This is a genomic window from Pseudomonas sp. MF08817 (assembly GCF_059862705.1).
Genome location: NZ_JCBCUY010000018.1, coordinates 1 through 115,343, shown reverse-complemented (window position 1 = coordinate 115,343; position 115,343 = coordinate 1). Strand labels below are relative to the sequence as shown.

Below are 115,343 nucleotides of genomic sequence, written 5' to 3'. Positions count from 1 at the left end.
AGCGCAAGTAGATGGGGGCTGGCGGCCGTTACCCAGATCCACAGCGCCCCGCAGTCGTCGATCGATCCAGCAAGCCACCCCCAGTGATTGCCCAGCGAGCCGCTGCCGAGCAGTTCGCGCACCGCGCCCAGGAGGAGTAGCAAGCAGGCGGACAGCCCCAACAGGCGCAGCCTATGGCGCAAGGTATCGTGGATGAAGAAACCGTTCATCTCCAACACCACGCATTGCAACCCGATCAACCCAGGGTAAAACCCCAGGCTGTGATGTAGAGGCAAACTGTGCAGTTGCAAGGCCAAGTCGGCACAACCGGTGAAAGTGGCTGCGAGAACGACGCTGGCGGGCAGGCGCAGGCTTTCTGTCAAGCGTGGGCGTAGCCCTCTCATTGCTACGGCATAGGCCACGACGACTGTCAGCAGCATCAGCCCCCAGCTGAGGGCATTGACCAGGCTGCCAGTAACGCCTAGCAGTGGCGCCAGGAGCAGGCTGTTGCGCAGCGTCACGGCGTTAGTCATGGGCGCCCTCGCCAAGCAGTTGGGCTCTGTGCTCGTCGAAGTAGCGCAATGCGTCATGCACGGCGCTGACGGTGGCCCGGGAGGTGAGGGTGGCGCCGGCCAATTGGTCGAACTGGCCGTTGTCTTTCTTCAGGGCCCAGGCCGGCTCGGCCGGGTTGCCAAGGGATTTGCCGGCGAAGCTCGCCAGCCAGGGGTTGGGCGTCAGCGCAATCTGCGCGCCAAGCCCTGGGCTCTCGTTGTGGGCCAGGGGTTTGATGGCCAGCAATTTGCCGTTCGCGCCGATGGCGATCAGCAGCTGGATCGGGCCGCCGTAACCCTGGACCTGGCTGTGCAAAAGGATCGCGCTGGGTCGTGCGGCCCGGGTCGCTCGATACCCGGCCAGCAGCCGACTGGTGGCCAGTTGCGGTTCGGCCAGTGCCAGCGGTTGGTCGAGGGGCTGATTGTCGTAGCTGCCTGGGAGCAGGAGCGAAAGTATTTTCTGGCTTTGCAGGGCTTTTTGCTGGGTGGCGATCAGTGGGGTGGCGAATCGTTGCAGCCACGCAGTGGCCGCGATGCCCGAGCCCGCCAGCAGCAACAGAACCAGTACGCCCCGGGCGCGACTCATGGGGCACTCGCCGGGGCGGGAAAGAGCCGGTCCAGAGCCGGTACGCCCAGGTTCATCAGCAGCACGGCGAAGGCCAGGCCATCGGGATAGCCGCCCCAGGTGCGGATCACGTAGGTGAGGATGCCGACGCCTGCGCCGAAACACAGCCGGGCCTTGGCCGTGCGCGGCCCCGACACTGGCTCGGTGACGATAAAAAACGCGCCCAGCACAGTGGCGCCGCTGAGCCAATGAAACAGCGGCGAGCCGTTGGAGTCCGAGCCTGTGCCGTTCCAGAACAGCAGGCCCATGACGAACAAACCTGCCAGCAGGCCCACCGGCGCATGCCAGGTGATGATCCGTTGTTGCAGCAAAAACGCACCACCGGCCAGGAATCCAAGGTTGGCCCATTCGCTGCCTTTGCCGCCCCAATGGCCGAACGCCGGGTTGCTGGCGAACAATTCATCCACCGTCAGGCTGTTGTTGATACGCAGGCTGTCCAGCACTGTGGCCTGGCTCCAGGCATCGGCCAGCGGCGCACCGAAATCGATGCCGAACACCTGTTGCATTGCTACCGGTAAGCTCACGCTGGCGAGCCCGGGCCACTGCGTCATGGCATGGGGGAAGCACACCAGCACCAGGGCATAGCCCAACATGGCCGGGTTGAACGGGTTTTGGCCGACGCCGCCGTACAGATGCTTGCCAAACAATAAGGCGCAAGCGGTGGCGCTGACCGTCAGCCACCACGGGCAGAAGGCCGGTAGGGCGATTGCCAGCAGGGCGGCGCTGACCAGGGCACTGCCATCGCTCAGCGCAGGCATGACCGCCCGTCGCCGTAGGCGCAGGATTAGCGCTTCGACCGCCACGGCGGTGGATGCGGCCAGCAGTAGGTTGATCGCCAGCCCCCAGCCGTACAGCCACAGCAGCACCGCGAGCCCAGGGATGGTCGCCAGTAGCACTCGCTTCATGGCGTGCTGCAGGCGCGGGTCAGCCGCTTCACGGGGCAACATGGTCTTGCACCTGGCGTTCTGCTTGGGTCAATCGCGCTTGGGCCTGGGCCAGTTGCTCGGCAGAGACGCCGGGTTGGCGTTGCAGTTTGTTCAGGGCGGCGCGGGCGTAGGCCAGTTCGGTTTTCAACTGGCGCAGGTGGCTGTCGATGGGGCGTTTCTCGGTGCGCTGCAACTGCGGCGCGGGGCGGTCATTCTGGTCTTCGGCTTGGTGCAGGGCATGTTCGGCCTGGCCCAGAGTTTCCCGCAACGCTTGCAGGCGCTCGGCGGGTGCGCCGTCGGCCTGGGCTTTTTTCAGTTCGGCACGGCGGGTGGCCAGTTGGATCTTGGCTTTTTTCAGTTCGACGTCCCGCGGTGCAGGGGCGGCGGGCGTGGCCGGTTGTATGTGGGCCAGGGCCAGTTCGGCGGCTTCGAATTGTTGGGCCAGCAGCCTCAGTTGGGTCTGTTGCTCGAAGGTTGGTGGGTGGCCGAAGGCTTTCAGGGTTTTGTGCAACTGTGCGCGGCTCATGGCCAGGTCGATCTTGGCTTTTTTCAACGCGACGTCGGCGGCCACGGCTTTTTGCGCGCGCACCCGTTCAATCGCGGCGTGTATCGGGTTGTCAGGCGTTTCGGCCGTGATGGCGGGACCTTTGGCGCGGGCTTGCTTGCGTTCTTCATCACGGCGCAAACGGGCGTTGCGTTGTTCAAAGCGGCGGCGTGCGTGGTTGCGCTTGGCGCTACGGGCCTGTTGCTCTTGCGGGCTGTGGGCCAGCCCGCCGACGATGGGTACTACGGTGGTCAAGGGCAGCGGCAGCAGGTCGATGCAGTCCACCGGGCAAGGCGCCACGCACAGGTCGCACCCGGTGCACTCGTCGATGATGACCGTGTGCATCAGCTTGGCGGCGCCGACAATCGCGTCCACCGGGCAGGCCTGGATGCACTTGGTGCAACCGATACACTCGGCCTCGCGGATGTACGCTACCTGGGCCGGGGCGCTGCCACGCTCCGGGTCCAGTTGCAGTACTGGCACCTTGAGCAGTTCGGCGAGGGCGGCGATGGTTTCGGCGCCGCCCGGCGGGCACCGGTTGATGGCCTCGCCCTTGGCGATGCCTTCGGCGTAGGGCTTGCACCCGGGGTGGCCGCATTTGCCGCATTGGGTTTGCGGCAGTAGGGCGTCGATACGTTGAATCAGGCTCATGGGTTGAACAGTCCGGTAAAACCGAGAAACGCCACGCCGATCAATCCGGCGCTAATCAGCTCGATCGGCAGGCCACGAAAGGGCAGGGCGATATCGTTGTCGCGGGTGCGCTGGCGTAAATCATCGAACAGGCTTAATACCAGCCAAAAGCCCAAGCCGCCACCCAGGCCCAGCGCCAGTGTTGCGCCGAGCCCGCGCTCTGCCTGGCTGCTCAGCAAACCTGCGCCCAGTATCGCCGCATTGCCCAGCAACAGCGGCCAGAGCCCGGCAAGCGGTAGCCGTGGTAACACCCGCGCCAGCAGCTTCAGTACCGGGCCGATCAGGCCGACGGCCAACGCCAGCCAGACAAACAGGCGCAACCCGGTCAGGCCCAGGGGGTGCAGCAGCCATTCATACAGCAGGTGCCCGAGCAGGGCGTTGCTCAGCATCAGGCAAGTGGTGGCCAGGCCTAGGGCATGGATGCGCAGGCGATCGGCGTCGGCCAGCAGCGTGTCGCTGCCCAGCGGCCAATGCAGGATGAGGTTGTTAATCAGGGCAGCGCTGGCAAGCGTGAACAGGAGGTCGGTCATGGTGGTGCCGGGTTGGGCGAGCGGATTGCCTCAAGCCTAGGGCAAGCGGGCAGGGCCGGCCAGATAAGAAAATCCCACGGCCACCGGCAAGTGGTCGTGGGATCGGGCCTGCGCGGTGCGTTACTTGATGCGCTGGCCTGGCTTGGCGCCGCTATCAGGGCTGAGCAGGTAGATTTCTTCGCCGCCAGGGCCGGCAGCCATCACCATGCCTTCAGAGACGCCGAAGCGCATTTTGCGCGGCTTGAGGTTGGCGATCATCATGGTCAGGCGCCCTTCGAGCTTGGCCGGGTCTGGGTAAGCGCTCTTGATGCCCGAGAACACATTGCGTTGCTCGTCACCGATGTCCAGGGTCAGGCGCAGCAGTTTGTCGGCGCCTTCCACGGCTTCGGCCTTGAGGATCAGGGCCACGCGCAGGTCAACGGCGGCAAAGGCGTCGAAGTCGATCTCGGCAGACAGCGGGTCTTTGGCCAGTTCGCCGTTGCCTTGTGGGGCAGCGCCGGTGTCGGTCTGGCTGGCGACCAGGTCTTCTTTGGACGCATCGGTCATCGCCTGAACCTTTACCGGGTCGATGCGGGTCATCAACGGCTTGAACTCGTTGAGCTGATGGTTGCTCAGCAAGGTGGTGTGGTCGTCCCAGGTCAGCGGCGGCACGTTGAGGAACGCCTCGGCGTCGGCGGCCAGCAGCGGCAGCACAGGTTTGAGGAAGATCACCAGTTGGCGGAACAGGTTGATGCCCAGCGCGCAGATGGCCTGGACTTCATCCTGCTTGCCTTCCTGTTTGTTCAGCGACCACGGCGCTTTGTCGGCGATCCAGGCGTTGGCGCGGTCGGCCAGGGCCATGGTTTCGCGCATGGCGCGGGCAAAGTCGCGGGCTTCATAGGCCTCGGCAATGCTTGGCGCAGCGCTAAGAAAGGCTTCGGTCAGTTCCGGCGCGGCATTGCCTGCCACCAGCACGCCGGCATTGCCCTTGTGGATAAAACCTGCGCAACGGCTGGCGATGTTGACGACCTTGCCCACCAGGTCGGAGTTGACCTTCTGCACGAAGTCTTCGAGGTTCAGGTCCAGGTCGTCCACACCACGGCCCAGCTTGGAGGCGTAGTAGTAGCGCAGGTATTCCGGCGCGAGGTGGTCAAGGTAGGTTCGGGCCTTGATGAAGGTGCCGCGGGACTTGGACATCTTCTGGCCGTTGACGGTCAGGTAGCCGTGCACGTTGATCGCGGTCGGCTTGCGGTAGCCGGCGCCTTCGAGCATGGCGGGCCAGAACAGCGCGTGGAAGTTGACGATGTCCTTGCCGATGAAGTGATACAGCTCGGCGGTGGAGTCCTTGCCCCAGAACGCGTCGAACTCCAGCTCCGGGCGGCGTGCGCAGAGGTTCTTGAAGCTGGCCATGTAGCCGATGGGTGCGTCCAGCCACACGTAGAAGTATTTGCCTGGCTCATCCGGGATCTCGAAACCGAAGTACGGCGCATCGCGGGAGATGTCCCACTGCTGCAGGCCGGCGTCGAGCCACTCAGCGAGCTTGTTGGCCACGGCTTCCTGCAGGGTGCCGCTGCGGGTCCAGGCTTGCAGCATGTCCTGGAAGTCCGGCAGCTTGAAGAAGAAATGCTGGGAGTCCCTGAGCACCGGGGTGGCGCCGGAAATCGCCGATTTCGGGTCCTTGAGGTCAGTGGGTGCGTAAGTGGCGCCGCATTTTTCGCAGTTGTCGCCGTACTGGTCTTCGGTGCCGCATTTGGGGCAGGTGCCCTTGATGAAGCGGTCGGCCAGGAACATTTTCTTTTCCGGGTCGAAATACTGGGTGATCGAGCGCGTGGCAATGTGCCCGGCATCACGCAGCTTGAGGTAGATCTGGCTCGACAGCTCACGGTTTTCTTCGGCGTGAGTGGAGTGGAAATTGTCGAAGTCCACCAGGAAGTCGGCGAAGTCGCCGCTGTGCTCGGCTTGCACGTTGGCGATCAGTTGTTCCGGGGTGATGCCTTCTTTTTCCGCGCGCAACATGATGGCCGAGCCGTGGGCGTCGTCTGCGCAGACGTAGATGCATTGATTGCCGCGTTGCTTCTGGAAGCGCACCCACATGTCGGTCTGGATGTACTCAAGCATGTGGCCAAGGTGGATGGAACCATTGGCATAGGGCAGGGCGCTGGTGACGAGGATCTTGCGTGGCTCGGACATGGGGCTCGGCTACTTGATGAAACGGAGGTCGGCCACTATAAAGCGCCGGCGCAGTTTTTTCACCCTGTCTGCGGCGTTGCGTGGCGGGTGCGGCGCCCGGGCATGTCCGCCATGGCGCTTAAACGGGTAGGATAGCCATCTGATTTTCCCTGTCCCGCTATCGGAGTAACCCATGAGCGCCGTCAATCGCGCAGCGGTGGAAGCCGTCCTTCGCCAATACACCGACCCCTATCTGAACCAGGACCCGGTCAGCGCCGGGTGTGTACGCAGCATCGAGATCGAGGGGGACCGGGTCAGCGTCAAGCTCGAAATCGGCTACGCCGCCGGCCTGTTCAAGAGTGGCTGGGCGCAGTTGCTGCAGTTGGCCATCGAACAACTCGAGGGCGTGCTGACGGCGCGGGTCGAAGTCAACAGCGTGATCGCCGCGCACAAGGCGCAGGCGCAGATCCCGGGCCTAGCCAACGTGAAGAACGTGGTGGCCGTGGCCTCCGGCAAGGGCGGCGTGGGCAAGTCCACCACCGCCGCCAACCTGGCCCTGGCCCTGGCCCGCGAGGGCGCCCGGGTGGGCATTCTCGATGCCGATATTTACGGCCCGAGCCAGGGCATCATGTTCGGCATTGCCGAAGGCACCCGCCCGAAAATCAAGGACCAGAAGTGGTTTGTGCCGATTGAGGCCCATGGTGTCGAAGTGATGTCCATGGCCTTCCTGACCGATGAGAACACGCCCATGGTGTGGCGCGGGCCGATGGTTTCCGGCGCGTTGCTGCAACTGGTGACGCAAACCGCCTGGGGCGACCTGGACTACCTGGTGATCGACATGCCGCCAGGCACCGGCGATATCCAACTGACCCTGGCGCAGAAAGTCCCGGTGGCCGGTGCGGTAATCGTCACCACCCCCCAGGACCTGGCGCTGCTGGATGCGCGCAAAGGCGTGGAAATGTTCCGCAAGGTCCACATCCCGGTACTGGGCGTGGTGGAAAACATGGCCGTGCACATCTGCTCCAATTGCGGGCATGCCGAGCATCTGTTCGGTGAGGGTGGTGGCGAGAAACTGGCCACGCAGTTTGGCGTTGAGCTGTTGGCGTCGTTGCCGCTGTCGATGCTGATCCGCGAGCAGGCCGATGCGGGCAAGCCGACGGTGATTGCCGAGCCGGACAGCCAGATCGCCATGGTCTACCAGGAACTGGCCCGCCAGGTTGGTGCGCGGATTGTGCTGCAGGAAGCCGCATCGCCGGCGATGCCGAACATCACCATCAGCGACGATTGAGATTCAAACCTGTGGGAGCGGGAGTTCGCTCCCACATGAATGTGGCGGCGCCTAGAGGCGCAAGCCGCCATCCAACTCCAGGATGCGCCCGGTGTAGTAGTCGTTTTCGAAGATGTACGCCGCCGAATGGGCGATTTCATCGGGCTTGCCCATGCGCTTGAGGGGGATGCCCGAGGTCATTTTCTCCAGGGCTTCGGGCTTCATGCCCAGGGTCATTTCAGTTTCGATAAAGCCCGGTGCGATGCCGGCCACACGGATGCCGTAGCGTGCCAGTTCCTTGGCCCAGGTCACGGTGGCTGCGGCGACGCCCGCCTTGGCCGCGGAGTAGTTGGTCTGGCCGACGTTGCCGGCGCGGGAGATCGACGAAATGTTGATGATCGCGCCGCTGTTCTTCAGTTCGACCATTTTCGCCGCCACTTCCCGGGTGCACAGGAACACGCCGGTCAGGTTGACGTCGATCACCGCTTGCCATTGGGCCAGGCTCATCTTGGTCATTTCGCCGTCCTTGACCTTGAGCAGCAGGCCATCTCGCAGGATGCCGGCATTGTTAATCAAACCGTGAATCGCACCGAAATCCGCCGCGACTTGAGCGACCATGTGGCCCACCTGTTCTTCGTCGGCAACGTTGCACAGGTAGGCGCGGGCTTGGGCGCCGGCGGCCTGGCACGCCTGGACGGCGTCATCGAGTTTGGCCTGATTCAAATCCACCAAGGCCAGCTTCGCGCCTTTGGCAGCGAAATACTCGGCCATGGCCCGGCCCAAACCCTGGCAACCGCCGGTGATAATGATTACTTTGTCAGTGAGTTGCATTCGCATGCCCCGTTGGCAGGTCTGAGTGGTTTCCTAATCCAGGGCCATCCTGCGTGCCTGTGCGGCTTGGCTGCAGATGAGAATTGCCCTGCTGGCGACACTGGAACCGCTATCCGGTCGCCCGTCCGTTTTCGACGGTTTCTATATAAGGAGTCATAAGTTGAGCGTTGAAGCTGCCAAGCATGCCCGAGAATTGCTGCTCAAGGAATACCGTGGCGCATTGGCCACGCACTCCAAGTCCATGCCTGGTTTTCCCTTTGGTTCGGTGGTGCCTTACTGCCTGGACGAGCAGGGCTGGCCGCTGATTCTTATCAGCCGTATCGCCCAGCACACCCATAACCTGCAAAAAGACCCCAGGTGTTCGCTGCTGGTGGGCGAGCGCGGCGCCGATGACGTACAAGCTGTCGGCCGCCTGACCTACCTGGGCGAGGCACAGAAGCTCGACGACGCGGCCGCCATTGAAGCGGCCGCCGAACGTTATTACCGCTACTTCCCCGACTCGGCGAACTATCACCGGGCCCATGATTTCGACTTCTGGGTACTGAAACCGGTGCGCCATCGCTACATCGGCGGGTTCGGCGCGATTCACTGGGTTGACGACTTGACCCTGGCCAACCCCTTTGCCGGCAAGGCCGAGGTGAGCATGGTCGAGCACATGAACAGCGATCACGCCAAGGCCATCGCCCATTACGTCGAACTGGCCGGGTTGCCGACCGGCGAACCGGCGCAACTGGCGGGCATCGACACCGAAGGTATGCACCTGCGCATTGGCCAGGCCCTGCATTGGTTGCCTTTTGCGCAGTCTTGCAATACGCCGACACAAGTGCGCGAGGCCCTGGTTTTGCTGGCTCATGCCGAGCAATGGCCAAAAAAGGCACAGGCCCAGGCTTGAATTCACGAAACGGCGACGTCATCTAGGTTCTACTTGCAAGGCACTCTTGCGTTGAGGAACCATTTGATGCGCCCTTTTCTATTGCTCTTTCTGCTGTTTCCGGTGCTAGAGCTGTTCGTATTCGTCAAAGTCAGCGCCGCCATCGGCTTCTTCCCGGCGCTGCTGCTGATTATTCTCGGCTCGATGCTCGGCGTGTTCGTGCTGCGCATCGCCGGCCTGGCCACCGCCCTGCGGGCTCGTGAAAGCCTGAACCGCGGTGAGTTGCCTGCCCAGACCATGCTCGAAGGCCTGATGATGGCCCTGGGTGGCGGTCTGTTGATCGTTCCCGGGTTTATCAGCAGCGTGTTTGGCCTGGTGATGCTCCTGCCGATTACCCGCCGGCTGCTGGCCAACAAGATGCGTCAACGCGCCGAGGAACAAGCGATTCGCCAGCGTGCCTTCGCCGACGACCTGCAACCGCGCGGCGGCCCGACGCCCCGTCAACCCCTGGGGCGTGAGCCGACAGTGATCGAAGGCGAATTCGAGCACCGTGACTCCAAGTAATTGCTTCCTGCCCACGGCACCTTCGGGTGCCGTGTGTCATTTTCGTTGCCTGCGGGCAAAAAAAATTCACCTTCCGGCCCTTGTAATCAGCTTCTACGCCCTTATGTAACGGTCACCGCAAGGTTTCTGGTGACGATCACCAGACAGACTTCCGCGGTTCGCTTGCCGAGCCGCACCCGGCACTGCCGGATTTGCTAACCCGCCGGGACTACACCGGCCGCTGAAAACCACAAATTAGGAGAGATCGACAATGAAGCTTCGTCCTCTGCATGACCGCGTCGTTATCCGTCGCAGCGAAGAAGAAAAGAAAACCGCTGGCGGTATCGTTCTGCCAGGTTCGGCTGCTGAAAAAGCCAACAGCGGCGAGATCCTCGCTGTAGGCACCGGCCGAGTACTGGACAACGGTGAAGTACGTGCGCTGGCCGTAAAAGTGGGTGACAAGGTTGTGTTCGGCCCTTACTCCGGCAGCAACACTGTGAAAGTAGACGGCGAAGACCTGCTGGTAATGGCTGAGAACGAGATTCTCGCTGTTATCGAAGGCTGATTCCCCGCTCAATTTCCCGCTACTACAAAGTATTTAAGGAATATCGATCATGGCTGCTAAAGAAGTTAAATTCGGCGATTCCGCCCGCAAGAAAATGCTCACCGGTGTCAACATCCTGGCTGACGCAGTAAAAGCGACCCTGGGCCCAAAAGGCCGTAACGTGATTATCGAGAAGAGCTTCGGCGCTCCGACCATCACCAAGGACGGCGTTTCCGTAGCCAAAGAGATCGAACTGGAAGACCGTTTCGAAAACATGGGCGCGCAGCTGGTCAAAGACGTTGCCTCCCGTGCCAACGATGACGCAGGCGACGGTACCACCACCGCTACCGTACTGGCTCAGTCGATCGTTAACGAAGGCCTCAAGGCCGTCGCTGCCGGCATGAACCCGATGGACCTCAAACGCGGCATCGACAAGGCGACCATCGCTGTTGTTGCCGAGCTGAAAAACCTGTCCAAGCCATGCGCTGACACCAAGGCTATCGCTCAGGTAGGCACCATCTCCGCCAACTCCGACAGCTCCATCGGCGACATCATTGCCGAAGCCATGGAAAAAGTCGGCAAAGAAGGCGTAATTACCGTTGAAGAAGGCACTGGCCTGGAAAACGAACTGTCGGTTGTAGAAGGCATGCAGTTCGACCGTGGCTACCTGTCCCCATACTTCGTTAACAAGCCAGAAACCATGGTTGCCGAGCTGGAAAGCCCGCTGATCCTGCTGGTCGACAAAAAGATCTCCAACATCCGTGAAATGCTGCCAGTACTGGAAGCCGTGGCTAAAGCCGGCCGCCCACTGCTGATCGTTTCCGAAGACGTTGAAGGCGAAGCCCTGGCGACTCTGGTTGTGAACAACATGCGCGGTATCGTTAAAGTCGCGGCCGTCAAGGCTCCAGGCTTTGGCGACCGTCGCAAAGCCATGCTGCAGGACATCGCCGTGTTGACCGGCGGTACCGTTATCTCCGAAGAGATCGGCCTGAGCCTGGAAAGTGCCACCCTGGAAAACCTGGGCAGCGCCAAGCGTGTGACCATCTCCAAGGAAAACACCATCATCGTTGACGGTGCTGGCGTTGAAGGCGACATCCAGTCGCGCATCAACCAGATCCGCGCCCAGGTTGCCGAGACTTCCTCGGACTACGACCGTGAAAAACTGCAAGAGCGTCTGGCCAAGCTGTCCGGCGGCGTTGCAGTCATCAAGGTTGGCGCCGGTTCCGAAGTTGAAATGAAAGAGAAAAAAGCCCGCGTTGAAGACGCCCTGCACGCAACCCGCGCAGCCGTTGAAGAAGGCGTGGTACCTGGCGGTGGCGTTGCGCTGATCCGTGCTCTGGAAGCTCTGGTTGACCTCAAAGGCGACAACGCTGACCAGAACGTAGGTATCGCTGTTCTGCGTCGTGCCGTTGAATCGCCACTGCGCCAGATCGCTTCCAACAGCGGCGACGAGCCAAGTGTTGTGGTTAACGAAGTCAAGAACGGTAAAGGCAACTACGGCTACAACGCTGCCACCAGCGAATACGGCGATATGGTCGAAATGGGCATCCTGGACCCAACCAAGGTGACCCGTTCGGCACTGCAAGCAGCCGCTTCGATCGCTGGTCTGCTGTTGACCACCGAAGTTGCGATTGCTGACAAGCCGAAAGCTGAAGGCTCTGCTGGCGGCGGTATGCCAGACATGGGCGGCATGGGTGGCATGGGCGGCATGATGTAACCCAGCTTCACCCCGCACGACAAAACCCCGCCGGCCTCAAGCCGGCGGGGTTTTTTATGGCCTGCACAATCGTGTGCAACCTCGTGGCAGCAAACCTGTTCTAGCCCTCAACAGGTAGACCCTTAGTGTTGGTCGACGCACTCGCTCCTTCAACCGCCGAGGCCGGCCGATACAGAACGTAGTAATACGACCCCAGGCAAATCAGCCAACAGAAAATCGCCGTCCACAGGTTGTGGGAGAAGAAGTGCGCGCCTTGCATCATGCGTCCCACAGAAAACACCGTGCCCAGGGTGAAAGCAAAGGCCAGTGCATAACGGGCCACACGTGGGCGGCGGTCGCGCAAAACAAAAAACAGCGCAAACAGGGTGAAGCCGGTTGCCGCATGGCCGCCAGGCCAGCAGCGCCCGGGTTTGTCGGTGGCCGGGCGTGGGCTAAGTAGCTCGCTGTAGGTTTCCTTGCCGCCAAACTCTTTCAGGCTCCAGGGGCATTGCACGGCGGTTACGGCTTTTATCGGCGTGACGAAGGATGTGGCCAGGGCCAGCGATAGCACCAGGCAACCCAATTCCCGTTTGAATGGCTTGAGCCGGGCGACAAAAAACGAGGCGATCAGGCCCAGGATGGCAAACACCGAAAAGGCGATGACCAATTGCTTGGCGCGGTCATGGAGGATGTTTTCGAGGAAGTAGCTGTGCTTGCCGATGAATTCGCCACTGGCCGAATCGTAGAAGTACGACGCCAGTGCCATGTCCAGGGAGGTCAACTCCAGCAGGACCAGAGCCAGCGCCACAACGGCGGGAACGCCCAGGCAAACCCAGAGGTTCAGGGGGCGTGAAACGGGGCGGGCAAGGCTGGCAGGCATGGGAGTCCTTGGCGAGTGGAGATTGATTGCGCGCAGACTCTGCGCCGCGGGCCGTCGCCAGGGTGTGAACGGGGAGTGAAAAACTCGTCAAGCCCAGCGTTTCGCGCAAGCCCTAGCCGCGGCTGGCACTTGGCTTTAAGCTGCGCGAGCCAAACGGCCGTTACCCTGGACGCGGAGAGTGCCCATGCGAATTCTATTGGTTGAAGATAACCGCGATATTCTGGCCAACCTAGCCGACTATCTGGGCCTTAAGGGCTACACCGTCGATTGCGCCCAGGACGGCCTCTCGGGCCTGCACTTGGCCGCCACTGAACACTATGACCTGATCGTGCTCGACATCATGCTGCCCGGTATCGACGGCTACACCCTGTGCAAACGCCTGCGCGAAGACGCGCGCCGTGACACACCGGTCATCATGCTCACCGCTCGCGATCAATTGGACGACCGCCTCCAGGGTTTCAAGTCCGGGGCGGACGACTACCTGGTCAAACCCTTTGCCCTGTCGGAACTGGCGGCGCGGGTCGAGGCCGTCATGCGCCGGGCCCAGGGCGGCGGCCGCCGGGCCTTGCAGGTGGGCGACCTGAACTACGACCTCGACACCCTGGAAGTGACCCGCGAAGGGCGCCTGCTCAAGCTCAACCCCGTCGGCCTGAAACTGCTGGCGGTGCTAATGCAGAAAAGCCCCCACGTGCTGCGCCGCGAAATCCTCGAGGAAGCCCTGTGGGGCGACGATTGCCCCGACAGCGACAGCTTGCGCAGCCACGTTCACCAATTGCGCCAGGTGATCGACAAACCGTTCGCTAAACCCTTGCTGCAAACCGTTCACGGCGTGGGCTACCGCTTGGCCGAAGGTCGCGATGGAGTTTAGGCAGAGCCTTGCCCAACGGATCATCATCGCCTTTGCCTTGATGAGCGCGTTGGTGGCGGGGGCGTTTGCCATGGGCATCGTGGCGACGGTGCACCTGGTCGAAGAAAAACTCATCTCTGCCGGCCTGGGCGGTGACCTGCAACGCCTGTTGCTGATGGACAACATGGAAGACTGGCGCCATCGCCCGGAACCGGACCAGTTGTTCTACTTCAGCGGCGGGCGCGGGGACTTCGCGCTGCCCAAGGACCTGCGGCACTTGACTCCGGGCTTCCACGAAATATTCCGCGAGCAGTTGTCCTACCACGCCATTGCCGAAGTGGTGGACGGGCGCCGCTATGTCCTGCTGCAAGACCAAAGCGATTTCGAGGAACGCGAGCGGGTGCTGTTCGCCGTGGTGCTGGTGGGCTTTGTCCTGAGCCTGGCGCTGGCGGTGTTCCTGGGTTGGGTGCTGGCGCGCAAAGTGATGGCGCCGGTGGTGCGCCTGGCCCGCCAGGTGCGCCATCGCGACCAATTGCTGGGCCTGGCACCGCCGCTGGCGCCGGACTATGCGGCCGATGAAGTCGGTGAACTGGCGGTGGCTTTTGACGCCACCCTGGGCCGCTTGCGCCAGGCGCTGGACCGCGAGCGCCTGTTCACCAGCGACGTCAGCCACGAACTGCGAACACCGCTGATGGTGCTCGCCAGCTCCTGTGAACTGCTCCTGGAAAACCCCGGCCTCGACCCGCGCGGGCGCGCCCAGGTCGAGCGCATCGCCCGGGCCTGTGAAGAAATGCGCGAGCTGGTGCAAACCTTCCTGATGCTCGCCCGTGCCCAGCATGAAGACGCCAGCATGTCGCCGAGGCTGACCCTGGGCCAAGTGGCCGAAGGCCTGATCGCCCTCTGGCGCGAGCCGATCGAAGCCAAGGGGCTGCGGCTCATCTACGACGGCGGCCACCCGCTGAGTACGCGTTACCACGCCACGTTGCTGCATGCAGTGATGGGCAACCTGCTGCGCAATGCTTTGCACTACACCGACCATGGCTTTATTCGCCTGACCCTGGAAGCCAGCGGTTTCGTGGTCGAGGACAGCGGCGTGGGCATTCCTGAAGAAAAACGCGAAGCCATGTTCGAGCCCTTCGTGCGCGGCCACGACAAACGCGGCGATGGTTTGGGCCTGGGCCTGTCGCTGGTGCAGCGGATCTGCGAGAACCAGGGCTGGACCGTCAGCCTCAGTACCATGGAGCCCAACGGTTGCCGGTTCCGGGTGGAGTTGGCGCCGGTTCTGGAGTGAGTGATCGAGGCTGAGAGGGTGTGCGTAAAATCTTGAAATACAACCCTCGTGGACGGGACGAAGTTTTCACAAAGGGATGACCTGACACCAACATTCCGACGCCTAAGGTGACGCCATCGACTCTGGAGACCCCGACGATGGCTACCCCGATCAAACTGGAATTTTCCAACAAGTACACCCCAAAGCACGCCCAGGAGTACCTGCAAAAGCATCAGGACGGCTTGGCCCGCAAACTTTCCCACCTGCGTGATGAGCAACTGGCCCGCAAGGCCCTGGCCCTGGCCGGGGAGCCCGGCTTGGTGCTCGACTTGCCCTGCGGCGCCGGGCGTTTCTGGCCGTTGCTGGCGGAAAAAACCAACCGCGTGATTATCGGCGCCGATAATTCGCCCGCTATGCTCGATGTCGCCATGGGCTCGCAACCGGCCGATGTGGTGAAACGGGTACAACCCTTGCACACGTCTGCGTTCGACATCGACTTACCTGATAACGCCGTCGATAGCATTTTCTGCATGCGCTTGCTGCACCACATCGGTGACGCCGCTCACCGCATCGCTCTATTGCGCGAGTTCCAGCGCGTCAGCCGCGACAGTGTGATCGTCTCGCTGTGGGTCGATGGCAACTTCAAGGCCTGGAAACGCAAGCGTCTGGAGCAAAAGCGCCAGGAAAAAGGTGGGCAGGGCGGTTACCAAAATAGATTTGTGTTACCTGTTGTTACTGTTGAAGATGAGTTCCGCCAGGCTGGCTTCCGCATTCAGGAACACCTGGATTTCATACCGTTGTATGCCATGTGGCGGGTTTACGTACTACGCAAGGAGTAGCAGATGGCCGTTGACTATGTGTCGCCGGTGGGCCACCAGGATGTGGACCGGTTCGAGCATTTCTGGAATCAGCGCGGGGAGTGGGTCGAAGAGCCTAATGAGCGCCGTGGCGGGCAAAGTGGCGTGCAGCGCATTGTCAGCGCGCACGGCCGCTTGCTCTACGCCAAGCGTCAGGTCGGCCACTTGTACCGCAGTTGGCTGTACCCCTTTGGCCGGCCCACCGTGATGCGCGAACGCGACGCCCTTAATGGTTTGCGGATGTTGGATGTAGGCGTGCCGGAGCTTGTGTTCTGCGGCGCGCAGCAGGATCAGCACCATCAGTGGCAAGGTTTGCTGGTCACGGCAGCGCTGGAAGGTTACGTGGATATCGAGCAGTGGTACGCCGCCGGCGAGCGCGAGCGGCACGGCGAGGAAGTGCACGAACGCCTGCTCAAGCAACTGGCCGGGAACCTGGCGCGCATGCACAACGGCCGCTGGCAGCATGGCTGCCTGTACGCCAAGCATATTTTTGTGCGGGTGGTGGACGAGCAGGTGGACGTGGCCCTGCTGGACCTGGAAAAAGCCCGCCAGCGCCTGAACCGCACCCGTGCCGCGCGGCACGACATGCAGCAGTTACGCCGCCATTCGTCGTGGAGCGGGGCGGACTGGCAGAAGCTCAGCTACTTTTACGAGGCGGCGTTTGGCAGCGCTATCAAGGGTTTAACCTAATGAAGTTAGAAATTGCACGAGGTTTGTTCCTGGCAGGAGCCTTGGCAGTTGCAACCTGGGCGGTGGCGGCGTGGGAACAGCCGCGGATGCAGGTGCTCAGCGCGGCCAATGGCGATGCCCTGTGCACCCAGCCGCGGGTGGCCAAGGCCTCAATGGCCAACGAGCCCGACCACGACCTGCTGCTGTTCATGTTCGGCATGGCCCAGGGCATGCGACCGCAGAGTTGAGCTGTTAGGCACTGAAAAAAGACCTCGCCGATGCGAGGTCTTTTTATGCCTGCCGGTTCAGGCCTTTGCCTTGTCCGGCGCGGCCAGCAAGGTGTAGACGCACGGCAGCACGAACAGGGTGAACAGGGTGCCGATGGACATGCCGGTGGCGATCACGGTGCCGATATCGAAGCGGCTGACCGCCCCCGCGCCGCTGGCCAGAATCAGCGGCACCATGCCGAACACCATGGCCGCTGTGGTCATCAGCACCGGGCGCAGGCGAATGGCCGCGGCTTCTTCCACCGCCTCGCGGGCGCTCAGGCCTTTGTCGCGGCGTAGCTGGTTGGCGAACTCGACGATCAGGATGCCGTGCTTGCTAATCAGCCCAATCAACGTCACCAGGCCGACCTGGGTGTAGATGTTCAGGCTCGACCAGCCGAGAAACAGCGGAATCAACGCACCGCAGATCGACAGCGGCACCGTCACCAGAATCACCAACGGGTCGCGAAAGCTCTCGAACTGCGCCGCCAGCACCAGAAAAATGATCGCCAGGGCCAGGGCGAAGGTCACCCACAGGGCGCTGCCTTCCTGGACGAATTGCCGCGAAGCGCCGCCGTAGTCGAAGGCGTAGCCGGGGCCGGCTTCTTCCTGGGCGATCTGGCGCACGGTGTCGATGGCCTCGCCCATGCTCACCAGGGGGAAACCGGAAATCTTCGCCGCGTTCAATTGCTGGAACTGGTTCAACTGCCGAGGGCGGGCGCGGTCGCTGACGCTAATCAGGGTGGACAGCGGCAGTAACTGGCCCTGGGCGTTCTTCACGTAGTAGGTGTTCAGCCAGTCGGGGTTGTCGCGGTAGGCCCGCTCGACCTGGGCGATCACCTTGTAGCTGCGGCCCTCGATGGTGAACCGGTTGATTTCGGCTTCGCCCAGCAGGGTCGCCAGGGTGCCGCCCAGGTCCTGCATGGACACGCCCATCTGCGCCGCCTTGGCGCGGTCGATATCCACCACCACTTCCGGTTTGTCGAAGGCCAGGTCGATGTCCATGAAGGCGAACTTGCCCGACTCCAGCGCACGTTTTTTCACCCGGTCGGCGATTTGCAGCAGGGAGGCGTAGTCGTTGGCCGAGTTGATGATGAACTCGAACGGCAGGCCTTCGCCGGTGCCGGGCAGGGACGGCAGGTTAAAGCCGAAGATCTGTAGCCCCGCGATGGCGGCGAGTTTGCCCTGCACCTCGGGCAGGATCTCCATTTGCGTGCGATCCCGTTCGTTCCAGGGCTTGAGCAGGAAACCGCCGATGCCCGATTGCACGCCGTTGTAGCCGTTGATCTGGAACGAGGAGTAGTACTCGGGGAACGCTTTGAAGATCGTGATGAATTCGTCGGTGTAGGTGTTGAGGTAGTCGAGGTTAGTGGGCTGCGGCGCGTTGGCCATCATGAAAATGATGCCCTGGTCTTCGTCTGGCGCCAGTTCCGTCTTGGTGAACTTGAGCAGCACCGGGATCAGGCACAGCACCACCACGGCGAACACCAGCACCACCGGCCGGGTGTTCAGGGTGCCGTGGAGCAGGCTTTGGTAGCGGCGCTTGAGGCCGTCGAAGATCAGGTCCAGGCGATGGGCCAGCCCAGACGGGTTCTCATCGTGGCGCAGGAGCAGGGCGCACATCATCGGCGAGAGGGTCAGGGCGACGATGCCGGAAATCACCACCGCCCCGGCCAGGGTCAGGGCGAACTCCTTGAACAACGCACCGGTCAGGCCTTCGAGGAAACCGATGGGGGCGTACACCGCCGCCAGGGTGATGGTCATCGATACCACCGGCATGGCGATTTCCCGGGCACCTTCGAGGGCGGCGTCCTGCGGCGTCTTGCCCTCTTCGATATGGCGGTGGATGTTCTCCACGACCACGATGGCGTCGTCCACCACCAGGCCGATGGCCAGCACCATGGCCAGCAGCGTCAGCAGGTTGATCGAGTAGCCCATCAACTGCATGAAGAACATCACGCCGATCATCGACAGCGGGATGGTAATCACCGGGATCACCACCGAACGCAGGGCGCCGAGAAACAGGAACACCACGACAATGACAATCAGCACCGCCTCGAACAGGGTCTTGACCACCTCGTCGATGGAGGCCTGGATAAACAGCGTCGCGTCGTAGGCTATTTCCGACTTGAGGTTGGGCGGTAGCTGGGCTTCCAGCTCGGGCATGATCTTGCGCACTTCCTTGATGACGTCCAACGGGTTGGCGCCAGGCGTGGCCTTGATGCCGATGTACACCGACGGCGTGCCGCCGAAGGAGCTGATGGAGTCGTAGTTTTCGGCACCCATTTCTACCCGCGCCACGTCGCGCAGCAGCACGCGGCTGTCGCCGTCGATCTTCACCGGGATCGCGGCAAAGGCTTCGGCGGACTTGAGTTCGGTGTTGGCGTTGATGCTGGTCACCGTGTACTCGCCCTTCACCTCGCCCGCGGCGGAAAGGAAGTTGTATTGGCGCACGGCGTTGGTCACGTCGGCGGCGCTCAGGCCGAAACCGGCGAGCTTGACCGGGTCCAGCCACAGGCGCATGGCAAACACCTGGTTGCCGAGGATTTCGGCCTCGGCCATGCCCGGCAGGGTGGCGAGCTTGGGCTGGATGACCCGCGACAGGTAGTCGGTGATCTGCGGGTTGCTCAGTTCCTGGCTGAAATAGCTGATGTACATCAGCGCCGAGGCGTCGGCGGCCTCTTTGCTCAGCACCGGGTCTTCGGCGTCCTGGGGCAGCTTGTTCTTGACTTCGTTGGCCTTGGCCAGCAGCTCGGTGAACAGGCGATCGCTGTTGGCGCCGATGCGCGCGTAGATGGAAATCACCGAGAAGTTCTGGCGGCTGACCGAGGTCATGTAGTCAATGCCTTCGGCGCTGGCCAGGCTTTGCTGCATCGGCTGGGTGATGTAACCCTGGATGGTTTCGGCGTTGGCCCCGGGGTAGGCGGTGGTCACCGTGATAAGGGCGTTTTCCATTTGCGGGTACTGGCGCAGCGGCAACTTGCTGAAGGCCTGGAACCCCAGCAGCACAATCAGCAGGCTGACCACGGTGGCGAGCACCGGGCGGCGGATGAACGGGTCGGTAAAGGCCATGGGGGTTCCTTGAATCAGTCGGCGCGCGGCTGGCTGCTCTGTTCGTCAGGCAAGGTCTTGTCGGCACTGATGGCAAGGGTGGCGTTGTTGTCGAGCTTGATCTGCCCGGCGCTGACCACTTGTTCACCGCTTTTGAGGCCCTTGCTGATGAGCACCAGGCCATCACGGCGCTCGCCGGTCTCAATGAAACGCCGCTCGGCGATCAATACCGGTTGGCCGTTGGCGTCTTTTTCCACCTGGCCATCGGCGTTCTTTTTTTGCGCCACCACAAACAGCGAGTTGCCGTACAGGGTGTAGGTGATCGCGCTTTCCGGCACGACGATGGCGGGCTGCGGGTCGGGAAGCAAAACCTGGAGGCTGGCGAACATGCCGGGCAGCAACTGGCCGTCCGGGTTGGCCAGGGTGGCGCGTACCAACACATTGCGCGTGCTGTCCTCGACCTTGGGGTTGATGGCGCTGACCTGGGCAGTGAAGTCCTGTTGCGGGTAGGCCGAGACTTTAAGCTGCACCGATTGGCCCACGGTCAGTTTCGGCACCCATTGCTCGGGCACGTAGAAGTCGACATAGAGGCTGCTCAGGTCTTGCAGGGTAGCGATCACCGTGCCGCTGGCCAGGTAGTCGCCCACGTCCACCTGGCGAATGCCGATGGTGCCGCTGAACGGCGCGAGGATGCGCTTCTTGGCCAGGGACGCCTTGAGTTGGTTGACCGTGGCCTTGTGCTTTTGCAACTGCGCCGAGAGGCGGTCGAACTCGCCCTTGGAAATCGCCTGGCTGCCCACCAGTTGGCTGCCGCGGCCGTAGTCAAGTTTGGCCAGGCCCAGGTCGGCCTCGGCGGTTTCCAGCAGGGCGGCTTCCACGGCGCTGTCCAGTTGTACGATGGGTTGGCCGGCCTTGACCTTCTGCCCGGACTTGAACTGCACCTCTTGGACGGTGCCGGCGATCTCCAGGCTCAGGTTCACCCCTTGCAGGGCCTTGAGGCTGCCCACCGTCGGCAAACGACCCTGCCACGGCTGTTCGCGGGCCGTGGCCACCGCCACGCTGATGGGCGGCGGCGGCGCGGAAAACGCCTGGATCTGCTGATAAATCGAGAACGCCTTGTAGCCCGCCAGCAACAGGACGATCAGCAGGACAAGGCCCAACATGATAAGCATGCGGCGGCGCAGCATATTCCGGTTCCTTGGAGGGCGTTTGGCGAAATTGTCTGACAATCAGCGTGGCAGATTACTCCCGTTGCCGGGGAGATGACCAGATGTGTTCCGGCCATCGCCCGCCGTGCATCCGTGGGTACGCGGTTTGCCGGCGATGGCGATCTTGTGACCGTCATCGCGAGCCAGCTCTGCTCCTACAGGTAGGGGCAGTGGCCGTAGCGTTTCAGGCCATCAGGTGCAAGTGGTTGTCCCACAACCCGGCGGGCAGTTCCAGGGGCTGGGCCACCAGGTTGGGCTGGCGGCAGTCGTAGAAGCGGCAGCGGCCCTGGCCCGAGGTGACGACAAAGCCATCGGCCACCGCACCCACGCCGGCACAGTCGGGCAGGGGCGCGTCGAGGCGTACCTGGGCGGTGTCCAGATCCCAGATAAAGAAGCGGTTGCCCCGTGGCGCCGTCAGGGCCACCAGGCGCAGCTCGCTGTGCACGGCGACGCTGGCGGTGTAGTGCCCCATGGCCTGCAACTGTTCATCGGCCACCGGGAAGGGCACGAATGCCTGGCCGGGGCGCTTGATCGCCAGCAACTCGGAGCGCTCGTGGGACGGCCCCATGAACTGCTGCCCGGCGACGATGGTGCCGTCGCTGGCGATACCCAGGTGGCGCACGCTGTTCATCGGCTGGGCGAGGGTTTCCTTGCTCAACAGGGTGCCGTCGCGCTGCATCAGCACCAGGCTGGGTTCCATGGCGTCGAGGTTCATCTCGACTCGGCTCTCGGCCTCGGTGCGGATGCCGCCGTTGGCCACCACCAGGGTTTCGCCGTCGGGCAGCCACGACACCTGGTGCGGGCCGATGCCGTGGGTGGAAATTTCGCCGCTGTGCACCAGACGTTCACCCTCGAAGCGGTATACGCCGAGCAGGCCGCGCCCGGGGGCGGTGGTGTCGTTTTCCGTGGCGTAGAGCCACTGGCCGTCCTTGTGGATGACCGCGTGGCCATAAAAGTGCCGGTTCGGCTGCGAGGCGAGGGTTTGCAGCAGGGTGCCGTCGCGCAGGTCGATCAGGTAGCTTTCGGTGCCGGGGCGCCGCGCCACGAACAGCGCGATGGGCAGCGTGGGGTGGTTGATGATGTCGTGGCAGCGCTGGGCGACGCGGGTGGCGAACACCCGGGTGCCGTCCAGCCGATAGCCGACGGCGTAGTGCGCGCCGTCGCCGTCATCGCGCGCCGAGAGCAGCAGCGGGCTGCGGCCCTGGCGCTTGAACAGAGTCCAGCCACCCAGGGTCACCGCGCCGAGCAGCGCGCTGCCCAAGGCTAAAGCCTGACGTCGCAACATGGCACTTACCCTCATCAGTCACCGTCGTTGGCGTTGAAGCCCAGTTGAATGCCCAGCGCTTTGGCCAGTTCGCCTTCGTGCAGGCGATGGACCACGTTGAGGCTGTCGTAGAGGTCGTTGAGCTGCTGGCGGCCGGCATCGTCGCCGAGCATTTCGGTCAGCGAACGCTGGCTGCTGGCGAACAATGTCAGGGAGGCGGCGTAGGCGGCGTCGATCTTGTCGGCCAAGGCCTTCTGCTCGGCCGGCAACAGGCTGCGCAGGCCTTTGTTGTCCACCCCGGCCCACACGGTCTGGGCGGCGCTGAGGCTGGCTTCCAAGCCTTGCAGCGACGACTGGCTGCGCCACGCATCGGCCTGGAACGGCTGCGGGATGCCCTTGGTCTGGCGGCCCATGGGCGTGCCGAGTTTTTTCTTCAGGGTGTCCAGGGCGGTGACCTGGACGCGCAGCAGGTCGGCGATGGCTTCGTGGGAGTCGGCGTAGCGCTGGTTGGGGAACTTGCTCATCTGCGCGAGCATGCCGTCAGTGGTGTTCCAACCGGCGAGGATCTCTTCGGCCAGTTGCTTCTGGCGCTCGCCAATGGCCATCAGCAGCGGGCAGTAGCGCTCTTTTTGCGCGGCGTCGGCGAGGTCAACCTTGGCGTCGAACAGGATGTACTCGTAGGCCGACAGGCCTTGCACCACCACGCTGGATTTGCTCAGCGCCGCGGCATCGATCTGCGGCTGGGCGCTGACCAGTTGCTCGACCTGGCGGCCCACCAGGTTCTTTTTGTCTGGCCAGAACTGCACCTGCCAGGCGCGGTTGCCCTCGGCCAGTGGGCCGATCAGCAGCGGTTGCAACTGGGCCCAGGCTTTTTGCGCGTGGAGGAAATCGGCGCGGGCGGTGTCCAGGCTTGCGTTACCTTGGCAGTAGGCCAAGGCACTGGTAGCCAGTTGCCGGTCGGCGTCGACCCAGCGGCTGTAGGTCGGCAGGATCACCTGTTTGGCGATGGCCGCCGAGGTCACTGCTTGCGGGTCTTGGGGCGAGCACGCGCCGAGGGCGAGGGCGGCAAGGCTGGTGAACAACAACTTGGGACGGAACATGTCGGGCTCCCTTTGGGTGGGCAAGGCGTTTAAAGAGAATTCAGGAAGGCCAGCAACGCGGCGCGCTGCTCGGCATTAAAAGTCAAAACCTGTTGTTGTGCAGCCTGGGCCTCGCCGCCATGCCAAAGCACGGCTTCGAGCAGGTTGCGGGCGCGGCCGTCATGCAAAAACTGGGTGTGGCCGCTGACGGCCTCGGTCAAGCCGATGCCCCACAACGGCGGCGTGCGCCAGTCGCGGCCACCGGCAGTGAATTCTGTGCGGTTGTCGGCCAGGCCTTCGCCCATGTCGTGCAACAGCAGGTCGCTGTAGGGGCGGATCACCTGGTTGGCCAATTCGGGTTCGGCCGCGTTGGCTGCAGTGGTGTACTGCGGTGTGTGGCAAGACTGGCAACCGGCCTGGTAGAACAGGTTCTTGCCGGCCAGCACCTGCGGCGCCTCGACGTCGCGGCGCGCCGGCACCGCGAGGTTGCGGGCGTAGAACAGCACCAGGCGCAGGATGTTGTCGCTGACCTCCGGCTCGTCGTCGGGGCCATTGCCATTGGGCGCCTGTTTGCAGGCCACTTGGGTGTCGGTGCAGTCATCGACGGTTCTCAGGGAGGTGGTCAGGCCCATATCACCCGAAAACGCGTGAACGTTTTGTTGATTGAGGTTCGGCTGCCCGGCCTTCCAGCCAAATCGCCCGAGCACGGTTTTTTCCTGGGCGTCGTCCCACACGTAGTTAGGCCGCCCGGCGATGCCCTTGGCGTCGCGAGCCTGGGCCTGGGCGTTGGCCAGAATATCGGCCTCGGGGATGGCTTCGAGCAGGCCCAGGCCGATCATCGGCGGGGCGATGCGCGCGGAGAACCGCGTGTCTGGGTGCATCGGCCCGTAGCCCAGTTGGCTGAAGTTGAGCCGGGGCTTGCGCAACTGCACTTCGGTGCCGTCCTTGAAGCGCACGCTCAGCGGTTCGTAATCCACCCGCACCTTGCCTTCGGGGGTGACACCGGGTATCGCCATGTCCTGGAACTGGCCGCCGTACACCGGCTCGGGCACTACGCCCAGTTGCTCGATGACCTTGGCGTAGGCCGGATCATTGGGGATCGACAGGCGCACCAGCATCGACACCGCGTTGCTCGCGCTTGGCGTGGGCGGGTGGCCGCGGCCGTCCTTGATGTGGCAGTTCTGGCAGGCGTTGGTGTTGAACAGCGGCCCCAGGCCATCGCGGGCGGTGGTGGTGGACGGGGCGATCACCCAGGGGTTGCGGAAAAAACTGTTGCCCACGCTGAAGTCCAGGCGCCGGGTGGGCGACAGGTTGGCTGACGGCAGGGAGAAGGCGTTCTGGTCGCGCTTGTTCACCGTGGTCGCGCCGCCGGAGCGGGCCTCGCCAGGTTCGGCCTGGGTAAAGCGCGGGGCGTCATCGCAGGCACTCAAGCCCAGGGCCAACAGCAGAGTGGACAAGCGAAGCGGCAGCGAAGGCATCGGGTTTCCTGGGGGACGAGCCAAAAAGAAGGCGCAAAGTCTAACAGGGCGGGGGGATTTGAATAAGAGGAATTATCGTTTGCTTGACCCACAGCAGGGTTCTGCACGTGGGGGCATTCATGTGGGCGCGGGGCGGTTCGCGATGGCGGTGTGTCAGCGCCCAATAGGCGCTGGCTGTGAAATCACTATCGCGGGCAGGCCCGCTCCCACAGCGGTGGGTGTTGACTGAGGGGGGTTAGCCCCTCAGTGGCGCAGGCGCGATCAGAATTCGTGATCGGCGTTGTCTGGGTTCAGGTCGGTGATGCCCAGTTTGCCGGCGGCCTGTTCGATCGAACCGGTCTGCTTGACCAGGGCGGCGATGGCGTCGCGCACGATCTGGTTGCCCGCAGTGTTGCCGGCGCCGATCAGTTGGTCGTAGTGCTCACCCTTGTTGGCGTGGTCGACGATCACTTGCATCTTCGCTTCGGTCGCTTCTAGGTCGGCCTTGAGGGCGCTGTCGGCGGCCGGGTCGGCCTTGGCCACCAGGGACGAGAGGCTGGCGCCGCTCATTTTGGTGCCGTCGGTGCGGGTGTACTCGCCCAGGTAGACGTTGCGGATGCCCTTGGCGTCGAAGAACTGCGAGTTGTGGGTGTTGTCGCTGAAGCAGTCGTGTTCGTCTTCCGGCGAGTTGGCTTCCAGGGACACCTTCATGCGTTCGCCCGCCAGTTCACCCAGCGACAGGCTGCCCATGCCGAACAGCATCTTGCGCAGGCCAGTGCCCACCGGTTCGGCTTGCAGGGTGGCGCGGTAGTTGTCGGCCACGTTGGGCTTCCAGTTGCCGACCATTTCTTCCAGGTCGCTGACCAGCAGTTGGGTCACGGCTTTGAGGTAGGCGCGGCGGCGCTCGTTGTGGCCACCGGTGGCGCCGGTGCCTTCGAGGTAGTCAGTGGCTGGGCGGTTGCCGGCGCCCGGGCCGGTGCCGTTGAGGTCCTGGCCCCAGAGCAGGAATTCGATGGCGTGGTAGCCGGTGGCGACGTTGGCTTCGGAACCGCCCAGCTCATTGAGGCTGGCCAGTTTCTCGGCGGTGATGTCCTTGACGTCGATCTTGTCTTCGCCGACCTGAATCTCGGTGTTGGCGATGATGTTGGCAGTGGCGCCGGGGTTGCCCAGGGCGTGCTCGTAGCTCTTGTCGACGTAGTCGATCAGGCCTTCGTCCAGGGGCCAGGCGTTAACTTGGCCTTCCCAGTCGTCGATGATGGTGTTGCCGAAGCGGAACACTTCGCTTTGCAGGTACGGTACGCGGGCCGCAACCCAGGCAGCCTTGGCGGCGCTCAGGGTGTCGGCGTCGGGCTTGGCCAGGAAGGCGTCGATGGCGGTTTGCAGGGTCTTGGCGGTGGACGCCGAGTCGCTGTAGACGGCGTAGACGATGTCGGCGTAGTGGGCGACAACGGCCTTGGCGGCGGCTTCGTCAACCGTGCCGGCGCTAGCGGCAGCAGGGGCGGCGGGCGCGGTGGCGGCGGGCGTCGGGGCTTGCGGCGCGCCAGGCTTGTCTTTGCCTTCGCCGCAACCGGCGAGGGAAATAGCGATGGCCAACAGACTGGCGGTAGCCAGAGGCATACGAATCATGGCGAACATCCTGCTTTTAAGAGAGGGGGCTGGCGCGGTGCGCGCGCGAAACTGCGACATAATGCAAATCTTTCGCATTATGTGTAAAGGGCCACTGTTGCAAATAGTTTTCCCCTGTGGGAGTGGGCTTTGCCCGCGAAGGCGGCCTGCCAGCCGCTGCAGAGGTAGCGAATGTACTGGTCCCATCGCGGGCAGGCCCGCTCCCACAGGGTGGGGCGCGGTTACAGGATCGCTGCGTTGCTGCGCTGCGCCTGCTTGAGGTAGGCGACCAGTTCCCGGGCCGGCAGGGGTTTGCTGTAGTGGTAGCCCTGGCCCTCGTGGCAGCCCTCGGAAATGATGTACGCCTCCTGCTCGGCGGTTTCCACGCCTTCGGCGATCACCTGCATGCCCAGGCTTTTGCCCAGTTGGATGATGGCCCGCACGATGGTGGCATCGTCGTCGTCATCGAGCAGGTCCTGGACGAAGCTCTTGTCGATCTTGATCTTGTCTAGCGGCAGGCTCTTGAGGTAGCTCAGGGACGAGTAGCCGGTGCCGAAGTCGTCGATGGCGATCAACGCCCCGGAGCGGCGCAGGCTCAGCAGGTGCTGGGCGGCGGTGCTGATGTCTTCCATCAGGCCGGTTTCGGTGACTTCCAGCTCCAGGCTGCGCGGCGGCAAGCGGTATATCTGCAGCAGGTTGTTGACCACCCGCGGCAGCTCGGCGTGGTGCAGTTGCACCGTGGACAGGTTGACCGCCATGCGCAGGTCGGCGAACCCCTGGTCGTGCCATTCGCGCAGTTGGCGGCAGGCCTGGTCGAGCACCCATTCGCCGATGGCGATGATGGTGCCGTTCTGCTCGGCCAAGGGGATGAACAGGTCCGGCGGGACCAAACCGTGTTCCGGGTGCTGCCAACGGATCAGCGCCTCGACCCCCACCACGCGGTGGTCGCGGTAGCTGATCTGCGGCTGGTAAACCAGGTACAGCTGGTCGCGGGCCAGGGCCTCGCGCAGGTCTTTTTCCAGCTCGCGGCGCCGGCGCATTTCGCTATCGACGCTGGCGATGTAGAACTGATAACGGTTGCGCGAGCGGGTTTTGGCCAGGGTCATGGTCTGCTCGGCCTTTTGCAGCAGTTTCTCGGTGCTGTCGCCGTCCTCGGGGAACGGGGTGATGCCGATGGTGGCCCGCAGGCGGATTTCCTGGTGGTCGAGGGCGAAGGGCGCTTCCAGGTCATCGAGAATGCTTTGTGCCAGCTCGGCGGCTTCGTAGGGTTGTTCGATATCGGCCTGGACCAGGGCGAACTGATCGCCACCCAAGCGCGCGAGCGCGCCGAGGCGGCCGCTGTGGGCCCGCAGGCGATCGGCCAGGGCCAGCAGCAATTGGTCGCCGGCCTGGTAGCTGAACTGCTCGTTGATGCTCTTGAAGTCGTCCAGGCCTACGCAAATCACCGCCACGCGGCGTTGCAGGCGCCCGGCGTCAACCAGGATCTTGTCCAGTTGCTGCTGCAACTGCTGGCGGTTGGGCAGGCCGGTGAGGAAGTCGTACTGGGCCATGCGCAGCAGGCTGTTTTCCGCTTCGTGGCGCAGATGGGTGTTGCGCTCGATGGATTCGAGCAACTGGTTGGCGGTGTTGATCCACATCCCCAGTTCGTTCTTTTCATGGCCCTTGAGCTGCGGGATTTTGTGCTCGCTGGGGCGGTCGGGGTTGATGGTGGTCAGGTGTTCGATGATGCGCGACAGCGGCTTGGTCAGCAGCCAGTGGTAGACCAGGTACAGCACCAGGCCCATGGCCAGGGCGCGCAACACGCCGGAGATAAAAATGATGACCGAACTGATGATGAAACTCTGGCCATAGGTGGCGGTGTCGAGGGTGATGCTCAGGTCGCCGTAATACTCGCTGTAGGGCCCGCGGCCCACCAGTTGGGTGGTGAAGGTGCGCTCCTGGCCCAGGATCAGGTCGGTCAGCCAGCGGCTGGGGGACTGCTGCAACTCGCGGCTTTTTTGCGCCAGCATGGTTTCGTTGGGATGGCCGATGGAGGCCATACGCACCGCGTCGTCCTGGAACAGCCCTTCGATCACCTGCATGCCCATTTCCCGGTCCAGGCTATAGACAGCCTGGGTCGAAGGGTCGCGGAACATATCGAGGATACGCTGGGCGTCGTTGGCGACTGCCTGGCGGGTTTTGTAGGCATCGAACACGATTTGCGCGCAACTCAGGACCACGCCGACGGTCAACGCCGACAACAGCACCACCCGGAGCAGCTTCACCGACAAGCTGTTTTTGAGTTCCAGCTTCAAAGGGTAATTCCTTGTTCCGTGCGGATAGCGTCAAGATGCCATGAGTATTGGCAATCCCGTGGTGGCAGTCAAAGGGACATTCAAGCCTGAGGTGTTTTGTCCGTCGTGTGCCCGGGGTGCAGTCGGACGCTGATGACTGTGGCGGTCGTGGCCCGGCACGACTTGAGACACGCCTGCCGATTTCCCTGGGGGTTGATGTTAGCGTGCCATGACGCGCAGGCAAGGCGCAATTGGTAGGCCGGCCTGGGTTCAGTGGGGCGCAAAATGCAAAAAACCCGGCAATGCCGGGTTTTTTGTACTGCAAGCGAGCTTAAGCGGTGAAGGTTTTGCCTTCGAACTGCTCAGCCACGAACTTCCAGTTGACCAGGTTCCAGAACGCTTCCACATACTTTGGACGCACGTTGCGGTAGTCGATGTAGTAGGCGTGTTCCCAGACGTCGCAGGTCAGCAGCGGGGTGTCGCCGCTGGTCAGCGGGTTGCCGGCGCCGATGGTGCTGGCCAGGGCCAGAGAACCGTCAGCCTTTTTCACCAGCCAGCCCCAGCCGGAGCCGAAGGTGCCGACGGAAGTCTTGGTGAACTCTTCCTTGAACTTGTCGAACGAGCCGAAGGCAGCGTTGATGGCTTCAGCCAGCGCGCCAGTCGGTTGACCGCCGGCGTTTGGCGCCAGGCAGTTCCAGTAGAAGGTGTGGTTCCACACTTGGGCTGCGTTGTTGAAGATGCCGCCCGAGGAAGTCTTGACGATTTCTTCCAGGGTCTTGCCTTCGAACTCGGTGCCTGGCACCAGGTTGTTCAGGTTCACGACGTAGGTGTTGTGGTGCTTGTCGTGGTGGAATTCCAGGGTTTCCTTGGAAATGTGCGGCTGCAGGGCATCGTGTGCGTAGGGCAGCGGCGGCAATTCGAAAGCCATGTTGATTCTCCTAATCAGGTCTGTTGCGGTGAGCGCAAGGCCGATCACGGGCGGCCAAACAAGCGCCGTGGAGTTTGTACTCTTTGCGGCGCAGGGGCTGGATCATAGCACCGGGGGGGCGGCATAACCACGCAACAACTGTGTGGGATAGAGGTTCCAGAGCGTTTGGGAATAAGTCATGCGGCGCTTATCAGCTGGTACGCCACGCCGAACATCATCGCCGCCACCAGCAGGTCGAGGATGCGCCAGGTGGCCGGGCGCGCCAGCCATGGGGCCAGCCATGCCGCGCCCAGGGCCAGGGCGGAAAACCACAGGAACGAGGCACTGGCGGCGCCCGCCACATAGGCGCCGGGTTCGGTCTGCTGGGCGCCGAGGGAACCGATCAGCAGCACCGTGTCGAGGTAGACGTGGGGGTTGAGCAGGGTCACCGCCAGGGCACTGAGCATCACCGCGCGCAGCGAGCGCACCTTCTGCCCTTCGCCCTGGCCCAGGCTTTGCCGCGAGCAGGCGCGGCGCAGCGCCAGGGTGCCGTACCACAACAGGAACGCCGCCCCGCCCCAGCGTGCCACCGCCAGCAGTATGGGGTTGTGTGCCAGCACCGTGGCCAGGCCGAACACCCCGGCGGCCACCAGCAACGCATCGCACACCACGCACAACGCGGCCACCGGCAGGTGATGTTCGCGGCGCAGGCTTTGCGCCAGGACGAAAGCGTTCTGCGTACCAATGGCCATGATGAGCCCCAATGCAACCAACAATCCGTTCACATAGCTTTGCCACATAAGGTTTACTCCGCGCCCGCCGCCAGTTGCTCAAGCACCGTCATGGCGCGCTCGGCATCGGCCTGGCCGACGAACAGATGGTCATGGAAGTACCCGGCGATCACATTGCAACTGATCCCGGCGCGGCCCAGCGCACTGGCGAACGCGGCGGTCAGGCCGACAGCGGCGAGGGCCGAGTGCACGTTGAGGGTGATCCACGCAGCTACATAGTCGAAGTTGAACCCGGCGCGCACGGCCTGGCGCCGCTCCAGAATCACCGTCAGGCCTTCGCGCTCGCGAAAACTGCCGATCACTTCGCAACCCTGGGGCAGTTGGCCATCGCGGATGGTGCAGAACACGTACTCGCCGTCGTTCAGGTGTGGGCTCATGCTGCGCAGCAGCGTGTCGAGGGCGGTTTCGCCGGCCATGGGAAGTGTCCTTGAAGATTGAGGTCGATATGCCGCGCGCGCCTTGGCGAGCAGGCTTGGGGCATTGCGCAGCATCGGATGGCTCGCATTCTGCGGTGCAGGCCTGTATAAGAAAAACAAATATTGCTGATCGCCCATTAGGAAAACTGATGTTCGACTACAAATTGCTATCGGCCCTCGCCGCCGTGGTCGAACAGGCCGGGTTTGAGCGCGCGGCGCAGGTGCTGGGCTTGTCCCAATCGGCCATTTCCCAGCGCATCAAACTGCTGGAGGCGCGCATCGGCCAACCGGTGTTGGTACGGGCCACGCCGCCGGCGCCGACGGAAATCGGCCGACGCCTGCTCAACCACGTGCAGCAGGTGCGTTTGCTCGAACGCGACCTGCAAACCCTGGTGCCGGCCCTGGATGAAGAAGGCTTGCCGGAACGGCTGCGCATCGCCCTCAACGCCGACAGCCTGGCGACCTGGTGGGCCGAGGCGGTGGGGGATTTCTGCGCCGAGCAGCACCTGCTGCTGGACTTGATCGTGGAAGACCAAACCGTGGGCCTCAAACGCATGCGCGCCGGCGAAGTGGCCGCGTGCGTGTGCGCCAGCGAGCGCCCGGTGGCCGGTGCGCGCAGCGTGCTGCTGGGGGCAATGCGCTACCGGGCCCTGGCCAGCCCGGCGTTTGTCGCCCGGCACTTCCCCCAAGGGGTGAAGGCCGAGCAACTGGCCCGCACCCCGGCGCTGGTGTTCGGCCCGGATGACTTTCTCCAGCATCGTTTTCTGGCGTCAGTGGGCGTCACAGGCGGTTTCGAGCACCATTTGTGCCCGTCCTCCGAAGGCTTTATCCGCCTCGCCGAAGCGGGCCTGGGCTGGGGCCTGGTGCCCGAGTTGCAGGTGCGCGAGCAACTGGCCCGGGGCGTGCTGGTGGAACTGCTGCCAGATAAGCCCATCGACGTGCCGCTGTACTGGCATCATTGGCGCAATGGCGGCCAACTGCTGGGCCTGCTCACCGAACACCTCGTACGCTCAACCAAACAATGGCTGGTGGCTTGAACACCCATGCCAGCGTCAACAACAACCCAGTAGTAGCTGCAAGTTGCAAGCTCAAAGCTAAAGCCAAGGCTTGAGGCTTGAGGCTTGAGGCTTACAGCTCAAAGCTTGCAGCTGCTTTTTAAGGAATATGAATGAAAATTCTGGTCACCGGCGCAAGCGGCTTTATTGGCGGGCGTTTTTCCCGTTTTGCCCTGGAGCAGGGCCTACAGGTGCGGGTCAACGGGCGTCGGGCCGAAGCGGTCGAGCATTTGGTGCGCCGTGGTGCCGAGTTCGTCCAGGGCGATTTGAGCGATGGCTTGTGGGTGCGCGAGTTGTGCCGCGATGTCGATGCGGTGGTGCATTGCGCCGGGGCGGTGGGGCTGTGGGGGCGTTATCAGGACTTTCACGACGGCAACGTGCTGCTGACCGAAAACGTCGTCGAGGCGTGCCTCAAGCAAAATGTGCGGCGCCTGGTGCACCTGTCTTCGCCCTCGATGTACTTCGACGGCCGCGATCACTTGGGCCTGACCGAAGAGCAAGTGCCCAAGCGCTTTAGCCACCCCTACGCGGCCACCAAGTACCTTGCCGAGCAGAAAGTCTTCGGCGCCCAGGAGTTCGGCCTTGAAGTGCTGGCCCTGCGCCCACGCTTTGTCACCGGCGCCGGCGACATGAGCATCTTCCCGCGCCTGCTCAAGATGCAGCGCAAGGGGCGCCTGGCGATTGTCGGCAACGGCTTGAACAAGGTGGACTTCACCAGCGTGCAAAACCTTAACGAGGCCTTGCTCGCCAGCCTGCTGGCCAACGGCTCGGCCCTGGGCAAGGCGTACAACATCAGCAACGGCGCGCCGGTGCCGCTGTGGGATGTAGTCAACTACGTGATGCGCCAGATGCAGGTGCCCCAGGTCACCCGTTACCGTTCCTACGGCCTGGCCTACAGCGCTGCGGCGCTCAACGAAGGGCTGTGCAAACTCTGGCCCGGGCGCCCCGAGCCGACGCTGTCGCGCCTGGGCATGCAGGTGATGAACAAGAACTTCACCCTGGACATCAGCCGCGCCCGGCATTACCTGGGTTATGAGCCGAGCGCCAGCCTGTGGTCGGCCCTTGATGAGTTTTGCGCCTGGTGGCAAGCCCAGCACCCTGCCTGAAAACCGCCGCGCCCGCTCAACGGGGCGGCTTAGGGGTTTATACTCGCGCCATTCATTCCGGCCGCTCACAAAGGTTGCCCCATGCGTAACGATGCACACGACGACTTCGATGACGTTCCGAGCCTGCGGGCCGACCCCCTCGATGACGACTTCGCCCCCAACCCCGCCGCCCGCGAACGCACCAGCGTGCACTCGCGGCCCGTACCGGCGGCCAAGGTCAAGGTGCCGAGTACCGGGCCGCTGTGGGCGTTGGTCGGCGCGCTGTTCTTCGCCTTTGTCGGCCTGGCCTGGTGGAGCTTCCAGCAAATCTCGCTGATGGAGCAGCAACTGGTGGCAACCCAGGAAAGCTTTGCGCGCATCAGCGAAGAAGCGGCAGGGCGCTTGCAGGCGATCTCCGGCAAGGTGGTGGCCAGTGAGTCGAACGTCAACAGCGGCAGCGAAGCGCTGAAACTGCAAATCAAGCAACTGGAAAGCAAGTTGCTGGAGCAGAACAACCAGTTGCTCGAACAGAACAAGCAACAACAAGGCGTGGCGGGGCAGGCCACCGACCTGGACAAACGCCTGGCGCAGATCAGCAGCCAAGCCAACACCCACGCCACTGAATTGCAAACCGCCACCAGCCAGTTGCAGGCGCAGGTCAAGGCCCTGGGCACCGAACTGGCCGCCCTCAAGAGCGCCCAACCGGACACCAGCAAGGTCGACGCCCAGCTCAAGAGCCTGGGCGGTGAGATCGCCGCGCTGAAAAAACAGGGCAACCCGAGCGCGGCCATCGAACGCCTTGAACAAGACCTGCTGGTGCTCAAAAGCGAGCAGGACAACCGCCCGGCCAGCCCGGCAGGTGGAGCCAGTACGGCGGAGTTCGACGCCTTTCGCGGCCAGGTCACCCGTAACATCAACACCTTGCAAAGCCAGATCCAGAACCTGCAACAACAGATCAGCGCCCGCCGCTGACCTCTGGCCCACCCGGGCGGCGATGCCGCCCCGACCCTACAAAACCTGAATACCCTCCCATAGCCGCCAACCCGTCTACGCTGTTCACACGTCAACAGAAGCGAGGAATGGGCAATGAAGTACCTGCACAAAATGGCATGGTTGGGCTGTTTGCTGATGTTGCCGCTGGCGCCGGCCCACGCGGCCGATGATGGCCAAGCCGCGCGGGCCTTGCTGGAAAAGGCCCTGGCCTACTACCACGACAACGGCGACAAGGCCTTCGCCGCCTTCAGCCGTCAGGGTGAGTTCGTCGACAAGGACCGCTACGTATTTGTGGTCGACACCAAGGGCACGATGCTCGCCAGCGGCGGGCCGTCGTCGGCGCTGATCGGCCGCGATGTCAGCGAAGTGCTCGGCCCAGACCTGCAAAAAACCTTCAAGGACGCCCTGAAAATCCCCGAGGGCAATGGCATCCAGCAAGCCGAATACCGCTGGCGCAACTGGGCCGACGGCAAGGTCGAGCGCAAGCATGTGTACTACCAGCGCATCGGCCAGCGCATTCTTGCCGTCGGCTACTACCTGCCACGGGCCTCGGCCGAACAGGCCAAGGCGCTGCTCGACAAGGCCGCCGCCGACCTGGCCAAGGACGAAAAGGGCACGCTGGTGGCCATCAACACCCTCAAGGGCGGTTACCTGGAAGATGACCTCTATGTTTTCGTCGTCGACCTCGACACCCGCCGCTACGTGGCCCACGGCACCCAGCTGCGGCTTATCAACACCGACTTTGGCAAGGTCGTAGACCCCGAGGGCAAACCCGTGGGCGAGCCGATCCTGGCGTTGATCGCGGGGCAGGATGAGGGCGAATACCAATACCGCTGGAAAAACCCGGTCACCGCCAAGGTGGAAAACAAACACGCCTACCTGAAAAAGGTCGGGCACTTCCTGGTGGCGGTGGGGTACTACAGCCCTTGAGGTCACGCACCAAGCGCTGTACCTGATAAAGCCGCCCCACGGGCGGCTTTGTTCATGGGGCCGTCAGACGTTGCCTTGAGAAAAGGCTGAACTGGCGCCCAATGCTTGCATTTTGGCCATGGCTCCCCTTCAAATGCAGGAGCAATGATGGGTAACCCGCTCAGCGGTATGTAAACCGCTCCACTCCCAGAGGCCTGGATGCAGTTATGAACAAGCCTGCCCTACCTTCCATCCCGGTGTTCACGCTCTATGGCGAAAGCCTCGGTTGGCCGACCCCGGACCTGCTGCACTGTGAAACCATCTCCCACCGCAGCCGCGAGCAACAATGGGAAATCAAACCCCATCGCCACGCCGACCTGTGCCAGTTGTTGTTTGTGCACAAGGGCCAGGCGCAGATCGAGGTCGACGGCCAGCACTGGCAGGTGGACGAGGCGGCGATCCAGATCCTGCCACCGCAGAGCGTGCACGGTTTTCGTTTCAGCGAAGAGGTCCAGGGTTATGTGCTGACCCTGGCCGCGCCCTTGCTCGCCCATTTGCAGGCGCAACTGGGCCAGGCCCTGGGCACCCTGACCGTGGCCGAAAGCTACCCGGTGGGCGCCGACGGCGATTACCTCGAAGGGTTGTTTGGCGCCTTGCAGCGTGAGTACGTCGGCCATCAACCGGCGCGGGACATGCTCATGCATTCACTGCTCAGCGTGATCGTGGTGTGGCTGGGGCGCCAGGTGCAGCAGCGGCGCCAGAGCGAACAACGCCCGCAACGGGCGCGCGAGTACCTCAACGGCTACCTGCAACTGGTCGAAACCCACTACCGCGAGCATGTCAAAGTCGAAGACCTGGCCCATCAACTGGGCATCTCGGTGTCGCACCTCAACGGCACTTGCCGCGAACTGGCGGGGCAACCGGCGTTGCAGATCATGCACGAGCGCCAGTTGCTCGAAGCCAAGCGCCTGCTGACCTACACCAGCATGACGATCTACGAAATGTCCGAAGCCCTGGGTTTTTCCGACCCGACCAACTTCACCCGCCTGTTCCGCCGGCGCGTGGGCATCTCGCCCAAGGCTTTTCGCGACCGCCTCAAAGCCGGCCCGCGCGGCTGACTACCTCAGCGCATTGAGGGTTGCGGTGTGTGGGATGCAATGCTCGGCACCGCAACTGGCGGCAATGCGCGGCTCCTGGCGTGCCTGCTCGACGCGATAGGCCGCGGCGCCGTACAGCGCCAGGGTGAACGTGCAGGTGACAAAAATGGCGAAGAATCTTCTTGTTTTGATGTTCATGGCAGCGACCTCTGAACGAATACCCGGGGGGTACTGGTTTGAGCATAGGCCAGCCGTGGGTAGATGCCATGAGATTGCTATCGGGGTATTCAGGCCGCTGATGGGCCTGTTGTTTCTGTAGCAAGCGGGCAAGCCCGCTTGCTACAGGCCCACGTCCCAAATCGGTTCCTGGGGAAAGCGCAGCACCAGAAAATCCAGCACGCTGCGCAGCGCCGCCGGCATGTGTTTGCGCGAGGCGTAGACCGCGTAGATGTTCATCTGCCGCGGTTCGGCTTGCGGGAGCAGGCGGATCAGTTCGCCGCTGTGCACATGCACGCCGGCCTGATAGCTGGGCAGCATCGCAATGCCGGCGCCGGCCAGGGTGGCGCGTAACAGGGTGCTGGCCTCGTTGGCGCTGATGTTGCCCTGTACCGGCACCGACAGCGGTTCGCCGCCCTGCTCGAAGTGCCACAGGCTCTTGCCGAAGTAGGAATGGGTCAGGCAATTGTGCTGGCTCAGGTCCTCGACCCGCCGGGGCACCGGGTGTTCGCGCAGGTACGCCGGGGCGGCGCACACCAGCGAGCGGCACACCGTCAGGCGCCGGGCGATGAGGTTGGGGTCCAGGTCGTTGCTGGTGCGGATCGCCAGGTCGATGCGCTCGTCCACGAGGTTCACCGTGCGGTCGAGCATTTGCAGGTCGATGCTCACCCCGGGGTAGCGCTTGACGTACTCGGCCATGGCGTCGGCCAGTTGCGCCTGGCCGAACGAGGTGCTTACGCTCAGGCGCAGCAGGCCGCGCGGGGCGTCATCCGGCTCGCTGACGGCGGCTTGCATGTCGGCGCTCAATTCCAGCATCTGCCGGCAGCGCGGCAGGATTTCACTGCCGGCGGCGGTCAGGCTCAACTTGCGCGTGGTGCGGTGCATCAGGCGCGCACCGACCCAATCTTCCAGTTCCGCCAGATACCGCGACACCACCGGCCGCGACAGGTCCAGGTGCTCAGCGGCGGCCGACTGGCTGCCCAGGTCCACCACCGTGACAAACACCCGCATTGCGTGAAGACGATCCATGATTTGCCCGCTTTCAGAAACAAACTATGTTCGAGCATCGCATTTTTCAGTGCCAATGACCTCACTAAGCTGCACCGATGCCATTCCCGGCCACCGCCTTCTGGAGCACTGCCATGATCGGATTTTCCACCCTCAAGCGCCTGTTACTGGCCACCGCCGCCCTCGGTTTTGCCGCCCACGCCGCCGCCAGCGAACCGGCCCTGAAGCTGGACGTGTACAACCCCGGCGAGGCGGCGATCTTCCCGGTCAGTTCGGTGCTGGTCAGCGGCCAGAAGGACGCCATCCTGGTCGATGCCCAGTTCGGCAAGGCCCAGGCCCAAGCCGTGGTCGACAAGATCCGCGCCAGCGGCAAGCACCTGACCACCATCTACATCAGCCACGGCGACCCGGATTACTACTTCGGCCTGGACACCCTGGTCGCCGCGTTCCCCGACGCCAACGTACTGGCCTCTGCGCCGACCGTGGCCCACATCAAGGCCACCGTGGCCGGCAAACTGGCCTTCTGGGGGCCGCAGATGGGCGCCGACGTGCCGCACAAAACCATCGTGCCCCAGGTGCTTGAAGGCAACAGCCTGACGCTCGAAGGCCAGTCGTTGCAGGTCATTGGCCTGGACGGCCAGCAGCCGGACCGCAGTTTTGTGTGGATCCCCTCGATCAAAGCCGTGGTCGGTGGGGTGGTGGTGGCCGAGAACATTCATGTGTGGATGGCCGACACCCAGAGCGCCCAGTCCCGCGCCGATTGGCTGGCGACCCTGCAACGCATCGAAAGCCTGCAACCGGCTACGGTGATTGCCGGCCACTATTTGGGCCAGGGCAGCCGTTCATTGGCGGCGGTGCGCTTCACTAGCGACTACATTCAAGCGTTCGACCAAGAGGCCGCCAAGGCCAAGGACGCCGCGCAACTGATTGCAGCAATGAAAAAACGCTACCCCGACCTGGGCGATGACAGCTCCCTGGAGCTGAGTGCCAAGGTCGCCAAGGGCGAAATGAAGTGGTGAAGCGAGTCCAACCAACGGAGAACGTCATGAGCACAATCGCAATTATCGGGGCCACCGGCCGCGCCGGCAGCCAATTGCTGGAAGAGGCCTTGCGCCGGGGCCATAGCGTCACAGCCATCGCCCGCAATACCGCCAGCCTTGGCCAGCGCCCCGGGGTGGTGGCCAAGGAGGTCGACGTACTGGACGCCAACGCCCTGCAAGCGGCCCTCGCCGGGCACGATGCGGTCATCAGCGCCGCACACTTTGCCACCATCCCTGCCAGTGCCATCCTCGGCCCGGTCAAACAGGCTGGGGTCAAGCGCCTGCTGGTGGTGGGTGGCGCCGGCTCATTGTTGCTGCCCGGCGGTGGAAAAGTCATCGACAGCCCCGGTTTCCCCGAGGAGTACCGCGCCGAGGCCAGCGCTGGCGGCGTCTACCTCGACACGCTGCGCCAGGAGCGGGACTTGGACTGGACCTTCCTTTCGCCCTCGGCGGAGTTCGTCGAAGGCGACCGCACCGGTAAATTCCGCCTGGGCCAGGATGAGTTGCTGATCGACGCCCAGGGCCGCAGTTGGATCACGTTCGCCGACTTTGCCATCGCAATGATCGACGAACTGGAAAACCCCCAGCATTCGCGGCAGCGGTTTACGGTGGGGTATTGAGCCCCTGAGCCGGTAGCTTTCATGTGGGCGTGAGCCTGCTTGCGATAGCGGTGGTTCAGGCACATCGCTCTCGCGAGCAGGCTCGCTCCCACAGCGGTTCACGCTTACACAAAGTCCTCAGGAGCGCAGCCGCGCCAGATCCCGCAACGGGGGCGCGCCGAACAGGCGGCTGTATTCGCGGCTGAATTGCGAAGGGCTTTCATACCCCACCCGGTAACCCGCCGCCGAGGCGTCCAGGCCTTCGGCCAGCATCAGGCGGCGGGCTTCCTGTAGGCGTAATTGCTTCTGGTACTGCAACGGGCTCATGGCCGTCATGGCCTTGAAACGGTGGTGCAGGGTCGACACGCTCAGGTTCACCGTGCGCGCCAGGTCGTCGATGCGCAGCGCTTGCTGATAGTTGCCGTTAAGCCATTTGATCGCCTGGCCGATGCGGTGGCTCTGGCTATTGGCGCTGGCGATTTCATACAGGCGATAACCCTGGGGGCTGCGCAACAGGCGATAGAGAATTTCGCGCTGCACCAGGGGCGCGAGCATGGCCACGTCCTTGGGCGTGTCCAGCAGGCGTGCCAGGCGCAGCACCGCGTCCAGCATCGCCGGGTCCAGGGGTTCCACGTACAACCCGCGGCCCGTGGGCCGGGCGGGCACGCCCAAGGGGCCGGCGTCGGCGATCAATGCGGTGATTTGTGCCGGGTCGATGTCCAGGCGCAAAGCCAGGATCGGCTCCTCGCTAGTGACATTGACCACCCGCCCGCTCAGGGGCATCGACACCGAGACCACCAGGTAATTGAGCGGGTCGTAGTTGAACAACTCGTCGGCCAGGCGCACTTCCTTGCGGCCCTGGGCGATGACGCACAGCGCCGGTTGCGCCAGCACCGGGGCGAACTCATGGCAATGGCTGTGGCGCGACATGAACAGCGAACCGATGGCCGTGGCGTAGGTGCCGTCCTGGGCGGTGTTGCGGGCGATCAGCGCGGCCAGCTCGGCGCGCTGTTTTTCCCGGTCGGCGTCCAGCGGGGCCGGGGGGTTCTGGGGCGACAGCATGGCGGGCATCCTCGGCGGCGATCGGGGGAAACCCGCACAGCTTATGTTTGTGCAAGGCCAGCGGGTAGATCATTGCTGCACAAAAGTTGCCTGATCCTGCCGGGTTTTGCGCCTATCGCCGCCGCCCAGGACCCGCCAGCGGTAAAACTTGCTTGAAACCGCGACCCTCGCGGCCTTCGAAGGCCGACCGCCGGCACCAGCACGAAAAAACGCCCGGCGCAGGATCGTGCAATAAACCGGCAGAAATCGACTAACGGCCCTGGCCCGCGCCCCTTAACCTTTGATCCTGCCGTCACCCGGCTCCGGGTGGCGCATCGACACCTGCGGAGGATCTCCCATGACCATGCCTTTACCCGTCAGCCACATGGCCCTGGTGCGTGCCCGCGCCGGGCGCTCGATGGACCTGGGCGCGCGCCTGAGCAGCCTGATCGAACCCACCCTCGGTGCCCCTGGTTGCCTGCACTTTGCCTTGCAGCATTCGCTGTGCGACCCGGACTTGTGGCAGGTCTGCGGGTTTTGGCGCGACGCGCAGGCCATGACCGCCCACTTCAACTCGCCCGCCCTGAACGTGTTCGCCCAACTGGTGCAGGACGGCGTGGTCGAGCGCCTGGATTTCCACACCTTCAGCGAGGTGTCCCGCCCACAGGACATGCAGCGCCTGGCCGGTTGAGCCGCTAGAATGGCCGCTTTTCATTTGCCCAGGAGCAGTGACATGGCACGTAGAGAGTTCGCACAATTCGAGGCCGTTTCGGCCGCTGTGCGGGGGGAGGAGGGCTACCACGCCGCCATCGCGGTCAAGGGCCTGGGCGCTTCGGGGGCGCCGCGTTTCCATAAGGTGCTGGCCGAGCAGACGTTCAACACCGCCCTGGCCGCCGACGAAGCCGCCGAGCAGTCATTGGCGTTGCTGGGCGATGTCGACGACGAAGGCGAACTGGTCTGGCGCGCTATTTGACCGCGCCGGGTCGGTACATCTTGAACAGGGCCTCGGGGCCTACCTGGAAGTAATCCGCCGGGCCGCCGCCGCGCAGAATCGGCTCGGCGGCGGCGGTGTCGTAGACGCCGTCCTTGAGCAACCACTTGGCGATATGCACCGCCACCACTTCGCCCAGCACCAACCAACTCGGCACCAGCGCCTGGTCGGCCCGTTGCAGTTGAATGATCTGGGTGACCTTGCATTCAAACGCCACCGGGCTCTCGCCCACCCGCGGCACCGCGATCACCTTCGACGCCACCGGCGTCAACCCCGCCAACGCGAACTCATCCACCTCGGCCGGCACGCTGGCGCAGCTCTGGTTCATCTGTTCGGCCAACGGCCGCGTGGCCAGGTTCCAGACGAACTCGCCGGTCTGCTCGATGTTGTTGAGGCTGTCTTTGCGCCCGACGCTGGAGAACCCGATGATCGGCGGAATGTAGTTGAAGGCGTTGAAAAAACTGTAGGGCGCCAGGTTCAGGCGGCCGTCGCGGTCCTGGGAAGAAATCCAGCCAATGGGCCGCGGGCCGACGATGGCATTGAACGGGTCGTGGGGCAGGCCGTGGCCGTGGGCGGGTTCGTAGAAATGGATGTCGTCCGGCATGGGCGGGTTCCTGCTGGGTGGCTCGGGGAGGCGCCATAGTGCTATCGGGGGCGGCGCAATTCCATGGGGAACATGGAATTTTCATACATCGGCCACCTATTTTTCACAGCGCCCACTTCAGTCTGCGCCCTAGCTCGACACCTTTGCGGTGAACACGCTGCCGCAGATCACCCTAGTGTTCTGGATCATGAAGAACAGCGCCACGACCCTGGGCGACTTCCTGACCCAACCCCATGAAAAGGGTGGGCTGGATTTCGGCACCATCGGTTCGTCGGCGGTATTGGCGTTGGTGCTGGTGGCGATGATCGCCGGGGCGTCGTATGCGCAGCGCCGCTATGGGCGCCAGGTGGCGCCTGAGTTGAGCTGAAATCGGTTAACCGTGGGTGTAGCAAGCGGGCTTGTGTGGGAGCGGGCTCGCCCGCGATGGCGATGGCACATTCACAGTGAATGCCGGCAGTTAAACCGCCCTCGCGGGCGGGCCCGCTCCCACAACAAACCCATGGCTACAACAGGTCAGTCTGTCTCGATCCGCGAGTGGGTGCGGGTGTCTTTCATCGTGGCGTAGACCATCAGGGAGATGGCGATGCACCCGGTCACATACCAGTAGTAGCCGGTTTCCATGCCTACGCTCTTGAACCACAGGGCGATGTATTCAGCGGTACCGCCGAAGATCGACACGGTCAGCGCATACGGCAGGCCCACGCCCAGGGCGCGGATTTCGGTGGGGAACAGCTCGGCCTTGACCACGGCGTTGATCGAGGTGTAGCCGCTGACAATAATCAGCGCCGCCATAATCAGGAAGAACGCGCCCCACCAGGTCTGGACGGTGTGCAGGGTGGTGAGGATCGGCACGGTGAACAGGGTGCCGAGCACGCCGAAGGCGATCAGGATCGGGCGCCGGCCCACTTTGTCCGAGAGCCCGCCGATGATCGGTTGCAGGCACATGAACAGGAACAGCGTCGCTGCCGAAATGGTGGTGGAGTCGGAGATGCTCATGCCCACCGTGTTCACCAGGTACTTCTGCATGTAGGTGGTGTAGGTGTAGAACGCCAGGGTGCCGCCCATGGTCAGGCCGACCACGGTCATCAGTTCCTTGGGATGGCGCAGCAAGGTGCGCATGGAGCTTTCCTTGGCTTTTTTCTTCTTGGTGAACGACTCGGTTTCTTCCATGCCACGGCGCAGGTACAAGGCCACTACCGCGCACAGCGCGCCGATGGCGAACGGAATGCGCCAGCCCCATGCGTACAGCTCTTCGGTGGTCAGCACTTGCTGCAACACGATCAGCACGCCCAGCGCGATGAGCTGGCCGGAGATCAGGGTCACGTACTGGAAGCTGGAGAAGAAGCCGCGACGTTCCTTGGTTGCCATTTCGCTCAGGTAAGTGGCCGAGGTGCCGTACTCGCCGCCCACGGACAAGCCTTGCAGCAGCCGCGCGAACACCAGCAAGATCGGCGCGCCGACGCCAATGGTCTCGTAGCCGGGGGCCAGGGCAATAATCAGCGAGCCGAAGCACATCAGCAGCACGGAGGCCATCAGCGCCGATTTACGGCCCACACGGTCGGCGTACAGGCCCATCAGCCAGCCGCCGATGGGGCGCATCAAAAAGCCCACGGCGAAAATCGCGGCGGTGTTGAGCAACTGCGCGGTGGTGTCGCCCTTGGGGAAGAAGGTCTTGGCGAAGTACAGCGAGAACGCGGCGTAAACGTACCAGTCGTACCACTCGACCATGTTGCCCACCGAGCCACTGAAAATCGACTTGATGCGGCTGGAGGTGGTTCTTTCTTTTGCGGGCGCAGCGGTCGCCCCGCCAGGCAGGGTATTGGAGTTATCCATTGAAGGATCCTTCATCGTCATTGTTGTTGTGGAGCGCGTCGAAGCGCAGCCTGGCAGGGCTATAGCAGAACCCGTGCCAGCAACCGAAGGCCCGGGCTAGAGGGGTTTGACAGGTTTTGTGAGCGGTAAACCGCTGAAGGTGGGAGATGGATGAGCGGAAAACCGCCTATGCCGAACGGGTGACAGGCCGATGTTGGAGGGGGCAAGCCTTTGTGGGAGCGGGCCTGCCCGCGATGGCGGCAACCGGGGCAATGAAGAGGTTGGCTATTAGGGCCCTATCGCGGGCAGGCCCGCTCCCACAGTTGAACTGGGGTGTGGGTGGGATTTTCATTTTCCTCTGTGGGAGCGAGCCTGCTCGTGATGGCGGTGACGAATGGCAGGGGTAAGACAGTTGCCCCACAGCGGCCCGATCTTTTTACGCAGGCTATGGCCCTAGAAACATCTCCCGGGTCAGCCCGTGGCGTTGCATTTTTTCGTTGAAGGTACGCCGGGGCAGTTGCAGTTCGGCGAGGACGGCTTTGATGTCGCCGTGATGGCGGGTCAGGGCGGCGCGCAGGCATTGGGCCTCGAAGGCTTCCTGGCGGGCGGCGAGGGATTGATTGGGCTGCGGCTCGTCCTCGGCCGGGGCTTGCAGGCCCAGCACCTGGCGCTCGGCGACGTTGGCCAGTTCGCGCACGTTGCCCGGCCAGTCGTGGCTGAGCAGGCGGCTCAGTTGCGCGCCGCTGCTAGGGGCGGCGTTGCGGCCCAGGCGTTGGGCGGCGGCGTGGAGGAAGTGCTCGTAGAGCAGGGGAATGTCTTCGCGGCGCTCGCGCAGGGGCGGCAGGCGCAGTTCGGCAATGTTCAGGCGATAGGCCAGGTCTTGGCGAAAGCGCCCCGCGCGGGCCTCATCCAACAGGTCCGGTTTGGTCGCGGTGATGATGCGCAAGTCCACGCTGATGCTCTGGTTCGCGCCCAGGCGTTCAAGCTTGTGTTCCTGCAACACCCGCAGCAATTTCACTTGCTGGGCCAAGGGCATGCTTTCGATTTCATCGAGAAACAGCGTGCCGCCGTCGGCGTATTCGAGCTTGCCAATGCGCTTGCCCTGGGCGCCGGTGAACGCGCCGCTTTCATGGCCGAACAGCTCGGCCTCGAACAGGTGCTCGGGGATCGCCGCGCAGTTGAGCGCCACGAAGGGTTTGTCGGCGCGCGGGCCGAAATCGTGCAGGCAACGGGCGATCAGTTCCTTGCCGCTGCCGGTTTCGCCACGGATCAGCACATTCACCGGCAGCGCCGCCAAGTCCAGCACCTGGCGGCGCAGGGTCTGCATGCTTTGCGACACACCCAGCAGGCGCGCATCCAGGCGTGCACGGTGGTCGGCCTGGGTGTGCAGGCTGCGGTTTTCCAGCACCAGGGCGCGTTTGTCCAAGGCGCGGCGCAGGCTGGCCAGCAGGGTCTCGGGGCTGAAGGGTTTTTCCAAAAAGTCGTAGGCGCCGTCGCGCATGGCCTCCACTGCCATCGGCACGTCGCCGTGGCCGGTGAGCAGGATCAGCGGCAGGTCCGGGTCCAGGGCGCGCACCTGCTCCAGTAACTCCAGGCCGCTCATGCCGGGCATGCGCACATCGCTGAGGATCACCCCGGGAAAATTCCGCGGCAGTTGTTCAAGGCATGCCTGCGCACGGGCAAAGCACTGCACCGCGAACCCCGAAAGCCCCAGCCATTGCTCCACGGCGTCGCGGATACTGGCCTCGTCATCCACCACCATCACGGCGTTCAACATGGCGCGCTCACCTCAAGGGCAATCGGCAGGGTCAGGGTGAACAGCGCACCGCCCGGAATGTTGGCCACGCTCAAGCGCCCACCGTGTTCATGGACAATGGCGAACGACACCGCCAGCCCCAGGCCCAAGCCATCACCTACCGGTTTGGTGGTGAAGAAGGGGTCGAAGACGTTGTTCAGGTTCTCGCTGGCGATGCCACCGCCGCTGTCGGCCACGGTCAGGCGCCACAGGTGCTGGTCGGCTTCGATGCGGATTTCCAGGTGTTTGAGGGGTTTGTCGGCCATGGCGTCGAGGGCGTTGCGCAGCAGGTTGATAAGCACTTGTTCGAGGCGGATTGCATCGCCCTGGACCCACGCTGGGCGGGCCAGGTGCAACGTGGTGCTGATCTGTTCATCACGCAGGCGCGCTTCGAGCAGGTGCAGGGACTGGTCCACCACCGCGGCCAGGTCGAGGCGTTCGCGCAGGCCGCTGGGGCTTTTGCGGGCGAAGGTCTTGAGGTGGCCGGTGAGCGCGGCCATGCGGGTGAGCATGGCGTCCAGCGGCCCCAGGGCTTTATGGGCGTCATCGACGCGGCCGTGGTCCAGCAGCAGGCGCAGGGTGGCCAGTTGGGTGCGTTGGGCGGTCAGCGGTTGGTTGATTTCGTGGGCCAGGGCGGCGGACATCTGCCCCAGGGCCGCCAGTTTGGCCGATTGCACCAGGCCATCCTGGGCGGTGCGCAGGTCGCGGGTGCGTTCTTCGACCAGTTTCTCCAGCTCTTCGCGGCTGCGTTGGCGCAGGCGGGCCAGGCGCCAGCGCTGGTTGAGGAACAGCAACAGGAACACCAGGGCCAGCCACGCCCCGGCGGCGGCGAGCCCGGCGTTGCGGCTGTCTTCCAGGGCGGCTTGCGGTTTGCGCAACAGGTGCAGGGTCCAACCCTCGGCGGTCAGCGGCAAGGATTCCCACAGGTAATCCTGCTCGCCGTCCGGGCCATCGACCCGCGCCAGGTAGCTGTTGTCGTCAAAACGTCGCACCGCTTGGTAGGCCAGGGGCGTGAGGGGTTGTTTGTCGTATTGGCGGGTGGCTTGCAGCTCGGCGCGGTCGGCGTCCGACAGGGGTTGCAGGTAGCGGTAGCGCCAGCCGGGCTGGTTGGCGATAAATACGATGCCGCGTGCGTCGCTGACCAACAGGGTGTCGCTGCCCTGGCGCCATTCGCGTTCCAGCTCGGGGAATTCGAGTTTCACCACCATGGCCCCGAGAAACTCACCGGCGCTGTTGTGCACCGCGCTGGCAAGGAAGTAGCCGGGAATGCCGCTGGTCACGCCCACCGCGTAGAAACGCCCGGTGCCCTGGCTGCGGGTTTGCATGAAGTAGGGGCGAAAGCCGTAGTTGTGGCCCACGTAGCTGCTGGGCAGGCGCCAGTTGCTGGCGGCCACGGCCAGGCCGGTGCGGTCCAGCAGTTCCAGGGTCGAGGACTGCGCCGCGCCGTTGATTTTTTCCAGTTTGCGGTTCAGGGCGCCTTGCTGTTCGGTGCCCAGCGGGCCGTCGAGGGCGGCGATCAGTTCCGGGTCCAGGGCCAGCACGGCGGGCAGGGCGCGGTAGCGTTCGATCAGGGTGTGCAGCGAGTTAGCGTACAGGGCCAGTTGTTCATTGGCCCGGGCGGCGTCCTCCACCAGCGCCTGGCGCTCGGCGTGGCGCATGGCAAACCCGGCCGCGAGGGCGGCGCCGGCAAGAATCAGCAAGGTGTAGAGCGTCAGGCGCAAGGGGCGAGAGGTCAGGTTCATGCTGTCGGAAATAGGCAGGAGTGGGGGCGGGCACCATACCATGGCGGCTCGCGTGCTTCATTGATCCGGCGACGTTGCGTGGTGATCGGGCGCTCTGGCGGATGAGTGAACTCAAGTGGGTGGACGCAACACATCTATCGCCCGCCCTATTGACACAATGGGCCTGGCGAACGTTATCAAGTCGTCATGGCTCAGGTGCGCCTCATGCATTCGGTTGGCCCCTCCGGTCTGGTTGTAGGGGCTGAAGTCAGGTGTTTGGTCGAGATGTTTGAGCAGCGGTTCGTTGTTCAACACCATGTTTTCAAGCAAGGACACGCCGCGTACATCGGTGGCGTCAATTTCATACAGGTAGTACTGGGTGGGGTGGTAAGCCGCGTACTCCAAAACCCCCGTCAGGGATTCGGCCACTATCAAGGCATCGCCGCCGATCATTTTGGGGATGGCGGTAAATTCGTCCGAGGGCTTGAAGCCCTCGCGCGCCACTTCGGCGGGGGTGCGCCGATCCGCCCGGTAGACCTTGCCGCCAAAGTTGCCGCGGGCCAGCAGGTTCCTGTTGTTCAGGCTGTATTGGAACTGAGGCGTGTGAGTGTTTAAACGCTCTAAAAGGCTGTGTTGCTCGGCGGTCGGTGGCGGCGGGTTCAGGCTTTCGGGGGTTGCCGGGTGACTGGTGTCGGAGGGGGGCGGCGAGCCTTGGCTTTGCAGGGACGCCGGCGAGTCCTGGGTCTGCATCGCCTCCTCGTCATCGCTGTGTTCCGAGGCCGGGGAGGCGATGGGAGGCAAGCCATATTGGTAGCGCAGGCTTTGTTCGTGTTCGACGAACTCGTCCAGTACCCGATCCAGCGCCGGATCATCGTCCTGCCACATACGCCCATCGGGGTCGGTGCGGCTGATGGGGTTGCTGCCACAGAAGCCGTAGAGGTTCAGCCCATCCACCGCCCCCGCCGGGTCGGCGCTGGCCCAGCGCTGCAACCACGGCGCGTAGTAGCGGGCGCCGTAGTAATAGAGGCCGCTGCTGTCGCGCTCCTTGCCTGAGTAGCGCACCGTTTTGTACTCGGCCTCTACCTGGGAGCGGGCCGCTTGCCACGCGGTGCCGCCGAACGGGTAGTAGCCCTCGCGGCTTATCACGTGGGCCTGTTGGTCGAGTTCGGTGTCCAGGGAACCTAAGGGGTCGGTCAGGCTGTAGCGCAGTTGATCGGCGTCGATGCCGTCGGGTTTGCCCGCCGCCCAGTGCAGGCAGCGCACATGGATGTGGCCTGCTTGCAGGGTGACCACGTGCAGCACCTGCTGCTCGCCGTCCACCGTGCGCACTTCTAGGCCCGTCAGGTAGCGCACTTCGCGGATGTGTTCGACCGCCGCGGCCCTGGCCCGTTGCCAGGTGCGCAGGCGTTGGCCGGTGCTGTCGTAGACGTAGCACTCGCGATCATCGTCGCCGTGGGCGCGGGACACTTGGGTCAAGCCTTGTAACTGGTTGCGCACGGTCCAGGCCAGGGCCTGCCCGCCCGGTTGCAGGGTGAGCAGGTTGCCAGCGGCGTCGTAGGTCATCTCCAACTCAGCGCCCTGGCCTTTTTGCCAGCCCAGGCAGCGGTTGCTCTGGTCGTGCGGGCGCATGTGCACGGTGTGGGACCGGCCGGGCAGGGCGCTGACGTGGGTGAGGCGGGTCAGGTTATTGCCGTTGTCGTACGCGAACGTTTGCGTGTAGCCGCCCAGGCGCGTGAGGTCGATGGGGCTTATCAATGGCGGCAACTGCGGCTGGGTGCTGGCGCCGGGGCCCTCCAGGCCGGTGGCGCTGGCCAAGCGATAGAGGCTGTCGTAGGTGAAGGCGCGGCTGCCGTCCAGGCGTTGGTTGGCGGCGTAGCGGATGGCTTGGGTGTGGTCGGTGAGGGCGATAACGTTGCCGACCGGGTCGTAGGCCTGGCTCAGGTGTTGAAACACCGTGCTGCCCTTGAACGCCTTGAGTTGCCTGAGGCGGCCATCGGCCGGGTCGAAATCGGTGACGCTGACCACGCCGTTCCCCGCCACTTGCGCCTGGATCTGGCCATCGGCGTTGTACTCGATGCCTTCCACCAGGGTTTGCACGGTGGCTGCACCGTGCAGTTGCAAGGCCAGGCGCTTGGGGCGGCCATCGAGGCCGTAGGTCAAGTGCTGGCGATGGTTGCGGGCGTCGGTTTGCTCCAGCGGGACGCCGCTGGCGTTGTAGCGCCATTGGGTCAGCCAGGTGTCGGGTTCCAGCAACGCTTCCTGGCCGGCGGCGGTGGGTGGCCAGTCGGGCATGTCCAGGCCCTTGAGAAAGCGTCGGCCCTGGCGTAGGGGCGCGCCATTGACGGCGTACTCATCCATGCTCAGGCGCCCGGCGCTGTCGTGCTCGGCTACCAGGCGCCCGCATTGGTTGTGCTGGGCGTAGGCCGCCGAGCCGTCGCCATAGGTCAAGCGCTGCACGGTTTGGGCGGGGCCGGCGCGGGCCTGTTCGACGATGGCGGTGGGCCGCAGCAGAGGGTCGAATGTACTGCGTTGGTGGCTGCCACGTTGGTCCCAACGTTGCAACGCCTGCCCGGCCACACCCGGCAGGTCGATGCGCCAGCCGCTGTCGACGCTGATACTGCACAACACCGCCCCACCCAGGCTGTACAGGTTGTTCAGGTTGGCTTGTGGCCCGTTGTGGCGTGGGTCGTATTGCGCCACCACGTGTGCGGCGGCGTCATGGTGCTGGCGGCTGACTTGGGCTTGCGGTGCATCGGCCGCGGTGGCGCGCAGGTACTGCACCTGGCGCACCACCAGGCCCCGGCCGTCAATCGCGGCCAGGGTCGGGGTGTGGTGATGCACGCCGGGGTTCATGCCTTGGCGTCCTTGGCCTTGCGTGCCATGACCTCTTCATAGGTGTCGTTTTTATCTTCGGCAATGGTGTACCAACCCAGGTAGGTTTGGCGGTCTTCCAGGTCGTCCTTGGCGGCGACGGTGCGTACCAGGCGCCCAGGTGCGTCGTAGTAGAGCCGGTCGCAGTAGCCGTGCTGGCGAAAGGATTGGTCGTTGATGTAGCGCGTCTGGTCGGCGAAGTACGGGCGATAGACCCGTACTGTCACGCCCTTGTTGTTGTATTCGACCCGTTCGCTGACTCGCCAGCGCCGTGCGGCCTGCTGTTGCACGGGTTTGCCGTCGGCGCCCAGTTTCAGCGCGCCGTTTTCGTCCACCACGTAGGCCAGGCCCGGCTCGACTTCCTGTTTGGTTTGCAGGGTGCGGGCAAAGCCGTCGAAGCAGGCGATAGCGATGCGTACCTGGGCCTCGGGGTCGCCGGGGTAGCGGTCGGCTTGCAGGGTGGCGACGTGCACTGGTTCACGCTGGGCAGCGTCGAGTTGCTGTTGCAGGATCACTTCGTTGGGCGAAGGGTTTTGCAACCCCAGCATATGCTGGCGGGCACGGTCGCACAGGTGCCCGCTGGGCAGGATGAAGCCTTCGGCCCTGGCCCAGGTGCGCCACGCCTCGGGCGGCGGCGAGGCTTGCGAGATCCGGCCCATCCAACTGAATGGGTCGGAAAATATCGCAGTGGCGTACTCGCCGATCGCGGCCACCGGGTTGGCAATGGCGGTTGCCGGGCTGCGGTCGGCGGGGGGCACGTAATCGGCTAGGGGCTTGAAGCCCACTGGCAGGCCCAGTTCGGTGCCATGGAAGCTGCTGACCTGCATCTCGCCCAGGGCGTTGTAGCGTGCCTCCTGGATATTTTCGTTGGGGTCTTGGATGCGCCCGGGCAGGAAGGTGCGGTAGTCGATGTCCAGCACCTGCGTGACGCAGCCATCGGGTAATTGCACGGCCGTTTGCAGGCACCAGTAGGGGTCGTGGGTGACCTGGGTGATGCCGTGGCTGAGGGTCTGTTGCACGAGGGTGATGCTGTAGAAATCCTCCAGCTTGGCGTAGGTGGCAAAGCCCTGGCGCACCGACCACAGGTTGGTCTTGTTGTCTTCTTCCTGGTCGTACGGCAGGAACAGCTTCATCGGCTGGTAGCCGACCTCGGGTTCGAGCAGACGCGCCTTGAGGTCGAAATTCGGGTCGATGTCTTTGACCCGGTCATAGGCGCTCAGCGCGGTGGCATCGAGTTCGGCGTGCTCTTCGTAGTCGGGCAGGGCCTCGAAGGTGGCCGCGCCCACGGGTAGGGTAATGCCGCTGTCCGGGTGTTTGTAGCGCTGCAGGCTGAGGCCGGTGAGCACGGCTTGTTGCGCCCAGGGGCCGCCGTCCTGGCTCAGCTCGAGGAATTTTTCGTGGCACAGGTCATTGGCGTGCAGGTCGGTTTTGGCCAGCACCAGGGCATTGCTGCGCGAACGGTACGCCAGGCCCAGGCGCCAGGCTTGTGGGTCGCTTTGGTGGATGAACCCGACCTTGGCCTGGGTCAGGTACCAGGCCTGCTGGGCCTCGTCATGGGTATCGCTCCACCAGGTGTTTTGGTAGGGGTCGCTGAAGGGTGGCGCGTCGCTGCGGGTTTTACGTCGCGGGCAGTAGACCACCCAGCCGTGGGTCAGGGTGCCGTAGTCGTCCCACTCCAGGTTGATGCTGTGCTGGCACAGCGGGTCATCGGCGACGGATTGTTCGTAGTGCAGGCTGCGCGACTCCAGTGTCAGTGGCTGCACCACGGCGTAGGGCTGGTGCTGCCCCGCCGGGCGCAAGAGGCGCACCAGGTAGCGGTGCTGCTGCACGCCGTAGGGCACGGCGGGAGCGTCAGCGTTGTAGATTTCGCTGCGCAGCACCGAGCCGCTCAGGGCCCGGGCGACTTCCCGGGCCAGGGTGTCGTCGATGGGGTCGAGCCCTTCGCTGGCATGGTCGCGGCTGTGGTAGCGCTGCACCAGGGTCGGGCGCAGCGCCGCGGCGCCAGGGTCGCCGGCGTAGCCGTCGCTGGGCGGCATGTCCACGGCCCGGCCGGTGTGGAACCAGGTTTTGCTCAGCACGGGGGCGGTAAAACCGTCTTCCAGGCGTTGGGCCGGGGCGCCTTCGGTATCGGTTTGCAGCAGCAGGCCGAAGCCGCGGAACTCACGCTCGTGGCGGTCGTAATAGCCCTGGCGGTAACTGAAGTGCTGGCTTAGTTGCTGGCCGCTGATTTCATCCAGTTGGGTCTGCTGGCTGACCAGGTGCAGGGCGAAGGGCAGTTCGCATACAGGCTCTTGCTGGGCGGCGCGCAACTGGGCTTTTTCGTCGAGCCATTCCTGGGCTGAACTGCGATAGCTCACGCCGTTGCGGGCGCCCATGTTGTTGTTGGCGCGGCTGAGCAGGTAGGGCTTGGCCTGGACGAAGTCATAGCGCCAGTGCCGCGGCGACATGTGCGGTACGCTCAGCACCAGGCTGGAACAGCCCAGGCCTTGCAGGTCGGCGAAGCTGACTTCGCACAAACGGTCGTAGCGCACACCCTCGGGCCAGGGTTGGGTCTGGGGCGTGTCGGGGTAGCCGTTGCCGGCGTGGTTCATGAACACCTCAAAGCCATCGCTCTTGAGGTAAATCAGGTCGGCGGCGCCGGAGCCATCGAGGTCGGCCAGGCGCACCTGCGCCGCCTCGAATTCTTCGTAGGCAAACGGCAAGGTACTCAGTACAAAACCTTTGCCGAAGCGCCCGTGGCCCAGGTTGGGCCAGCATTTGACCTCGTTGTGGCGGATGCGCACCAAGTGTTGTTGGCCGCTGCCCAGCACATCGCTGAAGGCCACCAGTTCCGTGGGGGACGGGCTGAGCAGCGGGAGGGCATCGTCGTCGTCCCGGCGGGGCACATCCACACCCCGAGCAAAGCCATCCTCGCGGCGGCTGGCGTAGAGGCGCACGCTGCGGCTGCCGATCAGGGTCAGGTCCGTGAGGCCATCACCCACCAGGTCGGCCAGTTGGGCCTGGGGGTGGAAAAACTCCGTGGGAAAGGCGTTGAAGGGCACGAATTGGGACCAGGTGCGGTCCGGGTTGAGGGTGAAAAAACCACTCATGCCGGGCATCGCCACGACCCAGTCGAGCTTGCCGTCGCCGGTCATGTCGCTCAGGGATTGGCGCACCGCTTTGCTGCTGTCGGCCGCGGGCAAGTGGGGCAGCAATTTCCATTCGTCATAGCGCACTTGATCGCCGCCGTCCGGGCCGCGCTGGGGTTCGCGGTAGTACCAGGCCTGGTCGATGCGGTACAGCACACCGGGCAGGCCTTCGCCGTAAAGGTCCACCAGTTGATAGGCCTGGCCGTCATTCAAACCGGGCATCGACGGGAATGGCGTATAGCCCTGGCGGTCGGCCACCAGGGCAAAGGGGTTGTAGCCGTATTCCATGGGCGGGCGGCTCTCTACCTGGCCTCGGCCGTCATAGGCTTGCAGGTGGGCGGCCGTGAGGTGGTTGTAGCCCAGCGCGTCGCTGCGGTGTTCCAGCAGCAGGCGTTGTACCAGCACCGGGTGCTGCCCCAATTCGGGGAACTGGTGGAACAGCAGCACCTGCCGGCACAGGCGCCGCGTGCCCAGTTCAAAACCGTAGGCGTAGTTCCAGAACGGGTCGCTGCGCACCTTCCAGGGCCCGAACACATCGCCTTCAAGCCCATAGGGCGGGCCATAGGCGGGTTTTTCCGTCAGCCCGGCGCTGCGCTCGCCGTAGTCGAACAGCAGGTGGAAATGCCAGCGCACGGTTCTCCAGCCGTCGGTGCTCCATGAGTAGAGGTCGGCGCTGGCGACCTCGTTGCCGTAGCACACCCGTTTGAGATAGCGCTGGGCGCGGTAGTCGCGAAACTGCGGGCCAACCGGCGCTTCGGTTTCGGCCAGGTACTCATACACCACATGCTCACCCCGGCTGTTGAGGCTTTCGTCCAGCAGCCACACGCCGACCCGTTCGTGGGCGTTGGGGTCGGCGCGGCGTGAGGCGAGGGTCTTGCCGTACAAGTGCAGGCTGCCATCGGCACCATGCAGCAGCCAGAACCCGGCTGCGTCGGCGTTGGTGGCCCAGTGCTCGATCAGGGTGAAAGCGCCTTCGACTCGTGGGTGGTAACGCACCACCCGGTGTTCGCCCACCGTGACGCCGCGATACTCGGACACCGTGCGGGCCACGGGTTGGCCATCAGTTTCATTGCGCTCGGGCATCCACACGTCGCCGTCGGGGCCGACCGCCAGGTCGCTGCCGTCATAGCGCGGCACGCCTTTGGTGGTGCGCAGGGTGATGGCGTTGGAGCTCATCCGCCAGCCGATGCCGAACGGGCTGTTACCCACGTCGCTGCTGTAGCCTAGGCCCAGGTTCGGCACCAGGCTGCGGTTGGGCGCCCCGGAAATCGGCAGCGGCAGCTCCAGCGACGCCGCGCCGCTGGTGCCCACCGCCCCCCAGCCCTTGCCGATGCTTTGAATCGCCCCGCCGCCCTTGGGCAGGGCGGGGGCGTTGACTTCCAGCGCAGAGGTAGTGGGTTCGTTCATCACTGGCCTCCGCGGCGGCTGGTGTAGCTGAACTTGACGATGATGTCAGTCAGGGATTCGAGCATGGCTTTTTGCGTGCCGCCGTGGCCGGGGAACGTCAACTGCCACTTGGACACGGCGCCGGTGTACTCGAAGGGCAGGTACTGCTCGTCCTGAAAGTTGAGGCTGAACATCCCCGAATCGTCGATGCCGCTAGACAGCGCGATCTGTTGGCTGGCGCGCAGGTTTTCCTTGGCCACCGTGCCGGCTGCGTCCATCTGCACCGTGCTGTAGGTCTGGGCCAGGGTCGCCCGTACATCTTCGTAGGGCCCCAGCAGCACCGGCAGGAATACGCTGATGGTCTTGATCCGGCGCAGGTAGTGGCCGGGGTAGTCGGCCTCGAACATTTTCTGGGTCAGTTCGAATTCACAGCTGCCGGTACTGAGCAGATCCGCGAGGATGTCCGCCCAGGGCTTGTTGATCGTCGAATCGCTGTCCTTGTCCTTGAGTTGGCGCAGGGACACGGTTTTGCGGATCTCCAGGTCGCGCTCGTTGCTCAGCAAGCGGCGGGTGTTGAGCTCCAGCAAGCCGAGCTTGAGGCTTTCACCCGCGCCCAGGCCGCGGTAGCTGGCGTTCCAGGCCGAAGCATTGAACACGGAAGGGCGCCGGTAGTCAGCCTGCTCGTAGCGCCACGCCGCCTCCGTGGCCTGGCACAACGACTGGGCAAAATTGAACGCCTGGCCGTACAACCGGGTGAACTGGTTGTTGAGCCAGTCGTAGGTCTGGCTTTTGCCAAAGCGCTTGTTGCCGAGCAGGTAGTCGTGGGTGGCCTTGGCCTGTTCCAGGCTGGTCTGGGCCATACGCAGTTGCAAGCGGGTGGCTTTTTTCTGCTCCTGGAAGGCGTCGAGTTGGGCCTGTACCTGGGCGGCTTCCAGGGTGGCCTGGTCGAGGGCTTGTTGCCATTCCTGGGCGCGGCGATCGAATTGGGCTTTGTACGAGAGCGTGTCAGCCGTGTCGCTCGCCACCATCGCAGTGCTGCTAGTGAGGAGGGCGGCCGCTCTCGCAGCTGCTTCGCTACGACTACCTCCGGCAGCCACGCCAAAAATGTTAGGCAGCAGCTTCAGGAGTTCCCCTCCCGACTCTATTGTCATGGCAGTAATCCTTGCGACCCGAGAGGACAGGGAGGAGGCGCCGGCCGATATCTCTTCAGGGAACATGGTCAAATTTTGGTAGTAGCCAACCCGCTGCTGGATGATGTTCTGACTCGCCTTCAACGCCAGCTCGTTCTTGTTATCGGTTTCCCCAGCCTGCACCTGAATATCCACGGCGATTTTCGCCAGGTTCCACGCCTGTTGCTGTTGCAGCTCCAGGTACTCGGCCTGTTCCTTGCGCTCGATCAGCGACAGCAGGGTGGCGCCGAACTGGATCACCACCTCTACCGCGTTCATGCAATGGGCGTAGAGGAAGTTGAAGCGCGTGGGCGCGATGCTCGGGTTCAGGTATTGGTTGAGCGCCGCGCCCGAGAGCCCTGCGGCGCGGGCAGCGAGCAGGGCGCGCGGGTCCAGGGGCGGGGCGAACAGCGGCAGGTGCAGGGCGTTGCCGGCCATGTCCAGGTTATGGCGCAGGTTGTACAGGCGGCTTTCGGCCAGGTCCCAGCGCTGCACCAGTTCAGGGTTGAAGGGCAGGCGCAGGTAGGGGTTGTCCACCGTGGGCAGCGACGGGTCGTCGGCCCAGGGGCGCAGGCACAGCTGCGGCACCACTTGCGGGTGCGGCCCGCCAAACTGGGGCCGGGGGTTTTCCAGCAGGTATTGCTCACGCATCAGCAAGCGCTGCTCGAAGTTGCGCAGCTCGGGGTTGGTGGCATCGCTTAGCGCCTTGAGTTTGATAGGGGCCCAGGTGTCCACCGTTTGCACATCCGGGCGCGGCCCCAGCAGGTCCAGCACCTGTACGTAGCCGAGCTTGGCCACCACCAGGGCATCGGGGGTCAACTGGCGGTAGGCGCTGTCGGCGCGGCTGAGGAGGATATCCAGGTATTGCAGATACAAGGCCTTGCGCAGGTGCACCGGGTGGCTGAGGCCGATTTGGTGCGGGTCGTTGGGCGCTCGGGTGGCGTGGCTCACGTCTTCTTCGGTATCCACCAGATGGGGCACCAGCGGCACGGCATTCCAGAACGGCGGATGGCCGCTCTCGCCCTGTTGGCGCATGGGGTCGAAGAGGTAGGCCAACCAGTGCAGCGCCTCGTCGAACTGTTCTTCCTTGTTCAAGCGATAGGCCACCAGCCAGGGCAGGTACAGGAACAACTCCAGGAAATACAGATAGTAGGCCCCGGCGAAATCCATTAGATCGTCACCGCTCAAATGTTCAATGGGTGGTTCTTTAAGGTGCTGGGTTTCCCAGGACAGTAGGCTGTCCATGCCTTCCTCCGCGCGCTGGATCAGGCTGCGAGCGAAGGTGGTGTTCATCCGGATGGGTTGGCGATAGTCCGTTTCACTACCGTCGGAAAACTCGATGCTTGAGCCGAAGAAGTCGATGGACTCGGCGTCGCCCAGTGTCGTACTGGGGTTATGCAAAATCATCGGGGCGATTTGCTCGGGGGTCTCGGAACTTTCGCTCCAACCCATTTCGACTATTTTGAATGCACTGCCCAGATAGATAGGACCCCCCAAATAATAGGCGCTGTAGACGGCGATACCATGAATCAACCGAATCGAGTTATGCCCGTCTGGCCAGTCAACAGGCCAATCTTCCGGTAATAGCGTATCGCGGTTAATTGGGAATGACAGAGAGAGGGCGTCGTTCTTTTCTATGGTCTGGCTAATAGTGGATCTGGCTAGTTGACGTAGGTCGTTGAAGTTTTCTGGAATGTCAGAGGGTTTGAGTGGGTGCAGAATTAGATGGCTATATAGAAGCGGCCCTGTTATCTCGACTGTGGTGCGGCTGATTTTTATCTCATTTATATTGTTTTTATAAAGCTTGGTAATTTTGCTTATGTTTGTGTTTTGAGGATTTTTTAGAATAAATTCGAGGGTTTTTCTCGAAATTGAAGTTTTTATTAGTGCGGTGCTTTGTCCGGAGTTAATAGGGGGGATCATAAATGAATTTATATTGTTCTGGGTAACTATGAGTTGGCTGAACGGTTTGTCCAACTTGTCAAATGTATAGAGTACAGGGGGCGTCTGATTGTAAAAGTCCGTGTTCAATGCGGTGATTGTTGACCCTGGCAGCAGGGTGATCCATTCATTCGCGTTATCGTTAGAGGCAACAATAAGGTCGAATTTGACGAGTGCCTGAAATGCGTCAAAAAGCGTGATGGTAAGTGTCGTGTGGCTGGTAATGTTGTCGGTTACTCGCGATGTTACTTGGATGGTCGAACTTTCCGGGTCATAGCGAATATCATTGGTAGTGAGGCTGGCTATCTTCGACTGCAAACCTTCGTAGTTCCATAACGCTTCAGGCGTCGTCGGTACGGGCGGTAAAGTAATAGTGCCGAACTGTTGTTTTCCATGGGGCAGCCAATACTGGAAGCGGCTGGCGCCATTTTCGTCGTGTGCAAATAAGTGGCCTACCCTGCGTACGTGGGCTTCGTCATCTTGTATTGGAATGGAACTTTGAATGGCAGGGGGTGGGTTTACATAACCCTCAAAAGGGAATAGGGGCGTGAGGGTGAAGTTTTTGTCGATGCGTAATGTTCTAAGGAATGTATAAGAATCCTTAGTGCCATTGTCGGCATTGCCATGGTGATAACCATAATAGAGCGCAAGAAATAGCGTTTCCGGGGACGTTGTATTGTCGTACACCGCGATGGTGTCGGTTGCTTGTTCTACCAAGTGGGGGTCCAGTTTGGGGTCGAACATGTCTTTGGAAGTGCCGTACTCTTCAATATAAGTACGGGGTGTGCTCCAAGTGTTGTCGTATTTTTTATAGGAGCCATACAGCCGAAACAGTGGGCTGGCGGGGGTGGTTTCCCGCACTTGTGCATTGGGTGCTGCCGGGCGGGGGTCTTCAAAGGTCACATCGGCCCAGAAGATGAACAAGCGGTTGTTGAACCATACCGGGCGCACGCTGTGGGTGATGGCATGTTCGCCGATGGGCACGTTGGCCTTGTTCCAGTCCGACCAGGCCGCAGGCAGGGGTTTGTCGTACTTGGGCGCAGGTTGGTCGGGGGAAAGGGCGGGGGCCTTCTGCGGGCGTTGGCTCATGTCCAGGGAGCGCCAGTAAAACTGGTTTTCCGCCGGCGACTTGGCGACAAAGTAGTAGGGGCTGTTGGCAAAGTCCTGGCCGTCGATATAGCCATTGAGGCATTTGAGGTTGGCGATTTCCTCGAAGCGTGCCAGGTACGCCAGCACGGCGGCTTGTACGGTGTCTGGCTGGATCTGGGCCAGGTTGATGTCGTTTTCCAGTTGCTTGAAGTTTTCGGTGCGGGTCTGGCGCAGGGTCGGGTCCAGGTAGATGGACGGGAAGTAGTGCAGTTGCTGGTTGGCGGCCCACAGTGGGTATTGATACATCTCTTCGCGCCAGCGCTCCAACTGCTCGGGGGTGAGGCTATTGGAGGCGTAGCCGGGTTCCATGTTCATCAACATGCCGTGGATGTATTGCTGCAGGCTGGCGATGGCGCAGGCCACGGGGCTGGTAGGCACGTCCTGGCTGACCAGCACGTCGAGCAGCAGGTACTCGTAGAGATCGTTGGCGGTTTCGATGCGGTGGTTCAGTTGCAGCTCGATCAAGGTGGGGTCGGCGGGCACCACTTCGTGCAGGTACATTGCCACCAGGGCATCGCGCAGGGATTCGTTGAGCTGTTTTTCAATAGAGGCGGTCATGACTCACTCCTTGACTGTCAGGGTGCCCGGCTGGGGCGCAGAGGCCGCGGCAATCACGGCCTGGCCGACCTTTTTCCAGTCCGTGAAGGCGCTTTGGGGCGTCAGCGCGGTGGCGGCGAGCAAGCCACTGGTGGACAGGCCGCTGGCCAGGCAAGTGGCTTGGCAGCGGCGCACCCAGTCCACGTCGGCCATGGACGTGGCGTGTTTGGACGCCAGCAGGTCGGTCAGTTGTGCGACTTCCTGCTCGTTCCAGGCCAAGAGGTAGGCCAGGGCGGCGTTGGCGTTTTCGGCGACGTTGGCCCGTAGTTGCTTGTTTTTCAGTTCGGCTGCGGGCGGGTTGGCCAGCACGAAATAGCTGAGCAAGGTGGCTTCGGGCAGAGGCTGGGAGCGCTGCCAGTGGCCGAAGCGTTCCAGCAGGTAGAGTTCGGCCAGGGCCGGTTTTTGCGTGGCCGGTGGGTTGTAGCCCGAGGCGCCGAGCCAGGTGGGGTGAAGCAGGAACAGGCGCAGGGTGCTCTGGCTGATTTGCAATGCCAGTGCCGCTTCGCCATGGCGCGCGACCCGCGAGTACAGGAAGTTCAAACTGCCGTCGTTGAACAGCGCCGCGAGCAGCAGGTCGTAGACCGAGTCCTTAGCCCAGGCCAGTACGGGAGGGGTCAATTCCTTGGGCAAGGCCAGGGTTTCCTGCAGGAGCCCTTCGATCAACTGCTGCTGCCGGTCGTGTGCGGCGATCACCAGCGGCTTGAGGGTTTGCACCGCTTGGGCCTTGACCGCATCGGCCAGGGTGAGCCGGCCGACCACGGTGACCAGCGCGGTTTCGAAGTGTTCCGGCACATCGCTGGCCAAGGGCAGCGCTAGGAACAGGCCTTTACGGTCGATCAAGGGTTTTTTCGCCGCGCCGCCTTTTTCGTCCAGCAGCACGTTGAACCAGTTGATGGCAGGCGTGCCGGCGCCGTCTTCCTTGGCGGGCAACGCTAGGGTCGCCAGTTCCTGCGGGGTCAGCACCGCTTGGGCGGCGGCGTCGTGCAGTTGTAGCAGGCGTTGGGCCAGTTCTTGGGAGATGGGCGTCTTGTCGCGGTCCAGGCCCAGCAAGTGGCGCAGCCGCGGCACGCTGAGGTCGATTTCTCGCAGCCAGCCCAAGGCCCAGTCCATTTGCAGCAGCACGTCGAGGATATCGGTGCTGCCTGCCGTGGCCTGGTCCGCCAGGGTGCCGCGGCTCAGGTGGCTGCGGTACGCATCGCCACCCAGCACCTGGGCCAGGCCCAGGGTGTCGGCCGGCGACAGGCTGAACATCTGGCCGATTCGCGCCTGGCGGTACAGCGACGACACGGTGGTGAGGTCGCGCGTGAGCGCCTTGAAGTCGGCCAGGGTTTGGCGGGCCAGCAACAGCAACGAGTCTTCGGCCGGTTGCAGGCCGAGCCCGGCGGCGAGTTGCAGCAGGGTTTTCTGTGCGGCGGGGGTGGCATCCAGGGCGAATGGGGTCTGGTCCAGCACCAGCGGTGTATCGAATACCTGCAAGCGGTTGAATACCTGGTCGAACAGCGGCAAGCGATCGTCCGTGTTGTAGGGCGTCAGGTCATGCAGGAATGCGGCGAATTCCTCGGGCGCCAGTTTGGGGTAGCGGCGGCTCAGGTACTGATACAGGCCTAGGGCTCGCAGGGTGTTGGCGGTCAGTTGCAGGCCCAGGTTCAACGGGCTTTCGGCGCGGATGGCGCTGATAAGCAGGGTGTCCAGCTCGGTGAAAGGGATTTGCGTCCAGCGTTGCAGGCGGATCATGCGTTGCATGCGGTCCAGGCGATCGGGTGAGGTCTTGGTGATGCGCCAGCCGTTGTGATCGCCCACCTCGTAGGGCACCAGGGCCATGGCGTTGTCGTACTGGTCGTTCTGGATGGAAGTGGCATCCGGCGTGGTGGCGGTGTCGTAGTTGCCCGAGCCGGCGCCGTTGACGTAGCAGGCGCCGTAGTGGGACGAATGGGGGAAGCCTCTTGAGTAGCCAGCCCCCGGGCTGGCGGGGTTTTTGCTGGGGACGTTGGCGGACAAGCGCGGGAAATGCCGGCGCTGGGCCAAAAGCCGTTCCAACTGTTCGGAATTAAGGGCTGTGCGGTGCATGAACTCGTTTGCGTCGGTCAGCGAAGGCGCGGTGATCGAGAGTTCGCTGGCGCCATAGTGCGTGGCGAAAAATGCCTGCTCTTGTGCGTTGAGGCTCAAGTGTTCGTCCAAGGTCAGGGTGAAGCTATGTTGTGCGACCCTCGCCCCTGCACGATCTACTTGTACCTGGAACGACACGCGATAGCCGTCAGCGATGTTGGGCTCAAGGGCTGTTTTCAGCAGGATGCTCATGTTCGCCGGTTTGCTAGATGCCGGGTGTGTCTGATTCAGCACATACCCGCCCGTTGAACCGATGCGGTTCGAATTCAGAAAGAACTCCACCGGTTTGTCGGGGTTTGTCGCGCTGTTGAATGTGAGAGGCACGGTGGTGTTTCCACTGCCGGAGCCTGGTGCATCGGCCTGTGGCGTGACAACGCCGACCCCAGGTTGATCCTTGGGCAACAAAAAAGACGTGTTCTTGTTGGTATGTATGGCTGAAAACTCGGGCGCGGGGCTCGCCCATGGCTGCCCGGCTGCGAAGTCGTTGAGGGCCAGGTAGAACGTGGTAAACGGCGCCTCCTGGGTCAGTAACTGCTGCTGCTCCGGCCCCAGCCCCGACATCAGTTGCTGGGCGATGGCGCTGTCTTGCTGCACACGGCCGTAGGCGTCGCTGGCGGTGGTGCTCAGGGGCAGCTTGAGGCTGATGCGCAGGTTCAGTTCGCCCAGCCTGGGCTTGCTTCCCGTCAGGCCCTGGACGCATTGCTGGTGGTGCAGGTTGTAAGGGAACTCAAAGGGGTAGCGGCGGCTGGCGAGCACTTCATAGAGGTCTTTGTTCTTGTCCGGGGTGCTGGCCAGGTGGGCATTGATGGTTTTGCCCAGGATGTCGTTGACGAGGTCGAGCATGGGCAGCGGGGTGAAGGTGCTGTCTTGGTCGATCAGCAAGTCCTTGAGGTCGGGGCGGCGTTTGTCCAGCAGCGCGCGGGGTGGCAGGTCGGGGTCCAGGGGGGTGGCCTCCAGTTCGCCGGCAAAGTTGTACAGGCGGCTCAGGTAGGCCACCGGCGAGTCGATGGCGGCGATGGCGCCGACGGAGCAGAAGTCGTCCCAGTTCTCTTTGAACAGGTTTTGGTACGAGGCGCCGATGCTCACCAGCGAACGCACGCCCGTGCGCTGCCCGGCGCTGGACCCTTGCCCTGATGAGGTTTGGTGTTCGCGGTACTGGCGGGCGATCTGCACCGCATACGACATGGCATTGTCGTAGGCCTGCCCGGCGTCGGCGTCACTGTATTGACTCAGCTGCGCGGCAAACACCTGGCGCGACAAGCGGATGATGTCGAACACCGAGGTCAATCCCATCTTCTTCATCGCCACCTTGAAGCTGTGCCGGCCGCTTTTGGCGCGAGTGCTGTCGTCGACGAGGGCTGGGAGTGAAGGGGGATTTTTCTCGTCCATGAAGCGCTCCTACCTTTGAAGGGGGCAGGCGACGGCATGCCCGGCAGGGTTCACGGTAACGAGTTGTGCTAAGGCTGTGACCTGTCAGATCTGACAGTTTTGTGGGGTTTTTTAGACCGAATGGGGTTTAGTGGCGGGTTGTTTATTGCCGATTGAACTGCGTGCCAGCGAGGCAAAAAAAAGGCGAGCGGGTTACCCCGTTCGCCTTTTCATTGACCCGTGGGCGAGGTGCTTAGTGCACTTCTACCGCCAGGCTTTCACTGATTTTCTGTTGCCAGATGGCCGGGCCGGTGATGTGCACCGACTCGCCCTTGCTGTCCACGGCCACAGTGACCGGCATGTCCTTGACGTCGAACTCGTAGATCGCCTCCATGCCCAGCTCGGCGAACGCGACCACGCGGGATTTCTTGATGGCTTGCGCCACCAGGTAGGCCGCGCCACCCACGGCCATCAGGTACACGGCCTTGTGGTCCTTGATCGCCTCGATGGCGGTCGGGCCGCGCTCGGACTTGCCGATCATGCCCAACAGGCCGGTTTGTTCGAGGATCTGGCGGGTGAATTTGTCCATCCGCGTGGCGGTGGTCGGGCCGGCTGGGCCAACCACTTCTTCGCGCACCGGGTCGACCGGGCCGACGTAGTAGATGAAGCGGCCCTTGAGGTCCACCGGCAGGGTTTCACCCTTGTTCAGCATCTCGACCATGCGCTTGTGCGCGGCGTCGCGGCCGGTGAGCATCTTGCCGTTGAGCAATACGGTTTCGCCCGGCTTCCAGCTCTGCACGTCCTCTGGGGTGAGGGTGTCGAGGTTGACGCGGCGCGCCGATGGACCGGCCTCCCAGACGATCTCGGGGTAGGCTTCCAGGGGCGGCGCCTCCAGGGCGGCCGGGCCGGAACCGTCGAGCACGAAGTGGGCGTGACGGGTGGCGGCGCAGTTAGGGATCATGCACACCGGCAGGGACGCGGCGTGGGTCGGGTAGTCCATGATCTTCACGTCGAGCACGGTGGTCAGGCCACCCAGGCCTTGGGCGCCGATGCCCAGTCGGTTGACCTTCTCGAACAGCTCCAGGCGCATTTCTTCGATGCGGTTGGACGGGCCACGCTTAATCAGCTCGTGGATGTCGATGGACTCCATCAACACCTGCTTGGCCATCACTGCGGCTTTTTCGGCGGTGCCGCCGATGCCGATGCCCAGCATGCCCGGCGGGCACCAGCCGGCGCCCATGGTCGGCACGGTCTTGAGTACCCAGTCGACGATCGAGTCGGACGGGTTGAGCATGGCCATCTTCGATTTGTTCTCGGAGCCGCCGCCCTTGGCTGCCACGTCCACTTCCACGGTGTTACCCGGGACGATGGAGTAGTGGATGACCGCCGGGGTGTTGTCCTTGGTGTTTTTGCGGGCACCGGCCGGGTCGGCCAGGATGGAGGCGCGCAGGACGTTCTCCGGCAGGTTGTAGGCGCGGCGCACGCCTTCGTTAATCATGTCGTCCAGGCCCATGGTGGCGCCGTCCCAGCGCACGTCCATGCCCACGCGCACGAACACGGTGACGATACCGGTGTCCTGGCAGATCGGGCGGTGGCCGGTGGCGCACATACGCGAGTTAATCAGGATCTGGGCCATGGAATCGCGCGCGGCGGGCGACTCTTCGCGCAGGTAGGCCTCGTGCATGGCCTGGATGAAATCCACGGGGTGGTAGTAGGAAATGAACTGTAGGGCGTCGGCAACGCTCTGGATCAGGTCGTCTTGCTTAATCACGGTCATGAGTCGCGCTCCTCTATAAAGACGGGAACATTTAATAAGGTGGGGCCGGTTGGGTGGCGCTGGTCGCCGACCCCACCTTTGAAGCCACGCCGCTGTGGCAGGCGCGACGCTAAAAAGGCGCGGCAGTATACCCCGCCCCGTGCCCGGGCACACCCGCGGGGCGATAGACCATGGTCGCGGGCGTAGCGGCTGCGTGGGAGCGGTGGTGTGGGTGGGAGTTTCTTTTTCCTCTGTGGGAGCGAGCCTGCTCGCGAGGGAGGCACTCAGTGGCGGTGACGAATAAGGGTAAGACAGTTGCTCCCACAGCGCAGGGATGGGCCCACAGCCGTCGCGCTAAAAATTGAATAGTCATTTGTGGGCCGCATCTCTAAAGTGGCGCATGGCTTGTAGGGTAGGAAACCCGTTCAGCATCCTTTCGCACGGTGAGTCAAAGATTGACCCATAACGTCATCCAAAGCCTGTTGCTCAAGCGTTTCACCCTCGCGGCGGGCACCTATGGGCTGGCATTGCTCCTGCTCTGGCTGGCGTTGCTCAGCGGCCATTTCAAAGCATCCGTGTTCGGCGCCGCCCTGGGCAGCGGCTTGGTGGTGCTCAGCCAGGGCGTATTGCTGGCGCTGTTTCTGACCGGGCGCAACCTGCGCCTGCGCGACCCCAGCCTGACCGAAGTGCAGATTCTGCTGGGCCTGGCCTGGCAAACCTGGCTGATCGCCCACCTGGACAGTGCCCGCGGCGCTTTTTTGGTGTTCTACGTACTGATCCTGCTGTTTGGCCTCTTTCACCTGTCGCGCAAGGCCTTTGTGCGTTGCGCGGCGCTGGTGTTCGTCAGTTTTAGCGCCGTTAACCTGTGGGAGGGCTACCAGTTCCAGCTCCAAGACCCACTGCTCGCCGCGCTCCAGGTGTGCGTGCTGTTTGTCGTGTTGGCCTGGCTGTGCCTGTACGCCAGCTATGTGCAGGCCTCACGGGCGCGCATGCGCCAGCGCCGGTTTGCCCTACAAGCCCACCAGGACACCCTGCGCGGCATGATGCGCCAGCTTGAAGACCTGGTGGCCACCGACGAACTGACCGGGCTGTTCAACCGCCGCCACTTCCTGCGCCTGGCCTCCCGCGAGCTGCACACCCTGAGCCACGGCCAGGTGCATGGCCTGGCGCTGATCGACCTGGACCACTTCAAACGCATCAACGACGTCCACGGCCATGCCGCCGGCGATCAGGTGCTGCAAGCCTTCGCCGCCGTGGCCGGGGCCTGCCTGCGCGAGGGCGACGTACTGGCCCGTTATGGCGGCGAAGAATTCGTCCTGCTGTTACCCGCTTGCGATGCGCAGCGCCTGACCGCGTGCTGCGAACGCCTGCGCATCGCCTTTACCGACGTGCAATTGATCGGCCTGCATATTCACGACCTCAGCCTGTCGGCCGGCATGACGCTGCTGGAATTGGGCGACGACCTCGACGACGCCCTGCACCGCGCCGACCAGGCCCTGTACCGGGCCAAGCGCGACGGGCGTAACCGTTGCGCGGCGGCCTGGGAGAGCGTCGATGCCTGAGCTGCGCGTGGGCGAGCGGCGCTGGAGCGTGGCGCCGGGCAGCAACCTACTCGACGCCCTCAACAGCGCCGGGGTGAACGTGCCTTATAGCTGCCGCGCCGGCAGTTGCCACGCCTGCCTGGTGCAGTGCGTGGGCGAGGTCAACGACCGCCGCCCCGACGCCTTGAGCCCCGAGCAGCGCCAGCAGGGCTGGCGCCTGGCCTGCCAGTGCGCAGTGTTGGGCGACCTTCACGTCAGCGCCTTCGACCCGCTCAAGGACGGCTTGCCCGCGCGGGTCGAGGCCCTCGATTGGCTCAGCGCCCATGTGTTGCGCCTGCGCCTGCGCCCCGAGCGGCCCTTGCGCTACCGTGCCGGCCAGCACCTGGTGCTATGGGCCGGGCAGGTGGCGCGGCCTTATTCCCTGGCCAGCCTGCCGGGCGAAGATGACTTTCTGGAGTTTCACCTCGATTGCCACTTACCCGGGCAATTTTGCGATGCCGCCCGGCGTTTGCAGGTGGGCGAGCCGATTCGGCTGGGTGAACTACGCGGCGGCGCGTTGCACTACGACCCCGACTGGCAGGCCCGGCCCCTGTGGCTGCTGGCAGCGGGCACCGGGCTGGCGCCGCTGTTCGGTGTGCTGCGCGAGGCCTTGCGCCACGACCACCAGGGGCCGATCCGCGTTATTCACCTGGCCCATGATGAGCAGGAGCACTACCTGGCCAAGCCCCTGGCGGCATTGGCGGCCCATCACGCCCACCTGACGATCGACCTGCTCACCGCCGCCCAGGCGCCTGCGGCCCTGAGCCAACTGCGCGTGCCCTCGCGCCAGACCCAGGCCCTGCTGTGCGGCGCCCCCGACAGCGTCGAAGCCTTCGCCAAACGCCTGTACCTGGCCGGGCTGCCGCGCAACCAACTGCTGGCGGATGTGTTCTTGCCCCACGGGTAGGTACGCCAGGGCAGGCCCCATCGCGAGCGGGCTCGCTCCCACAGAATGTCGACGACCCGTTGTGGGAGCGAGCCTGCCGTGCGATGGCGGTGGCCCAGGCAATGCACATGCCCATGCAAAAAGCCCCGGCACTTGCATGCCGGGGCTTTTGGGGTGTTGCGGGGCTGGGCTTAGACCATTTTGTCGCCAACGTGCAGGATTTTCATGCCGTTGGTGCCGCCAATGGTGTGGTAGCTGTCGCCCTTGGTCAGGATCACCCAGTCGCCTTTTGCCACGACGCCCAGCTTGAGCAGTTCGTCGATGGCCGCTTGGCTCACTTGCTCGGGCGGCAGCGAGGCCGGGTCGAACGGTACGGTGTACACGCCGCGGAACATCGCCGCGCGGGCCTGGGTTTCACGGTGCGGGGAGAACGCGTAGATCGGCACCGACGAACGGATGCGCGACATGATGAGCGGCGTGTAGCCACTTTCGGTCAGGGCGATGATCGCCTTCACGCCCGGGAAGTGGTTGGCGGTGTACATCGCCGCCAGCGCGATGCTCTGGTCGCAGGTCTCGAACACCTGGCCGATGCGGTGGCTGGAGGTTTTGCTGGTGGGGTGCTTTTCCGCGCCCACGCAAATGCGCGCCATGGCTTGTACCGCTTCGAGCGGGTAGAGGCCGGCGGCGCTTTCGGCCGAGAGCATCACGGCGTCGGTGTAGTCGAGCACGGCGTTGGCCACGTCGGACACTTCGGCGCGGGTCGGCATCGGGTTCTGGATCATCGACTCCATCATCTGGGTCGCCACGATCACCGCTTTATTGTGGCGGCGGGCGTGCAGGATGATTTTCTTCTGGATACCCACCAGCTCGGCGTCGCCGATTTCCACGCCCAGGTCGCCACGGGCCACCATGACCGCGTCGGAGGCCTTGATGAGGCCGTCCAGGGTTTCATCGTTGGCCACCGCTTCGGCGCGTTCGATCTTGGCCACCAGCCAGGCTGTGCCGCCGGCTTCGTCGCGCAGTTGGCGGGCGTATTCCATGTCGGCTGCATCGCGCGGGAACGACACCGCCAGGTAGTCCACTTCCATCTCGGCGGCGAGCTTGATGTCGGCCTTGTCTTTTTCGGTCAGGGCCGGGGCGGTCAGGCCGCCACCGCGACGGTTGATGCCTTTGTGGTCCGACAGCGGGCCGCCGATGGTCACGGTGCAGTGCAGCTCGGTGGCCGTGGCGGTATCGACGCGCATCACCACGCGGCCGTCGTCGAGCAGCAACTCATCGCCTACGCCGCAGTCCTTGACCAGGTCCGGGTAGTCGATGCCGACCACTTGCTGGTTGCCTTCGGTCAGCGGGTGGCTGGTGGAGAAGGTGAACAGGTCACCGATTTTCAGCTCGATTTTCTTGTTGGCGAACTTGGCGATGCGGATTTTCGGGCCTTGCAGGTCACCCAGCAGGGCGACGAAGCGGCCGTGCTTGGCGGCCAGTTCACGCACCAGGCGCGCGCGGGCCTTGTGCTCGTCGGGCGTGCCGTGGGAGAAGTTCAGCCGGGCAACGTCCAGGCCTGCCAGGATCAGTTGTTCGAGCACTTCTGGCGAGTTACTGGCAGGGCCAAGGGTGGCGACGATTTTGGTACGACGAACAGACATGCACAGACTCCTGAGTTCAAGGGCCCGGCAAGGCTACTCCGCTGCAAAGCTGTAGTCATTGTTCGCATGCACTACCTTATGGCTTTGATGCCGAACTGAAGAAATCCGCCAAGGGGCCGATACAGGCCACAAGACAGGAGAACCTTTTATGCGATTCGTGCTTATGGCCGCCCTGGCCCTCAGCGTTGTGGGCTGCACCCGTTGGTCGATGGACCACCATTTGAACAGCGCCTACCGCGCCTACGAGCGTGGTAACTGCGACCAGGTGATGTTGGAGTTGTCCAAGGTCGAGCGCGAAAGCCGTACCCGCCGCTACGTGCAGCCGGAAGTGTCGCTGCTGCGCGGCCAATGCCTGGAACGCCAGAAACTGTTCGTCGACGCCGTGCAGACCTACCAGTTCATCATCAGCCAGTACCCGGCCAGCGAATACGCCTACCGCGCCCGTGCGCGCCTGGAGACATTGCAAAGCCTGGGCCACTACCCGACCCGCAGCGCGGCGGCCGTTCGCCCGACTGCCTTTTGATGCTGAGCATCATTTAATAGCTGGCCGTCAGCCAGCTTTGCGCTAGTCTTCGATATCAGGGTGTTTAGAGTGTCAACCCTAAAACCCGATCCTACTTGGGAGCGGCAGCAGTCAGCGCAGGGCCCTGGGCCGCGGGCGCACCACGACCGAGGAGAGCACGCCGGCCAGCACGGGCGCGTTCCGAAGCATTAGTGTGGCCATGCTTAATGGCCTTTGTAGGGCGAGCCTGCGTATGTTCACTAACCGCCGGATTGAGCGGCATCAACTGCCGTATTTCCTCAAGGTTTTCAACAGCATCACCGACAAACCCATTGGCTACCTGGGCAACGTCTCCGAAGACGGCCTGATGCTCATCAGCCAGATCCCCATCATGACCGACGCCGACTTCTCCCTGCGCCTCAAGGTTCCTGACAGCGAAGGCGCGCTCCAGGTCATCGATCTTCAGGCCCGCTGCCAGTGGAGCCATGAAGACGCCACGCCAATGCACTACGACGCCGGTTTTGTGGTGCTCAACGCCGCCCCCGAGTACCTGCAACTGGTGCGGGCCCTGCGTTGCTACTTCAGCTTTCGCTCCTTGTCGGAATCGGCCTAGGGGCCCTTCAGTGCCGCTTGCCCGCTGGCGGCAGGGCCAGCGCGGTTAGGAGCCCAGCGCGGGTTCCTGGTCCAGGGCTTTCTCCAGCAACAACCCGCCCAACTCCATCAGGCTGTAGATCGCCAGTGCCAGGTTGCGCTGGCGCCCGTCCAGGTCGTCGGACAAATCCAGGGTCAGGGCGCTGGCCGAGGTCAGGGTTTCAAAGGCATGGGCCAGTAAGGCCTGGGGGTTGATATCCGCCGCTACCGCAAACAGTTTCGCCCCCGCAGGGCGGCGTGGCGTGTCGGTGGGCGTTAGCAGGTAATAGTCCAACGCCCGGTTGGCGGCGTCGTGCAGTTTGTGCGGGTGCAGGTCGTCGTAGGGCGAGACTTCGGGGGGGGCTGGGGGTGATCTTGAACATGCTTTCGATTCCTTGAGTGGGCTGCCACCGCTTCGCTACTAAACGAAGGGTGGCGGCTGTACGCAGGTTAGTAGACCGGGGAATCGAAGAAGCCGGCGCGCCGAAGCGCCCTGCGCACAGCCACCATCAAGTACAGGCGTAATGCCTGATTGCTTGCAGGTGTTGAGTGTCTTCAATTACCAAGGGCTACTAAACCCGGCCGCTGATGGGCAGCGACAGGGGCGAACATTAGCCACGACAACCCAGGCACTCAAGCGAGCGGATTCTGGGGGATCTGTAGATTCTGGCGCAAGGTGGCGTAGGCGGTGTAGGTGTTGAGGCGGGGCTAATAGGGCAGCACACGGACGGGGCGCGGGCGCTATGCCGTTGGTCGGAACTGTCAGATCTTACAGGTAGTTGAGAGGTTGATGAGGTGTTAGAGCTATACAGCAACTTCTATCGATTTGATTGGGTGCGCAGTTATGAATACTGAAAATAATATTCCGACTACTCCATTGGCAGTTCCCCAAGATGTATTCCCCCAATCAAATGCCACGTTGCCTTCGTATTTTAATGTTAAAGCTAGGGCGGAATCGTTAAGTGCCCACAGATGGGAGCTGGAATTTTTTGATTTGCAAGATTCGGTGCGTTTTATATTCGATTCAGCATCACCCTGGCTGTCGGCTTGGATAGAAGTCCCACCAGGAGAATATGATTATTTCAGGATTCGTTACTTTGCGTCGGCGGGCGCCAGTGACTGGGCGTATATGAGAAATATTAAAATAATTATAGATAAGCCGAGTGTCATGTTTCCCGAGGAGAATGAAGTACTTGAAGTGGGGACTATTTTTTATGGGTATGCCTATCCAGGCTCAAGAATTTCGGTAAGTATGCCTGGAGGCGGAGAAGTTGCAAGTGCTAGGACTAACGATGAGGGGGCATGGGATTCAACGCCACTGCCTGCGCAGTATGGCCCCGGGTCACATGAACTTCATGTGGCGGCTATCTATAATGGTCAAATTTCGGCGTGGGTATTTAGAAAGTTCAAACTCAGGCCGCCAGGGCTGACCATTTTGGATTTCTCATCAGATGTTTATCCAGATCAGACTCTGGTGGTTTCCGGAGTCTACCAAGGTTTGGCAACGGTGAAAATTTTTGATGGTAATAATCGTGAGGTGCCTGGAAGTATTACAGGGACCGGGGCTTTTCGCACATTTACGCCGAATATTCCGTGGGCACTCGGTAGTCACTCAGTCAAGGCGGTGCAAATTATCGCCAACCTGGAATCCACCCCAAGTAATATCAAGGCGTTCTGGGTGCGTATTCCTAAACCTCATATTTTTTCTCCCGCAGAAGAGGGCACGGTTAATCTTCTACCGGTTTTCTCAGGGAACAACGGTTGGGCTGGACTTGGCTCAAGAGTTTCAGTTCAACAGGAGGGCGGACATGAATGGGCGAATGCTGTGCCGCTTTCATCAGGCAATTGGATGACGCAGCCGTTACCCGCGGATTTTATAGCGGGTACCCACACTCTCTATGTCCGTATTGATAAAGGGGCAGAGCATTCGGATTATGTCGTTCGCACCTTTCATATCAGGCCGCCAAGACTCGTTTTATCTACGCCCGAATGTTCGTGTCTGCCTGGGCTTACCCTTAATCTGACAGGGCTTTATTTGGACGGTAATGATCTAACCCTGGCAGTGTTTGATAATTACGGAAAAGAAATACCGGGTTCTTTTTCTGGAGGTGGCACAACCAGGATATTTACGCCTGCTGTACCGTGGCCGATAGGTGAAAATATCGTTTACGCGACTCAAGTTTCGGGCGGGGTGAGTTCATTGCCCAGTGACCCGATTACTTTTTTTATCATTATTCCTTCACCTGAAGTATTAACGCCTGGGGAGGAGGGGATAGTCGATCTCGGCTCGATTTTCTCCGGGCGCAATGCGTATGTGGCGGCGATGTCGAGAGTGTCGATCAGAAATTCCACCAACCATGTTGAACAAGCCTGGGCTACACCATTGGTAGACGGTCGCTGGACTTCGACACCACTCTCATTGGCATCGAATCCTGGCCAATACATCGTTTATGTGGTGGTGGAAGTCGGTACGCAAAGCTCAGCAAAGGTCTTTCGCCGTTTTAGTGTCAGGCCACCTAAACCAGTAATCATTGCCCCCAGTGCTCCTGTGTTTCCCGAGCAAACACTGGTCATTACAGGCGTGTATACAGGCCAGGTTTCATTAAAGGTATTTACCAGCGCTGGTATTGAAATACTCGGAAGTTTTACAGGGGCTTCAGGAAGCAGGACTTTTACGCCGAGCACCGCTTGGTTGCCCGGTAGCAATGCGGTCAAGGTTGTACAGAGTGTTGCGGGAGTGGAATCACTGCCCAGCGATGTTCGCACGTTCATTGTCAGTATTGCGGCGCCGGAAATTCTCGAACCCCTAGAAGATGGAGTAGTTGATATTGGTTCATCGTTTTCCGGGCGAAAGGGCTATGCAGGTGTCGGTTCAAAGGTGACATTGCAAGAGTCTGGCGGTTATGAGCGGGCGACCGCTGAAGCGGCTCTCGATGGAAGTTGGACTTCAACGCCGTTACCCTCGAGCTTAGTTCCTGGGAGCTACACGCTGTATGTGCGTGTAGATAAAGCAGGCATGCCTAGTTCTGCGTATGTTGCTAGGTCTTTCAGAATACGCCCGCCAAAGTTGACGATCACTGCGTTAGAAAGTGTAATTTTGCCAGACTCGTCACTTCAGGTGGCGGGGGTTTTTGCTGGCTCGACAGAGCTAAAAGTCCTCAAGGAGCAAGATGTTGTTGTACCAGGCGATTTTTTGGGAAGTGGAGCAGTTCGAACATTTAAGCCGGAGCTACCTTGGGCTCAAGGTGAAAATAGAGTTCAGGCGGTACAGGTTTCTGGTGGAGTGGAATCACTGGCAAGTGACGAGTGTGTCTTTCAGGTAGATGGCAGAACACCAGTTATCCAAGTGCCAGCAGAAAATGAAGTTGTTGATATGGAATCTCCCGTTTCCGGTACTGACGGGGTGCCAGGGTACAAGGTTGTTCTCTACCTGGAAGGAAATCCTGATCAATGGCGCAACACAACAGCCGATCAGTGGGGCGGCTGGGAGATACCCAGTTTAAGGTTGGGTGCCGGCGAGTTTGGTATAAGTGTTCGTAATATTTTGGGTGATCTGGAACTGCCTTTGAGCCCGGTTCGGTATTTCAAGTTTAGACCGTTGGTTCCGCAGATTACTTTCCCCGAGCAAGGCGCTGGAGTTGAGTTGGGTGCAGCTGTGGCCGGAGTCAGGGGGCATCCTGGAGGTAAGGTTGCTGTTCAGGATGCGCGTAATAATCTGACCTTGAGAGAGGCCGTGGTGAACCAGGATGGAACGTGGAGCACTTCATCATTGAATTTCGATGCAGGTGAGTATGAAGTTCAGGCGCTTAGTATTTACAACGGCATTGAGTCCGCGCTGAGCAATTCACTTGGATTTTCAATAAAGCCTGCTGCACCTAACATTATTGCGCCGACTGGCGATGTTACTCCCGACGTGATTTTGGAGATCTCCGGGGTGCATGCTTTTGCTTCAAGGCTGGAGATGTTCGATAGTGAAAATGTACCTGTACCAGGCGTTTTTACTGTAGAGGGGGCAATAAGGAAGTTTACTCCTTTAACCCCATGGGCTGAGGGCGAGCATAGGGTCAAGGTTGTTCAAGTTGTCAATACGGTCACCTCGGATCCAAGTGAATTGTGTACTTTTTTAGTGAAGGCAAAAATTAGCCCCCCCGTGATTGTTTTTCCTGTGAGGGGGGGTGAGTCATCTTCCAGCCCGGAAATTAAAGGCAGTCACGCGCATCCGTATGCCGATGTTCACGTGCGCCATGTTGAAACTAAGGACCAACTGTTCCACGGCCCGGCCGACGCGGATGGCAACTGGTCATTTGTGGTTACGGACCATTTCCCTCTGGGCCATCACGCTCTGGAGACCATGCAACTGGACCGTGGCAGTACTTCCGAGTGGAGCGCGCCGCACCCCTTCGAGGTGGTTCGCACTGCGGTTGGGCTGCCTGATATCAATCGGCCAAGGCCCAATCAGAACATTTACCCTGTGTTTGTCCAAGGTAGAGGTACGCCTCAGGCAACGGTGAACTTGCGACTCAAGCAGGCGGGTGTCCTCGTGGCCAGCTCAAGCGTGCGTGTATCGACTTCACAAAGCTGGAGTTGGGCTCCTGGAGCTGGATTGCTGCCGGGCAGCTACACGGTCGAGGGCCAACAGGTCTATGGCGCGAATGAATCAGGATGGACGGTACCTGCGGTGTCTTTCAACTTGGTGGCCCCCACGATCCGGTTTGCCGAGGCCGCCCCGGTGATCGGGCATCCGGTAGTGGAAAACGGCGAGTGGGTGTTACTGCGTACCCGGGTCGTGGATACCCTTACGTCGCAGCCGGTGGTTGGGCAGCCAGTGGACTGGCGCGAGGACAACGACCAGCCTCTTGGTACGACGGTGACTGACCAGGATGGTTGGGCCAGTTATCGTTATGTGCCGGTGAATGCCGAGTCGCATTGGGTGGTGGCGACTATCACCCACCCGGATAATCCGTTGACAAGGTTTGTTCAGCCATTTGAGATCCATCCGGATCAACGTAATCCCTGGTTACGTGAGTTCACCCTGTACCTCAACGATGAGCCCGTGGACTTTGCGGCGGAGGGCGTCGTGTTGCGTTCGGGCAGGTCCTATCAGTTGAAGCTTGTGGTGCGCCCAGGCAGCCCGCTGATCGAGCAGACCTCCGTGGCCCTGGAGGATGAGCAAAATGCCGAGTTCCTGGGCATTGAGGCGTCGCCGGCCCTAGGCAGTGAGCTGTTAATCACAGCGCAGCCGTTGGTATGGTCGGTTGCGGTCGAGGGGGTGGAAAGCGGCTATTTCGGCTTGAAATTAAGCTCTCCAAAACTGCCGGACTGGGTGCTGCCTGGGCGAGTTATCGGGACGAACCTGGCGGGTGATGTGACGTTGGCGCTGGATGAGGTGATCGCCCTGAAGTTCGGCAGTACGGGTTACCCCTGCCATGGCGTCGAGCACCGGTTGATGCTGCACCCTACAACGGGCAGCGCCTTGCTGGGCCAGACGGTGATACTCCACTGGTCGGGTGAAAGTGAGCAAGCGCTGGGGATTGCCTTGCTGCCGCGCCCCGGCCAGGCATTTGTGTTGGGCGAGGAGGGCATAACCTGGCAGTTGGACTGTCGCAACAGCATTAAAGACGGGGTGTTTTCATTGCGCCTGGAGGTGCCGCAGTTGGGTATCAGCTCGGCCGAGCTACAAATGGAGCTGGGGCATAACAAGGTCTACGTCAGCAAGCACACTGGGCCGACTCAGGTTAATCCGCCTTGGGGCTATTGGGTGATTGGCATTGAGGTCAGATCATTCTTTACCAAGCAGTTGGCGGCGGGGGCTCGCATTAAAGTTACGCGTGAGGGGCAGCCACCCACCTACGAGCGTGCGAATGCTCAAGGGCAGGTTTCGGTCAGCTACCCGCAGGGGTCATCGGCGGAGCTGTCGCCCGATAACAGATACGACGGTAAGTACGAGGCGCCATAGCGGCCCATCCGTTTTTTCCACACCAGGTGACGTGCCAGCCTGAGGGCTGGCCGCCACCCCCCACGAGCGCCTAGACTTTGCCGGTCTTTTGCACAGGAACGCGCCCGTGACTTCGATTTTTTGGTACGACTACGAAACCACCGGCATCAACCCCCGTTGTGACCGCCCGCTGCAAGTAGCGGGCATTCGCACCGATGCCCAGCTCAATGAAATCGGCGCGCCGGTCAACCTCTATTGCCGCCCCAGTGCCGACATCCTGCCGCACCCGATGGCCAGCCTGATTACCGGCATCACCCCCCAGCGCTTGGCCGAGCAGGGCCTGGATGAGGCGGATTTCATCACCCGCGTACACGCCGAACTGGCAACGCCCGGTACCTGTGGTGCGGGCTACAACACCCTGCGTTTCGACGATGAGGTGACGCGCTACAGCCTGTACCGCAATTTCTTCGACCCCTACGCGCGGGAATGGCAGGGCGGCAATAGCCGTTGGGACTTGATCGACGTGGTGCGTACCGCCTACGCCCTGCGCCCACAGGGTATCGAGTGGCCTCAGGAGGACGGCCAGGTGACCCTCAAGCTCGAACGCCTGACGGCCGCCAATGGCATCGACCATGGCCAGGCCCACGATGCCCTGTCGGATGTACGCGCTACCATCGCCCTGGCCCGGCTGATCCGCGACAAGCAACCGCGCCTGTATGAGTGGCTGTTCCAGCTGCGCAGCAAGCACAAGGTTATGGAGCAGATCACCCTGTTGGAGCCGATGGTGCATATCTCCGGGCGGTTTTCGGCGGCGCGCCATTATGTGGGCGTGGTCCTGCCCCTGGCCTGGCACCCGCGTAACCGCAACGCGCTGATTGTCTGCGACCTGCACCTGGACCCCCAGGGTTTGCTGGAGCTGGATGCCGAGACCTTGCGCCAGCGCCTCTACACCCGCCGCGAGGATCTGGCCGAAGGCGAGTTGCCGGTGCCGTTGAAGCTGATTCACATCAACCGCTGCCCGGTGGTGGCACCGCTGAAGGTAGTGCGCGGTGACGATCAACAGCGCCTGCAACTGGACATGGCGCTTTATCAGGCCCGGGCGCAACAGCTAAGTGCGGCGCAAGAACAGTGGCTAGATAAACTCCAGGCCATTTATGCCCACGAGGATTTCACCCCCAGCGAGGACCCGGAACAACAGTTGTATGACGGTTTCCTGGGGGACCGTGATCGGCGTTTATGTGAGCAAGTGCGCACCGCCGACCCCGCGCTATTAGGCAAACAACAATGGCCGTTCGATGATGAGCGTTTGCCAGAATTATTATTCCGCTACCGGGCGCGTAACTTTCCCCAAACCCTCAATGATGAGGAGCAAGAGCGTTGGCGAATATTCTGTCAGCAGCGTTTGTCAGTCCCGCAGATGGGCGCGCCCAATACCTTGCAGGCCTTTAACGACGCTACCGTGCAATGCCTGGAAACTGCCACGCCGGCGCAACGCCAGGTGCTGGAACAATGGCAGGCATATGCCCGCGCATTGGGTGAGGCTTTTAATCTTTGAACCCCGCGCACTAAATCACAGGCATAAAAAAACGCCAGTCACCTGGCGTTTTTTATCGTCGCAGAGCACCTGCGCCGGGGGTGTGGCTTAGCCCAGCAGGGTAGCCCAACCTTCTACAACATCACCGCCCCACTTGGCTTTCCACTCTTTCAGAGTCTTGTGGTTGCCACCTTTGGTTTCAATGACTTCGCCATTGTGCGGGTTTTTATATTGTTTAACCTTGCGCGCACGTTTGGTGCCGGTAGTTTTCACGGCGCCGCGTGGGGTCTTGGCGGTTTTGGATTCTGGGTCCAGCAGCGCAATGATGTCGCGCAGGGATTTGGAGTATTCGCCCATCAGGGTGCGCAATTTGCCTTCAAATTCCAGCTCGGTTTGCAGTTTGTCGTCTTGGGACAGATTCTTCAAACGGGCCTGCAGCTCTTTGATGGCTTCTTCGGTGGCGCGATATTCGTTAATCAGGGACATGAGGATTACCTTATGTTGGGCGCTGGATGATAAGTGCGGTGGCGCAATAATAGTCAGGCAGTTTGACCAAGTAAACATTTAACCGGGTTTTTATTTAATTTAATTAGATCGCTTAGTCAAAACTGCGCTAATGCCAGAGTTAAGTAGCAGGCCCGGCTGTTGCCAATAGCGCAGGCAACCGCACGGGCCCCTCTGCCTGGCCGCACCTGCCCCAGGCTGGTCGGGGGCGACGATTGGCCCGCGAAGAAGAGCTGTCATCAATACTGCAGTTTTGCCGCGCAATCGCTAGAATGGCGGCCTTTGCGAAGTTCTGGAGTCTCCCCCTAATGCGCACTTTTCGTCTGGTGATTGCTTGCCCGGACCGCGTCGGCATCGTTGCTAAAGTCAGTAACTTTCTGGCGTCCCATAACGGTTGGATCACTGAAGCGAGCCATCACTCGGACAACCTCAGCGGTTGGTTCTTCATGCGTCACGAGATTCGTGCCGACTCCTTGCCCTTCGGTATCGAGGCCTTGCGCGAGGAATTCGCGCCCATCGCCCAAGAGTTCTCGATGAACTGGCGCATCACCGACACCGCGCAGAAAAAACGCGTGGTGCTGATGGCCAGCCGCGAGTCCCATTGCCTGGCGGACTTGCTGCACCGCTGGCACAGCGATGAACTCGATTGCGAGATTTCCTGCGTGATCTCCAACCACAATGACCTGCGCAGCATGGTCGAGTGGCACGGCATCCCGTACTACCACGTGCCGGTCGACCCGCAGAACAAACAGCCGGCGTTCGCCGAAGTCTCGCGCCTGGTCAAACAGCACGAGGCCGAAGTGGTGGTGCTGGCACGCTACATGCAAATCCTGCCGCCGGACCTGTGCAGCGAGTACGCCCACAAAGTCATCAACATCCATCACAGCTTTCTGCCCTCGTTCGTCGGCGCCAAGCCGTACCACCAGGCTTCGATGCGCGGCGTGAAGTTGATTGGTGCCACGTGCCACTACGTCACCGAAGAGCTGGACGCCGGGCCGATCATCGAGCAAGACGTGGTGCGCGTGAGCCACAGCGACAGCATCGAGGACATGGTGCGTTTTGGCCGTGACGTCGAGAAGATGGTGCTGGCCCGAGGCCTGCGTTATCACCTGGAAGACCGCGTGTTGGTGCACGGCAACAAGACCGTGGTGTTCTGATACCCACCCTGGAGGTGTTTGCGATGGCCGACCCGCTGGACAAAGCCACCTCCCAGGCCCCGGCGACCCTGGGCGAGGGTTGCCTGAGCCGTTACGACCCCGACGACCTGAGCCCGGAGGATGGCACCGAGTTTCCCGGTGCCGCCGAACTCTGGGACCAGCTCAAGCCCGACGCCGAGGCCCCTGCCTCCTGAGCCGCCAGCCACCCGGCCTTGGTCATGGGCCGGCGACCTTCTTCCAGCAATTGCCCCAGGGTGTCGAGCCAATAGCGGCGCGACCGCCCATGGCGCATGTCCACCGGGTGCAGCCCCAGGCGAATCACCGGCTCCTGGCGCCAGCGCTGGCGCCGTTGTTCGCACACCCAGTGCGAAACGCTTCGGCGCCAGGCACTGCGGGCACTCCACACCAGCCCCGGGGCGGCCACGGCGGTGAAATCCGGTAAGCGGTACAGGTGCTGCATGTCGCTGGTGTAGCGCAGCGGTAATCGTCGCAACGCCTGGCGCGTGCCTGCGCTCATCAACCACGCCGGGGCGACGAAGCCCTGCACCGGCCAGCGGTAGCGCTCGAACAGCTCCAGGCCACGGTGCAGGCGCGTCAGGGCCGCGGCCTCGGATAACCGATAAAACTCGCCTTCGTGGGTATACACCCGGCGCATGAACCAATCCCGTGGACCGCTTGGCGGCGGGCCGTCGTCGGCGTGGAAGTAGCCATGCAGGGCCAGTTCGTCGCCGCGCGCCAGGCGTTGCTCGAGCAGGCTGCGCAACGCGGGGTGGGCGTCGAGGGGCGCGCGGTGGTGAAAGTGCGGCACCACCAGCCAGGTCATGGGGATGTTGCCCAGGGCATCGACGGCTTGCACCAGGGGTTGGTAGTCGGCCCAGGTGTGTGGCGCCACATCGTGCAGCACCAGCAACAGGCTGCGTTCAGCCATGGGCGCGCAGCGGGGCCTGGCCGGCGACTACGGCCCGGTAGTGGTGCAGCAGGCTATCGACCACCCTGTCCCAGGAGTATTGCTGTTCGACGTGGCGCCGCGCCTGCCGCCCCAGCCGTTTAGGGTCGTGGCGCAGCAGTTCGGCCACGGCGCTGGCCATGGCTCGCGGGTCGCCGGGGGCGCAGAGCAGGCCGCACTCGGGGGTGACGATTTCGCTGAACGCCCCGGCCGCCACCGCAACCACCGGCAGGCCGCAGGCCATGGCTTCGAGCAGCACCAGGCCGAAGGTTTCCTGGTCGCCGGCATGCAGCAGCGCATCGGCGCTGGCCATCAGGCGTGCCACTTGGGCGGCGGGGCAGAATTGATCGACCACGGTGACGTTGTCCGGCACCGCCGTGGGCATGGATGAGCCCACCAGCAGCAGGTGATAGCGCTCCCCCAGGTGCTGCATGCAACGCAGTAACACCGGCAGGTTTTTCTCCTTGGCGCCGCGCCCGGCGAAAATCAACAGGTGGGTGTCGGCGGCGATGCCCAACTCGGCCCGCAGGCCCGGGTCGCGGGCGGCGGGGGTGAAGGTGTGCAGATCCACGCCCAGGGGTTGGACGTGGACGTTGCGCACCCGTAAGCGCATGAGTTTGTCGGCGATCACCTGGCTGGGGGCCAGCACCCGGTCGAAATGGCCGTAGAGCCTGCGCACGTAGGCTTCGACATTGGGCGTGCACCAGGTGCCCATGCGGTTACTGGCCAACAGGGGCAGGTCGGAGTGGTAGAAACCGATGACCGGCACGTCCCACTGGCGCCGCGCGTCGAGGGCCGCCCATGCGGTCAGGTAGGGGTCGCCGACTTCAATCAGGTCGGGCTGCAAACGGCGCAACGCCTTGCACCACGGCGCCAGGCGCACCGGGAAGCGGTAGCCCTTGCCGAAGGGCACGGCTGGGCTGGCGACGGTGTGGACGCCATCGTGCTCGCCACTGCGCGCGCCGGGTATCAGCAGGCTGTGGCGAATGCCTGGGTGAGTGCCCAGGCGATGGTGCTTGGCATCCAGGTAAGTGCGCACGCCGCCGCTGGCCGGGGCGTAGAACATGGTGATGTCGGCGATGTGCACGGTGCGTATCCCTCCCGTCGAGCCTGATGTTCAGGGTTGACCTTGATGAAGGATAGTTGTTCGGTTGGATGTAGGCGGTGAGCGCCCCTGACGTAGGCAAAGGCCTGGTCAGGGGGCTTGAGGGGCGTCAGGTCAGATGCGGAAGCTGCCGACCAGGTGCTTGAGGCGGGCGGCTTGCTGTTCCAGGTCGGAACAGGCGCGCAGGGTGGCTTGCAGGTTTTCCACGCCCTCTTGGTTGAGGGTGTTGATTTCGGTGATATCGACGTTGATCGACTCGACCACGGCGGTTTGCTCTTCGGTGGCGGTGGCCACCGATTGGTTCATGCCGTCGATCTCGCCGATGCGCTGGGTCACGCTGGTGAGGCGTTCGCCGGCCTGGTTGGCGATTTCCACGCTGTCCTGGCTGTGGCGCTGGCTTTCACTCATGGTGCTGACCGACTCGCGGGCGCCCACTTGCAGCTCTTCGATCATGGTTTGCACCTGTTGCGCCGACTCCTGAGTGCGGTGCGCCAGGTTACGCACTTCGTCGGCCACCACCGCGAACCCGCGCCCGGCCTCACCGGCCCGTGCCGCCTCGATAGCGGCGTTGAGCGCCAGCAGGTTGGTCTGCTGGGAAATGCTGGTGATGACTTCCAGGATCTGCCCGATGTTTACGGTTTTGCTGTTAAGCGACTCGATATTGCTGCTGGAGGCGCTGAGCATCACCGACAACTGGTTCATCGCCGCGATGCTGCGGTCTACCACCTGCTGGCCATCGGTGGCCAGGCTGCGTGCCTCGCTGGAGTGTTGGGAGGCGAGGGCAGCGTTCTGGGCGATTTCCTGGGCGGCGGCGCCCAATTGATTGATGGCGGCCGCGACGCTGCTGGTGCGCGAAGACTGCTGGCCGGAGTTGAACATCGACGAGTTGGAGGCACTGACTACCCGCAACACCACCTCGTTGACGTGCTCGGTGGCCGAGGACACTTCGCGGATAGACGTATGAATACGCTGCACGAAGTGGTTGAACGCGGTGCCCAGGGTGCCGAATTCGTCGTGGCTGTGGATGTTCAGGCGGCGGGTCAGGTCGCCTTCACCGTCGGCAATGTCCTGCATGGCGCGGGTCATCACGTGCAGCGGTTGCAGCAGGATGCGGATCAGCATGCCCAGCAGGGCGATGATGATGACCACTGCGATCACCGTGGCAATGATGGCCGAGGTGCGGAACTTGCTGAGCATGGCGAAGGCTTTGCCTTTGTCCACGGACAGGCCGATGTACCAGTTGACCGAGGGCAGGCCCTTGATCGGGGTGAACGAGACGATGCGCGTGACGCCGTCGAGTTCCACTTCGCTGAAGCCGCCGCCGATACGCGGCGCGTTGTGGGGGAACACGTCGCTCAGGCTTTTCATCACCAGGGCTTTATTGGGGTGGACGAGGATCTTGCCGTCGCTGCTGACCAAAAAGGCGTAGCCCATACCGCCAAAATCCAGGGCGTTAATGGTCTCGACCAGGGTTTGCAGGCTCAGGTCGCCGCCGACCACACCCACGCTTTGCCCGGCCTTTTTCGAGGCGCTGGCCACCGAAATAATCAACTGCTGGGTGGCGGCATCGATATAGGGTTCGGTCAGTGTGGAGCCGCTGCTGGCCTCGGCACCTTTGTACCAGGGGCGCACACGGGGGTCGAAACCGTCGGGCATCTTCGCGTCGGGGCGGATGGTGAAGCTGCCGCTGGCATCGCCCAGGTAGGACGCCATGAAGGTGGACGACAGGGCTTTTTGTTCCAGCAGGCTAGCAACGGCGGCAGGCTCGGGGTTGATGGCAATGTTCTGGGCCAGGTTTTCCACCAGCAGGATGCGCCCGCTCAACCAGGTCTGGATGTTGCCGGCGGTGACCTCGCCCATTTCGTGCAGATAGTCATCCAGGTCGCTGCGGATCGCGTTGCGCTGTAAATAGTCGTTGTACAGCGTGAAGGAGGCGAAGGCAGCAATGACGATGAGGGCGGCGGCAAGCAGGATTTTATGGCTGAAACGCAGATTTTTGTTCATCACTTGGGGTGTCCGCTAAGGTCTTAATGTCCGGGGCGTGCAATGGCAAAAGCACGCAAAATGGCCAGCATTGAAAATAAGCTGATACTTCCACCGCTCCTTAGGGAATTATCTGACGTTAATTTCAGTCTTTTCCGGTCTCTCGCTACTCTCTATCGACCGTTCAGAGCCAAAGCTTAACCATGGGTGACAAAATGCCTGATTCATCGCAACTCGTTATCGGTGCCGACCTCACAGGGCAGCCCATTGCCCAGGCCATGCGCTTGGCCAACCGCCACGGGCTAATCGCGGGGGCGACCGGCACCGGCAAGACCGTGACCCTGCAACGCCTGGCCGAAGCCTTCAGCGACGCGGGCGTGGCGGTGTTCGCCGCCGACATCAAGGGCGACCTGTGCGGCCTCGGCGCCGCCGGCAACCCCCAGGGCAAAGTGGCCGAGCGCATCGCCGGCATGCCGTGGCTCAACCATGCGCCGGCGGCCTACCCGGTGACCCTGTGGGACATCCACGGCAAGAGCGGTCATCCGTTACGCACCACCTTGAGTGAAATGGGCCCATTGCTGCTGGGCAGCCTGCTGGAACTGACTGACAGCCAGCAGTCGGCGCTCTACGCCGCGTTCAAGGTGGCGGACCGCGAAGGCCTGTTGTTGCTGGACCTCAAGGACCTCAAGGCGCTGCTCAACCATTTGCGCGACAACCCGCAGTTGCTGGGCGACGACAGTGCATTGATGACCACCGGCTCCAGCCAGGCACTGATGCGCCGTTTATCGAGCCTGGAGCAACAGGGCGCCGAGGCGTTGTTCGGCGAACCGGCGCTGCAACTGCAAGACATCCTCGCGCCGGCCAGCGACGGCCGCGGGCGCATTCATTTGCTCGATGCCAGCCGCTTGGTGCACGAAGCGCCGAAGGTTTACGCGACCTTCCTGCTGTGGCTGCTGGCGGAGCTGTTCGAGCAATTGCCCGAACGCGGCGACAGCGAAAAGCCGTTGCTGGCGCTGTTTTTCGACGAGGCGCACTTGCTGTTCGCCGGCACCCCCAAAGCCTTGCAGGAGCGCTTGGAGCAAGTGGTGCGGCTGATCCGTTCCAAGGGTGTAGGGGTGTACTTCGTCACCCAGTCGCCGGGCGACCTGCCCGATGACGTGTTGGCGCAGTTGGGTTTGCGCATCCAGCACGGCTTGCGTGCCTTCACCGCCAAGGAGCAGAAGTCCCTGCGGGCGGTGGCCGAAGGTTTCAGGCCCAACCCGGCGTTCGATGCTTTGGCGGTGCTGACCGAGTTGGGCACCGGCGAGGCGCTGGTGGGCACCCTGCAAGAAAAGGGCACGCCGGGGATGGTCCAGCGAGTGTTGGTGGCGCCGCCGCAGTCGCGCATCGGGCCGTTGACCGAGGCCGAGCGCGGCGCCTTGATCGCCGCCTCGCCGTTGCAGGGGCGCTACGACAAACCCATCGACCGCGAGTCGGCCTATGAAGTGTTGATGAACCGCAAGGGCCTGGGGCCGCAAGAGGACGCGGCGCCCGGTACGGCTGACGCCGCGCAGCCGAGTTTTGTCGACCGTGCCGGGGAGTTCTTGGGTACGCCGACCGGGCGGGCGCTCAAATCCATGGTGGGGCAGATGGCCAACCAGATGGGCCGCCAATTGGTGCGCGGCTTGATGGGGTCGCTGCTGGGCGGGAGCAAGCGCAAGTAAAGAGGGGCGACACGCGAGCAGGCCCGCCGCCCTTACACCTTGGGTTTGGCGTGGGCTGCCAGCCGCTCCAGCGCGGCGCGCAGGTTCGGGTCGCTGATGCCATCGGCCGTGGCCTGGATGGTCTCGGCTGCGGCGCAGGACAAATCCAGGGTGTGGCCGGCAGCGCCTTGCTGCACGGTGGGCGGCTGCACCTTGAACAGAATGCGCGTCAGGCTGGCGAACTCATCGAAGGCCAGCAATTGGCGCTGCAAGCGTTTTTGCTGGTAGCGCAACCGGGTGGCCCAATGCCCGTCGGTGACGATCAACAGCAGGCTGCCTTCGCGCCAGGACGCCACGTGGCAATGCTCGCGGGCGGCCGGTTGCAATTGGCTTTCCACCAGGCGCTGCAAATGGGCCAGGCGTTGGGCGTGGTTGAAAATGGCTTTTAATGGCTTGGCTTCACGCAGCAGGACGGCGGGTGCCCGGGCGGTGAGGGGGCGAAATGCCATGACTGGACACCTGGAGTAACAGAGCGGCCATGGTAGCAGAAACAGCCTGTGGCACCCTGGCCCATTGCGCGGGGCAAGCTTTGCCCATTAAATCAATGACTAACTAATGCCCCGCGCGGGTTGAAGTTAAACAAAACGCCCTTATTTTAAGTGAGCCCCGTCACAGCGCTGTGCCAGCATCGTGGAATAACGCCACTTTCCTCACCACCGTTTCCGGGTAGAATGCTCGTTCGCGCGGCCATGAGGGCTGCTCGGGCGACTCACGGGGCCGCCCTCCATCCCTATGTGTGGAAGAACCTGCCGATATGTTTGCGCCTTTGTTAAAGAAACTTTTTGGAAGCAAGAATGAGCGTGAAGTCAAACGCATGCTCAAAACGGTGCAGCTGGTCAATGCCTTCGAAGAGCAGATGGTCGCTCTCTCGGACGAGCAATTGCGCGCCAAGACCGAAGAGTTCAAGGCCCGCATAGCCAAAGGTGAGACCCTCGACAAGCTCCTTCCCGAAGCCTTCGCGGTTGCCCGTGAAGCGGGCAAGCGGGTCATGGGCATGCGCCACTTCGATGTCCAGTTGATTGGCGGCATGACCTTGCACGAAGGCATGATCGCGGAAATGCGCACCGGTGAAGGCAAGACGCTCGTCGCCACCCTTGGCGTGTACCTCAACGCTCTGTCCGGCAAGGGCGTGCACGTGGTGACGGTGAACGATTACCTGGCCCGCCGTGACGCCAACTGGATGCGCCCGCTCTATGAGTTCCTCGGCCTGACGGTCGGCGTGGTCACGCCGTTCCAGCCGCCGGAAGAAAAGCGCGCGGCCTACGCCGCCGACATCACCTACGGCACCAACAACGAATTCGGTTTCGACTACCTGCGCGACAACATGGCGTTCAGCATGGAAGAAAAATTCCAGCGCGAACTCAACTTTGCCGTGATCGACGAAGTCGACTCCATCCTCATCGACGAAGCCCGTACCCCGCTGATTATCTCCGGCCAGGCCGAAGACAGTTCCAAGCTCTATATCGAGATCAACAAGTTGATCCCGCAACTGGAGCTGCATGTCGAGGAAGTGGAAGGCGAAGTCACCAAGGCCGGCCACTACACCGTCGACGAGAAGACCCGCCAGGTCGAGCTCAACGAAGCGGGCCACCAGTTCATCGAGGAAATGCTCACCCGCGTCGGCCTGCTGGCTGAAGGCGAGAGCCTGTACTCGGCGCATAACCTGGGCCTGTTGACCCACGTTTATGCCGGCCTGCGTGCGCACACGCTGTTTCACCGCAATATCGAATACATCGTGCAGGAAGGCCAGGTCGTCCTGGTGGACGAACACACTGGCCGCACCATGCCGGGCCGTCGTCTGTCCGAAGGCCTGCACCAGGCCATCGAGGCCAAGGAAAACCTGAACATCCAGGCCGAAAGCCAGACATTGGCCTCGACCACGTTCCAGAACTACTTCCGCCTGTACAACAAGCTCTCCGGCATGACCGGTACGGCCGACACCGAAGCGTTCGAGTTCCACCAGATCTACGGCCTGTCCGTGATGGTGATCCCGCCGAACAAGCCGTTGGCGCGCAAGGACTACAACGACCTGGTGTTCCTGACCGCCGAAGAGAAGTACGCGGCGATCATCAATGACATCAAGGAAGGCATGGCCCAGGGCCGTCCGATCCTGGTGGGCACCGCGACCATCGAGACCTCCGAGCACGTTTCGCGCCTGCTTGAGAAAGAAGGCATCGAGCACAAGGTGCTCAACGCCAAGTTCCACGAGAAGGAAGCGGAAATCATCGCCCAGGCCGGTCGCCCGGGTGCGTTGACCATCGCCACCAACATGGCCGGTCGCGGTACCGACATCCTGCTGGGCGGCAACTGGGAAGTGGAAGTCGCTTCCCTGGAAAACCCTACACCGGAACAGATCGCCCAGATCAAAGCCGATTGGCAGAAGCGCCACCAGCAGGTGCTCGAGTCGGGCGGTTTGCAGGTGATTGCCTCCGAGCGCCACGAATCGCGCCGTATCGACAACCAATTGCGTGGCCGTGCCGGTCGCCAGGGTGATGCCGGTTCCAGCCGTTTCTACCTGTCGCTGGAAGACAGCCTGATGCGCATCTTCGCCTCTGACCGGGTGAAGAACTTCATGAAGGCCCTGGGCATGCAGCCGGGCGAGGCGATCGAGCACCGCATGGTGACCAACGCCATCGAAAAGGCCCAGCGCAAGGTTGAAGGCCGCAACTTCGATATCCGTAAGCAATTGCTGGAGTTCGACGACGTCAACAACGAGCAGCGCAAGGTGATCTACCACATGCGCAACACGCTGTTGGCCGCTGACAACATTGGCGAGACCATCGCCGATTTCCGTCAGGACGTGCTCAACGCCACCGTCAGCGCCCACATCCCGCCGCAATCGCTGCCCGAGCAGTGGGACGTGGCGGGCCTGGAAGCCGCCATCGAAAGCGATTTCGGCGTGAAGCTGCCGATCCAGCAGTGGCTCGACGAAGACGACCACCTCTACGAGGAGACGCTGCGCGAGAAGCTGATGACCGAGCTGCTGGCCGCGTACAACGAGAAAGAAGAGCAGGCGAGCGCCGAGGCACTGCGCACCTTCGAGAAGCAGATCGTGCTGCGTGTGCTCGACGACCTGTGGAAAGACCACCTCTCGACCATGGATCACCTGCGCCACGGCATCCACTTGCGTGGCTATGCGCAGAAGAACCCGAAGCAGGAGTACAAGCGCGAATCCTTCACGCTGTTCTCCGAGCTGCTGGATTCGATCAAGCGCGACTCGATCCGTGTCTTGTCCCACGTCCAGGTTCGCCGCGAAGACCCGATCGAAGAAGAAGCGCGCCTGCGCGAGGAGGCCGAGGCATTGGCCGCCCGCATGCAGTTCCAGCACGACGAAGCCCCAGGCCTCGAAGAGCCGCAAATCCTCGGCGAGGAAGTCGATGTCGCCCTGGCTACCGCGCCGGTGCGCAACGAGCAAAAGCTGGGCCGCAATGAGCTGTGCTACTGCGGTTCGGGCAAGAAGTTCAAGCACTGTCACGGGCAGATCCAGTAAAACCCCGTTTCACAGGCTGATACACCCGCGCCGCGACCGGCTCCTGCCGTCGCGGCGTTTTGCCATTTAACTCACCGTCCCGCCTCCCTCAATCGAGCCGCGACGGCGCTGACAACATTTATTAAGGAGCGCATTCATGGCTGTTGGTCTTGGTCCTTTGCCCACGCTGCACCCGGTGGCCGGTTTTGAACTCGGCATCGCCTCGGCCGGCATCAAACGTGCGGGTCGCAAGGACGTGGTGGTGATGCGCTGCGCCGAAGGTTCTACCGTGGCCGGGGTGTTTACCCTCAACGCCTTTTGCGCCGCGCCGGTGATCCTGGCCAAGCAGCGCGTTCAGGGCCCGGTGCGTTACCTGCTGACCAACACTGGTAACGCCAACGCCGGCACCGGTGAGCCAGGCCTGGCCGCAGCTGCGCGCACCTGCGCGAAACTGGCCGAGCTGACGGGTGTGGACGCCAGCCTGGTGCTGCCGTATTCCACCGGTGTGATTGGCGAGCCGCTGCCAGTGGAGAAGATCGAAGGCGCCTTGCAGGCTGCCCTGGACGACCTGTCCGTGGACAACTGGGCCGCCGCCGCCACCGGCATCATGACCACCGACACCCTGCCCAAGGGCGCGAGCCGGCAGTTCGTGCATGACGGCGTGACCATCACCGTCACCGGCATCAGCAAGGGCGCGGGGATGATCCGCCCGAACATGGCCACCATGCTCGGCTATATCGCCACCGATGCCAAAGTGTCCCGCGAGGTGCTGCAAAACCTGCTGCTGGACGGCGCCAACAAGTCGTTCAACCGCATCACCATCGATGGCGACACCTCGACCAACGACTGCTGCATGCTGATCGCCACCGGCCAGGCTGACCTGCCGGCCATCACCGAGGCCAGCGGCCCGTTGTTCGCGGCCCTCAAGCAAGCGGTGTTCGAGGTGTGCATGGACGTGGCCCAAGCCATCGTGCGCGACGGCGAAGGCGCGACCAAGTTCGTCACCGTCGAAGTCAACGGTGGCGGCACCCACCAGGAATGCCTGGACGTGGGCTACACCGTGGCGCACTCGCCGCTTATCAAGACCGCCCTGTTCGCCAGCGACCCGAACTGGGGGCGCATCCTCGCCGCCGTCGGCCGCGCCGGTGTGGCTGACTTGGACGTGAGCAAGATCGACGTGTTCCTGGGCGAAGTGTGCATCGCCAGCCGTGGCGCCCGCGCCGCGACCTACACCGAAGCCCAGGGCTCGGCGGTGATGCAGCGCGAGGAGATCACCATCCGTATCGAGTTGGGCCGTGGCCAGTGCAGCGAAACCATCTGGACCACCGACCTGTCCCACGAGTACGTGAAAATCAATGCGGAGTACCGCACCTAAGGTGTCCGCACTGCGTGGGGGAGGGCCTGCTCTCTCCCACGGTTACCGCACCTTTTTATCTGGAGGTCCCGACCATGAGCCTGCACCTGATAATCGGCGACAAACTGTATTCATCCTGGTCCCTGCGCGCGGCCCTGGCCCTTGAGCTGGCGGGCGCGGCTTACAGTGAAGAGCGGGTCAAACTCAACCAGCCCGACACCCGCGAGCGTCTGCTCAAGTTCTCGGCCACCGCCAAGGTGCCGTTGCTGCAAACCGAGCACGGTGTGGTTGCCGACTCCCTGGCCATTGCCGAATACCTCAACGAAAGCTTTCCCCAGGCCCAACTCTGGCCAGCGGACAAGGCTGCCCGGGCCCAGGCCCGTTCGGCTTGCGCACAGATGCACAGTGGCTTTTTCGGCCTGCGCGCCAATTTGCCCTTTGACCTGAGCCGCAACGCGCCGTTGGTGCCGATGCCCGCCGAGGCTCAGGCCGATATCGAGCGCATGGCGGCGCTGTGGGCCGAGTGCCGGGCCCAATCCACCGAGGTCGGGCCATTCCTGTTTGGCGGCGCTACCTTGGCCGATGCCTTTTTCGCCCCTGTCGCCGTGCGCCTGCGCACCTATCAGGTGCCGCTGTCGGCAGCGGACGCGGCTTATGTCGAAACGATTTACCAGTGGCCGGCCTTTATGGCCTGGCACAAGGCTGGGTTGGAGGAAGTGGTACGGTGAAACGCGTTCATGTAGCGGCGGCGGTCATTCGTGATAGCGCCGGCAAAATCCTCATCGCCCGGCGTGCTGACACTCAGCACCAGGGCGGTTTGTGGGAGTTTCCTGGCGGTAAGGTCGAGGACGGCGAAGCGGTTGAGGCGGCCTTGGGCCGTGAGTTGCAAGAGGAGCTGGGCATCCAGGTCACGGCGGCGCGCCCTTTGATTAAGGTGCGCCACGATTACCCGGACAAACAGGTGCTGTTGGATGTCTGGGAAGTGTCCGGTTTTACCGGCGAGCCCCATGGCGCCGAAGGCCAGCCATTGGCCTGGGTGTCGGCGCGGGAGCTGGCGGGCTACGAATTTCCGGCAGCCAATCAGCCCATCGTTGCCGCCGCACGTCTGCCCAGCGAATACCTGATTACCCCCGAAGGCCTGGAAACACCGGCGCTGTTGCGTGGCATGCAAAAAGCCATCGCCAACGGCACACGCCTGTTGCAACTGCGCGCACCCAACGGCTACGACCCGCAATATCGCGACCTGGCGGTGGACGCCGTGGGTCTGTGCGCGGGCAAAGCGCAGTTGATGCTCAAGGGGCCGTTCGAGTGGTTGGGGGATTTTCCGTCGGCGGGTTGGCACATCACCGCTGCACAATTGCGCAAATATGCGGACAAGGGCCGCCCGCTGCCGGCTTCGCGCTGGTTGGCGGCGTCCTGCCATAACGCTGAGGAGCTGTCCCTGGCCGAGCGCATGGGCGTGGATTTCGTCACCCTGTCGCCCGTGCAACCGACCCAGACCCATCCCGATGCCGAGCCCCTGGGTTGGGAGCAGGCGCGGCAACTGATCGCCCACTTCAGTAAACCGGTGTTTCTGCTCGGCGGTGTCGGCCCGGATCAGCGGCAACAGGCCTGGGACGCGGGTGCGCAGGGTGTGGCGGGGATTCGGGCGTTTTGGCCGCAGGCTTGAGGGCGCCCTGACAGGCGCCGCTTAACCCTGCGGCTTACTCGCCGCTGCCCACAGTACTTCCGCCACCCCTTGGCGCTTGGCCACCAGGCGCGCGGCAACGAACAGCAAATCCGATAGCCGATTGATATACGCCAACCCCACGCCTTGCAGCGGTTCCACCGCGTTGAGCTGTTGGCAGCGGCGTTCGGCGCTGCGGGCCAGGCTGCGGCAGACGTGGGCCTGGGCGATCAGCAGCGAGCCGCCGGGCAGGATGAAATTCTCCAGGGGGCCCAGTTCCTCGTTCCAGCGGTCAATCGCGCTTTCGAGCTGTTCGATCTGCTCACTGTTGAGCGCCTGGTAGACCGGCATCGCCAACTCACCACCGAGGTCGAACAAACGATGCTGGCAGGGCGCCAGAACCTCAATGATCTCCTCCAGCCCGGGGCAAGCCAGGCTGGCCTCGGCCAACCCTGCCAGCAACACACCGAGTTGGCTGTTAAGGGTGTCCACTTCGCCAATGGCTTCGATGCGCGGGTGGTCCTTGGGCACGCGCCGCCCGTCACCCAGGCCGGTTTCGCCTTTGTCGCCGGTGCGGGTGTAAATCTTCGACAGGCGAAAGCCCATAGCTAACTCTCCAATACATTCTGTAGCGCGGTGACGGGCGGGCTACTCGCCAGGGGCAGGCGCAGGGTGAAGCAGGTGCCCTGGCCGAGGGTTGATTGCACTTCCATCTGGCCCTTGTGATTGTTGGTGATGATGAAATAGGACACCGACAGGCCAAGGCCGGTGCCCTGGCCGATTTCCTTGGTGGTGAAGAAGGGCTCGAAGGTGCGTTTGCGCACGTGTTCGCTCATGCCGATGCCGTTGTCCTCGACCTGGATTTCCGCCCACGGCGGGTTCAGGCGCGTGCGCAGGATGATCCGCCCCGGTTCGCAGGGGCCTTCGCGCAGGTGAATGGCCTGGGCGGCGTTTTTCAACAGGTTGAGCAGCACTTGCTCCAACTCGTTGGCGGTGCCGGGCACGGGTTCCAGCGCCGGGTCGAACTGGCGTGTGATGGCCTGGCCCTTGAAGTCGAAGCCGATGGCTAGGTCAAAGTCATTGCTGGCGATTTCCACGGCTTGATCGATCAGCGCCGGCAGGTCGCACGGCGCCATCTGCCGGTTGCTACGGCGGCTGAAGCTGAGCATGTGGGTGACGATTTTTGCCGCACGGGCGCCGGCCTGCTGGATGCCATCGAGCAGTTGCGGCACTTCGCGGCTGTGCAGGTAGCGGTTGACGGTATCGAGCTCAACTCCCACTTGCTCGGCGTGTTCGAGGTTCTTCGGCAACTCGGGTGACAACCTGCGGCGGATGTTCTGCACGTTGTGCAGGATCGCCCCCAGGGGGTTGTTGATCTCGTGGGCCATGCCGGCCGCGAGGCCACCGACCGAGAGCATTTTTTCCGATTGCACCATCATTTCTTCCAGGGACAGGCGCTGGGTGATGTCGTCGATGCGGATCACCACCCCGCGCCCGGCACCGCCCATCAGCGGGTAGAAGGTCAGGGCGTAGTGCCGCGCCTCGTCGTCCTTGAACCAAGTCACGCGTTCGACCTTGGTCACGGTGTGTTCTTCGACGGTTTCCTTGAGTTGCGCCAGGAACGGTTTGAGCGGTTCGAAGGCGAGGAATATCGGCTGGTTCAGCGCTTCGTCCAGGCGCGTGCCGGAGAGGGCACTGGCCTCCTGGTTCCACTGGGTGACGTAGAGCTGTTCATCGAGGGCGATCAGGGCCGAGGGCATGGAGTCGATGATGCTGTTGAGGTAGTTCTGGAAACCGGTGAGTTTCTTCTCGATCTTGCTGCGCACCTGGACTTCCAGCTCCAGCTTGCGGTTGGTATGGCGGGTTTCTTCGGCCAGGCCCTGGGCCTGGTCGTAGGCGGCTTGGGAGTCGTCGCGGGCGCGTTTGAGTTGCTGCTCCCGGGCTTCGATGCGCGAGAGCATGGTGTTGAAGGCTTCGGCCAGGCTGCCGATTTCGTCGTGGTTGCCTCGTGATGCGCGCAGGGCGTAGTTCTCTTCCCGAGTGACCTGGCGCGACAACTCTTCGAGCTGGTGGATGGGCCGGGTAATCAGGCGTTTGATCTGCCGCGCGATAACCAGCCAGAGCAGGACGCTGAAGATCAGGATCCCCAGGCTGGCCGTCAAGGTGCCGGTATAGAAGGCCATGGGCAGTTCGCTGCTGGCCACCAGCAACAGATGGCCTGGCGCTTGGCCGGCCCGGGGCAGGGCGATGACTTGGTTGCTGCGAAACTCGGTGACCTGCCAGGCCTCGATATGCCGATAGTGCATGGGCAGGTCGAGGTTTTCGCCGTGCTGCAACTGGGCCAGGCGCTTGCCGGTGCTGTCGTAGAGCGCTGCGGCCCGCAATGGCGTATAGCTGTTGAGTTCGTCGAGCAACAGCCGGGCGTTGTGTGGCGAATCCAGGGCCTGGGCCGCGAGGCTCGGGTTGGACACCAACCGGCCGATGGTCTGCAGGGCCTGGGGCGCCATGCTCTCCTGGGAGATCCAATAGGCGGCGCTGATAAAGGTCAGGTTGGCCACCAGCAACACAGTGGTCAGTAGCACCAGCAGGGCGGCGAGCAGTTTCTGGCCGACCGGCAGGTTTTCAAGGCGCTGGCGCAAAGGCATCGGGGTCGTCGCGAAAGGGGAATAGGCAGGCAGCGTAGCCGCTGCTCAGTCTGTGGGCAATCCGCCCGTGGCCAGGTGCGCGATGAGGCGCTGTTGCAATTGCTCGAGGTGGGGCAGGTTGAGCTGATGGCGCGTTGCTGCCGCGCAGGCGTAGCCGAGCAAGTAGCTGATTTCGGTGCGGCGCTGGTGGGCGACATCCTGGTACATCGACGAGTAGTTGGCGGCCGTGGCCTGGATTACCCGCTCCACTTCTGCGGGCAGGTCCAGCGCGGCGGCGGGTTGGCCGCAATGTTCGAGCAACTCGCCCAGCTCGGCACAGAGGGTGGCCACTTCACAGTGGTGGGCCAGCAGGCCACCGTTGCGGCAACCGTGCAGTACCGTCAGCGGGTTGATCGCGCAGTTGAGGGCCAGTTTGCGCCACAGGCGTGTGAGGATGTCGGCGCTCCACTCATGGGGGATGCCGGCCGCGCTCAGATCCTCCAACCACTGCGGCGCCAGCGGTTGGCGCACGTCCCCCAGCCAGGTGAAGCCGTGGCCGGCGAACACCACGCGCCAGTCGCCGTCGCGAAAGGCACCTTCGGTGCTGGACGCAAAAATACACCGCGCCCCAGGCACCCGCGCGGCCACGGCGTCCTGGCTGCCGAGGCCGTTCTGCAGCAGGATCACCTGGGCGCCAGGCGCGAGGCGGTGGGCTATTTGTGCGACAGCGGGTTCGGCGTCGTAGGCTTTGCACGCTACCAGGAGGAGGTGGATGGGTTCGCCGGTGTCAGGCGTTTCGCCGGTAATGGCGTGGAAACTGGCATCACCTTGCTCCACCAGGGTCAAGCCGCCTACGGCCTGGTAGGCCGCAAGGCGCGCAGCGTTGCGCAGGATCAACCGCACGGGCAGACCGGCGCGGGCCAGCCGTGTGGCCCAGAGGGTGCCCAGGCTGCCAGCGCCGAGAACGTGCCAAGGAGTGGCCATCAGCTTTTTGCTCGGTGGGGCAGGTGCATGTCAGGCTCGCAGCTTCGCAGGGGAAAGACCCGTTATAATCAGCGCGGATTTTAACCGCAAGCCGGGCGTGCTCCGTTTTCATCGAGCCACGCCCCTTTTTATTGGAGAAATGATATGCCGTCGTTCGACGTGGTATCGGAACTGGACAAACACGAACTCACCAACGCGGTGGAAAACGCCGTCAAAGAGCTCGACCGTCGCTATGACCTTAAAGGCAAGGGCAGCTTCGAGTTCAAGGAAAAAGACCTGACGGTCAACCTGACCGCTGAAGCGGATTTCCAGCTTGAAGCCATGATCGAGATCCTCAAGCTGGCCCTGGTCAAGCGCAAGATCGACGTGCAGTGCCTGGAGGTCAAGGACGCCTACGCTTCGGGCAAGGTCGTCAAGCAGGAAGCCGTGCTCAAGGAAGGCATCGACAAGGAGCTGGCGAAGAAAATCGTCGCCCACGTCAAAGACGCCAAGCTCAAGGTGCAGGCCGCCATCCAAGGCGAGCAGGTGCGCATCACCGGCAAAAAACGCGATGACCTGCAAGAGGCCATCGCCGCGCTGCGGGCCAAGGAATTCGGCATGCCGTTGCAGTTCAACAACTTCCGCGACTGATCCATGGGGTGGGAACCTCTCGGCGTTTTCGGCGTCCGAGGCCCCAGTAACGGCAGAAACCACCGGGCCAGCAGTGCCTGGGGTTTCTGCCGCTTGGTTTTGCGTGCCGGGAAGCCGGAAATAAGGAGAGTCAGATGGACTTAAATGCTGAAGTCGAGAACCTGGTCAAAGCCTCCCAGGCCTGGATCCCGATGATTATGGAATACGGCAGCCGCGTGCTGCTGGCCATCGTCACCCTGGCCATCGGCTGGTGGCTGATTAACAAACTCACCCACAAGGTTGGCCGTTTGCTCGCCCTGCGCAACGCGGACCTGGCGTTGCAGGGCTTCGTCACCAGCCTGGCGAACATCGTGCTCAAGGTCATGCTGATCGTCAGCGTGGCCTCGATGATCGGCGTGGAAACCACCTCGTTCGTCGCCGCCATCGGTGCCGCCACACTGGCCATTGGCCTGGCGTTGCAGGGCAGCCTGGCGAACTTCGCCGGTGGCGTGCTGATCCTGCTGTTTCGCCCATTTCGCATCGGTGACTGGATCGAAGCCCAAGGCACGGCGGGCACGGTGGACAGCATCCAAATCTTCCACACCGTGATTCGTACCGGCGACAACAAAACCGTGATCGTGCCCAACGGCATCCTGTCCAACGGCATCATCACCAACACCAATCGCCAGCCCACGCGCAAAGTGGTGTTCGACGTGGGTGTCGATTACGAGGCCGACCTGCAAAAGGCCCGTGAAGTGCTGCTGGAACTGGCCCGCGACGAACGCGTATTGGCCGACCCGGCGCCGGCGGCCGTGGTGTCTACCTTGGGCGACAGCTCAATCACCGTGTCGCTGCGGGTGTGGGTGAAAACGGCGGATTACTGGGACGTGATGTTCCACTTCAACGAACACTCGCGCGATCGTTTGAAAGCCGCGGGTATCGATATTCCGTTTCCTCAGCGCGTGATTCGCGTGGTTCAGGAATCGACCAACGCATAATACTTGTCTGTTTGGTCAAATATCGGAAGTTAACTCAAGAGGCTTATGGCCTCTTGAGTTTTTTATGCCTATGAAAATCAATGCTTTTATTTTTTGACGCATAACTAATGGGGGCCGTACCCGTGGCTCGGTAACTAGTCGAGCTTAGTTAGTTGGTTAGCTTGCTATTTAGTTGCTGGGGTTGTGCAATACCCAAGCCATAAAAAAGGCGCCCCCCATATTCAGGAGGGCGCCTTCTTAGTTACAGCAGCGTTTAGGGCGCTGTTGAACTACCAAGCGATTACAAGATGCTCAGCGGGTACTCAACGATCAGACGGACGTCGTTGTTGTTGCCGCTGTCACCCAGGGATTCGTTGGCGCGGTAAACCGCACTGCGGAAGCGGAAGGACAGATCCTTGGCCTGGCCTTCTTGCACTACGTATTTGGCTTCGTAGTTCCATTCGTGTTCTTTGCCTTCGCCATTGCCGCCGGTATCGATATTGTCACCGGTCACGTAGCGAGTCATCAGGCTCAGGCCAGGCACGCCGTATTCAGCCATGTTGATGGTGTACGCGGCTTGCCACGAACGCTCATCCTTTTGGTTGAAGTCGGAAATCTGGATGGAGTTGGCCAGGAACACGGTGCCGCCGCCATCTACGCCGTAGTAGTAGCCTGCGTCGCCGCTGGAGCGCTGGTGCGCGATGGTGAACTTATGGGAACCCAGGGTGTAGGCCGCTGCCAGGGACCAGATCTTGTTGTCGACAGCGCCTGCCAGCTCCTGGCCGTCGCCCTTGGTACGGTAACCGTTGAAGTCGAAGTTCAGCGACTGGCTGTCTGCGATTGGCAGGGTGTAGTTCAGGTTGACGTACTGCTTCTTGAAGTAGTCATCAATATCGGAAGCAGCGACGCCGCCTACGAAATTATCGGTGAACTGGTAAGTCGCGCCCGCGATGTTGGCGGCTGTCAGGCCTGGGGAGTGCTTGCCATTGATGCTGTCACGGCCCATGCCGGTTTGCGAACTCATGGCGCTGAAGCGGCCAGCGGACAGCTCCAGGCCTTTGATTTCCTTGCTGGTAATCAAGGTGCCGGTGGCGATCTCTGGCAGCAGGCGGCTGTCATCGGTGGAGAACACGGGGCTTGCAACGACTTGGTTGCCGTATTTGAGGACGGTGTCCGAAAGGCGGAATTTCACAGCACCGCCAGCGCGGGACTGAGTGTCTTCCGGTTGGCCCTCGCCATTGTTGGCGAACAGACCGTTACCCGCACGGCCCGAGCCGCCATCGAGTTTGACCGAGCCGCCGGCAAAGGCATCAACGCCCACGCCGATGGTGCCCTGAGTGAAGCCCGACTCAAAAGTCACCAGTTCGCTCAGGCCGGTGTCCTGACGATAGCCGCTAAGTTTGTTGTTAGGACCGCTGGTGTAGTTGCCGTTAGGCTTGCGAACGTTGCCGTTGCCATTCTTGAAGTCGCGGTTCATGTACTCCATACGAGTCTTTGCGACGAGCGAACTGTCTTCAACAAAGCCTTTGGACTCGTCCTGGGAGGACGCGATTGCGAACTGCGAGGTGCCTGCTGAAACAGCCAGTGCGATCATGCTCCACTTCATCACGCGCATCGTGATTTGCTCCTTTGGTTTTTAGAAGAGTGTTGCCGCTCCACCTGTTTTATTATCTGGGCGGCTCTTTCTTTTTGTGTCGGCGCAAACTTATATCACGCTGACAATGTTGGCGATACTTGCGCCTCTATCCTTTCGGCATCTTTACGACCATGTCGCAAATGGCTCGATAGGTGTCGCAAATTTAACCTCCTGCTGTCATCGTGCTGACAACTTTCACGCTGCTTTAGAGCCTTTGGCACGGATGAAAAAGACGTTGTGCCAAACCAGCGCGATCACCATGGGCAGCCTTGCCACTCTTGTTATGAGTCTTGAAGAGCACCCTGCTAGGAAGGTCTCTTTTCGACAATGGTGTGGGTGAATGCAACAAGCGTGCACAAATCCGATTTCTGTCGCTGTTTTTTTCTAAATACGCATGCTCCCCTGTAAAGGCCTCATAAAGCCGGGGGTTGAGCGGATTTTTTTGGGGCTTGACGCAGGTTTTTTCCTGGTATTCAGCGTCGGTGGATGAACCCGTTATTTCAAAACGTTACCGGTTCACACCGAACGCTGGGTAGACGGCGGATGCTCGACGCACTAAGAGTAGCCGCGCCGCGCGTTTTTGGTGCGTAGGCGATGAGCGGTCTTTTGCGGGCGGCTCGGGGGAGCGTGCAACGCCGGCAAGGTTACTGCGGGGGATAGTGCTTAATTGAAACCGCCGCCCACCCCGATTGCCCTGAATGGTGCGTCAGCGTAAAAAATGTCCGATTTTGGGGCGTGTGCTGGTAGGGGGGGAGCCTGCCCGGTAACCCTATTGTGCCCTGGCCCGTGAAGGCAGGTGCATTCGCAGGTATGCTGCTGGCCTGCAGCCCGATTTTCCGTGTCAAGGCCGGGAGCCGGGCAGACTTCAGATCAACTGAGCGGGAGTACGCCCAGTGTTTGCTTTAGATGCACGACTTGAACAAGACACCCTCGTTATCGGGGATTTCCCCCTGTCGCGGTTGCTGCTGTCCAATGATTCGACTTACCCATGGTTCATCCTGGTGCCCCGTCGCGACCAGATCAGTGAGTTGTTCGAGCTCGACACTGGCGACCAGCAGCAGCTGTGGCTGGAAACCACAGCGTTGGCGGAGTTACTCAAGGATTTGTTCGACGCCGACAAGATGAATGTGGCGACCCTTGGCAACGTCGTCAGTCAATTGCATATGCACGTTATCGTGCGCAAGCGCGACGATGCCGCCTGGCCGGCGCCGGTTTGGGGCAAACATCCGGCCAAGCCTTATAGTGCAGAACAGGTCGCGGCGATTTGTGCGCGTTTGCGCCCGGTGCTGACTGACAACTTCATCTTCGTGGAGAATTGAGCCATGAGCCTGGAAAACCGAGTGACCGAACTGGAGAGCCGCCTTGCTTTTCAGGATGACACCATCACTGCATTGAATGATGTGCTGGTGGCTCAGCAACGTGTGGTCGACCGTTTGCAACTGCAAATGGCCGCGCTACTCAAACGCCAGGAAGAAATGGTCGGGCAGTTCGAGACCTTCGAGCAGGACGCGCCGCCGCCTCATTATTGAGGGGCTGATCGCCAGGCAATAAAAAACCGCGAGCAGCCTGGCTGCCTCGCGGTTTTTTTTAGCCGATCAGCGGCGCGGCAGGGCAGCGATCACGTCTTCGGCTTGCAGGCCTTTGTCACGGTTCATCACCGAGAACTCAACACGCTGGCCTTCGACCAGGACGCGGTGGCCTTCGCCACGAATGGCGCGAAAGTGCACGAAGATGTCATCACCGGAATCGCGGGAAATGAAGCCAAAACCCTTGGAGGTGTTGAACCACTTCACCGTACCGGTATCGCGGTTGCTCATGTCGTAGCTTTGGGAGGCGGCGACCGGCGATGAGGTATAGAAGCTGATGCCCAAGTGCAGTAGCACCGCCAGCAAAGCGGTCAAGCCGCTGACCAGAATGGCCGGTTGACCGGCGATTACCGGTAATGGCGCGAGCAGGGTGAGGATTTGCAGGACTACGGCAAGGACCAGCAGCGCGCTGACCAGGTTTTGCAACTGATGGCGCGGACCTTTGTTCCAGTAAGGAATGACGGGGGCCAGGACCAGGTTGAGCAGGCCAAAGAACGCCAGGTACAGCGCATCGGGTTGTTGCAGGTAAGGGACGGCTTCGGATCGCAGACTGGGAATAAAGGACAGCAGCAAGGCTGCCGCGCCCGTTAGCAGGTGGACGATTTTCAACATTTTGATTAACTCACGTTAAGACGGATCACAAGGAAGAGCGGATTGCGTACGGTTCGCTTCTGAACAGTGTGAGGCGCTGGACACGTACGCAGATCAGCCTATGCGCGGCGCCCAGGTAGACGGGCGCAACGACACACGGTCTATTTAACAGCAAAGGCTGCACCTACTCAAATCCGGTAACAGCTCACTTTTCCCGCGGTCCAGGGGCTGCGCCCCGATTTTTGCGGGCGAAGGCCTGATCTAGACAGGTGGGGCGGTGAATTGCGCTTGTCTGGCCCTTTGTCGGTTGCCCCTACGCGCGTTGGAGGAGCGGGTGGCAATCAAGCCTGCAAGCCCCCAGGACTCTTGCTAGAGTGGCCTTGCACCTGCTGGATGAGTTCAATCATTTTTTAGGGGATAAACATGGCTATTGATATTGGTATCAGCGAAGAAGATCGCAAATCGATAGTAGAGGGGCTCTCGCGCCTGCTGTCGGATACGTATGTACTTTATTTGAAGACCCATAACTTTCACTGGAACGTTACCGGGCCCATGTTTCGCACGCTGCACTTGATGTTTGAGGAGCAATATAACGAACTGGCCTTGGCCGTCGACGCTATTGCTGAACGTATTCGTGCCTTGGGTTTTCCTGCGCCGGGAGCTTATTCAGTTTATGCGCGGTTGTCTTCCATAAAAGAAGAGGAGGGTGTGCCCAGCGCTGAAGATATGATAAGGCAACTTGTGCAAGGGCAAGAGGCGGTGACACGTACCGCGCGAGGTATCTTTCCTTTACTTGACAAAGTGAGTGATGAGCCTACTGCAGATCTATTAACTCAGCGTATGCAAGTACACGAAAAAACCGCATGGATGCTGCGTTCTCTACTCGATCACTGATTGCGTTTTTGGCGCGAGCGATGCCGTTAGGCAGCGCTCGCGCAAGGCTTTTCTGGGGTTGGGAGTGGCGCTGGGTTGGGCAATCCAATTCGGTGTCTTTGGTTTTAATGTGGTATTCACTTATATTTATAATATTTTAACGGGATATAAATCGCTCCCCTATTGTTGGCTTGTCCTACAGCTGTAGTCATAAAGTCGTCTGGATATAAATATCTGGTTAAGCTTTTATAAGTAACAGATTGTTTATTTTCTGTCGAAATAATACGCGGCAAAGGAGTGTCAAGGTAATGGGGAGAGGGGTAGGTAAAGGTATAAGGGAAATAAGCCGCTTTCAGGATGTAAAGGTTGATCCTTTTGTTCGTGAGTTTGATATGGGGTTGGCTCAACCGTTGTCTCGGTCGGTGCGATTGAACGGCTTTGCAACTTGCCTGCGGCTTGAACAAGTTTACTGGGATATTTTGGCCGATATTGCCAAGGTTAACAGTTGTACCGTGAGTGCGTTGCTTTCCTATGTTGATCGGGAAGTTCACCTGCGCCATGGCGGGGTAAAGAATTTCAGTGGATTGGTGCGGGTCGTGTGCGTAGTTCATAGCTTGAAAGAGGGAGGAGGCTTTCGGTTCAAGGCCGGTCAGGCTGGCAGGCTCGAGGTTTGATCCGGATCGGCGTGTGCGAATGCGCCGGTGATAGCGTTGGGTTGAGGGGGCAGGTGCAGCAGGCGTCCCGCTGTGGGCTGCACAGGCTCGATTTAATGGATATAATCCCGCTCTTTGCTGTGTAGTCCAGGCTCTTGTGCGGGCTCGGGCTGTAGAACGGATTTGCGAGACGTCCCCCATGCCCATGTATGACTATCAATGTGCTTCCTGCGGTCATCAGTTGGAAGCCATCCAGAAGATCAGCGCCGCGCCGCTGGTCGATTGCCCGGCCTGCCAGGCCCCGCAGTTGCAAAGAATGCTATCGATGCCCGGTTTTCGCCTCAGTGGCTCGGGCTGGTACGAGACCGATTTCAAGACCGGTGCCAAGAAGAACCTGGCCGGTGGCGACAAAGCTGACTAAGTTGAACTCCACGCGCGAGGTCTTGCCTCATCGGGCGCCCGGTTCAGGGTGCGGCGGTAGGCGAGAGCTCCAACCGAATGTCGAATTACGAGAAGTGAAATCACCATCATGATGCGCAGCCATTATTGCGGCCAACTGAACGAGAGCCTGGAAGGTCAGGAAATTACCCTTTGCGGATGGGTCCACCGTCGTCGCGACCATGGCGGGGTGATTTTCCTCGATATCCGTGATCGTGATGGTCTGGCCCAGGTGGTATTCGATCCGGACCGCGCCGAAACCTTCGCCGCTGCCGACCGTGTGCGCAGCGAGTACGTGGTCAAGGTCACCGGCAAGGTGCGCCTGCGTCCGGCCGGTGCCGGCAACGCCAACATGGCTTCGGGCATGATCGAAGTGCTGGGTTATGAACTCGAAGTGTTGAACGAAGCGGAAACCCCGCCGTTCCCGCTCAACGAGTTCTCTGATGTTGGCGAGGAAACCCGCCTGCGCTACCGCTTCATCGACCTGCGTCGCCCGGAAATGCTCGAGAAGCTGCGCCTGCGTTCGCGCATGACCACCAGCATCCGCCGCTACCTGGACGAGAACGGCTTCCTCGACGTCGAGACGCCGATCCTTACCCGTGCCACGCCCGAGGGTGCCCGCGACTACCTGGTGCCAAGCCGCACCCACGCCGGCAGCTTCTTTGCCTTGCCGCAATCGCCACAGCTCTTCAAACAGCTGTTGATGGTCGCCGGCTTCGATCGCTACTACCAGATCGCCAAGTGCTTCCGTGACGAGGACCTGCGTGCCGACCGCCAGCCGGAATTCACCCAGATCGACATCGAAACCAGTTTCCTCGATGAAAAAGACATCATGGGCCTGACCGAAGGCATGATCCGCAACCTGTTCAAGGAAGTGCTGGATCTGGAATTCGGCGAGTTCCCGCACATGACCTGGGAAGAGGCCATGCGCCGCTATGGTTCCGACAAGCCTGACCTGCGTAACCCGCTGGAACTGGTGGACGTTGCCGACCAGCTCAAGGACGTCGACTTCAAGGTGTTCAGCGGCCCAGCCAACGACCCGAAAAGCCGCATTGCGGCTCTGCGCGTTCCGGGCGGGGCGAGCATGCCGCGCAGCAAGATCGACGACTACACCAAGTTCGTCGGCATCTACGGTGCCAAGGGCCTGGCGTACATCAAGGTCAACGAGCGCGCCAAAGGTGTCGAAGGTTTGCAGTCGCCTATCGTCAAGAACATCCCCGAGGCCAACCTCAATGTGATCCTCGATCGCGTTGGCGCAGTCGATGGCGATATCGTGTTCTTCGGTGCCGACAAGGCCAAGATCGTCAGCGAGGCCCTGGGTGCACTGCGGATCAAGGTCGGTAACGACCTGAACCTGCTGACCTGCGAATGGGCGCCAATGTGGGTCGTCGACTTCCCGATGTTTGAAGAGAACGACGACGGCAGCTTCACTGCGCTGCACCACCCGTTCACTGCACCCAAGTGCACCCCGGCCGAACTGGAAGCGAATCCGGCGACCGCGTTGTCCCGTGCCTACGACATGGTGCTCAACGGCACCGAGCTGGGTGGCGGTTCGATCCGTATCCACCGTAAGGAAATGCAGCAATCGGTATTCCGCCTGCTGGGGATCAGCGAAGCGGAACAGGAAGAGAAGTTCGGCTTCCTGCTCGATGCCCTGAAGTACGGTGCTCCGCCCCACGGTGGCCTGGCCTTTGGCCTGGATCGCCTGGTGATGTTGATGACCGGTGCGCAGTCCATCCGTGAAGTGATCGCGTTCCCGAAAACCCAGAGCGCTGCGTGCGTCATGACCCAGGCCCCAGGCCTGGTGGACGCCAAGGCCCTGCGTGAACTGCACATTCGCCTGCGTGAACAGCCCAAGGCTGAGTAAGGGCGAACGGGCGGGCTGCCTGAAGGCGCGGTAGTTTTCATGCAGTCTGCTAAGGCGCATCTTCGGATGCGCCTTTGCGTTATGCGGTTTGAATCCTGCCTGGGGCAGGGCGTGTGAGGTTGTTTAAGAATTCTGGAGTCGTGTTATGGCTGGCCATTCCAAGTGGGCGAACATCAAGCACCGCAAAGAGCGTCAGGATGCCAAGAAAGGCAAGATTTTCACCAAGTGGATCCGTGAGTTGACGGTCGCTGCCCGCCAGGGCGGCGGCGATCCGGGCTCCAACCCGCGTTTGCGCCTGGCCTTGGATAAAGCCCTGGGCGCGAACATGAGCCGCGATATCATCGACCGCGCCGTGGCGCGTGGCGCGGGGGCTGCGGACACCGACGACATGGTCGAGCTGACCTACGAAGGCTACGGCCCGGGCGGCGTGGCGGTGATGGTCGAGTGCATGACCGACAACCGCAATCGCACGGCCGCGGCGGTGCGCCACGCTTTCAGCAAGTGTGGCGGCAACCTGGGCACCGACGGTTCGGTGGCCTATCTGTTCGAGCGCAAGGGGCAGATCAACTTCGCGCCAGGCACCGACGAAGACGCGCTGATGGAAGCGGCGATGGAGGCCGATGCCGACGACGTGGTGACCAACGACGACGGTTCCATCGACGTGTTTACCTCGTTCTCCAGCTTCTATGCGGTGCGTAATGCCCTCGAGGCCGCAGGCTTCAAGGCGGCGGATGCGGAAATCGTCATGTTGCCCACCACCAGCGCCGAGCTGGACCTGGAGGGCGCCGAAAAGGTGCTCAAGCTGATCGACATGCTGGAAGACCTGGACGACGTGCAGAACGTCTACTCCAACGCCGACATTGCCGAGTCGGTGGCCGAACAGTTGGGTTGATGGCTTCAAACCTTCGGGTGGCTTGCCCGCAATTGTGTGGCCTCGTTGCAACTGATCCACTGAGGCGGTTGTATCGCGTGCAAGCCTGTACCCACCGCCGGCGCTATGCTGGCTCAATTTCCCTCCGACCCGCAGGCGTTATGACTCTTATTCTTGGCATCGACCCTGGCTCACGTATCACTGGCTACGGCGTGGTACGCGATACCGGCCGCGGTTGTGTCTATGTGGCATCAGGGTGCATTCGTACCGGTGCTGGCGAATTGCCCGAACGCTTACAAATCGTCTATCGCGGCGTGCGCGAGGTGATCCAGACCTACGGGCCGGTCACCATGGGCATTGAAAAAGTGTTTATGGCGCGCAACGCCGACTCGGCCTTGAAGTTGGGCCAGGCCCGGGGCGCGGCGATTGTCGCGGGGGTGGAGGAAAGCCTGGAAATTGCCGAGTACACCGCCACCCAGGTTAAGCAGGCTGTGGCCGGGACGGGCGCGGCGAACAAGGAAGTGGTGCAGATGATGGTGATGCACTTGCTCAAGCTCACCACCAAACCGCAGATCGACGCCTCCGATGCCCTGGCGATCGCCATTTGCCATGCCCACACCCGTTCCAGCCTGTTGCCTCATGGCCTGGGAGCGGCACGTAGCCGTGGCGGTCGCTTGCGTCTCTGATAGCATCGGCGCAGTCATTTCGGAAGTTGAGTGTTTTGGGCCTGGGTTGTCGGCCGTTTCACTCACTCCGCTACCCGCCAGCCTTTGCGCTGGCCAACGCTCAGGGATCTGAAACGTGATTGGACGCTTGCGCGGCACCTTGGCTGAAAAACAGCCGCCGCACCTGATTCTGGATGTAAACGGCCTGGGGTATGAGTTGGAAGTGCCCATGACCACGCTTTATCGACTACCGTCGATCGGTGAGCCCATCACGCTGCACACCCATTTGGTGGTGCGCGAGGATGCCCAGTTGCTTTATGGCTTCATTGGCAAGCGTGACCGCGATTTTTTCCGCGAGCTGATTCGCCTTAACGGCGTCGGCCCCAAGTTGGCCCTGGCATTGATGTCGAGCCTGGAAGTCGATGAGCTGGTGCGTTGCGTGCAGGCCCAGGACACCTCGGCGCTGACCAAGGTACCGGGCGTGGGCAAGAAAACCGCCGAGCGCCTGCTTGTGGAACTCAAGGACCGCTTCAAGGCCTGGGAGACCGTGCCGAATATGTTTGCCTTGGTGCCGAATCAGCCGGATGCGCCGATCCCCGTGGCCACCGCTGAAAATGATGCGGTTAGTGCGTTGATTTCCCTGGGCTACAAGCCGGCGGAAGCCAGCAAGGCGATTTCCGCCATCAAGGAGAAAGGTTTGAGCAGCGAAGACATGATCCGCCGTGCCCTGAAGGGAATGATTTAAGTGATTGAAGCTGATCGTCTGATTACCGCCAGCCCCGGCCCGCGGGACCGCGAGGAAGTCCAGGACCGGGCGATTCGCCCCGTCAGCCTGGCTGAATACATCGGCCAGCCCACGGTTCGCGAGCAAATGGAGTTGTTTATCCAGGCAGCACGCGGGCGCAATGAGTCCTTGGACCATACGCTGATCTTCGGCCCGCCAGGCCTGGGTAAGACCACCCTGGCCAATATCATTGCCCAGGAAATGGGCGTGTCGATCAAGAGCACCTCGGGCCCGGTGCTGGAACGCCCCGGTGACCTGGCGGCGCTGCTGACCAACCTCGAGCCGCACGATGTGCTCTTCATCGACGAAATCCATCGCCTGTCACCCATCGTCGAAGAAGTGCTGTACCCGGCCATGGAGGACTTCCAGCTCGACATCATGATCGGCGAGGGCCCGGCGGCACGCTCGATTAAGCTCGACCTGCCACCGTTCACCCTGGTGGGTGCCACCACGCGCGCGGGCATGCTCACCAACCCGCTGCGGGATCGTTTCGGCATCGTCCAGCGCCTGGAGTTCTACAGCACCGCCGACCTGGCCACCATCGTTAGTCGTTCGGCGGGCATCCTCGGGTTGCCGCTGGACCCTGAAGGCGCGTTCGAGATCGCCCGCCGTGCCCGGGGCACGCCACGGATCGCCAACCGCTTGTTGCGCCGGGTCCGTGACTTTGCCCAGGTCCGCGCCAAGGGGCATATCACCAAGGCGATTGCTGACCTGGCGCTGAACCTGCTGGATGTCGATGAGCGCGGTTTCGATCATCAGGACCGGCGCCTGCTGCTGACCATGATCGAGAAGTTCGATGGCGGGCCGGTGGGTGTCGACAGCCTGGCCGCCGCCATCAGCGAAGAACGCCACACCATTGAGGATGTGCTGGAGCCTTACCTGATCCAGCAGGGCTACATCATGCGCACACCGCGGGGGCGGGTGGTGACCCGGCACGCTTACCTGCATTTTGGCTTAAACATTCCGTCACGTATGGGCGACAGGCCTGTGGCAGACGAGTTTTTGGACGCTGTGGGCGATTAAAGGGTGTCTTGTCAGTGATTTATTTCTGCGTTGTGAGGTCTTATACGCTTCAGTGTCGGACTTTTCGCTTGAAAGGTGCGCAAGAATGGAAAAACAGTTGCCTGGCTGGATTGGCAACCTGAGGAGTAAGCACTAGAGTATGCGCGCGCAAAACGGGCTTGAGTCGTTCGCACATCGTTGTCGCGTTTATTACGAGGACACCGATGCCGGCGGCATCGTGTATTACGTTAATTACCTAAAGTTTATGGAGCGGGCTCGAACCGAGCGGCTACGTGAGTTGGGCTTTGCCCAATCGCAGCTGGCCGGCGAGGACCTGTTGTTCGTCGTGCATTCCAGCGAAGCGCGTTACCACGCCCCGGCGCGACTGGACGACGAGCTCCTGGTAAGTGCACAAGTAATCGAATTGAACCGGGCCAGCCTGCGCTTTTTGCAACAGGTCAGGCGAGCCACGGATAACGTGCTGCTCTGTGAAGGGCAGTTTTTGGTGGCCTGTGTGCGCGCCGATAGTTTGAAACCCCGGGCCATTCCCGAAGCTCTACGTGCGGCCTTTGCCGGCGTGAGCGGCGCGGGTAAACATTCAGAGCAGGAGATAAAGCGTGGAAGCTAACGTCGTCGACCATTCCTCCATGTGGAGCTTGGTCAGTAATGCCAGCATCGTTGTTCAGTTGGTAATGCTGACGCTGGTGGCCGCATCGGTCACTTCATGGGTCATGATTTTTCAGCGCAGCAACCTGCTGCGCGCCGGTCGACGTGCCCTGGAGAGCTTTGAAGAGCGCTTTTGGTCGGGTATCGATTTGTCCAAGCTCTATCGTCAGGCGGGCAGCAATCCCGATCCGGACTCGGGTGTGGAACAGATCTTCCGTGCCGGCTTCAAGGAATTCTCCCGCTTACGCCAGCAGCCCGGTGTAGACCCGGAAGCCGTAATGGAAGGCGTGGCCCGCGCCATGCGCGTGGCCATTTCCCGCGAGGAAGAAAAGCTCGAGCAAAGCCTGCCATTCCTGGCGACCGTGGGTTCTGTTAGCCCCTACATCGGCCTGTTCGGTACGGTCTGGGGGATCATGAACTCCTTCCGCGGTCTGGCCACCGCCCAGCAAGCGACCCTCGCCACCGTAGCACCAGGCATTGCCGAGGCCCTGATTGCCACCGCGATCGGTTTGTTCGCGGCCATTCCAGCCGTTATCGCCTACAACCGCTTTGCCGCGCGTAGCGAAACCCTGATTAGCCGCTACTACACCTTCGCCGATGAGTTCCAGGCGATCCTGCACCGCAAAGTGCACACCAGCGAAGAATAAGCAGGTATTTCCCGATGGCGTTAATCGCTAGAGCTCGCAAAAAGCGCAAGCCGGTTGCCGAGATGAACGTGGTGCCTTACATCGACGTGATGCTGGTGCTGCTGGTCATCTTCATGGTGACCGCGCCCATGCTCAATCAGGGCGTGAAGGTTGATCTGCCCAAGGTTTCCAGCGAAGCCTTGCCTCAGGACAACAACACCCAGGTCCTGACCATTTCGATCAAGGCTGACAAGACCTACTACTGGAACCTTGGCAGCGAAGTCGATACCGACAAGCAGCAGGACAAGGCCATGACCTTGCCGCAGATGACCGACGCGGTGACCAAGATCATTCGTGCCGGCAACGAAGGCGGCAAGCACACCCAAGTGTTCATTCGCGGGGATAAAACCGTCGATTACGGCGCGGTCATGGGGGCCATGGGCGGGTTGCAGAAAGCCGGGGTCGGTAATGTTGGCCTGATTACCGAGGCGCCCTGATGCAACAACAGCGAGAGCCCACGGCTTCGGAAAGCTACTTCTGGCCGAGTGTCTGGGCCATAGCCTTGCACGTTCTGGTATTTGGCATGCTGTTCGTCAGCTTTGCCTTTACGCCGGAGCTGCCGCCGGCCAAACCGATCGTCCAGGCGACCCTGTACCAGCTCAAGTCGAAAAGTCAGGCGACCACCCAGACCAATCAGAAGATTGCGGGTGAGGCGAAGAAATCCGCCGCGCGCCAGACCGAAGTCGAACAGATGGAACAGAAGAAGGTCGAGCAGGAAGCGGTAAAAGCTGCGGAACAAAAGAAAGAAGAGGCGGCTCAAAAGGCCGAGGAAGCAAAGAAGGCCGACGAGTCCAAGAAGGCTGACGAAGCGAAAAAGGCCGATGAGGCCAAGAAAGCCGACGAAGCCAAGAAGACCGCTGAGGCGAAAAAGGCTGAAGAGAAACAATTGGCTGATATAGCCAAGAAAAAAGCCGAAGAAGAAGCCAAGAAGCTGGCAGAAGAAGAGGCCAAGAAAAAGGCCGCTGAAGAAGCCAAGAAGAAAATAGTCGAAGACGCGAAGAAAAAAGCGGCTGACGACGCCAAGAAAAAAGCCGAAGCGGACGAGGCGAAAAAGAAAGTCGCCGAAGACGCCAAGAAGAAAGCGGCTGCCGACGCGGCCAAGAAAAAGGCAACGGAAGCAGCGCGCAAGTCGACCGAAGAGAAAAAGGCCCAGGCCTTGGCTGACTTGCTATCCGACACCCCGCAACGTCAGCAGGCTTTGGCCGACGAGCAGGGCGATGAAGTCGCCGGCAGTTTCGACGACCTGATTCGCGCCCGCGCTGCGGAAGGTTGGGCGCGTCCTCCTTCGGCCCGCAAGAACATGACGGTAGTGCTGCAAATCGGCATGTTGCCGGATGGAACGGTCACATCGGTAACGGTAGCCCGCTCCAGCGGTGATGGCCCGTTTGATAGCTCTGCGGTCGCGGCGGTCAAGAACATTGGTCGCCTGACGGAAATGCAGGGAATGAAGCCGAGCGATTTTGCTCCCTATCGTTCATTCAAGATGACATTCACACCTGAGGATCTAGCCTTGTGAGAAACCTTCTTCGAGGAATGCTTGTCGTTATTTGCTGCATGGCAGGCATGGCGGCGGCAGACGAAAAAAACATCCTGGTCACCAGCGGTAGCGATCGGGCCACCCCGATCGCGGTAGTGCCGTTCGGCTGGCAGGGCGGCAGCGTGCTGCCGGACGATATGGCGGAAATCATCGGCAACGACCTGCGCAACTCGGGTTACTACTCGCCGATCCCCAAGCAAAACATGATCGGCTTGCCCACTCAGGCTAGCGAAGTGATCTACCGCGACTGGAAGGCCCTGGGCGCCCAGTACATTATGGTCGGCAGCATTGTCCCGGCGGGCGGTCGCCTGCAGGTGCAATACGCGCTGTTCAACGTCTCTACCGAACAGCAAGTGCTGACCGGCAGCGTCTCGGGCAGTGTCGATCAGTTACGCGACATGGCCCACTACATCTCTGACCAGTCGTTTGAAAAACTCACCGGCATCAAGGGCGCGTTCTCTACTCGCATGCTGTACGTGACGGCCGAGCGTTTTTCGGTGAACAACACCCGCTACACCCTGCAGCGCTCCGACTATGACGGCGCCCGCGCAGTGACCCTGCTGCAATCGCGCGAGCCTATCCTGTCGCCGCGTTTCGCTCCCGATGGCAAGCGCATCGCTTATGTGTCGTTCGAGCAGAAGCGCCCGCGCATCTTCGTTCAGCACATCGACACCGGCCGTCGCGAGCAGATCACCAACTTCGAAGGCCTGAACGGCGCGCCATCTTGGTCGCCCGATGGTTCGCGACTGGCGTTCGTGCTGTCCAAGGACGGTAACCCGGATATTTATGTAATGAACCTGGGGTCGCGCCAGATTTCCCGCGTGACCAGCGGCCCAGGCATCAACACCGAACCGTTCTGGGGTAAGGATGGCTCGACCATCTACTTCACCTCCGACCGGGGCGGCAAACCGCAAATCTACAAAACCAGCGCGAGTGGCGGTGGTGCTGAGCGGGTGACTTTTATCGGTAACTACAACGCCAACCCTAAGTTGTCGGCCGATGAAAAGACCCTGGTGATGATTCACCGGCAGGAAGGCTTCACTAATTTCAAGGTCGCGGCCCAGGATTTGCAGCGCGGAAGCGTAAAAATCCTTACAGATAGCACACTTGATGAGTCGCCTACTGTTGCACCCAACGGCACCATGGTAATCTACGCCACCCGCCAGCAGGGCCGGGGAGTCTTGATGCTCGTGTCCATTAATGGACGCGTAAGGCTCCCGCTTCCTACCGCTCAAGGCGAAGTCAGAGAACCTTCCTGGTCCCCTTACCTGAACTGACGCGGCGCTACACGTTTTACTTAACACACTGGGGTTCATTAGGAGTTTCACGATGGAAATGCTGAAGTTTGGTAAGTTTGCTGCGCTGGCTCTGGCCATGGCTGTAGCTGTAGGTTGCTCGTCCAAAGGCGGCGACAACGCCGGTGAAGGCGCTGTTGATCCAAACGCTGGTTACGGCGCTAACACTGGTGCTGTAGATGGCTCCCTGAGCGAAGAAGCTGCTCTGCGCGCAATCACCACCTTCTACTTCGAATACGACAGCTCGGACCTGAAGCCAGAAGCCATGCGCGCTCTGGACGTTCATGCCAAAGACCTGAAAGCAAACGGCGCTCGCGTTGTTCTGGAAGGCAACACCGACGAACGTGGTACTCGTGAGTACAACATGGCACTGGGCGAGCGTCGTGCGAAAGCCGTTCAGCGCTACCTGGTACTGCAAGGTGTTTCCCCAGCTCAGCTGGAACTGGTTTCCTACGGCGAAGAGCGTCCAGTTGCTACCGGCAACGACGAGCAGTCCTGGGCTCAAAACCGTCGCGTCGAACTGCGTAAGTAATTCGTCATGCGAACGTGCCGTCGTGCTGTAACTGTTCTGGCTCTCAGCCTCGCACCGCTTGCGGTGTGGGCTGCGGTTCCTGTGGTCGATGACAACTCTGGCTATAACAATAGCGGGAGCAGTTATCCGCCTGCGGGTTACGGTACGAACGGCGCCTATGCCGGGGGAGGGGTTTCGACCCCTGTCTCGGCACAGGGCGAGCTGTTCAACCAACTGCAACAAATGCAGGAACAAATCGCACGCCAACAAGGTGTGATTGAAGTTCTGCAAAATGATGTCTCGCGCATGAAGCAGGAAAACCTGGAGCGATACCAGGATCTTGATCGGCGCATAGGAACCGGCGTTGCACCAGCCGCGACTCCTGATAATTCTTCTGCCGGTGGCGATGTCAATGCCGCCGGTGCAGCTGCCGCAGCGGCCAGCCAGGCCCCCGCAGCCAGTAGCGAGCCGGGTGACCCGGCGAAGGAAAAGCTTTATTACGACGCAGCCTTCGACCTGATTAAGGCCAAGGATTTCGACCGGGCCAGCCAGGCTTTCTCGGCGTTCCTGCGCAAGTATCCAAACAGTCAGTATGCGGGCAATGCCCAATACTGGCTGGGCGAAGTCAACCTGGCCAAAGGCGACCTGCAAGGTGCCGGCCAGGCATTCGCCAAGGTCAGCCAGCTCTATCCCAAGCACGCCAAAGTGCCGGATTCGCTGTATAAACTGGCCGATGTGGAACGCCGCCTGGGTCATGCCGATAAGGTAAAAGGTATCCTGCAGCAGGTTGTTGCCCAGTATCCGGGGACTTCTGCCGCACAACTGGCCCAGCGAGACTTGCAGCGCATGTAAGGCTTGTTTGCCAGAATCAAAGAAACCCGCGCTTGTCGCGGGTTTTTTCGTTAGAATCCACGCCCTTTTTATGAAACACGCTTCCTGGCGTTTGCGCGTTGGCGCGATGCCCTGAAGTGCCTGACGGAGGCGGACAGCCTGTTTAGCTGTTACGCCCGTGGCGACTATGCAAGACACATTGAGAATCACCGAAGTTTTTTACTCGTTGCAGGGTGAAACGCGCACGGCTGGCCTGCCCACAGTTTTTGTGCGGTTGACCGGCTGCCCTTTGCGTTGCCAATACTGTGACAGCGCCTACGCCTTCAGCGGCGGCACCCTTCGCACCCTCGACGACATCGTCGAGCAGGTTGCAGGCTTCAAGCCGCGCTACGTCTGCGTGACCGGCGGCGAGCCCTTGGCCCAACCCCATGCCATTCCCTTGCTCAAGCGCTTGTGCGATGCCGGTTACGAGGTCTCTCTGGAAACCAGTGGCGCCCTCGACGTATCGGCCGTGGATAGTCGCGTCAGCCGGGTTGTGGACCTGAAAACCCCTGGGTCGAAAGAGGCCCACCGCAACCGCTACGAAAACATCGAGCTGCTGACGCGCAACGATCAGGTCAAGTTCGTGATCTGTTCGCGCGAAGACTACGATTGGGCGGTGTCCAAGTTGATCCAATACGGCCTCGATCGTCGCGCCGGCGAAGTCTTGTTTTCGCCCAGCCATCACGACTTGAGCGCCCGCGACCTCGCGGACTGGATCGTGGCAGACAACTTGCCCGTACGTTTGCAGTTGCAATTGCACAAATATCTTTGGAACGACGAGCCGGGGCGCTGAAATGACTGAACAACTCAAAACAGAAGAAAAACGTGCGGTGATCCTGTTGTCCGGTGGCCTGGACTCGGCGACGGTAGTGGCCATGGCACGGGCCGAGGGCTATAGCTGCTACACCCTGAGTTTCGACTATGGCCAGCGCCACCGTGCCGAATTGGATGCCGCCGCTCGGGTCGCCCGTGATTTGGGCGCGGTCGAGCATAAAGTCATCGGTCTGAACTTCAATGGTATGGGCGGTTCCGCCCTGACTGACCGTTCTATCGACGTCCCCGAAGCGCCGAGTGAGGGAATTCCCGTCACCTACGTGCCAGCTCGCAATACCGTGTTTCTCTCCCTGGCGCTTGGCTGGGCTGAAGTGCTGGGTGCCCGTGACATCTTCATTGGCGTTAATGCGGTGGACTACTCCGGCTACCCGGACTGCCGTCCTGAGTTCGTCGAGGCATTCGAGCGCTTGGCCAACCTGGCGACCAAGGCGGGCGTGGAGGGGCAGGGCTTCCGCATCCAGGCTCCGCTGCAAAACCTCAGCAAGGCACAGATCGTTCAGGCCGGCGTGAAGCTGGGTGTGGACTACGGCCTTACCGTGTCTTGCTATCAGGCAGACGATAACGGCCATGCGTGTGGCAAATGCGATAGCTGTAGATTACGTGCGGACGGCTTCGCAGCGGCAGGAATCAGCGATCCAACACCTTATTTCTGATTTATTTCAAATAAGGTATTGAATAGTCCTTAAAAATCAGTATTATACGCGCACCACACAGCGGGTCGTTAGCTCAGTTGGTAGAGCAGTTGGCTTTTAACCAATTGGTCGTAGGTTCGAATCCCACACGACCCACCATTTTTAAGCAGTTTTGAAAGTCTGGAAGGCCCACGAAAGTGAGGATTTCCGGATTTTTTTTTGCCTGAAAATCAAGAGATGCGTACTTTCGACTCGATTGTCGATGTCAACTCAAGTAGTTGTGCACACAGATCTTCATATTCAGTCGCGCAGGCAACGACTTCACCTAAGAAGCCCGAGTTATCTTGTGGATTGTCCGTAACCTGATCTCCGGGTTGTTTTGCATATCGGTAATCCTGCACTTCGATGCCGAGCTCAGCGCCGACTCGTTCAATATCTGGAAGCGAGATCAACACTCCTGGCTTTGGTGCTTTAATCAGCCGAATTCCGGAGTAGCGCTGGGCAACAGGCGATTTTTCTTGAACGGCGCCAGTGACAGCCCACCTCACCCATGTGTCCCACGGGTTGAAATCTTTAAACGATAACGCCGCCAGGTCCCAAATACGCAGTCCAGCAGGACGCATGTTTGTTTCTACCGCCGCAGTGAACCCGCAACGCGAGAATATTTCGTTGTGATACGCACCGCCATTGGGCACAAGTCGCAGCATGTGATGTCCTGCCGTATCGATTTGTTGGCGGATGTCCCGTGGCAGCGGTGCGGGTACTATCTGTTGTACTTCTGCTCGATAGGTTCCCATGGTTGTTTGTTTTTCGGTGATCCACGTACACCCGGCCACATAATCCCAACTGTATTCTTGAGCATGCTCAATCAGTTCTTCGACGATAATTCCGGCGTCGTGATATTTCTCCAGATCTGACCAGATTGCCTCGCAATGTCCAAGTGACGGGACGACATAGCAACCGCGACTGTTTCCTTCGTTAGCCGGTTTTGCGAAAGCTCGCCCGCCGAGCTCAGCCACCACAGTCTGGAACTGCTCCTTTGATCGAACATGAACGCAACGGATGGGCTTGTATCCTGGCGGATGATTTGTGATCTGGGTGTCTCGGTTGCGAAAGATACGCTTGTCGAGGCCTGCAATTGCGTCGTGGGGCTCAACCCCAGGAAGCCCGAAATGCAGGGCAAGGTTTGCACCAAGCAGCACTCCTCGGTCGGAAAACGGCAGTATGCCAATCGGCTTCAGTTCGAGGCGGTCGAGTTCCAGGCATACCAATCGGGTCGATTCTTGCACGGCGTCATAAGCTAGGGTGCATGCAAACACTTCGTCGGCGGCTTGATAATCGGCGTCTTCGATTTTCTCTGTTACTAGGCTCTGTACGTAAAGTATTGTCGCAAGCACCGCATAGCGCAGGCCAATGAGACCATCGCCGCAAAACTTGTTGCGAGCTTGTCGAAGCGCGTCACGATGCGACGGTTCTCCTTCAGCCAGCCAA

95 protein-coding genes, 1 tRNA gene and 3 pseudogenes (1 of these 99 running past the window's edge) are annotated in these 115,343 nt (G+C 61.8%); 54 read left to right on the top strand and 45 right to left on the bottom strand.

Translation table 11 applies throughout. The features are described from left to right. The 6 genes from AC19YR_RS13380 to metG all read right to left on the bottom strand — a co-directional run. Positions 1-512, bottom strand: the 5' portion of a protein-coding gene (locus AC19YR_RS13380) for an Rnf-Nqr domain containing protein (RefSeq protein ID WP_500598785.1). The gene continues 106 nt to the left of window position 1, outside the view; 512 of the gene's 618 nt are visible here — the first part of the coding sequence; the start codon lies at positions 510-512; the stop codon falls past the left edge of the window. Continuing rightward, a complete protein-coding gene (locus tag AC19YR_RS13375) occupies positions 505-1,116 on the bottom strand; it encodes an RnfABCDGE type electron transport complex subunit G (RefSeq protein ID WP_095106469.1) in 612 nt (203 codons plus the stop codon). The genes AC19YR_RS13380 and AC19YR_RS13375 overlap by 8 nt, the downstream gene beginning before the upstream one ends. After that, positions 1,113-2,102 carry an RnfABCDGE type electron transport complex subunit D gene (locus AC19YR_RS13370; protein ID WP_095106471.1) on the bottom strand — a complete coding sequence of 330 codons (990 nt, stop codon included), beginning with the start codon at positions 2,100-2,102 and terminating at the stop codon, positions 1,113-1,115. Before AC19YR_RS13370 ends, AC19YR_RS13375 begins: the two co-directional genes overlap by 4 nt. Next, entirely contained in the window at positions 2,089-3,276 is a 1,188-nt protein-coding gene (rsxB, locus tag AC19YR_RS13365) for an electron transport complex subunit RsxB (RefSeq protein ID WP_095106473.1), read from the bottom strand. The genes AC19YR_RS13370 and rsxB overlap by 14 nt, the downstream gene beginning before the upstream one ends. Continuing rightward, on the bottom strand, positions 3,273-3,845 hold the full coding sequence (locus AC19YR_RS13360; RefSeq protein ID WP_500598783.1) for an Rnf-Nqr domain containing protein: 573 nt from the start codon (positions 3,843-3,845) through the stop codon (positions 3,273-3,275). Before AC19YR_RS13360 ends, rsxB begins: the two co-directional genes overlap by 4 nt. 120 nt (positions 3,846-3,965) lie before the next feature. Continuing rightward, on the bottom strand, positions 3,966-6,014 hold the full coding sequence (gene metG, locus AC19YR_RS13355; RefSeq protein ID WP_095106477.1) for a methionine--tRNA ligase: 2,049 nt from the start codon (positions 6,012-6,014) through the stop codon (positions 3,966-3,968). A gap of 172 nt (positions 6,015-6,186) precedes the next feature. Between metG and apbC the strand changes: the two genes are divergently transcribed. Continuing rightward, positions 6,187-7,281, top strand: a complete 1,095-nt coding sequence (gene apbC, locus AC19YR_RS13350; protein WP_095106479.1) for an iron-sulfur cluster carrier protein ApbC — start codon at positions 6,187-6,189, stop codon at positions 7,279-7,281. A gap of 51 nt (positions 7,282-7,332) precedes the next feature. Here the strand turns inward: apbC and AC19YR_RS13345 are convergent, their stop codons facing one another. Continuing rightward, complete coding sequence (locus AC19YR_RS13345; protein ID WP_095106480.1) at positions 7,333-8,091, bottom strand: SDR family oxidoreductase; 759 nt, start codon at positions 8,089-8,091, stop codon at positions 7,333-7,335. A gap of 160 nt (positions 8,092-8,251) precedes the next feature. Here AC19YR_RS13345 and AC19YR_RS13340 point away from each other — a divergent pair, with 160 nt between their 5' ends. The 4 genes from AC19YR_RS13340 to groL all read left to right on the top strand — a co-directional run bounded on the left by AC19YR_RS13340 (position 8,252) and on the right by groL (position 11,766). Beyond that, positions 8,252-8,983 (top strand): HugZ family pyridoxamine 5'-phosphate oxidase, encoded by a 732-nt coding sequence (locus AC19YR_RS13340; protein ID WP_500598781.1) that lies wholly within the window; start codon positions 8,252-8,254, stop codon positions 8,981-8,983. 66 nt (positions 8,984-9,049) lie between these two features. Continuing rightward, on the top strand, positions 9,050-9,526 hold the full coding sequence (locus tag AC19YR_RS13335) for an FxsA family protein (RefSeq protein ID WP_095106484.1): 477 nt from the start codon (positions 9,050-9,052) through the stop codon (positions 9,524-9,526). 250 nt (positions 9,527-9,776) lie between these two features. Next, positions 9,777-10,070, top strand: coding sequence for a co-chaperone GroES (locus tag AC19YR_RS13330; RefSeq protein ID WP_019827816.1), 294 nt, complete (start codon positions 9,777-9,779; stop codon positions 10,068-10,070). 49 nt (positions 10,071-10,119) lie between these two features. Continuing rightward, positions 10,120-11,766, top strand: a complete 1,647-nt coding sequence (gene groL, locus AC19YR_RS13325) for a chaperonin GroEL (RefSeq protein WP_095106486.1) — start codon at positions 10,120-10,122, stop codon at positions 11,764-11,766. A 100-nt stretch (positions 11,767-11,866) separates the two neighbouring features. Here the strand turns inward: groL and AC19YR_RS13320 are convergent, their stop codons facing one another. Beyond that, positions 11,867-12,625, bottom strand: coding sequence for a phosphatase PAP2 family protein (locus AC19YR_RS13320; protein ID WP_095106488.1), 759 nt, complete (start codon positions 12,623-12,625; stop codon positions 11,867-11,869). Between the two features lie 184 nt (positions 12,626-12,809). Between AC19YR_RS13320 and colR the strand changes: the two genes are divergently transcribed. The 5 genes from colR to AC19YR_RS13295 all read left to right on the top strand — a co-directional run bounded on the left by colR (position 12,810) and on the right by AC19YR_RS13295 (position 16,516). Next, the gene (gene colR, locus AC19YR_RS13315) at positions 12,810-13,493 is read left to right on the top strand and encodes a two-component system response regulator ColR (RefSeq protein WP_095106492.1); all 684 of its coding nucleotides are present in this window, start codon (positions 12,810-12,812) and stop codon (positions 13,491-13,493) included. Further along, entirely contained in the window at positions 13,483-14,763 is a 1,281-nt protein-coding gene (locus AC19YR_RS13310; RefSeq protein ID WP_095106494.1) for a sensor histidine kinase, read from the top strand. Before colR ends, AC19YR_RS13310 begins: the two co-directional genes overlap by 11 nt. A gap of 137 nt (positions 14,764-14,900) precedes the next feature. Next, the gene (locus AC19YR_RS13305; protein WP_095106496.1) at positions 14,901-15,581 is read left to right on the top strand and encodes a class I SAM-dependent methyltransferase; all 681 of its coding nucleotides are present in this window, start codon (positions 14,901-14,903) and stop codon (positions 15,579-15,581) included. A gap of 3 nt (positions 15,582-15,584) precedes the next feature. Beyond that, a complete protein-coding gene (locus AC19YR_RS13300) occupies positions 15,585-16,289 on the top strand; it encodes a lipopolysaccharide kinase InaA family protein (RefSeq protein WP_500598777.1) in 705 nt (234 codons plus the stop codon). Next, positions 16,289-16,516 carry a hypothetical protein gene (locus tag AC19YR_RS13295; protein ID WP_095106500.1) on the top strand — a complete coding sequence of 76 codons (228 nt, stop codon included), beginning with the start codon at positions 16,289-16,291 and terminating at the stop codon, positions 16,514-16,516. The genes AC19YR_RS13300 and AC19YR_RS13295 overlap by 1 nt, the downstream gene beginning before the upstream one ends. Before the next feature lie 57 nt (positions 16,517-16,573). Here the strand turns inward: AC19YR_RS13295 and AC19YR_RS13290 are convergent, their stop codons facing one another. The 10 genes from AC19YR_RS13290 to AC19YR_RS13245 form a co-directional block, all read right to left on the bottom strand. Beyond that, positions 16,574-19,606, bottom strand: coding sequence for a multidrug efflux RND transporter permease subunit (locus tag AC19YR_RS13290; protein WP_500598775.1), 3,033 nt, complete (start codon positions 19,604-19,606; stop codon positions 16,574-16,576). Between the two features lie 14 nt (positions 19,607-19,620). Continuing rightward, positions 19,621-20,772 (bottom strand): efflux RND transporter periplasmic adaptor subunit, encoded by a 1,152-nt coding sequence (locus AC19YR_RS13285; RefSeq protein WP_095106504.1) that lies wholly within the window; start codon positions 20,770-20,772, stop codon positions 19,621-19,623. 205 nt (positions 20,773-20,977) lie between these two features. Beyond that, positions 20,978-22,078 carry a DUF1513 domain-containing protein gene (locus AC19YR_RS13280; RefSeq protein WP_095106506.1) on the bottom strand — a complete coding sequence of 367 codons (1,101 nt, stop codon included), beginning with the start codon at positions 22,076-22,078 and terminating at the stop codon, positions 20,978-20,980. 14 nt (positions 22,079-22,092) lie between these two features. Continuing rightward, positions 22,093-23,157, bottom strand: coding sequence for an imelysin family protein (locus tag AC19YR_RS13275; RefSeq protein ID WP_500598774.1), 1,065 nt, complete (start codon positions 23,155-23,157; stop codon positions 22,093-22,095). 29 nt (positions 23,158-23,186) lie between these two features. Next, complete coding sequence (locus AC19YR_RS13270) at positions 23,187-24,614, bottom strand: di-heme oxidoreductase family protein (protein WP_500598773.1); 1,428 nt, start codon at positions 24,612-24,614, stop codon at positions 23,187-23,189. A gap of 261 nt (positions 24,615-24,875) precedes the next feature. Continuing rightward, positions 24,876-26,219: an imelysin family protein gene (locus AC19YR_RS13265; protein ID WP_500598772.1), complete on the bottom strand. Its 1,344-nt coding sequence runs from the start codon at positions 26,217-26,219 to the stop codon at positions 24,876-24,878. 221 nt (positions 26,220-26,440) lie between these two features. Further along, on the bottom strand, positions 26,441-28,492 hold the full coding sequence (locus AC19YR_RS13260; protein ID WP_500598771.1) for a putative bifunctional diguanylate cyclase/phosphodiesterase: 2,052 nt from the start codon (positions 28,490-28,492) through the stop codon (positions 26,441-26,443). Between the two features lie 310 nt (positions 28,493-28,802). After that, on the bottom strand, positions 28,803-29,399 hold the full coding sequence (locus AC19YR_RS13255) for a superoxide dismutase (RefSeq protein ID WP_010452821.1): 597 nt from the start codon (positions 29,397-29,399) through the stop codon (positions 28,803-28,805). Between the two features lie 176 nt (positions 29,400-29,575). Further along, positions 29,576-30,178 carry a LysE/ArgO family amino acid transporter gene (locus AC19YR_RS13250; protein ID WP_095106516.1) on the bottom strand — a complete coding sequence of 201 codons (603 nt, stop codon included), beginning with the start codon at positions 30,176-30,178 and terminating at the stop codon, positions 29,576-29,578. Between the two features lie 5 nt (positions 30,179-30,183). Beyond that, positions 30,184-30,585 carry an ACT domain-containing protein gene (locus tag AC19YR_RS13245; RefSeq protein WP_095106518.1) on the bottom strand — a complete coding sequence of 134 codons (402 nt, stop codon included), beginning with the start codon at positions 30,583-30,585 and terminating at the stop codon, positions 30,184-30,186. Between the two features lie 149 nt (positions 30,586-30,734). Here AC19YR_RS13245 and AC19YR_RS13240 point away from each other — a divergent pair, with 149 nt between their 5' ends. The 5 genes from AC19YR_RS13240 (at position 30,735) to AC19YR_RS13220 (ending at position 35,745) form a co-directional block, all read left to right on the top strand. After that, positions 30,735-31,622 (top strand): LysR family transcriptional regulator ArgP, encoded by an 888-nt coding sequence (locus AC19YR_RS13240; RefSeq protein WP_095106520.1) that lies wholly within the window; start codon positions 30,735-30,737, stop codon positions 31,620-31,622. A 131-nt stretch (positions 31,623-31,753) separates the two neighbouring features. After that, entirely contained in the window at positions 31,754-32,746 is a 993-nt protein-coding gene (locus AC19YR_RS13235; RefSeq protein ID WP_095106522.1) for an NAD-dependent epimerase/dehydratase family protein, read from the top strand. Between the two features lie 81 nt (positions 32,747-32,827). After that, positions 32,828-33,697 carry an ATPase gene (locus AC19YR_RS13230; RefSeq protein ID WP_095106524.1) on the top strand — a complete coding sequence of 290 codons (870 nt, stop codon included), beginning with the start codon at positions 32,828-32,830 and terminating at the stop codon, positions 33,695-33,697. 114 nt (positions 33,698-33,811) lie between these two features. Continuing rightward, positions 33,812-34,648, top strand: a complete 837-nt coding sequence (locus AC19YR_RS13225; RefSeq protein WP_500598768.1) for a cache domain-containing protein — start codon at positions 33,812-33,814, stop codon at positions 34,646-34,648. 206 nt (positions 34,649-34,854) lie between these two features. Then, positions 34,855-35,745, top strand: coding sequence for a helix-turn-helix domain-containing protein (locus tag AC19YR_RS13220; protein ID WP_500598767.1), 891 nt, complete (start codon positions 34,855-34,857; stop codon positions 35,743-35,745). Here the strand turns inward: AC19YR_RS13220 and AC19YR_RS13215 are convergent, their stop codons facing one another. Both AC19YR_RS13215 and AC19YR_RS13210 read right to left on the bottom strand, forming a co-directional pair. Continuing rightward, positions 35,746-35,922, bottom strand: coding sequence for a hypothetical protein (locus AC19YR_RS13215; protein ID WP_176465026.1), 177 nt, complete (start codon positions 35,920-35,922; stop codon positions 35,746-35,748). It abuts the gene before it with no gap. Between the two features lie 141 nt (positions 35,923-36,063). Beyond that, on the bottom strand, positions 36,064-36,969 hold the full coding sequence (locus AC19YR_RS13210; RefSeq protein WP_500598766.1) for a LysR family transcriptional regulator: 906 nt from the start codon (positions 36,967-36,969) through the stop codon (positions 36,064-36,066). 113 nt (positions 36,970-37,082) lie between these two features. Here AC19YR_RS13210 and AC19YR_RS13205 point away from each other — a divergent pair, with 113 nt between their 5' ends. Beyond that, a complete protein-coding gene (locus tag AC19YR_RS13205; RefSeq protein ID WP_095106533.1) occupies positions 37,083-37,967 on the top strand; it encodes an MBL fold metallo-hydrolase in 885 nt (294 codons plus the stop codon). A gap of 26 nt (positions 37,968-37,993) precedes the next feature. Next, the gene (locus AC19YR_RS13200) at positions 37,994-38,608 is read left to right on the top strand and encodes an NAD(P)-dependent oxidoreductase (RefSeq protein ID WP_095106535.1); all 615 of its coding nucleotides are present in this window, start codon (positions 37,994-37,996) and stop codon (positions 38,606-38,608) included. Positions 38,609-38,725: 117 nt separating this feature from the next. Here AC19YR_RS13200 and AC19YR_RS13195 read toward each other — a convergent pair whose 3' ends face one another. Beyond that, positions 38,726-39,649: an AraC family transcriptional regulator gene (locus AC19YR_RS13195; protein WP_095106537.1), complete on the bottom strand. Its 924-nt coding sequence runs from the start codon at positions 39,647-39,649 to the stop codon at positions 38,726-38,728. Between the two features lie 337 nt (positions 39,650-39,986). Between AC19YR_RS13195 and AC19YR_RS13190 the strand changes: the two genes are divergently transcribed. Beyond that, complete coding sequence (locus AC19YR_RS13190; RefSeq protein ID WP_095106538.1) at positions 39,987-40,319, top strand: antibiotic biosynthesis monooxygenase family protein; 333 nt, start codon at positions 39,987-39,989, stop codon at positions 40,317-40,319. Positions 40,320-40,361: 42 nt separating this feature from the next. Further along, the gene (locus AC19YR_RS13185) at positions 40,362-40,601 is read left to right on the top strand and encodes a hypothetical protein (protein WP_095106540.1); all 240 of its coding nucleotides are present in this window, start codon (positions 40,362-40,364) and stop codon (positions 40,599-40,601) included. Here AC19YR_RS13185 and AC19YR_RS13180 read toward each other — a convergent pair. Next, a complete protein-coding gene (locus tag AC19YR_RS13180) occupies positions 40,594-41,223 on the bottom strand; it encodes a flavin reductase family protein (RefSeq protein ID WP_095106541.1) in 630 nt (209 codons plus the stop codon). The two genes, AC19YR_RS13185 and AC19YR_RS13180, sit on opposite strands and share 8 nt — an antisense overlap. A 172-nt stretch (positions 41,224-41,395) precedes the next feature. Between AC19YR_RS13180 and AC19YR_RS13175 the strand changes: the two are divergent. Next, positions 41,396-41,590 (top strand): annotated as a pseudogene (locus tag AC19YR_RS13175) (hypothetical protein); the annotation flags it as partial. A gap of 146 nt (positions 41,591-41,736) precedes the next feature. Here AC19YR_RS13175 and AC19YR_RS13170 read toward each other — a convergent pair. The 8 genes from AC19YR_RS13170 to AC19YR_RS13135 form a co-directional block, all read right to left on the bottom strand. Beyond that, a complete protein-coding gene (locus tag AC19YR_RS13170; RefSeq protein ID WP_500598762.1) occupies positions 41,737-43,056 on the bottom strand; it encodes an MFS transporter in 1,320 nt (439 codons plus the stop codon). 424 nt (positions 43,057-43,480) lie between these two features. Then, positions 43,481-44,812 (bottom strand): sigma-54-dependent transcriptional regulator, encoded by a 1,332-nt coding sequence (locus tag AC19YR_RS13165; protein WP_095106545.1) that lies wholly within the window; start codon positions 44,810-44,812, stop codon positions 43,481-43,483. Then, positions 44,806-46,614, bottom strand: a complete 1,809-nt coding sequence (locus AC19YR_RS13160; RefSeq protein ID WP_500598760.1) for a sensor histidine kinase — start codon at positions 46,612-46,614, stop codon at positions 44,806-44,808. Before AC19YR_RS13160 ends, AC19YR_RS13165 begins: the two co-directional genes overlap by 7 nt. A gap of 69 nt (positions 46,615-46,683) precedes the next feature. Then, on the bottom strand, positions 46,684-49,404 hold the full coding sequence (locus AC19YR_RS13155) for an RHS repeat-associated core domain-containing protein (protein ID WP_500598758.1): 2,721 nt from the start codon (positions 49,402-49,404) through the stop codon (positions 46,684-46,686). Beyond that, positions 49,401-53,957, bottom strand: a complete 4,557-nt coding sequence (locus AC19YR_RS13150) for a SpvB/TcaC N-terminal domain-containing protein (RefSeq protein ID WP_500598757.1) — start codon at positions 53,955-53,957, stop codon at positions 49,401-49,403. Before AC19YR_RS13150 ends, AC19YR_RS13155 begins: the two co-directional genes overlap by 4 nt. Continuing rightward, positions 53,957-58,753 carry a Tc toxin subunit A-related protein gene (locus tag AC19YR_RS13145; RefSeq protein ID WP_500598756.1) on the bottom strand — a complete coding sequence of 1,599 codons (4,797 nt, stop codon included), beginning with the start codon at positions 58,751-58,753 and terminating at the stop codon, positions 53,957-53,959. Before AC19YR_RS13145 ends, AC19YR_RS13150 begins: the two co-directional genes overlap by 1 nt. 3 nt (positions 58,754-58,756) lie before the next feature. Continuing rightward, positions 58,757-62,287, bottom strand: coding sequence for a Tc toxin subunit A (locus AC19YR_RS13140; protein WP_500598754.1), 3,531 nt, complete (start codon positions 62,285-62,287; stop codon positions 58,757-58,759). A 232-nt stretch (positions 62,288-62,519) separates the two neighbouring features. Further along, positions 62,520-64,043, bottom strand: a complete 1,524-nt coding sequence (locus AC19YR_RS13135; RefSeq protein WP_500598752.1) for a fumarate hydratase — start codon at positions 64,041-64,043, stop codon at positions 62,520-62,522. A 434-nt stretch (positions 64,044-64,477) separates the two neighbouring features. On the opposite strand from AC19YR_RS13135, the gene AC19YR_RS13130 reads away from it, so the two are divergent. Together AC19YR_RS13130 and AC19YR_RS13125 are read left to right on the top strand one after the other, a co-directional pair. Then, positions 64,478-65,584: a GGDEF domain-containing protein gene (locus AC19YR_RS13130; protein WP_095106559.1), complete on the top strand. Its 1,107-nt coding sequence runs from the start codon at positions 64,478-64,480 to the stop codon at positions 65,582-65,584. Next, on the top strand, positions 65,577-66,509 hold the full coding sequence (locus AC19YR_RS13125) for an iron-sulfur-binding ferredoxin reductase (RefSeq protein ID WP_500598749.1): 933 nt from the start codon (positions 65,577-65,579) through the stop codon (positions 66,507-66,509). The genes AC19YR_RS13130 and AC19YR_RS13125 overlap by 8 nt, the downstream gene beginning before the upstream one ends. Before the next feature lie 170 nt (positions 66,510-66,679). Here AC19YR_RS13125 and pyk read toward each other — a convergent pair whose 3' ends face one another. Beyond that, positions 66,680-68,131, bottom strand: a complete 1,452-nt coding sequence (gene pyk, locus AC19YR_RS13120; RefSeq protein WP_095106564.1) for a pyruvate kinase — start codon at positions 68,129-68,131, stop codon at positions 66,680-66,682. Between the two features lie 148 nt (positions 68,132-68,279). On the opposite strand from pyk, the gene AC19YR_RS13115 reads away from it, so the two are divergent. Next, positions 68,280-68,654, top strand: coding sequence for a tetratricopeptide repeat protein (locus AC19YR_RS13115; RefSeq protein ID WP_500598747.1), 375 nt, complete (start codon positions 68,280-68,282; stop codon positions 68,652-68,654). 232 nt (positions 68,655-68,886) lie between these two features. Next, the gene (locus AC19YR_RS13110; RefSeq protein WP_095106568.1) at positions 68,887-69,246 is read left to right on the top strand and encodes a PilZ domain-containing protein; all 360 of its coding nucleotides are present in this window, start codon (positions 68,887-68,889) and stop codon (positions 69,244-69,246) included. 45 nt (positions 69,247-69,291) lie between these two features. On the opposite strand, the gene AC19YR_RS13105 is transcribed toward AC19YR_RS13110, so the two are convergent. After that, positions 69,292-69,558: a DUF6124 family protein gene (locus AC19YR_RS13105; RefSeq protein ID WP_500598745.1), complete on the bottom strand. Its 267-nt coding sequence runs from the start codon at positions 69,556-69,558 to the stop codon at positions 69,292-69,294. A gap of 549 nt (positions 69,559-70,107) precedes the next feature. Between AC19YR_RS13105 and AC19YR_RS13100 the strand changes: the two genes are divergently transcribed. Both AC19YR_RS13100 and sbcB read left to right on the top strand, forming a co-directional pair. Next, positions 70,108-75,219 carry an Ig-like domain-containing protein gene (locus tag AC19YR_RS13100; RefSeq protein WP_500598743.1) on the top strand — a complete coding sequence of 1,704 codons (5,112 nt, stop codon included), beginning with the start codon at positions 70,108-70,110 and terminating at the stop codon, positions 75,217-75,219. A 106-nt stretch (positions 75,220-75,325) separates the two neighbouring features. Then, positions 75,326-76,753, top strand: a complete 1,428-nt coding sequence (sbcB, locus tag AC19YR_RS13095) for an exodeoxyribonuclease I (RefSeq protein ID WP_095106576.1) — start codon at positions 75,326-75,328, stop codon at positions 76,751-76,753. An 87-nt stretch (positions 76,754-76,840) separates the two neighbouring features. Here sbcB and mvaT read toward each other — a convergent pair whose 3' ends face one another. Further along, positions 76,841-77,218 (bottom strand): histone-like nucleoid-structuring protein MvaT, encoded by a 378-nt coding sequence (gene mvaT, locus AC19YR_RS13090; RefSeq protein ID WP_095106578.1) that lies wholly within the window; start codon positions 77,216-77,218, stop codon positions 76,841-76,843. A 326-nt stretch (positions 77,219-77,544) separates the two neighbouring features. On the opposite strand from mvaT, the gene purU reads away from it, so the two are divergent. After that, a complete protein-coding gene (purU, locus tag AC19YR_RS13085; RefSeq protein WP_095106580.1) occupies positions 77,545-78,393 on the top strand; it encodes a formyltetrahydrofolate deformylase in 849 nt (282 codons plus the stop codon). Between the two features lie 91 nt (positions 78,394-78,484). On the opposite strand, the gene gpgD is transcribed toward purU, so the two are convergent. From gpgD to AC19YR_RS13065, 4 genes and pseudogenes are all read right to left on the bottom strand, one after another. Further along, positions 78,485-79,321 carry an N-acetylglucosaminyl phosphatidylglycerol deacetylase gene (gpgD, locus tag AC19YR_RS13080; protein ID WP_500598742.1) on the bottom strand — a complete coding sequence of 279 codons (837 nt, stop codon included), beginning with the start codon at positions 79,319-79,321 and terminating at the stop codon, positions 78,485-78,487. Next, positions 79,314-80,435 (bottom strand): N-acetylglucosaminyl phosphatidylglycerol synthase, encoded by a 1,122-nt coding sequence (gene gpgS / locus AC19YR_RS13075; protein WP_500598789.1) that lies wholly within the window; start codon positions 80,433-80,435, stop codon positions 79,314-79,316. The genes gpgD and gpgS overlap by 8 nt, the downstream gene beginning before the upstream one ends. A 123-nt stretch (positions 80,436-80,558) precedes the next feature. Beyond that, positions 80,559-81,323: a methyl-accepting chemotaxis protein gene (locus AC19YR_RS13070; RefSeq protein WP_500598787.1), complete on the bottom strand. Its 765-nt coding sequence runs from the start codon at positions 81,321-81,323 to the stop codon at positions 80,559-80,561. A gap of 93 nt (positions 81,324-81,416) precedes the next feature. Then, a pseudogene (locus tag AC19YR_RS13065) lies at positions 81,417-82,448 on the bottom strand (HAMP domain-containing protein); the annotation flags it as partial. 194 nt (positions 82,449-82,642) lie between these two features. Here AC19YR_RS13065 and AC19YR_RS13060 point away from each other — a divergent pair. After that, positions 82,643-84,130 (top strand): helicase HerA-like domain-containing protein, encoded by a 1,488-nt coding sequence (locus AC19YR_RS13060; RefSeq protein ID WP_095107024.1) that lies wholly within the window; start codon positions 82,643-82,645, stop codon positions 84,128-84,130. 32 nt (positions 84,131-84,162) lie between these two features. Here AC19YR_RS13060 and AC19YR_RS13055 read toward each other — a convergent pair whose 3' ends face one another. Next, complete coding sequence (locus AC19YR_RS13055; protein WP_095106588.1) at positions 84,163-84,618, bottom strand: DUF721 domain-containing protein; 456 nt, start codon at positions 84,616-84,618, stop codon at positions 84,163-84,165. A gap of 305 nt (positions 84,619-84,923) precedes the next feature. Between AC19YR_RS13055 and secA the strand changes: the two genes are divergently transcribed. The 4 genes from secA to AC19YR_RS13035 all read left to right on the top strand — a co-directional run bounded on the left by secA (position 84,924) and on the right by AC19YR_RS13035 (position 90,661). Then, complete coding sequence (secA, locus tag AC19YR_RS13050; protein WP_095106590.1) at positions 84,924-87,659, top strand: preprotein translocase subunit SecA; 2,736 nt, start codon at positions 84,924-84,926, stop codon at positions 87,657-87,659. Positions 87,660-87,795: 136 nt separating this feature from the next. Next, positions 87,796-89,013: a bifunctional glutamate N-acetyltransferase/amino-acid acetyltransferase ArgJ gene (gene argJ, locus AC19YR_RS13045; protein ID WP_500598739.1), complete on the top strand. Its 1,218-nt coding sequence runs from the start codon at positions 87,796-87,798 to the stop codon at positions 89,011-89,013. 74 nt (positions 89,014-89,087) lie between these two features. After that, positions 89,088-89,720, top strand: coding sequence for a glutathione S-transferase (locus tag AC19YR_RS13040; RefSeq protein ID WP_095106594.1), 633 nt, complete (start codon positions 89,088-89,090; stop codon positions 89,718-89,720). Next, positions 89,717-90,661, top strand: coding sequence for a Nudix family hydrolase (locus tag AC19YR_RS13035; protein WP_500598738.1), 945 nt, complete (start codon positions 89,717-89,719; stop codon positions 90,659-90,661). Before AC19YR_RS13040 ends, AC19YR_RS13035 begins: the two co-directional genes overlap by 4 nt. A 21-nt stretch (positions 90,662-90,682) precedes the next feature. On the opposite strand, the gene AC19YR_RS13030 is transcribed toward AC19YR_RS13035, so the two are convergent. Genes AC19YR_RS13030 through AC19YR_RS13020 form a run of 3 tightly spaced genes read right to left on the bottom strand, consistent with a single transcriptional unit; the run spans position 90,683 to position 94,266 of the window. Beyond that, positions 90,683-91,264, bottom strand: coding sequence for a cob(I)yrinic acid a,c-diamide adenosyltransferase (locus tag AC19YR_RS13030; RefSeq protein ID WP_095106598.1), 582 nt, complete (start codon positions 91,262-91,264; stop codon positions 90,683-90,685). Between the two features lie 2 nt (positions 91,265-91,266). Then, the gene (locus tag AC19YR_RS13025) at positions 91,267-93,303 is read right to left on the bottom strand and encodes a sensor histidine kinase (RefSeq protein ID WP_500598737.1); all 2,037 of its coding nucleotides are present in this window, start codon (positions 93,301-93,303) and stop codon (positions 91,267-91,269) included. 45 nt (positions 93,304-93,348) lie between these two features. After that, positions 93,349-94,266: a putative 2-dehydropantoate 2-reductase gene (locus tag AC19YR_RS13020; RefSeq protein ID WP_500598736.1), complete on the bottom strand. Its 918-nt coding sequence runs from the start codon at positions 94,264-94,266 to the stop codon at positions 93,349-93,351. A gap of 144 nt (positions 94,267-94,410) precedes the next feature. On the opposite strand from AC19YR_RS13020, the gene AC19YR_RS13015 reads away from it, so the two are divergent. Beyond that, a complete protein-coding gene (locus AC19YR_RS13015) occupies positions 94,411-94,896 on the top strand; it encodes a YajQ family cyclic di-GMP-binding protein (protein WP_095106604.1) in 486 nt (161 codons plus the stop codon). 134 nt (positions 94,897-95,030) lie between these two features. Continuing rightward, positions 95,031-95,873 (top strand): mechanosensitive ion channel family protein, encoded by an 843-nt coding sequence (locus AC19YR_RS13010; protein ID WP_095106606.1) that lies wholly within the window; start codon positions 95,031-95,033, stop codon positions 95,871-95,873. Positions 95,874-96,153: 280 nt separating this feature from the next. On the opposite strand, the gene AC19YR_RS13005 is transcribed toward AC19YR_RS13010, so the two are convergent. Further along, entirely contained in the window at positions 96,154-97,467 is a 1,314-nt protein-coding gene (locus AC19YR_RS13005) for an OprD family porin (protein WP_095106608.1), read from the bottom strand. A gap of 914 nt (positions 97,468-98,381) precedes the next feature. Between AC19YR_RS13005 and AC19YR_RS13000 the strand changes: the two genes are divergently transcribed. Beyond that, on the top strand, positions 98,382-98,807 hold the full coding sequence (locus AC19YR_RS13000) for an HIT family protein (RefSeq protein ID WP_500598733.1): 426 nt from the start codon (positions 98,382-98,384) through the stop codon (positions 98,805-98,807). A gap of 3 nt (positions 98,808-98,810) precedes the next feature. Beyond that, on the top strand, positions 98,811-99,017 hold the full coding sequence (locus AC19YR_RS12995) for a SlyX family protein (protein ID WP_095106612.1): 207 nt from the start codon (positions 98,811-98,813) through the stop codon (positions 99,015-99,017). Between the two features lie 66 nt (positions 99,018-99,083). Here the strand turns inward: AC19YR_RS12995 and AC19YR_RS12990 are convergent, their stop codons facing one another. Beyond that, positions 99,084-99,686, bottom strand: coding sequence for a cold-shock protein (locus AC19YR_RS12990; RefSeq protein ID WP_500598732.1), 603 nt, complete (start codon positions 99,684-99,686; stop codon positions 99,084-99,086). Positions 99,687-100,088: 402 nt separating this feature from the next. Between AC19YR_RS12990 and AC19YR_RS12985 the strand changes: the two genes are divergently transcribed. From AC19YR_RS12985 to AC19YR_RS12900, 18 genes are all read left to right on the top strand, one after another. Beyond that, positions 100,089-100,559 carry a Dps family protein gene (locus AC19YR_RS12985; RefSeq protein ID WP_095106616.1) on the top strand — a complete coding sequence of 157 codons (471 nt, stop codon included), beginning with the start codon at positions 100,089-100,091 and terminating at the stop codon, positions 100,557-100,559. A 287-nt stretch (positions 100,560-100,846) separates the two neighbouring features. Then, positions 100,847-101,212: a ribbon-helix-helix domain-containing protein gene (locus AC19YR_RS12980; RefSeq protein ID WP_095106618.1), complete on the top strand. Its 366-nt coding sequence runs from the start codon at positions 100,847-100,849 to the stop codon at positions 101,210-101,212. A gap of 178 nt (positions 101,213-101,390) precedes the next feature. Continuing rightward, positions 101,391-101,612, top strand: a complete 222-nt coding sequence (locus AC19YR_RS12975) for an FmdB family zinc ribbon protein (RefSeq protein ID WP_095106620.1) — start codon at positions 101,391-101,393, stop codon at positions 101,610-101,612. Positions 101,613-101,720: 108 nt separating this feature from the next. Further along, positions 101,721-103,496 (top strand): aspartate--tRNA ligase, encoded by a 1,776-nt coding sequence (aspS, locus tag AC19YR_RS12970; RefSeq protein WP_095106622.1) that lies wholly within the window; start codon positions 101,721-101,723, stop codon positions 103,494-103,496. Between the two features lie 145 nt (positions 103,497-103,641). After that, complete coding sequence (locus tag AC19YR_RS12965) at positions 103,642-104,388, top strand: YebC/PmpR family DNA-binding transcriptional regulator (protein WP_500598728.1); 747 nt, start codon at positions 103,642-103,644, stop codon at positions 104,386-104,388. A 140-nt stretch (positions 104,389-104,528) separates the two neighbouring features. Continuing rightward, entirely contained in the window at positions 104,529-105,053 is a 525-nt protein-coding gene (ruvC, locus tag AC19YR_RS12960) for a crossover junction endodeoxyribonuclease RuvC (RefSeq protein ID WP_095106626.1), read from the top strand. Positions 105,054-105,168: 115 nt separating this feature from the next. Beyond that, positions 105,169-105,777, top strand: coding sequence for a Holliday junction branch migration protein RuvA (ruvA, locus tag AC19YR_RS12955; protein ID WP_095106628.1), 609 nt, complete (start codon positions 105,169-105,171; stop codon positions 105,775-105,777). Next, positions 105,778-106,839 carry a Holliday junction branch migration DNA helicase RuvB gene (gene ruvB, locus AC19YR_RS12950; protein ID WP_500598726.1) on the top strand — a complete coding sequence of 354 codons (1,062 nt, stop codon included), beginning with the start codon at positions 105,778-105,780 and terminating at the stop codon, positions 106,837-106,839. Between the two features lie 139 nt (positions 106,840-106,978). Continuing rightward, positions 106,979-107,446: a tol-pal system-associated acyl-CoA thioesterase gene (ybgC, locus tag AC19YR_RS12945; protein ID WP_095106632.1), complete on the top strand. Its 468-nt coding sequence runs from the start codon at positions 106,979-106,981 to the stop codon at positions 107,444-107,446. Continuing rightward, positions 107,436-108,131, top strand: coding sequence for a protein TolQ (gene tolQ / locus AC19YR_RS12940; RefSeq protein WP_095106634.1), 696 nt, complete (start codon positions 107,436-107,438; stop codon positions 108,129-108,131). The genes ybgC and tolQ overlap by 11 nt, the downstream gene beginning before the upstream one ends. Positions 108,132-108,154: 23 nt before the next feature. Beyond that, complete coding sequence (tolR, locus tag AC19YR_RS12935) at positions 108,155-108,607, top strand: protein TolR (RefSeq protein ID WP_161955761.1); 453 nt, start codon at positions 108,155-108,157, stop codon at positions 108,605-108,607. Beyond that, the gene (gene tolA, locus AC19YR_RS12930; RefSeq protein WP_095106636.1) at positions 108,607-109,686 is read left to right on the top strand and encodes a cell envelope integrity protein TolA; all 1,080 of its coding nucleotides are present in this window, start codon (positions 108,607-108,609) and stop codon (positions 109,684-109,686) included. Before tolR ends, tolA begins: the two co-directional genes overlap by 1 nt. Before the next feature lie 17 nt (positions 109,687-109,703). Then, positions 109,704-110,984 (top strand): Tol-Pal system beta propeller repeat protein TolB, encoded by a 1,281-nt coding sequence (gene tolB / locus AC19YR_RS12925; protein WP_176465027.1) that lies wholly within the window; start codon positions 109,704-109,706, stop codon positions 110,982-110,984. Positions 110,985-111,036: 52 nt separating this feature from the next. Continuing rightward, complete coding sequence (gene pal / locus AC19YR_RS12920) at positions 111,037-111,534, top strand: peptidoglycan-associated lipoprotein Pal (protein WP_003178634.1); 498 nt, start codon at positions 111,037-111,039, stop codon at positions 111,532-111,534. Positions 111,535-111,540: 6 nt separating this feature from the next. After that, entirely contained in the window at positions 111,541-112,365 is an 825-nt protein-coding gene (gene ybgF, locus AC19YR_RS12915; RefSeq protein ID WP_500598723.1) for a tol-pal system protein YbgF, read from the top strand. Between the two features lie 166 nt (positions 112,366-112,531). Continuing rightward, entirely contained in the window at positions 112,532-113,179 is a 648-nt protein-coding gene (gene queE, locus AC19YR_RS12910; RefSeq protein WP_500598722.1) for a 7-carboxy-7-deazaguanine synthase QueE, read from the top strand. A gap of 1 nt (position 113,180) precedes the next feature. Beyond that, on the top strand, positions 113,181-113,873 hold the full coding sequence (queC, locus tag AC19YR_RS12905) for a 7-cyano-7-deazaguanine synthase QueC (RefSeq protein WP_500598721.1): 693 nt from the start codon (positions 113,181-113,183) through the stop codon (positions 113,871-113,873). A gap of 62 nt (positions 113,874-113,935) precedes the next feature. Further along, positions 113,936-114,011 (top strand) — tRNA-Lys (locus AC19YR_RS12900). Positions 114,012-114,082: 71 nt separating this feature from the next. Here the strand turns inward: AC19YR_RS12900 and AC19YR_RS12895 are convergent. Continuing rightward, a complete protein-coding gene (locus tag AC19YR_RS12895) occupies positions 114,083-115,141 on the bottom strand; it encodes an ATP-grasp domain-containing protein (protein WP_500598720.1) in 1,059 nt (352 codons plus the stop codon). Positions 115,142-115,215: 74 nt separating this feature from the next. Further along, a pseudogene (locus tag AC19YR_RS12890) lies at positions 115,216-115,343 on the bottom strand (IS5/IS1182 family transposase); the annotation flags it as partial.

Bases quoted from the DNA above. Each gene is read 5' to 3' on its own strand.
- AC19YR_RS13240 (WP_095106520.1), top strand. From the start codon at position 30,735: ATGTTCGACTACAAATTGCTATCGGCCCTCGCCGCCGTGGTCGAACAG.
- AC19YR_RS12975 (WP_095106620.1), top strand. From the start codon at position 101,391: ATGCCCATGTATGACTATCAATGTGCTTCCTGCGGTCATCAGTTGGAA.
- AC19YR_RS13135 (WP_500598752.1), bottom strand. From the start codon at position 64,043: ATGACCGTGATTAAGCAAGACGACCTGATCCAGAGCGTTGCCGACGCC.
- ruvC (WP_095106626.1), top strand. From the start codon at position 104,529: ATGACTCTTATTCTTGGCATCGACCCTGGCTCACGTATCACTGGCTAC.
- AC19YR_RS13115 (WP_500598747.1), top strand. From the start codon at position 68,280: ATGCGATTCGTGCTTATGGCCGCCCTGGCCCTCAGCGTTGTGGGCTGC.
- AC19YR_RS12985 (WP_095106616.1), top strand. From the start codon at position 100,089: ATGGCTATTGATATTGGTATCAGCGAAGAAGATCGCAAATCGATAGTA.
- colR (WP_095106492.1), top strand. From the start codon at position 12,810: ATGCGAATTCTATTGGTTGAAGATAACCGCGATATTCTGGCCAACCTA.
- AC19YR_RS13110 (WP_095106568.1), top strand. From the start codon at position 68,887: ATGTTCACTAACCGCCGGATTGAGCGGCATCAACTGCCGTATTTCCTC.
- pal (WP_003178634.1), top strand. From the start codon at position 111,037: ATGGAAATGCTGAAGTTTGGTAAGTTTGCTGCGCTGGCTCTGGCCATG.
- AC19YR_RS13210 (WP_500598766.1), bottom strand. From the start codon at position 36,969: ATGGATCGTCTTCACGCAATGCGGGTGTTTGTCACGGTGGTGGACCTG.
- AC19YR_RS13300 (WP_500598777.1), top strand. From the start codon at position 15,585: ATGGCCGTTGACTATGTGTCGCCGGTGGGCCACCAGGATGTGGACCGG.
- gpgD (WP_500598742.1), bottom strand. From the start codon at position 79,321: ATGGCTGAACGCAGCCTGTTGCTGGTGCTGCACGATGTGGCGCCACAC.
- AC19YR_RS13235 (WP_095106522.1), top strand. From the start codon at position 31,754: ATGAAAATTCTGGTCACCGGCGCAAGCGGCTTTATTGGCGGGCGTTTT.
- AC19YR_RS13270 (WP_500598773.1), bottom strand. From the start codon at position 24,614: ATGCCTTCGCTGCCGCTTCGCTTGTCCACTCTGCTGTTGGCCCTGGGC.
- purU (WP_095106580.1), top strand. From the start codon at position 77,545: ATGCGCACTTTTCGTCTGGTGATTGCTTGCCCGGACCGCGTCGGCATC.
- AC19YR_RS13345 (WP_095106480.1), bottom strand. From the start codon at position 8,091: ATGCAACTCACTGACAAAGTAATCATTATCACCGGCGGTTGCCAGGGT.
- AC19YR_RS13005 (WP_095106608.1), bottom strand. From the start codon at position 97,467: ATGCGCGTGATGAAGTGGAGCATGATCGCACTGGCTGTTTCAGCAGGC.
- AC19YR_RS13150 (WP_500598757.1), bottom strand. From the start codon at position 53,957: ATGAACGAACCCACTACCTCTGCGCTGGAAGTCAACGCCCCCGCCCTG.
- AC19YR_RS13265 (WP_500598772.1), bottom strand. From the start codon at position 26,219: ATGATTCGTATGCCTCTGGCTACCGCCAGTCTGTTGGCCATCGCTATT.
- AC19YR_RS12980 (WP_095106618.1), top strand. From the start codon at position 100,847: ATGGGGAGAGGGGTAGGTAAAGGTATAAGGGAAATAAGCCGCTTTCAG.
- argJ (WP_500598739.1), top strand. From the start codon at position 87,796: ATGGCTGTTGGTCTTGGTCCTTTGCCCACGCTGCACCCGGTGGCCGGT.
- AC19YR_RS12990 (WP_500598732.1), bottom strand. From the start codon at position 99,686: ATGTTGAAAATCGTCCACCTGCTAACGGGCGCGGCAGCCTTGCTGCTG.
- AC19YR_RS13220 (WP_500598767.1), top strand. From the start codon at position 34,855: ATGAACAAGCCTGCCCTACCTTCCATCCCGGTGTTCACGCTCTATGGC.
- AC19YR_RS13275 (WP_500598774.1), bottom strand. From the start codon at position 23,157: ATGTTCCGTCCCAAGTTGTTGTTCACCAGCCTTGCCGCCCTCGCCCTC.
- AC19YR_RS13170 (WP_500598762.1), bottom strand. From the start codon at position 43,056: ATGGATAACTCCAATACCCTGCCTGGCGGGGCGACCGCTGCGCCCGCA.
- AC19YR_RS13020 (WP_500598736.1), bottom strand. From the start codon at position 94,266: ATGGCCACTCCTTGGCACGTTCTCGGCGCTGGCAGCCTGGGCACCCTC.
- aspS (WP_095106622.1), top strand. From the start codon at position 101,721: ATGATGCGCAGCCATTATTGCGGCCAACTGAACGAGAGCCTGGAAGGT.
- AC19YR_RS13140 (WP_500598754.1), bottom strand. From the start codon at position 62,287: ATGGACGAGAAAAATCCCCCTTCACTCCCAGCCCTCGTCGACGACAGC.
- AC19YR_RS12965 (WP_500598728.1), top strand. From the start codon at position 103,642: ATGGCTGGCCATTCCAAGTGGGCGAACATCAAGCACCGCAAAGAGCGT.
- AC19YR_RS13015 (WP_095106604.1), top strand. From the start codon at position 94,411: ATGCCGTCGTTCGACGTGGTATCGGAACTGGACAAACACGAACTCACC.
- AC19YR_RS13200 (WP_095106535.1), top strand. From the start codon at position 37,994: ATGAGCACAATCGCAATTATCGGGGCCACCGGCCGCGCCGGCAGCCAA.
- groL (WP_095106486.1), top strand. From the start codon at position 10,120: ATGGCTGCTAAAGAAGTTAAATTCGGCGATTCCGCCCGCAAGAAAATG.
- tolA (WP_095106636.1), top strand. From the start codon at position 108,607: ATGCAACAACAGCGAGAGCCCACGGCTTCGGAAAGCTACTTCTGGCCG.
- AC19YR_RS13250 (WP_095106516.1), bottom strand. From the start codon at position 30,178: ATGTGGCAAAGCTATGTGAACGGATTGTTGGTTGCATTGGGGCTCATC.
- mvaT (WP_095106578.1), bottom strand. From the start codon at position 77,218: ATGTCCCTGATTAACGAATATCGCGCCACCGAAGAAGCCATCAAAGAG.
- AC19YR_RS13320 (WP_095106488.1), bottom strand. From the start codon at position 12,625: ATGCCTGCCAGCCTTGCCCGCCCCGTTTCACGCCCCCTGAACCTCTGG.
- rsxB (WP_095106473.1), bottom strand. From the start codon at position 3,276: ATGAGCCTGATTCAACGTATCGACGCCCTACTGCCGCAAACCCAATGC.
- AC19YR_RS13215 (WP_176465026.1), bottom strand. From the start codon at position 35,922: ATGAACATCAAAACAAGAAGATTCTTCGCCATTTTTGTCACCTGCACG.
- AC19YR_RS13100 (WP_500598743.1), top strand. From the start codon at position 70,108: ATGAATACTGAAAATAATATTCCGACTACTCCATTGGCAGTTCCCCAA.
- AC19YR_RS13145 (WP_500598756.1), bottom strand. From the start codon at position 58,753: ATGACCGCCTCTATTGAAAAACAGCTCAACGAATCCCTGCGCGATGCC.
- AC19YR_RS13025 (WP_500598737.1), bottom strand. From the start codon at position 93,303: ATGCCTTTGCGCCAGCGCCTTGAAAACCTGCCGGTCGGCCAGAAACTG.
- ybgF (WP_500598723.1), top strand. From the start codon at position 111,541: ATGCGAACGTGCCGTCGTGCTGTAACTGTTCTGGCTCTCAGCCTCGCA.
- AC19YR_RS13360 (WP_500598783.1), bottom strand. From the start codon at position 3,845: ATGACCGACCTCCTGTTCACGCTTGCCAGCGCTGCCCTGATTAACAAC.
- AC19YR_RS13160 (WP_500598760.1), bottom strand. From the start codon at position 46,614: ATGGTATGGTGCCCGCCCCCACTCCTGCCTATTTCCGACAGCATGAAC.
- AC19YR_RS13040 (WP_095106594.1), top strand. From the start codon at position 89,088: ATGAGCCTGCACCTGATAATCGGCGACAAACTGTATTCATCCTGGTCC.
- AC19YR_RS13225 (WP_500598768.1), top strand. From the start codon at position 33,812: ATGAAGTACCTGCACAAAATGGCATGGTTGGGCTGTTTGCTGATGTTG.
- AC19YR_RS13185 (WP_095106540.1), top strand. From the start codon at position 40,362: ATGGCACGTAGAGAGTTCGCACAATTCGAGGCCGTTTCGGCCGCTGTG.
- AC19YR_RS13125 (WP_500598749.1), top strand. From the start codon at position 65,577: ATGCCTGAGCTGCGCGTGGGCGAGCGGCGCTGGAGCGTGGCGCCGGGC.
- pyk (WP_095106564.1), bottom strand. From the start codon at position 68,131: ATGTCTGTTCGTCGTACCAAAATCGTCGCCACCCTTGGCCCTGCCAGT.
- AC19YR_RS13245 (WP_095106518.1), bottom strand. From the start codon at position 30,585: ATGGCCGGCGAAACCGCCCTCGACACGCTGCTGCGCAGCATGAGCCCA.
- AC19YR_RS13375 (WP_095106469.1), bottom strand. From the start codon at position 1,116: ATGAGTCGCGCCCGGGGCGTACTGGTTCTGTTGCTGCTGGCGGGCTCG.
- AC19YR_RS13155 (WP_500598758.1), bottom strand. From the start codon at position 49,404: ATGAACCCCGGCGTGCATCACCACACCCCGACCCTGGCCGCGATTGAC.
- AC19YR_RS13310 (WP_095106494.1), top strand. From the start codon at position 13,483: ATGGAGTTTAGGCAGAGCCTTGCCCAACGGATCATCATCGCCTTTGCC.
- AC19YR_RS13030 (WP_095106598.1), bottom strand. From the start codon at position 91,264: ATGGGCTTTCGCCTGTCGAAGATTTACACCCGCACCGGCGACAAAGGC.
- queC (WP_500598721.1), top strand. From the start codon at position 113,181: ATGACTGAACAACTCAAAACAGAAGAAAAACGTGCGGTGATCCTGTTG.
- apbC (WP_095106479.1), top strand. From the start codon at position 6,187: ATGAGCGCCGTCAATCGCGCAGCGGTGGAAGCCGTCCTTCGCCAATAC.
- AC19YR_RS13255 (WP_010452821.1), bottom strand. From the start codon at position 29,399: ATGGCTTTCGAATTGCCGCCGCTGCCCTACGCACACGATGCCCTGCAG.
- AC19YR_RS13230 (WP_095106524.1), top strand. From the start codon at position 32,828: ATGCGTAACGATGCACACGACGACTTCGATGACGTTCCGAGCCTGCGG.
- AC19YR_RS13285 (WP_095106504.1), bottom strand. From the start codon at position 20,772: ATGCTGCGCCGCCGCATGCTTATCATGTTGGGCCTTGTCCTGCTGATC.
- AC19YR_RS13165 (WP_095106545.1), bottom strand. From the start codon at position 44,812: ATGTTGAACGCCGTGATGGTGGTGGATGACGAGGCCAGTATCCGCGAC.
- AC19YR_RS13295 (WP_095106500.1), top strand. From the start codon at position 16,289: ATGAAGTTAGAAATTGCACGAGGTTTGTTCCTGGCAGGAGCCTTGGCA.
- tolB (WP_176465027.1), top strand. From the start codon at position 109,704: ATGCTTGTCGTTATTTGCTGCATGGCAGGCATGGCGGCGGCAGACGAA.
- AC19YR_RS13330 (WP_019827816.1), top strand. From the start codon at position 9,777: ATGAAGCTTCGTCCTCTGCATGACCGCGTCGTTATCCGTCGCAGCGAA.
- secA (WP_095106590.1), top strand. From the start codon at position 84,924: ATGTTTGCGCCTTTGTTAAAGAAACTTTTTGGAAGCAAGAATGAGCGT.
- metG (WP_095106477.1), bottom strand. From the start codon at position 6,014: ATGTCCGAGCCACGCAAGATCCTCGTCACCAGCGCCCTGCCCTATGCC.
- queE (WP_500598722.1), top strand. From the start codon at position 112,532: ATGCAAGACACATTGAGAATCACCGAAGTTTTTTACTCGTTGCAGGGT.
- AC19YR_RS13280 (WP_095106506.1), bottom strand. From the start codon at position 22,078: ATGTTGCGACGTCAGGCTTTAGCCTTGGGCAGCGCGCTGCTCGGCGCG.
- AC19YR_RS13205 (WP_095106533.1), top strand. From the start codon at position 37,083: ATGATCGGATTTTCCACCCTCAAGCGCCTGTTACTGGCCACCGCCGCC.
- AC19YR_RS13305 (WP_095106496.1), top strand. From the start codon at position 14,901: ATGGCTACCCCGATCAAACTGGAATTTTCCAACAAGTACACCCCAAAG.
- AC19YR_RS13055 (WP_095106588.1), bottom strand. From the start codon at position 84,618: ATGGCATTTCGCCCCCTCACCGCCCGGGCACCCGCCGTCCTGCTGCGT.
- AC19YR_RS13370 (WP_095106471.1), bottom strand. From the start codon at position 2,102: ATGTTGCCCCGTGAAGCGGCTGACCCGCGCCTGCAGCACGCCATGAAG.
- AC19YR_RS13190 (WP_095106538.1), top strand. From the start codon at position 39,987: ATGACCATGCCTTTACCCGTCAGCCACATGGCCCTGGTGCGTGCCCGC.
- AC19YR_RS13290 (WP_500598775.1), bottom strand. From the start codon at position 19,606: ATGGCCTTTACCGACCCGTTCATCCGCCGCCCGGTGCTCGCCACCGTG.
- AC19YR_RS13070 (WP_500598787.1), bottom strand. From the start codon at position 81,323: ATGTTCAACTCCGGCCAGCAGTCTTCGCGCACCAGCAGCGTCGCGGCC.
- AC19YR_RS12995 (WP_095106612.1), top strand. From the start codon at position 98,811: ATGAGCCTGGAAAACCGAGTGACCGAACTGGAGAGCCGCCTTGCTTTT.
- ybgC (WP_095106632.1), top strand. From the start codon at position 106,979: ATGCGCGCGCAAAACGGGCTTGAGTCGTTCGCACATCGTTGTCGCGTT.
- AC19YR_RS13180 (WP_095106541.1), bottom strand. From the start codon at position 41,223: ATGCCGGACGACATCCATTTCTACGAACCCGCCCACGGCCACGGCCTG.
- AC19YR_RS13010 (WP_095106606.1), top strand. From the start codon at position 95,031: ATGGACTTAAATGCTGAAGTCGAGAACCTGGTCAAAGCCTCCCAGGCC.
- AC19YR_RS13060 (WP_095107024.1), top strand. From the start codon at position 82,643: ATGCCTGATTCATCGCAACTCGTTATCGGTGCCGACCTCACAGGGCAG.
- AC19YR_RS13195 (WP_095106537.1), bottom strand. From the start codon at position 39,649: ATGCTGTCGCCCCAGAACCCCCCGGCCCCGCTGGACGCCGACCGGGAA.
- AC19YR_RS13335 (WP_095106484.1), top strand. From the start codon at position 9,050: ATGCGCCCTTTTCTATTGCTCTTTCTGCTGTTTCCGGTGCTAGAGCTG.